The sequence below is a fragment of the Actinomadura rudentiformis genome (assembly GCF_008923185.1).
GTDB classification, from domain to species: Bacteria; Actinomycetota; Actinomycetes; order Streptosporangiales; family Streptosporangiaceae; genus Spirillospora; species Spirillospora rudentiformis.
The window spans coordinates 225,907-324,367 of record NZ_WBMT01000013.1 but is presented as its reverse complement, the minus strand read 5'-3'; the positions used below and the strand labels follow the sequence as shown (position 1 = coordinate 324,367).

The following is a 98,461-nucleotide window of genomic DNA, read 5'->3' as shown; positions in this document are numbered from 1 at the left end:
GCCCCGGTGGCCGTCCCGGTGGCGGCGGCGGTGGAGGCCGCGGCGGGCCTGGCGGCCGTCCCGGTGGTGGCGGCGGCTTCGGCGGCCCGCGCACCGGCACGGGCGGCGGTCCCGGCGGTCGTCCCGGTGGTGGCGGCGGCTTCGGCCCCCGTCCCGGTGGCGGCGGCCGTGGTCGCGGCGGCACGCAGGGTGCCTTCGGGCGTCCCGGCGGCCGGCCGGCTCGTGGCCGCAAGTCCAAGCGGGCGCGTCGTCAAGAGTTCGAGAACATGCAGGCTCCCGCTGCCGGTGGCGTTTCCGCGCCGCGCGGCAACGGCAAGACGATCCGGCTGCCGCAGGGTGCCACGCTGACCGACTTCGCGGAGAAGATCGGCGCCAACCCGGCGTCGCTCGTCGCGATCATGATGCACCTCGGCAAGATGGTCACCGCGACCCAGTCGGTCGACGCGGACGACCTGCAGCTGCTGGGCGTCGAGCTCGACTTCGACGTCCAGGTGGTCAGCCCCGAGGACGAGGACCGCGCACTGCTCGAGTCGTTCGACATCGAGTACGGCGAGGACGAGGGCAGCGAGGAGAACCTCCAGCCCCGGCCGCCGGTCGTGACCGTCATGGGTCACGTCGACCACGGTAAGACCCGCCTGCTGGACGCGATCCGCAACGCCAACGTCGTGGCCGGCGAGGCCGGCGGCATCACCCAGCACATCGGTGCCTACCAGGTGCAGACCCAGGTCGACGGCGAGGACCGCAAGATCACCTTCATCGACACCCCGGGTCACGAGGCGTTCACCGCCATGCGTGCCCGCGGTGCCGACACCACCGACCTGGTGGTGCTGGTGGTCGCGGCCGACGACGGCGTCAAGCCGCAGACGACCGAGGCGATCGACCACGCCACGGCGGCCGGTGTGCCGATCGTGGTCGCGGTCAACAAGATCGACAAGGAGGGGGCCGACCCCAACCGGGTGCGCGCCCAGCTCACCGAGTACGGCCTGGTGGCCGAGGAGTTCGGTGGCCAGACCCAGTTCGTCGATGTCTCCGCCCGCGAGGGCATCAACATCGACGGGCTGCTGGAGGCGGTCGTCCTGACCGCCGACGCCGAGCTCGACCTCAAGGCCAACCCCGACATGCCCGCCCAGGGCTCGGCCATCGAGGCCCACCTGGACAAGGGCCGGGGCGCCGTGGCGACCGTGCTGGTCCAGCGCGGCACGCTGCGGGTCGGCGACTCGATCGTCTGTGGTGTGGCCCACGGCCGCGTCCGGGCGATGCTGGACGAGAACCTCCAGCCCATCGAGGAGGCGCCGCCGTCCCGTCCGGTCGAGGTGCTCGGCCTGACCGCGGTGCCCGGCGCCGGCGACAACTTCCTGGTGGTCGACGACGACCGGGTGGCCCGCCAGATCGCCGACAAGCGGACCGCGCGCAAGCGCAACGCCGAGCTGCTGCGCAGCCGCAAGAGCAGCTCCCTCGAGGAGCTGTTCAAGGACCTGGAGCGTGGCGAGCGGGACGAGCTGCTGCTCATCCTCAAGGGCGACGTGTCCGGTTCGGTCGAGGCGCTGGAGGACTCGCTGCTCAAGATCGATGTGGGCGAGGAGGTCAGCCTGCGCGTCATCCGCCGCGGCGTCGGCGCGATCACGCAGGACGACGTCAACCTGTCGCTGGCGTCCGAGGGCGCGGTCATCATCGGCTTCAACGTGCGTCCCGAGCGGAACGCGCAGGAGCTGGCCGACCGCGAGGGCGTCGACATCCGGTACTACTCGGTCATCTACCAGGCGATCGAGGAGATCGAGGCGGCCCTCAAGGGCATGCTCAAGCCGGAGTTCGAGGAGGCCCAGCTCGGTACCGCCGAGGTCCGCGAGATCTTCAAGGTGCCGCGGATCGGCAACATCGGTGGCACCATGGTCACCTCGGGCCTCATCCAGCGCAACGCCAAGGCCCGCCTCGTCCGCGACGGCGTCGTGGTCGCCGACAACCTCACGGTGTCGTCGCTGCGCCGCTTCAAGGACGACGCCACCGAGGTCCGCGAGGGCTTCGAGTGCGGTATCGGGGTCGGCTACAACGACCTCAAGATCGGCGACGTCATCGAGTGCTTCGAGATGCGGGAGAAGCCCCGCGACTAGTCGCACGAAGCCCCGCGGCTGGTCGCACGAAGCCCCGCGGCTGGTCGCACCTGATCTACGGGTGCGGGCCTGGTTGGCCCGCGCCCGTGGATCTTCAGAGTGGATCTTCGAAAAATCCCATGTCGTGACGCCAGGTACAAGCACTAGCCTGGCGTCATGTCATGTCGGGGGGCTGACGGCGGTTCGCCCAGCGCGGAAGATCCGGGCCTGGGAACACGCGGGCCCGCCGCCTTCGTTCCATCATCGAGAACAACCGAGGTGACCACCTAGGTGTACGTGGGTGCGCTGACACTCGACCTGTTGCTGGGCGACGTGCATTCGCTCAAGCAGAAGCGCGCGGTCGTCCGGCCGATCATCGCCGAGGTGGCCAAGCGCTTCCCGGCGGTGGCGGTCGCCGAGACCGGGAACAACGACCTGCACCGGCGGGCCGAGATCGGAGTGGCGGTCGTCGCCGCGACCGCGGCCAACGCCAAACGGGTGCTCGACCAGTGCGAGCGGCTGGTGGCCGGTCGCCCGGAGATCGAGCTGCTGTCGGCACGGCAGCGGCTGTTCAACGACGAAGACTGATCCTCGTGAGGTGCCACGCCACCTCACGAGGACCTAGAAAAGGAGTGCGATCATGGTGGACGCAGCTCGGGCTCGCAAGCTCGCGGACCGCATCCAGCAGATCGTGGCCGAGATGCTGGAGCGGCGCGTCAAGGACCCGCGGCTCGGCTTCGTGACCGTGACCGACACCCGGATCACCAACGACCTGCGCGACGCCACCGTCTATTACACGGTGTACGGCTCGGACGGCGAGCGGGCGGAGACCGCGGCGGCGCTGGAGAGCGCCAAGGGCATCATCCGGTCGGAGGTGGGCAGGCAGACCGGCGTCCGGCACACGCCCAGCCTCACCTTCGTCCCTGACTCCCTCATGGACAACGCCGCGCACATCGACGATCTCCTGGCCAAGGCGCGCGCCAAGGACGAGGAGGTCGCCAAGGCGGCCCAGGGCGCGGCTCCGGCCGGTGACGCCAACCCCTACCGCACCGACGACGAGCCGGGCGAGTCCGGCGACCTTGACGAAACCGGCGACGACAAGCGCGGCGAAGCGGGACACTCGTCACTGTGAGTGGTGGGGAGTTTCTGGGGCGTGGGCTTGAGTGGGACCGGGCTCTACAGCTGATCGAGGCGGCGGACGAGGTCTGCCTGGCCTGCCATGTGGCCCCGGACGGCGACGCGCTCGGCTCGATGCTGGCCCTCGCCCAGGCCCTGCGCGATCTGGGCAAGCGATGCTTCGCCTCGTTCGGCCAGCCGTTCGCGGTGCCGGCGAGCCTGCGCTTCCTGCCCGGCCAGGATCTGCTGGTCGAGCCCGGCGGCATGCCCGCGGCGCCGACGCTGATGATCACTCTGGACGCCGCCGCCGTCGACCGGCTCGGCCCGCTGGCGGAGAACGCCGCGCGGGCCGACGAGCTGATCGTCGTCGACCACCACGCGTCCAACACCGGCTTCGGCGGCGTCCGCCTGGTCGACCCGGACGCGGCGGCCACCTCCGTTCTCGTGGACGAGCTGATCCGGCGACTCGGCGTGCGGCTGACCAGTGACATCGCGCTCGGTCTCTACGCCGGGCTGGCCAGCGACACCGGCTCGTTCAAGTACCCCTGCACGACCCCGGAGGTGCACGAGCTGGCCGCCCGGCTGCTCGACGCGGGCGTGCGCCCCGACGCGGTCGGCCATGAGTTGTGGGACCGCGCGCCCTTCGGCTACCTGCAGGTGCTCGCGGGCGCGCTGGGCCGGGCCCGGCTCGAACGTGACGCGGCGGGCGGCCTCGGCCTGGTCTGGACGGCGATCACCCGTGCCGACCGGGACGCCCAGGGTGTGCCGTACGACCAGCTCGAAGGCGTGATCGACCAGCTGCGCCGGGCCGACGAGGCCGAGGTCGCGGTGGTCCTCAAGGAGACCGACGAGGGCAGCTGGTACGTCTCCACCCGTTCCAAGGGGGGAGTGGACGTCGGCCGCGCCTGCGTGGAGCTGGGCGGCGGCGGCCACCGCCTCGCCGCGGCCTTCACCACGACGGCCGAGCCCGCCGAAACGATCGACAGGTTGCGCGCCGCCCTGCGCGGACCGCTCAATGACGCGGAGATCAGCGCGTGACGTCAGGACTCGTCATCGTGGACAAGCCGGCCGACTGGACGTCGCACGACGTGGTCGGCAAGCTGCGCCGCCTCGCCCGGACCCGCCGGGTCGGCCACGCCGGGACCCTGGACCCGATGGCGACGGGGGTCCTGGTCGTCGGGGTGGACAAGGCGACCCGCCTCCTCGGCCACCTCGCGCTGACCGAGAAGGGCTACGACGGCACGATCCGGCTCGGCCAGTCCACCAACACCGACGACGCCGAGGGTGAGATCACCGCCACCGCGCCCGCGGCCGGCGTGGGCGACGCCGCGCTGCAGTCGGGCATCAGCGCCCTGACCGGCGTGATCCAGCAGGTCCCGCCGCAGGTCAGTGCCATCAAGGTGAACGGCGAACGTGCGTACAAGATGGCCCGCAAGGGCGAAGAGGTCGAGCTCAAGCCGCGGCCCGTCACGATCCACGACTTCAGCGTCCTGGAGATCCGCCGCCACGACGACCTGATCGACGTGGACGTCTCGATCACATGCTCGTCCGGCACGTACATCCGCGCCCTGGCCCGCGACCTCGGCGCCATGCTCGGCACCGGCGGCCATCTGACGGCCCTGCGCCGTACCCGGGTCGGCCCGTACGACCTCGGCATGGCCCGCACGATCGACCAGCTCAGCGAGGAGCTGCGGATCCTCCCGATGGCGGACGCGGTCGCCGCGGCCTTCCCCCGGCGCGAGGTCTCAGCCGACGACGCCCGCAAGGTCATGCACGGCGGCAAGCTGCCCGCCGCCGGCCTGGGCCCGGGCCCCGTCGGCGTCTTCGCCCCCGACGGCACCCTCTTGGCGCTGGTGGAAGAACAAGGCAATGCCGCCAAACCCCTGGCCGTCTTCGTCCCCTGACCTTCGTCTTCTCACCTTCACTCCCTGTCCGTGACCGGCTGAGCGTGTTGATTCTCACGCTGGGAAGTGGGTGCGTTCCAACCTACGGTTGCGTAACCTACGGGAACGTAGGTTTCATTGCTGAGGAGGAGGTGTCCATGGCCACTCTGTCCCATCAGTCACAGCCGGCGCCACATCAGCCCCAGGCGGTTCCGTCGCCGACCAAACCCCGGTTGCGGGGCTGGCTGCACATCGGCGCCTTCCCCGCCGTGCTCGCCGCCGGTCTCGTCCTGGTCGCGCTGGGGCCGACCCTTGAGGCGCGGTTGTCCTCGGCCGTGTACGTGGCGATGTCCGGGCTGCTGTTCGGGATCTCCGGGACGTACCACCGGCAGAGCTCCAACCGGATGGTCGAGGTGCTGCGGCGGTTCGACCACGCCAACATCTACCTGATCATCGCCGGCACCTATACGCCGTTCGCGGTGGTCGCGCTGGACGGGGCGGCCCGGATCACGGTGCTCACCGTGGTGTGGACCGGCGCGATCGCGGGTGTGGTCTTCCGGACCATGTGGGTCGGGGCGCCGCGCTGGCTGTACGTCTCGCTCTACATCGTGCTCGGCTGGGTCGCGGTCTTCTTCCTGCCGCAGTTCCTGTCGGGTGCCGGAATCGCCGCCTGCGTGCTCGTGGCGCTCGGCGGCATCGCCTACAGCGCGGGCGGTGTCGTCTACGGGCTGCGGCGCCCCAACCCCTCGCCGCGCTGGTTCGGGTTCCACGAGGTGTTCCACGCCTGCACGCTCGCCGCGTACGTCATGCAGTACGTCGCGGTCTCCCTGGTCGTTTATCAGTCGGCCTAGTCGTTTGTCGGACTGGTCGTTTGTCAGTCGGCCTGAGGCTGAAGTCGGCATGGTGGTGGGCGGACGAGGTGGGGGATCCGCTACCGGCGCGTAGACTTCTCAGGGCCGATGCCAGTGGCGACCATTCGGGGGACAGGAGCGCGAGGGCAACCCCCTCGGTCGTGACGTCATGCGGCGCATGGCAGTCTGTGAGGCGACAGAACGTCCAACGCAGGGAGAGCATGGTGCGGCGCTGGCACGGCCTCGACGAGGTTCCCGCCGACTGGGGCAGATCGGTGATCACCATCGGCGTCTTCGACGGCGTGCACCGCGGCCACCAGCGGATCGTGGGCCGCGCCGCCGAACAGGCCCGCGAACGGGGGCTCAAGTCCGTAGTGATCACCTTCGACCCGCATCCCGACGAGGTCGTGCGCCCGGGCACCCATCCGCCGCTGCTGAGCTCCACCAAGCGCCGCATCGAGCTGCTGGAGGGCCTGGGCACCGACGCGGTCGTGGTCGTCCCGTTCACGCTGGAGCTGTCCAAGGTGGGCCCGGACGAGTTCGTGCAGTCGGTGCTGGTCGACCGGCTGCACGCGGCGCACGTCATCGTCGGTGAGGACTTCCGCTTCGGCCACAAGGCCAAGGGCGACGTCGCGCTGCTGAAGGAGCTCGGCGAGAAGTACGACTTCACAGCGGAGGGCGCGCCCCTGGTGGCGAACGGGGACAAGATCTCCTCCACCGGCATCCGGGCGCTGCTCGAAAGCGGCGCGGTCGAGGAGGCCTGCCACGCGCTGGGCCGCCCGCACCGCGTCGAGGGGATCGTGGTGCGCGGCCACCAGCGGGGCCGCCAGCTGGGCTTCCCGACCGCGAACCTGGAGACCCTGCCGCACACCGCGATCCCCGCCGACGGCGTCTACGCCGGCTGGCTGGTCTGCGACTCCGACCGCTACCCCCGTTTCCGGTGGCCGGCGGCGATCTCCATCGGCACCAATCCGACGTTCGAAGGAGCGGGGGAGCGGACCGTCGAGGCCTACGCGCTGGACCGTGACGATCTCGACCTCTACGGCGAGCACATGGCGGTGGACTTCGAGGCCCGCATCCGCGACACACTCAAGTTCGACTCGATCGAGGCCCTGATCGAGGAGATGCACCGCGACGTGGACCGCGCCAGGGAGATCACTTCCCCAGGTCAGGCCTGAATCCGGCCGCCGGTCACGGTCTGTTTCGCGCCGTGACGGGCCGCCTTTTTGACGTGGTACGGTGAAGAGTCGCCGGGATAAGGCCCCGGCTCGGTCGGCTGCACCCTCATGTGGCCGGCCACTTTCCATACGCACCATGCGGACCCACGAGCCTGCGGGCCGGATCTGCGGGTGACGAGCTTTCAGAAGGAGCCACGTGTCGCTCGACACCGCCACCAAGAACAAGATCATTGCTGAGTACGCGACCGCTGAGGGTGACACCGGATCCCCGGAAGTCCAGGTTGCGCTGCTGACCCGCCGGATCAACGATCTGACGGAGCACCTCAAGGAGCACAAGCACGACCACCACAGCCGCCGCGGGCTGCTGCTGCTGGTCGGCCGCCGTCGCCGGCTCCTCAAGTACCTGCAGAACAAGGACATCAACCGCTACCGGCAGCTGATCGAGCGTCTGGGTCTGCGCCGCTAGTACGGTGAAGGGGAGTGGCCGGTGGAGAAACGGCTCCGTGCGCGGAGCCGGTTCGCCACTGCCCGAGGTGCCGCCGGGATTCGCCCGGGGCGCTCGGGGCCACTCCCCTTTCTTCATAGCCAAGCACAATTGAATGACCATCACCCCGCGGACAGCGCCCTGGTGCGGCCGGTCCTCGGTAGTGGCTCTCGGAGCATGCTCCTCGCCCGATCGGCGGGGACCCCGGATCCGTGAGCTTCGATCGAAGACCGGCATTGCGTAACAAACCACGGGAAGCAGCCGCGGGGACCGTCCGAAACCTAGGAGGTTTCCCGTGACAGAAGCTGTGCGCATCGATGGGGCGCAGAGCACCGAGGCCGTGATCGACAACGGTTCCTTCGGCACTCGTACCATCCGATTCGAGACGGGCCGGCTGGCCCGTCAGGCGGCCGGCTCGGCCGTCGCCTACCTTGACGACGAGACGATGGTGCTCTCCGCCACCACCGCCTCCAAGAAGCCCAAGGACAACCTGGACTTCTTCCCTCTGACGGTCGACGTCGAGGAGCGCATGTACGCGGCCGGGCGCATCCCCGGCTCGTTCTTCCGCCGTGAGGGCCGTCCCTCCGAGGACGCCATCCTCACCTGCCGCCTGATCGACCGCCCGCTGCGCCCCTCGTTCACCAAGGGCCTGCGCAACGAGATCCAGGTCGTCGAGACGATCATGGCGTTGCATCCCGACCACCTGTACGACGTCGTGGCGATCAACGCCGCCTCGATGTCCACCCAGCTGGCCGGCCTGCCGTTCTCCGGCCCGATCGGCGGCGTCCGCGTCGCGCTGATCGAGGGCCAGTGGGTCGGTTTCCCGACCCACCCCGAGCTGGAGAACGCCACGTTCGACATGGTGGTCGCCGGGCGCGTCCTGGAGGACGGCGACGTCGCGATCATGATGGTCGAGGCGGAGTCGACCCCGGGCACGCTGCGGCTCGTCGGTGAGGGCGCCACCGCGCCGACCGAGGAGACCATCGCCGCGGGCCTGGAGGCGGCCAAGCCGTTCATCAAGGTCCTGTGCAAGGCGCAGAGCGACCTGGCGGCCGTGGCCGCCAAGCCGACCGCCGAGTACCCGATCTTCCTGGACTACCAGGACGACGTGCTCGACGCCGTCACCGCCGCCGTCGGCACCGAGCTGGCCGAGGCGCTGACGATCGCGGCCAAGCAGGAGCGCGAGTCCCGGCTGGACGGGCTCAAGGCCGGTGCCGCCGAGAAACTCGGCGCCGACTTCGAGGGCCGCGAGAAGGAGATCTCCGCCGCCTTCAGGGCGCTGACCAAGAAGCTGGTCCGCGAGCGGGTCGTCCGCGACGGGCTGCGCATCGACGGCCGCGGCGTCAAGGACATCCGCCAGCTCAACGCCGAGGCGCACGTGATCCCGCGGGTGCACGGCTCGGCGCTGTTCGAGCGCGGCGAGACCCAGATCATGGGCGTGACCACGCTCAACATGCTCCGCATGGAGCAGATGATCGACACGCTCAACCCCGAGCGCACCAAGCGCTACATGCACAACTACAACTTCCCGCCGTACTCCACCGGTGAGACCGGCCGCGTGGGCTCGCCCAAGCGCCGCGAGATCGGCCACGGCGCGCTCGCCGAGCGGGCGCTGCTGCCGGTGCTGCCGACGCGCGAGGAGTTCCCCTACGCGATCCGCCAGGTGTCGGAGGCCCTCGGGTCCAACGGCTCCACCTCGATGGGCTCGGTCTGCGCGTCCACCATGTCGCTGCTCGACGCGGGCGTGCCGCTCAAGCAGATGGTGGCCGGCATCGCCATGGGCCTCATCCACGAGGGCGGCGAGTACGTGACGCTGACCGACATCCTCGGTGCCGAGGACGCGTTCGGCGACATGGACTTCAAGGTCGCCGGCACGCGGGACGTCATCACCGCCCTGCAGCTGGACACCAAGCTCGACGGCATCCCGGCGTCGGTGCTGGCCGCCGCGCTCAAGCAGGCCAAGGGCGCCCGGCTGGCGATCCTGGACGTCATGCAGGAGGCCATCGAGGCGCCCGCCGAGATGAGCCCGAACGCGCCGCGGATCATCACCATCAAGGTCCCGGTCGACAAGATCGGCGAGGTCATCGGCCCCAAGGGCAAGATGATCAACTCGATCCAGGACGACACCGGCGCCGACATCACGATCGAGGACGACGGCACCATCTACGTCGGCGCCACCGACGGGCCCTCGGCCGAGGCCGCGCGGCAGGCGATCAACGCGATCGCCAACCCGCACATGCCCGAGGTCGGCGAGCGCTACCTCGGCACGGTCGTCAAGACCACCACGTTCGGCGCGTTCGTGTCCCTGCTGCCCGGCAAGGACGGTCTGCTGCACGTCTCGCAGATCCGCAAGCTGCACGGCGGCGCCCGGATCGAGAACGTCGAGGACGTCATCAACGTCGGCGAGAAGATCCAGGTCGAGGTCACCGAGATCGACCAGCGCGGCAAGCTGTCGCTGGTCCCGGTCGAGGTCGTCGAGCGCGAGCAGGCCGACAAGGCCGACGGCGGCGAGGACTCCGGCGCGGTCGAGGCGGCCGCGGACGGCGGTGACCGTGGCGAGCGCGGCGGTGACCGCGGCGAGCGCCGATCCGAGGGCGGCGGAGACCGCGCCCCGCGCCGTCGCCGCACGCGGCGCGGCAGCGAGGGCGGCGGCGACCGCAACTCCTGACCGATCGGTCTGACAGATCACGCTGACCGACCGGCCTGCCCGCCCCAGGGCAGGCCGGTCGGCACTTTCTTCTATCGAGGGATCGTGAACCCCGTGACGATTCTGGCGAGTGCGCAGGAGCCCGGCACCACCCACGTCGTGCACCCCGGCGCGGACGGCGCCGGTGCCGTCCGCCGCTCGGTTCTGCCGGGCGGCCTGCGCGTCATCACCGAGACGATGCCGACCGTGCGGTCCGCCGCGTTCGGCATCTGGGCCGGTGTCGGCTCCCGCGACGAGGCCCCCGCCGACGCCGGCGCCAGCCACTACCTGGAGCACGTGCTGTTCAAGGGCACGCGACGGCGGTCCGCGCTGGAGATCTCCGCGGCCATCGACGCAGTGGGCGGCGACCTCAACGCGTTCACGGCCAAGGAGTACACCTGCTACTACGCGCGGGTGCTGGACGCCGACCTTCCTCTGGCCGTCGACGTCGTCTCCGACATGGTGGCCGCGTCGGTCAACCGGCCCGAGGACGTCGAGTCCGAACGCGGTGTGATCCTCGAAGAGATCCACATGCGGGACGACGACCCCGGCGACCTCATCCACGACGAGTTCTCCACGGCGCTCTACGGGGACGCGCCGCTGGGCCGCCCCATCCTCGGCACCGTCGAGTCGATCAACGTTCTGAGCCGGGACCGCATCCACGCGTACTACCGCGAGCACTACGTCCCGGAGAACCTGGTCGTCGCGGTCGCGGGCAACATCGACCACGACGAGGTAGTACGGCTGGTCGCGCGGGCCTTCGAAGGGCATCTCGACGGCGCCGCCCACCCCCGAGCGCCCCGTCTGGACGGCACGCCTCAGCCCGCCTCGCCGACCGTGCGGGTCGTCGACAAGGACACCGAGCAGGCCCACGTGGTGCTCGGCGGTGTGGGCGTCTCCCGCACCGACGACCGCCGCTTCGCGCTCGGCGTGCTCAACGCCGCGCTCGGCGGCGGCATGTCGTCGCGCCTCTTCCAGGAGGTACGCGAGAAGCGCGGCCTCGCCTACTCCGTCTACAGCTACACCTCGCAGTACGCCGACACCGGTGTCTTCGGCGTCTACGCTGGCTGCCAGACCGCCAAGGTCGACGAGGTCCTGGCGATCTGCCGTGACGAGGTCGCCAAGGCCGCCGAGAAGGGCATCACCGACGAGGAGCTCGAGCGCGGCAAGGGCCAGCTGCGCGGCGCGATGGTGCTCGGCCTGGAGGACACCGGCTCGCGGATGAGCCGCATCGGCAAGAGCGAGCTGGTGTACGAGTCGCTGCTCGCGGTCGACGAGGTCCTCAGCCGCATCGAGGCCGTCACCCCGGACGACGTCCGCGAGGTGGCCGCCGACGTCCTGGCCGGCCCGCAGGCGCTCACCGTGATCGGCCCCTTCGGCGACCGCGACTTCAGCCTGTAGCGAGCAATCGTTACGCGCGGTCAGTGACCGGGTAGGCATCCCGTGGCGAGGGAGGTGCGCATGAAGATCCTCATCCGGGTGCTCATCAACGCGGTCGCGCTGTGGGTGGCCACGGCACTCGTCGACGGGATCAGCGTCAGCGGCGACACCGCGGCCAAGCGGTGGCTGACCCTGCTGGCGGTCGCGGTGATCTTCGGCCTGGTCAACGCGTTCATCAAGCCTGTGATCAAGACCTTGGGCTGCGCGTTCTACGTGCTGACGCTGGGCCTGATCGCACTGGTGGTGAACGCGGCGCTGCTCCTGCTGACCAGCTGGATGGCCGAGGAGCTGAACCTCCCGTTCAAGGTCGAGTGGTTCTGGCCCGCGTTCTGGGGCGCGATCATCGTCGGCGTCGTGAGCTGGCTCCTCAGCGTCCTCATCCCGGAAGGCGACTCCGACGACTGACCCTTGATAACCGGACCGTGGTCCGCTAATCTCGAAGCATCAACCGGACCATAGTCCGATTATTCGAGAGGGTCGCACCATGGGTCTGCTGCACATCTCCGCCTCCCCGCGCGGAACCGATTCCGAATCGCTGGCGATCGCCGGCACCTTCCTGGACGCCTACCGGGAGGCACATCCCGGCGACACCGTCGACCACTACGACCTGTGGGACGGGACGCTGCCGGAGTTCGGGCCCGCCGCCGCGGGAGCCAAGATGACCGTCTTCGGTGGAGCGGCCCCGCAAGGTGCTCAGGAACGCGCCTGGGAGGCGGCGAGGGCCGTCTTCGACCGTTTCGACTCCTACGACCGCTATCTGTTCAGCGTGCCGATGTGGAACGCCGGGGTGCCGTACATCCTCAAGCAGTTCGTCGACGTGATCAGCCAGCCCGGCTGGGTGTTCGGCTTCGACCCGGAGCAGGGCTACAGCGGGCTGCTCCAGGGCAAAAAGGCCGCCGTCATCTACACCAGCGCCGTCTACGGAGACGGCCGCGGCCCCGCCTTCGGCGCCGACTTCCAGCGCCCGTTCTTCGACGACTGGCTGCGCTGGGCCGGGATCGCGGACATCACGACCGTCGAGTTCCGGCCCAACCTCGCCACCGCGGACGCCGACACCGACCGCCGCGAGGCGCACGCGCGCGCCCGCGAGGAGGGCAAACGCCTCTGACGCGATAGGCTCGACCGGCAGTCAAGCCGGGAGGCGAACGTGATCAAGGTTGGGGTGCTGGGCGCGCGGGGCCGGATGGGGGCCGAGGTGTGCCGGGCCGTCGAGGGCGCCGACGACATGGAGCTGGTCGCCGCCGTCGACCAGGGTGACGAGCGGGACTCCCTCGCCGCCGCCGAGGTCGTGGTCGACTTCACCCACCCCGGCGTGGTCATGGACAACCTCCGCTGGTGCGTCGAGAACGGCCTGCACGCGGTCGTCGGCACCAGCGGCTTCGACCCCGGCCGCCTGGACAAGGTCCGCGGCTGGCAGACGGCCAAGCCGGGGGCCAACGTCCTCATCGCCCCCAACTTCGGCATCGGCGCGGTGCTCATGATGCACTTCGCGCAGAAGGCCGCCCCGTTCTTCGAGTCCGTCGAGATCGTCGAGCTGCACCACCCGAACAAGGCCGACGCCCCGTCCGGCACCGCCTACCGCACCGCCGAGCTGGTGTCCGCCGCCCGCGCCGAGGCGGGCACACCCCCGTCGCCCGACGCCACCACCACCGAGCTCCACGGCGCCCGCGGCACCGACGTCGAGGGCGTGCACGTGCACTCGATCCGCCTGTCCGGCCTCATCGCCCACCAGGAGGTCCTCCTGGGCGGCCACGGCGAGGTCTTCACGATCCGCCACGACTCGATGAACCGCGAGTCGTTCATGCCCGGCGTCCTCCTGGGCGTCCGCCACGCCCGCGACCTCCCCGACCCGCTCACGGTCGGCATCGAGTCCCTCCTCGGCCTGTGATCTTCGACGCCGATCCCTGGGACTACCTCGCCGCCGACGAGGCGGTGGACCTCGAACACCCCCTCGTCCAGGCCACCGCCTCCACCCTCCGCGTGGGCGACGACCTCGCCTACGCCCAGGCGGCCTTCGAGTACGTCCGCGACGAGATCGAGCATTCCATGGACGTCCAGGATCCCCGCGTCACCTGGCGAGCCTCCGACGTCCTCGACCAGGGCGTCGGCCTCTGCTTCGCCCAGGCGCACGCCCTCGTCGCCCTCCTCCGCGCCGGCGGCATCCAGGCCGGCTTCTGCTACCAGCCCTTCGACGTCCTGCACGGCCTGGTCGCCACCCTCATCGACGACCGCTGGGTCCGCCTCGACCCCCGCGGCAAGGACGTCGAGTTCTCCGCCGCCGAAGACCGCCTGGCCTTCCCCGGCACCCCTGTCCACCCCACCGTCTACGCGGCTCCCCACCCCGCCGTCCTGACCGCCCTCAAGTCCCACACCAATGCCCTGGCCCTGTGCGAAGAGGGCCTCCCCACCCCCAACGCCCTCTGACTCCGTCCTACAGCGACAGACACGACGGGCCGGGGGAAGCTTTGCTTCTGGTTGTTGTTGGGTTGGGGCGTTTGGCGGCACGTTGATTGCGTGGTGGCGTTGCGGCCGGGGGCTGCCGAATGCCGGGGTATTTGAGATTTCCCGATGTGCGCGACGATGTCGTGGTCTTCGTGGCGGACGATGACCTGTGGCTTGTGCCGACGGAGGGTGGGCGGGCCTGGCGGTTGACGGCGGGCGTGGCCGAGGTGGGGTTTCCGCGGATCTCTCCTGACGGGACGCTGGTGGCGTTCGTGGGGGAGGGGGAGGGGCCCAAGGAGGTCTACCTGCTGGCCTTGGACGGGGGGAACGCGCGGCGGCTCACGTATCAGGGGGCCAACTGCACCGTGAGTGCGTGGGAGGCCGGAGGCGCGATCGTCTATGCCAGCGATGTGGGGCAGCCGTTCGCGGGGCAGCGGTGGCTGCACAGGGTGGGGACCGATGGCGGGCTCCCCGAGCGGTTGCCGTTCGGGCCGGCGGGTTCGATCTCGTTCGGGCCGGACGGCGGTGTGGTGCTCGGGCGCAACACGGCTGATCCGGCGCGGTGGAAACGTTACCGGGGCGGGACGGCGGGGAGTCTGTGGATCGCGGACGGGGGGCCGTTCCGGCGGTTGGTCGATCTGGACGGCAACCTCGCGGCGCCGTGCTGGGTGGGAACGCGGATCTACTTCCTGTCGGATCACGAGGGCATCGGGAACGTGTACTCGTGCACGGAGGACGGGGAGGATCTCAGACGCCATACCGATCACGAGGACTTCTACGCGCGCAATCTCGCCAGTGACGGGCAGCGGCTCGTCTACCACGCGGGGGCGGAGCTCTATCTGCTGGATCCCGGTGCGGAGTCGCGGCGGATCGATGTGCATGTGGGGACGTCGCGTTCGCAGCGGGATCGGAAGTTCGTCGATGCGGCGCATTATCTGGACGGCGCCGCGCTGAGCCCGGACGGATCCGGGCTCGCGGTGACCACGCGGGGCAAGGCGTTCACGTGCGCCGGCTGGACGGGCGCGGTGCGCCAGCACGGGTCGCGCAGCGGCGTCCGGTATCGCCTGCTGACCTGGCTGAACGACCAGGAGCGGCTGATCGCGGCGGCGAGCGACCGGGGTGACCGTGAGCTCCTCGTGCTGCTGGACGGGGAGGAGTCGTCCGTACGGTTCGAGGACGCCGATACCGGACGGATGACGGCGCTGGTGGTGTCGCCGGTCAACGACCAGGTGGCGATCACCAATCACCGCAACGAACTCCTTCTGGTGAACGTGGGCGACCCGCGCACTCCGGCGATCCGGCTCGACGCCAGCCCGTTCGGCGCCATCGAGCATCCGGCGTGGTCCCCCGACGGGCGCTGGCTGGCGTACACCTTCCCCGACAGCGCCCAGACCACGGCGATCAAGATCTGCCGGCCGGACACGCGGGAGACGCGGATCGTCATCGAACCGGTCCTGAAGGATCGAGCGCCGTCGTTCGACCCCGGTGGCCGGTACCTGTATTTCATCGGCGCCCGGGTCTTCAACCCCATCGACGACTCGCTGCAGTTCGGCCTGGGTTTCCCGCTGGGGACGCTGCCCTACGCGATCGCGTTGCGCGCCGACGTCCCCCCGCCGGGCAAGAAGGACGGGGCGGAGCCGGTCGAGCGCATCGACATCGACTTCGACGGCATCGAGCGGCGGGTGGTGCCGTTGGCGGTGCACGAGGCACGGTACGCACGGGTGGCGGGCATCGAGGGCAAGGTGCTCCTCTCGTACGAACCCATCGAGGGCATCCGCGGCGACACGCTGGTCAACAGCGCGCTGCTGCTGTACGACCTGGCCGAGGGCAGGACGTGGCAGCTGGCGTCGAGGATCAGTGATTTCCAGGTGAGCCGCGACGGCGGCACCCTGCTGTACCGGGACGGGCAGCGGCTGCGCGTGCTGCCCGCGGGCGAGGACGTGCCGGACGGGGAAGCGCCGGGGCCCTCATCCGGCTGGATCGACCTGTCCAGGGTGAAGGTGTCGGTCTGGCCAGAGGGCGAGTGGAGCCAGATGTTCCGGGAGGCCTGGCGGTTGCAACTGGAGCACTTCTGGGCCGAGGACATGGCCGGGCTGGACTGGTACGGCGTCTACGACCGCTACAAGCCGCTTGTGGACCGCGTGAGCACCCGTAGCGAGTTCTCCGACCTGCTTTGGGAAGTGCAAGGCGAACTGGGCACGTCCCATGCATACGAAAGCGGCGGCGCCTACCGCCCCCAACCCGCCTACCCGCTGGCCTACCTCGGTGTGGACTGGGCAGTCGATTCCCGTACCGGCCGCTATGTGATCGCGGGCATCGTCCACGGCGACCCCTGGGATCCGGAGGCGACCTCGCCGCTCAACAGGCCCGGCGTGGACGTGCGGGTCGGCGACGCCCTGCTGGCGGTGAACGGGCAGTCGGTGGGGCTGGGTTCCGGCAACCCGCAGGAACATCTGGTCAACCAGATCGGCCAGGAGGTGCGGCTCACGTTCCGGCGGGGCGAGCAGCCGCCCCAGACGATCGAGGTGCCGACGCTCGACGACGAGCGTCCCGGCCGCTACCGCGACTGGGTGCGGGCCAACCGGTGCCTGGTGCACGAACGGACCGCCGGCCGCGTCGGATACGTCCATGTGCCCGACATGAGGGCGGCCGGCTTCGCCGAGTTCCACCGCGGCTTCCTCGCAGAGTACGACCACGACGCGCTGATCATCGATGTGCGCTTCAACGGCGGCGGGTACGTGAGCAGCCTGCTGCTGCAGCGGCTCGCCCGGCCCCGCCTGGGCTTCGACTACCCGCGCTGGGGCGTGCCGGAGCCCTATCTGAAGGAGTCGCCGGCCGGGCCGCTCGTCGGCCTCATCAACGAGCGCACCGGTTCCGACGGTGACGTCTTCGCGCACGCGTTCAAGGTGCTGGGGCTCGGCCCGCTCATCGGCAAGCGCACCTGGGGCGGCGTGGTCGGCATCCAGCCCCGGCACCGGCTCGCCGACCGGACGATCACCACGCAGCCGGAGTTCTCGTTCGCCTTCGACGACGTCGGCTGGGAGCTGGAGAACTACGGCACCGCACCCCACATCGACGTGGACATCACGCCCGAGGACCACGCCGAGGGCCGCGATACCCAGCTTGAACGAGCCATTGCCGTCGCCCTCGAAGAGCTGGAGATGCGGCCGCCGCACCGGCCCGATCCCGCCGTCCGCCCCCGCTTCGAGGCGCCGAAGCTCCCACCGCGCTGGTGATTCCGGCACGTCAACGGACATTCTCCATCCGCTGGGCTCCTCGTTACGTACCTCCGGGTACGGCCGTATTGGTGCAGGTCATGCACCTCTGCGAAAAGGGGGAAGTACCTAATGGGCATCTTCGACGACGCCAAGAACAAGGCTTCGAGCGCCAGGGACAAGGCCAAGGAGAAGGCCGACAAGGTCTCCGACCGTACACGCGAGCCCAGCGAAGAGACCATGGACAAGACTCGCGAGCGGCGCGACGACCTGCAGGACCAGGCTTCGCGCGAGCGCAAGAACCCGCAGGGCCGAGGCCGCGACGCCGGGGAGGGCTACCAGCAGCGCTGAGTAGTGCCGGGTCTCAGATCAGCCGACCCGGTCCCAAGGCCAAGAGGGGGCGCACAGGTCTCCCTGTGCGCTCCCTCCGCCGTGGACGGCATCCGGATTCGTTGGGGGATTGAAGGCGGTGGGCACCGGTCTGGAACGCAGCACCCTCATATGGTCGCTCGCAGTAGGCGGGGTACTCCTCGCCCTGCTGGCGGGTTGCGGGCTTGCGTTCGGCGGCTGGGTGAAGTCGGCCCTCGCCCCGGATGACTTCGAGGGGCGCGGCGAAGGCGTGGCAATGGTCCGGATCCAACCGGGCCAGTCCGCTCGTGACGTTGCCGTGTCCCTGGAGGCGGCGGGTGTCGTCGCGAGCGACGACGCGTTCGTCAAGGCGATCGAGGGCTCCGCCAAGGCCTCCGCGCTGCGTCCCGGTCTCTACCGCATGCGCAAGCAGATGAAGGCCTCCGCCGCGGTGAGCCTGCTCTTCGATCCGGTGGCTCGCGTCCAGCGGAAGGTCACCGTGCCCGAGGGGCTGCGGCTGGACGAGACGCTCGCGGTCCTCGCCAAGGGATCGGGCATCCCGTACGCCGAGTTCCAGAAGGCCGCCGCGTCCCCGCACGGGCTCGGACTCCCCTCGTACGCGGGCGGCAAGCTGGAGGGCTTCCTGTTTCCGGCCACCTATCCCGTCGAGCCCGGAACGACCGCCAGGACGGTGCTGAGCGCGATGGTCAAACGATTCCGCCAGGCCGCCGCCGACGTCGGCCTGGAACGCCGGGCGGGCGCGGTCGGGCTGACGCCGCTCCAGGCCGTCACCGTGGGCAGCATCGCCCAGGCCGAGGGCGGCGTTCCCGCGGACTATCCCAGGATCGCGCGCGTGATCTACAACCGCCTCCGCACGGGCGAGCACCTCCAGCTCGACTCGACGGTGTTGTACGTGCAAAAGCGGCATGACCTGCGCGTCTCGGTGGAGGACACCCGTGTGAGATCGCCGTACAACACCTACGCCAATGGCGGCCTGCCGCCGGGCCCCATCTCCAACCCCGGTGAAGAGGCTCTCAAGGGTGTGCTCAATCCCGCTCAGGGTGACTGGCGCTTCTTCGTGACGACCGATCCGAAGAACCGCGTCACCAAGTTCACCGCGTCGGAGGCCGAGTTCTTCCGCTTCCGTGCCCAGCTCAACCGCGCCCTGCGCCTCAGCGACTAGCCCCGCCGGCCCGGCCACGCCGACGACGGGCGGCCGATCCTCTTGCGTTGGCTAATCTCTTTAGCTAACGTACTGGCTAACGAGCTTAGCCAGTTGGAAACTAGCATTAGTTTCCTGAACGAGGGAGTCCCCCATGAAGATCCGTCGCATCGCCCTCACCGCCGCCGCCCTTCCCGTCGTCGCGGCCGGCGCGCTCTTCGCCTGGGGCGAGCTGAAGCCGCACGAGGTCAGCGCCACCGTCGAGATCGCCGCGCCTGCCGACAAGGTCTGGCAGGTGCTCACCGACTTCCAGAGCTACCCCGAGTGGAACCCGTTCCTGGTCAGCGTCAAGGGCACCGCCCAAAAGGGGGCGAAGCTCGACAACAAGCTCCGCGACAGCAACGGCGGCGTGATGACGTTCCAGCCTGAGGTCCTCAAGGCCGACGCCGGCCGGGAACTGCGCTGGATCGGCCGGATGTGGGTCCCCGGCATCGTGGACGGCGAGCACTACTTCCTCATCGAGCCCGCCGGCGACGGCAAGGTCCGGCTGACCCAGGGGGAGCGGTTCACCGGTGCGCTCGTTCCGGTCGCCACGGGCCAGTTGCAGATGAAGGACGAGTTCGCGGCCATGAACGCCGCGCTCAAGGCCCGCGCTGAGCGCGCCTGACTCACTCGCCAGAAGGCGGGGGACCTGTCGTCGAGGTGGCAGGAGTGGCGAAGCCGTGCTTGTTGAAGAGCTTGCGGGCCGTGGGCGAGGTCAGCCAGGTGACGAAGGGCAGCGCGCGTTCCTCGTTGTCGGTCTCCTTCACGGCCATCGCGGGATAGGACGCGGTGACGTTCTCGTCCGCGGGGATGGGGACGCTGCTCGCGGCGGCCCCGGCGGAACGCAGATCGGTGATGTAGACCAGCCCGGCGTCCGCCTCGCCGCCCCGCACCCGGTCGAGCACGGACCGCGAGTTGATCTCCTCGGACGTCCAGCGCACGGTGAGCCCCGCCCGCGTGAAGATCTCCCGGGCGTACCGGCCCACCGGGACCGTCCCGGCGCCCACCGCGACGCGCAGGCCACGGCGGCTCAGGTCGCGCAGGCCGCGGATGCGGTGGGGATTGCCCGGCGCGACCGCGATGGTCAGCGAGCCAAATGCCACGATCCGGCGGCGACCCGTCAGATAGCGGCTCACCGCCTTCATGCTCGGTTCGTCGGCCGTCATCAGCACGTCGCCGGGGTCACGGTCCGCCACCCGTTCGGCCATCTCCTGCGAGCCGCCGAACACGAACCGCACCTTCACGTCGCGGTGCTCCTGCTGGTACGCGGCACCGAGCTCACCTGCGATGTCGGTCAGCGACGACGCCGCCAGCACGGTCAGCGTCGCAGGCCCGTCGGACCCGCCACAGCCGGCGGCACCGGAGACGAGAGTCGCGATCAGGGCGGCGAAGACGGTGACATGCCGCCCGCGGGGGGAGTCGGGCATATACCTTCATCCTAGAGTTGGTCGTGCTTCCCTCCGGTGATTCGCCACTGGCGTGTCAGACCTCCGCAATAGGCTCTCCGGTAGCTGAGAACAAACTTCCCCGGAGAGGCCCGAATGTCCCTCGACCTGATGGAACTGCTGTCCGACGACTGGCGGGAGCGGCTCGATCCGCTGCTCGACCCGATCGCGACGGCGGCGCTGAGCGCGTTCGTCGCGCAGGAGTACGCGACGCAGACGGTCTACCCGCCCCAGGAGGACCTGTTCGCCGCGTTCCGCCACTGCTCGTACGACAAGGCGCGGGTCCTCATCCTCGGCCAGGACCCCTATCACGGTCCGGGCCAGGCCCACGGCATGAGCTTCAGCGTGCGCGACGGTGTGCGGTTGCCGCCGTCGCTGCGCAACATCTACAAGGAGCTGGCGTCCGACCTGGAGGTCCCGGTCGCCAAGACCGGTGACCTGACTCCCTGGGCCGACCAGGGTGTGCTGCTGCTCAACGCCGTGCTGACCGTCCGCGGCGGCGAGGCGGGCGCGCACGCGGGCAAGGGCTGGGAGGAGTTCACCGACGCCGCCATCCGGGCGCTCAACGACAAGCCCGAACGCGTCGTCTTCGTGTTGTGGGGTGCCTACGCCCGCAAGAAGGCACGGCTCATCACGGGCGTGCACCACACCGTGATCGAGTCGGCCCACCCGAGCCCGCTGAGCGCCAAGAAGTTCTTCGGCACCCGGCCGTTCAGCGCGGTCAACAAGGCGCTCGTCGACGCCGGCTCACCCGAGATCGTCTGGGATCTCAACGGGCGGGGCTGAGTCAGAGCGCGAAGCCTACGGCGTCAGAGCGCGAGGCCAACGGCGAGCAACACGCCGTAGGCCATCTGCAGGCGGCCGGTCTCGCCCAGCACCGGGATCAGGGCGGGACCGTTCGCGCCGTGCAGCACCTTCTGGGTGGGCGGGATCGACAGCGGTGCCGCGAGCAGCGCCAGCAACACCCAGGGGTGCGGCGCGGCCAGCGCCAGCACGAACATGAACGGCAGCGCCGTGCACGCCGCGTACAGCACACGGGTCCACCGGTCGCCGAGCACGACCGCCAGGGTGCGCTTGCCGGAGACCTCGTCGGTGGGGATGTCGCGCAGGTTGTTGGCGACCAGCAACGCGCACGCGAGCAGCCCGACCGGCACGGCCACCGCCCACGCCTCCCACGGGATGCCCTCGACCTGCACGTACACCGTGCCGACCACGGCGACCAGACCGAAGAAGACGAACACCGAGATCTCACCGAGCGCCCGGTAGCCGTACGGGTTCTTGCCGCCGGTATAGAACCACGCCGCGAGGATGGCGAACGCGCCCACCAGGAGCAGCCACCACGTGGTCACGGCCGCCAGCACCAGCCCGGCGACCGCCGCCGCCGCGAAGCACCCCAGCGCCGCCGCCAGCACCTGCCTTGGCTTGGCGACCTTGGAGCCGACGAGCCGGAGCGGGCCGACCCGTTCCTCGTCGGTGCCGCGCACGCCGTCGCTGTAGTCGTTGGAGTAGTTGACGCCGATCTGCAGGATCAGCGCGACCAGCGCGGCCAGCACGGCACGCCACCACACCGCGTGCTCCTCACCGATCGCGACGCCGGTGCCGACGACGACGGGCACGAGGGAGGCGGGCAGGGTACGGGGCCGGGAGCCGGCGACCCATTGCGAGAGCGTGGCCACAGTCACCGTTCGTTTTCGTGGGACGACAGGGATTCCAGCTCCGATTGTCGCCGATGTTGATCACTGCTCGGGCGCAACCGCAACGAAAGGCCCAAACCCAGCGCCAGGATCAACGCCGTGGTCAGCGCCCCGCGCCGGGCCGCTGTGGCGAGGCTCTCATCCGCGGCGACCGCGAGCGCCGGGGTGCCGTCCAGATCGCGGGCGTACGTGCCGGCGCTCTCGCGCAACTGCTCGGCGATCGCGGCCCGCCGTTCCGCCGGCACGCCCGACTCCTCCAGCCGGCCCGCCATCGCGTGGCCGAGGCTGGTGGCGAACACGGTGCCGATCACCGCGATGCCCAGCGCGGCGCCGACCTGCCGGGCCGTGGACTGCGTGCCCGACGCCTGGCCCGCCTGGGCAGGCGGCACGTCGGCGAGCGACACGTTGGTGAGCTGCGCCGAGGTCAGCCCGAGGCCCAGCCCGTACAGCAACATCCACGGCGCCAACCCCAGTCCGCCGGTGGACGCGGTGATCGTCAGGGCGAGCGCGACGACCGCCGCGACCTCCAGCACCATGCCGATCTGCACGACCCGGTGCGGCCCGCGCTTGTTGGCCAGCCGCCCCGCGTACCCGCCGGACAGGAACGCGCCGATCGCCAGCGGCAGGATCGCCAGGCTGATCTGCAGCGGCGAGGTGCCGTGCACGCCGAGCAGGAAGAGCGGCAGCACGAAGACCAGCCCGAGCTCGCCCACGTTGATCAGCGCGGCGGCCAGGTTGCCGCGCCGGAAGTTGGGTATCCGGAACAGGCTCAGATCCAGCATCACCGAGCGGCCCGCCGCCGCGCGCGCCCGCTCGACGACGACCAAGGCGGCCAGCAGCGTCACGCCCAGCGCCAGGACGACCGGCACCGGCGACAATCCCGATGGCCAGCCGAACGGGCCCATCTCGAACTGCCGGGTCGCCGTCCACCAGCCGTACGCCGGCCCTTCGATGAGGCCGCAGACCACAGCGCCGAGCCCCAGCACCGACAAGGCGCCGCCGGGCCAGTCGATCCCCCTCGGCCCGTTCCCCGGCTGCCGTGTCTCCGGCATGAGCGCCAGCGCTCCGACGATCAGCAGGACCCCCAGCGGCAGGTTGATGCCGAACGCCCAGCGCCAGCCGCCGCCGGTGGCCAGCGCACCGCCGGCCAGCGGACCCAGCGCGGCCATGCCGCTGATCAGCGAGCCCCACAGGCCAAAGGCCACGGCCCGCTCCTTGCCGGTGAACACCGCGTTCACCGTGGCCAACGTCGCAGGCATGATCATCGAAGCGCCGACGCCCTGCAGGGCCCGCGAACCGATCAGCTGCGGCCCGCTCTGCGCCACCGCCGCGAGCACGCTGGCCAGCATGAACACCGCGACCCCGGCCACGAACATCCGGCGCCGCCCGAACAGGTCACCCGCCCGCCCGAACGGGATCAGCAGAGCCGCGAAGACCAGCGCGTAGACCGAGTTGATCCACTCGGCGTCGGACGTGGTCAGTCCCAGCCCGTCCACCATCTGCGGCAGCACCACGCCGACGATGGTCGCGTCGACGACGATCAGCGAGACGCCCAGGCTGATGACGACCATCATCAACCATCGCCGCCGGCCAGACGGCGTTCCCGCCGCAGGGGCGAGCGGCGGCGTCATAGAGGTCGTCAATAGAAGTCCCGATGCTGATCATTCGATCCTGAAGCACTCGGCTTCAAACATAATCCCGCCCTCCCGATGCCCCTCACCAACCCCTGCCTTTTGGCTTCACGCTGAGGTTCCTGGTCGCGCATTTGCGGTACGGCTGGTGTCGTCGGCGGGGTTCACTCTGGGGCGATGTCGGTGTGCAGGCGGATCTGGCGGACGGGCTCGCCCATGTCGAGGGTGCGGGCGGTGCCGTCGGGGGCCCAGCCGGAGGAGCCGAGGAACGTCCGCAGCACCTTGTCGTCCTCGAAGACCCAGCTGATCAGCGTGCTGACGCCGTCCTCGCGGAGCAGGTCGACCGTGGCGGCCAGCAGGCGGCTGCCGTGACCCGCCCGCCCGTGGAGGGGGTCGACCAGCAGCGTGAGGAGCTCGGCGGTGTGGGCCGGATCATGGTCGGGATCCTCGGCCGGGCCGTGCGCGGCGAAGCCGACCACCAGGTCGGACGCCACCGCGACGAGCAAGCGGTGGCGGGGGCTCGGCGGGGCGCTCGCGGCCTCCGCCCAGCGTTCCCGCCACACCTTCATGGCGTCCGCGCTGGTGACCTCGGCGAGCGCGGCAGCCGGGAGGATGTCCCGGTAGGCCTGGCGCCACGCGCGCACCTGGATGTCGGCGACGGCGGCGGCGTCCGCCCGCCTGGCGGGCCGTACGCCCACATCGGCCATGAAGGTCCACGTCCTCTCGTTCCGAACGAGCCCAGCCTAGGGGCTGTGTTCAGGACTTGAGATTCGTGAGCGGGCTCGGTAGGCGCGGGTCTTGGTGCGGTTGCCGCAGACTCGCATCGAGCACCAGTTGCGGGAGCGGTTCTTGGAGGTGTCGAGGAAGGCCCAGCGGCAGGTGCGTTCAAGGCAGACCTTGAGGCGGGTCCAGGTGCCGTCGGCCGAGGACTCCATGATGGCCGCGGCCAGGCGGGCGAGTGCGGCCGGGGCGCCGGTGCCGAGCGGGACCAGTGCGGGGTGTGATCCGGTGAGGGTGACGCGGAGCGGGAGGTTGGCCAGCGCCGCCTCCAGCTCGGGCGGGAGGGCCTCGGTGGACGGCGCGTGGTGGGCGTGCATGGCCTCGCGGAGGCCCGCGCGGAGGTCGATCGCCATCGCCAGGGCGCGTTCGTCCGCGGCCGGTGAGCCGGGGGGCAGGAGGCCGTGACCCGTCAGCCACTCGGTCAGCTTGGCGGGCGTGGCCAGCTGGTCGGCGTCACACTCGACGTCGAGGCTGTTGACGAAGTCCCGCAACAGCAGGGCGGCGCCCGAACGAGTCTCGGTCATCACCTCTCCTGCCTCCTGTCGTGAGTCTACCAACACGACACCGGTATTCGGAGATGACCGGTTGCGCTGATGGGAACACCGTCATAACGTCATGGGTGGTGTCTGACGGCCACGAGTTCTGCCTGGTGACGGAGAGATGACCATGGTGATGCGCGTTTGGAAGGGCTGGACCCGGCGATCCGACGCCGACGAGTACGAGGGTTACATGCGGCGCACCGGGCTCGTGGGTTACCAGGAGACCGAGGGCAACCGCGGCGTGCACTTCACCCGGCGGGACGTCGGGGACAACACCGAGTTCTGCTTCGTCACGTTCTGGGAGTCGTGGGACGCCGTGCGCGCCTTTGCCGGAGACGACCCCGAGCGCGCCGTCTTCTACCCCGACGATGACCGCTACCTGGTCGACCGCGACTGGGTCGTCACCCACTACGACGTGGTGGAGACCGCCTGAGCGAGCCTGCGGACTCCTTCGGCGAGCTCGGCCTCGGACGTCGCGGAGCCGAAGCTGATCCGCAGGTGCGGGCCCGGCGGCTCGGCGGGGAAGAACGGGCGGCCCGCGCTGACCAGCACCCCTGCCCGCAGTGCCGATTCGGCGAGCGCGACGTCGTCGATGCCGTCCGGCAGCCGGGCCCACATGTGCGGCCCGCCGGCCGGGCGGTCGACGCGCAGCTGCGGGAGCTCCCGGGCGAGGGCGGTCAGGACCGCGTCCCGCCGGGATCTCAGGGCGGTGCGCACCGTGCGCAGGTGACGCGACCAGCCGGGCGAGCTCACCAGGTCCAACAGGGCCTCCTGCAAGGGGCGGGCAGGGAAGAAACCCTCGACCATCTGGATGGCCCGGATGCGTTCCGCCACCGGGCCACGGGCGATCACGGCGGCGATCCGCAGGCTGGCGGAGGTCGCCTTGGTCACGGGCGCGACGTGGACGACCCTGCCCTCGGTGTCGTGGTTGATCATCGGCGCCGGGGCGGGCTCGATCGCCAGGAGGCGCGCGAAGTCGTCCTCGATCACGAAGGCGCCCGCCGCGCGGGCGACCGCCAGGACCTGCGCGCGGCGCTCGACCGTGAGGCGCGCGCCGGTCGGGTTGTTGAACGTGGGCTGGCAGTAGAAGACCCGCGCCCCCGTCATGGCGAACGCCTCGGCGAGCAAGTTGGGCCGCACGCCGTCGGAGTCGATGGGGACCGGCACCGGCTGCAGGCCGTTCGCGCGGGCGATCGCGAGGACGCCCAGATAGGTCGGGGACTCGACCAGCAGCGGGGCGCCCGGGGGGAGCAGCGCCCGCAACGTGGAGGTGAGCGCCTGCTGCCCTCCTGCGGTGATGAGCACGTCCGCAGCGGTGAGGTCGCCCCCGACCGAACGGGCGAACCACGAGCGCAGTCCGGCGATCCCGTTCAGCGGCGGTGCCTCCCACGCGTCCGGCCGTCGCACCGCCCGCGCCCCGGCGGCGGCCAGGGCCCGAAGCGGCTGTAGCGACGGATGCAGGTAGCCGCCGCTCAGCGGGATCGTCCCCTCGGGCGGCGGCATGAGGAGCCAGGACACTCCGCTCGCATCGACCGAACGATCGCCGAGGGCCACCGACTGCCAGCTCAGGTCGGCCGGCCCGGGGGTGGGCGCGGGCCGGTCGGCGGCGAACGTACCGCTTCCGGGGCGGGTCACCACCAGGCCCTCGGCGGCCAGCAGGCCCAGGGCCCGCGAGACGGTGACCGGGCTGACCTTGTGCCGTTCGACGAGCGTCCGGCTGGACGGCAGGCGTTCACCGGCGCGCATCCGGCCCACGTCGGTACGCAGCCGATCGGCGAGGGTGACCACACTGCTATCCTGGTTCATGAAAGTAAACGATAGCGCTACTGCTCCCTCATCGATAGCGGTCGGCGGTCTGGGGCTGGCCGCCCTCGGTGTCCTGGCCTTCTCCTTCACGCTCCCCAGCACGGTCTTCGCGCTCGACGGGCTCGATCCGTCCGTCATCGGTCTCGGTCGCGCGGCGGTCGCCGCCGCCCTTGCCGCTATCGCTCTCCTCGCCGTCCGGGCGCGCCTTCCACGCGGCCGTCAGTGGGCGGGGCTGGCGGCGGTCGCGGGCGGGGTCGTCTTCGGCTTCCCGGTGCTGACCACGCTGGCGCTGGACCGCGGCGCCTCGTCCGCGCACTCCGCCGTGATCGTCGGCCTGCTGCCCGCCATGACCGCCGTCATGGCGGTGCTGCGGGCGGGGGAACGGCCGTCCCGGGCGTTCTGGCTGGCGAGCGGTGCCGGGGCCGCGTGGATCACGGGCTTCGCGTTCGTCCGCGGGGCGGGCCACTTCACGACGGCGGACCTGCTGCTGTTCGCCGCGCTCGTCGCCTGTGCCGTGGGATACGCGGAAGGCGGCCGGCTGGCCCGCGAGATGCCCGGCTGGCGGGTCATCTCGTGGGCCCTGGTCCTCGTCGCACCCATCACGGTCCCGTTGACGTTCTGGTTGCTGGCCACGACCGGGCCGCAGTGGACGGGGCGCGCCGTCGCCGGTTTCGCGTACGTGTCGCTGGGCTCGATGTACCTCGGTTTCTTCGCCTGGTACGCGGGCATGGCCAAGGTCGGCATCGCTCAGGCGAGCCAGGTGCAGCTGACGCAGCCGATCCTGACGCTCCTGTGGTCCGGGCTCTTCCTGGACGAGCTCATCGACACCACCACCGGCCTGGCGGCGCTGGGCGTGCTGGTCTGCGTCGCCCTCACCCAGCGCACCCGGGTCCGCAGGGCACCCGACAGCCTTGCGGGATGTGACACCATCCCGCACGATGAGAGAGTAAGCGTCACAAGGCTGTGACGCCCGTCAGACCTCAGGAGCCGTGCATGGCCGACAACCTGACCATTCCGGAGGGTGGATTCTGGCCCGCCCCCGAGGTCCCACAGCCGAACATCTATCCGATGGAGTGGCGGGTCGAGACCGAGAAGCTCGCCGCCATCTACGAGAAGTCCAAGCGCATGGTCTGGAATCCCGCCGACCTGCCGTGGGACGGCCTGCGCGCCGAGGACTTCACGCCGGAACAGCGGCTGGGGATCATGTACTGGTTCGCGGTGCTGGCCAACTTCGACGCCTCCGGACCCGCCGTGTTCGCCCGGGCGACCATCCACGCGTTCGAGCAGCACGAGGAGGACCCGGTCCGCAAGTGCTTCTTCTCGATCACCCGGGACGAGATGAACCACGAGGAGTGCTGCCAGCGGGCGATCGCCGCGCTGTGGCCGGGCGGCCCGCTCAACTGGACGCCCGAGACCGACCTGGAGAAGGCCGCGCACAACAACATCGGCTGGCTCTACCACAACGGCGGCCGCTACTGGCAGGGCTACACCAGCGCCGTCGGGAAGTACTCGCTCGCCGTGCTGTTCACCAGCTTCATGATGGGCGAGATGGCCGCATCCACGCTGTTCCGCGGCATGGCGTCGGGCACCACGCACCCGGTGTTCGGCGAGATGTTCCAGCGCATCGGCCGCGACGAGTCCCGCCACCTGCAGATCTGCATGACGATCCTGGAGAACGAGTGGCCCGGCCTCACCGATGACGTCAAGGGCCAGATCACCAAGCAGCTGCGCGCCGGATTCGTCTTCCTGTCGATGATCCTCTGGGAGCCGCCGGAGGGATTCTGGGATCTGCCCCCGTACTTCCTCGACAACCACCGCGTGCTGATGAGCCACGCGCGCGAGGCCGGTCTCGGCGTGCTCTCGTTCGAGGAGCAGGCGGAGAACTGGAAACTCGCCATCGCCCGCGTGCGGGCCATCGTGGAGCGCTGGGGCATCGAGTTCCCGGCGATCCCCGAGCTCGACATCGAGGGAGTGAAGGTCGAGGTCATCGACCCTGAGGACATCATCCCGGTCTTCTGACCCCGGTGGTCCCTGCTTCTGTGGTTCGTGATTGTGGTGGTCCCTGGTCTCGATGAGCTCGAGACCAGGGACTCCCGGGTCGTCGGGCGCGCCGGTCGTCAGGCGCGCCGGTCGTCAGGCGCGGCCGCGGCTGACCGAGACGTTCCGGGCGCGGAAGAACGTGTCGCCGGAGGGGCCCGGCTGCGTGGGCCAGTCGGGGCTGGTCCAGGGCTTGTCCTCGGTGAACGACGACCACGACCCCATCTGCAGATTGATGATCAAGTTCATCGGCACGCCCACCCAGTTGCGGCCGACGTGGTGGGCGGGGCTGCCGTAGAAGACGTCGTCGAGGTAGTAGTTCAGGGCCACGTCGGTGGCGCTGGTCTTCACGATGTTCACCCGGTAGGAGTGCCAGGCGCCGGGATCCCTGGGGGCCCCGGGGTCCCCGGAGCCCTCGCCCGGAACGGTGAGATCGACCGGCGTCCGCTCCACCGTCTCCTTGGTCTGCGGATTGCGGTCGTGGTCGCTGAAGGTGTTGAAGAGATTGATGCTGTCGCCGACGTACTCCAGGATGTCGCTCTCGGGCGGCCAGACGGAGTCCGCGCCGGCGATCCAGAAGGCCGGCCAGATCCCGCGTCCCGTCTGGGTCCGGAACTCGCCGCGGATCTCGTACTCGGGGAAGCGATCGTCGATGACGATCAGTTCCTTGGCGTGCACGGCCCCCGAGCGGTACCAGATCGGCGCCTTCGGGTCGCTGGCGGCCTGCCCGTCCGCCCGGGCGAGGCGCGTCGCCTTCAGGGTCAGGACGCCGCCGGAGAGCGAGACCTGGCTGTGGTCCGTCGCGCTGCCGTACATCTTGGCTGCGCCGTTGTGGGTGTTGCCCCAGGGATACAGGTAGTTCCAGGCTCTGTGGAACGAGGCGTAGTCGGCGAACGAGCTCGTCGGGACGAGCGTCTCCCAGACGGGCTCGCGGCGGGAGGCGGCGCCGGCGGGCCGCACCGGGCCGAGCACGGGAGGCAGCGCGGGGGCCAGGGCTGTCGCACCGAGCAGGCCGAACGCCTGGCGGCGAGTGATGTTGATCATGGTCCGCAGTGAACCCCGGCCCCTCCCGCCCGGCCCCCGCATTAGTGATCTTGGCCGGATGCGGTCACCGCGGGGTGGCGGGCCGGCTGCTCCTTGCCCGGGCGGCATCGGAGCGTTCGTCGCCCACCCGCGTGAACTGGGACCGGTACTGGAGCGTCTGTCCGTGTGATGAGCATGATCAGCGCTGGACTCAAGAAGCTCGCCTGGCCGGTCGCGTACGTGCTGGGGCTGGTGGCACTGGTGTTCGCCGGGGCCTGGGTGTGGTGGCAGCCGGAGCCGGACGCGCGCGGCACCGAGGTGAACGCGCTGTGGGCGCGGCACCAGTGGGTGGGGGAGGAGCACACCGAGGACGAGTACCGGGCACTCGCCGCGCTCCTCCGCGACAACCGGATCACCGACGTCTACTTCCACGCCGGGCCGTTCGAGCCCGACGGGAGCGTGCCGCCCGCCAAGTACCGCAACGCGGGGAAGCTGATCGCGGCCATGCGGAAGCACGCGCCGGCCGTACGCCCGCACGCCTACCTGGGGCAGATCCGGAAAGTGGACGGGTACGGGCTGGTGGATCTGGACGATCCAGCCGTACGGGAACGCGTCCTGAAGACCGACACCGTCTTCCTCGACCTCGGCTTCGCCGGCATCCACTACGACTTCGAGCCGATCTATCCCGACGATCAGGCGTTCGTGACCCTGCTCGACCAGACCCGCGCGCTCACCCGGGCCCGCGGGCGGCTGCTCTCGGTCGCGATCGAGCAGCTCACCACCGTCGACGCGCTCCAGCCCGTGTACGAGGCGTTCCTCCCGCGCGGCTGGGGCCGGACCCACTATCCACCGCGGCCCACCCGCGACTTCCTCACGAAGATCGCGGACCGGGTGGACCAGGTCGCGATCATGACCTACGACGTGGGGCTGCCGACCCGTTCGCTGGTCGGGCTGCACTTCGCCTGGCACACCGAGCAGACGCTGCGGCTCATCGGCGACCGCACCACCGTCTTCATCGGCGTCCCCACATACCGGCCGTCGATGGAGTGGGCAGAGGATCTGCCCGGGGCGTTGCGCGGGGTCCGGCGTGGGCTGGACGCGCTGGACAGGCCGCCCGCGCGCCCCTACGGCGTGGGCGTGTACGCCGACTGGACGACCAGCCCGGCGGAGTGGGCTCGTTACCGGGCAACATGGCTGCCGCGCGGGCCAGCAAATGTTGGCGGTTAGGCAAGCCTGCTTGTCACGTTCCTTTTCCCGGGTTCCGGCAGGTCAGAAGAGTTGTTGCACAGGCCATGACCGGGGGTAAGGCTCGGTGGGGTATCAGCACCTCCTGGCGGACGAAAGGGAAGTGGGGATCGAGGCCGATGAGCATTGAGCAGACCGCGTGGCACGATGCCGACCGGCTCCTGGAGCTGTCGGCCGAGTTCGCCGGCTGGCGGCTCGGCCGAGGAGGTTCCGGACACTGGTGGGCCGTGAGAGGCAACGAACTCGTCCGGACCCCCAACGTCGAGGAGCTGCGCGCTCGTCTGCACGAGATCACCTCCGTGAGGCAAAGCGTCTGATCGACCCGCACGGCGGCCCGGAGCCCCGCCGCGCGACCCGGCCCCGAGGGAGGCCTGCGCACGTTATCCAACCGAGTCCGGAAACTGGCTGGACTGACCCCGTAACGCGGCATTTGCGTGCCACGATGTGGATGTAGAAGCCGTCGCCACGCGTACCCCCGAGCGTGTGGCGGCGGCTTCTTCCCTCTTTCCGGAACCTTCACCCCCGCTCCGGCGACAATCCCTGGCTTGAGGCCGCTCCCGTTCCGCCACCCGTTCCCGCCGCCGGCCCGCGTCCGGAACGCCCCTGTACGACCCCCGCTCAGGGCGCCGGCGGCCCGGCCTCCAGGGCGAAGACACACTGGAAGGGGCCCTGCGGGTCCACGCCGACCGGCTGGAACAGTACCCTTCGGTGCATGGCACCCAGCACAACGAGCGACGCTGCGTCTCAGGCCGATCGGACACCGCCGTTCGGGCGGATGTTGACCGCCATGGTCACCCCGTTCACCTCCGAAGGCGCCGTCGACTACGACGGAGCCGCGCGCCTGGCGACCTATCTGGTCGACGAGCAGCGCCACGACGGCCTCGTCATCAGCGGGACGACGGGAGAGTCGCCGACGACGAGCGACGCGGAGAAAGAGCAGCTCCTCCGTACGGTGGTGGACGCGGTCGGTGATCGCGCCTGCGTCGTCGCCGGTGCCGGCACCAACGACACCGAGCACACGCTGCGGCTCGCCAGGGCGGCCGAGGCCGCCGGGGCCGACGCCCTCCTGGTCGTCACCCCCTACTACAACAAGCCCCCGCAGGAGGGGCTGCTGCGGCACTTCACCGCGGTGGCCGACGCGACCGGCCTGCCCAACATGCTGTACGACATCCCGGGCCGCACCGGGGTGCCGATCCACACCGAGACCCTGATCAGGCTCGCCGAGCACCCGCGGATCGTGGCGGTCAAGGACGCCAAGGGCGACCTTTTCGCCGGCTCCCAGGTGCTCGCGGCGACCGACCTTTTCTTCTACTCGGGCGACGACGCGCTCAACCTGGCCTGGCTGTCGATGGGCGCCGCCGGGTTCGTCAGCGTGGTCGGCCATGTCGTGGGCGCCGATCTCCATGAGATGATCGACGCGTACCGCGCCGGTGACACGGGACGGGCGCTGGCGATCCACCGCCGGTTGCTGCCCGTCGTCACCGCCATCATGACCCGTACGCAGGGCGCCATCGCCGTGAAGGCAGCGCTGAACCTGCAGGGCCTCCCGGGCGGCACCTTGCGGCCGCCGTTGTGCGAGGCCTCGCCTGAGTTCGCGGCGCGACTGCGTGAAGACCTACTGCACGGGGGAGTCAAAATTCCGGAGGTTAATAGGTGAGCCATCCTCACCCTGAGTTGTCCACCCCGCCCACCCTGCCGGAGAACGGCCTGCGCATCGTCGCGCTGGGCGGGCTCGGGGAGATCGGCCGCAACATGACGGTCTTCGAGTACGGCGGACGCCTGCTCATCGTCGACTGCGGCGTGCTGTTCCCCGAGACCGAGCAACCGGGTATCGACCTGATACTGCCCGATTTCGAGTACATCCGTGACCGCCTCGACGACATCGAGGCGGTCATCCTGACCCACGGCCACGAGGACCACATCGGGGCCGTCCCGTACCTGCTGCGGGAACGACGCGACATCCCGCTGGTCGGCTCGCGGCTGACGCTGGCGCTGCTGGAGGCCAAGCTCACCGAACACCGGATCAAACCGGTCACCATCGAGGTGGCCGAGGGCGGCCGGCAGGCCTTCGGGCCGTTCGACTGCGAGTTCCTGGCCGTCAACCACTCCATCCCGGACGCGCTCGCGGTGGCGATCCGCACGCCGGCGGGGCTGGTGCTGGCGACCGGCGACTTCAAGATGGACCAGCTGCCGCTCGACGGCCGGCTCACCGACCTGCCCGGGTTCGCCCGGCTCGGGGCCGAGGGCATCGACCTGCTGATGTCCGACTCGACCAACGCCGAGGTGCCCGGCTTCGTCACCAGCGAGCGCAACATCGGCCCGGTGATCGACGACGTCTTCCACGCCGCCGAGGAACGGATCATCGTCGCCTGCTTCGCCTCGCACATCCACCGCGTGCAGCAGGTGCTGGACGCCGCGGTCGCCAACGACCGCAAGGTGTGCTTCGTCGGCCGGTCGATGGTGCGCAACATGGGGGTCGCCCGCGAGCTGGGCTACCTCAACGTGCCCGACGAGATCATGGTCGACCCCAAGGAGCTGGACGACATCCCGGCCGACCGGCTCGTCCTGGTCTGCACCGGCTCGCAGGGCGAGCCGATGTCGGCGCTGTCGCGGATGGCCAACCGCGACCACTCGATCCGCATCACCGAGCGCGACACCGTCATGCTCGCGTCGTCGCTGATCCCGGGCAACGAGAACGCGGTCAACCGCGTGATCAACGGACTCACCCGGTGGGGCGCCCGCATCGTGCACAAGGGCAACGCGCTCGTGCACGTCTCCGGGCACGCCTCGGCGGGCGAGCTGCTGTACGTGCTGAACGTGACCAAGCCGGGCAACTTCATGCCCATCCACGGCGAATGGCGCCACCTGCGGGCACACGCCAAGCTGGCCGCGCTCACCGGCGTTCCCGACGACAACATCGTCATCGCCGAGGACGGCGTCGTCGTCGACCTCGTGGCCGGCCAGGCCAAGATCGTCGGTGCGGTGCCGGCCGGTTACGTGTACGTGGACGGGCTGTCGGTCGGCGAGGTCACCGAGACCTCGCTCAAGGACCGCCGGATCCTCGGCGAGGAGGGCTTCATCTCCATCGTCATCGGCATCGACTCCACGTCCGGCAAGCTCGTCGCCGGCCCGGAGATCCACGCCCGCGGCGCCGGCATCGTCAACCAGGACTTCGACGAGGTCATCGCCCGGATCGAGGGTGCGCTCCAGGACGCCGCCGCCGACGGCGTCAACGACACGCACCAGCTCAACCAGCTGATCCGGCGCACCATGGGCAAGTGGGTGAGCGACAACTACCGCCGCCGCCCGATGATCATCCCGGTGGTCGTCGAAGTCTGACCGCCGAACCCCCGGCCTTGTCCGCACCTGTGATGGGGCCGGGGAGGGGATGGCAACACGCCGCACCAGGTCTGCGGAACCCGTGGGGCGTTTGGTTAGTCTCATCAGCATGGCCACACGTGCGTCCGGAGGTGCGAAGAAATCCTCGCGTACCCGGGCGAGTGCGGCCCGCGGCAAGTCTTCCGGTTCAGCCCCCCGCAAACGTCCGAGCGGTGGGGCCAAGGGCGGCGGCGCGTCCCGCGGGCGTCCTCCCCAGAAGAACAACGACCCGTTCCTCCAGCTGATCCGCGGCCTGTTCCAGCTGGTCGTCAAGCTCTACAGCCTGGCGGCGGTCGCCGTCGGCTCGGTCTTCCGGGCGTACGGGCAGGGCGCGCGCGACCTCGACGAGGAACACCGCCGTGACGGGCTCGGCCTGGCGTTGCTCGGCTCCTCGATCGTGCTGGCCTCGGTCACCTGGTGGCGGCCGGACGGCGTGGTGACGATCGCGCTGGAAAAGGTCGTCCGCGGCGGGATCGGCATCTTCGCCATGGCGCTGCCCGTTCTGCTCGCCGTGCTGGCATGGCGCACGTTGCGCCACCCCGAGCACAACGAGGAGACCGGCCGCATCATCATCGGCATGACGGCGCTCGGCGTCGGCGTGCTGGGTGTCCTGCACATCGGTGCGGGCCTGCCGTCGCCCGCCAAGGACATGCCCGGCGTGCGCCATGCGGGCGGCGTGGTCGGCTGGATCGCGTCGGCGCCGCTGGAGGCGGCCCTGAGCGGCTGGGTGGCGGTGCCGCTGCTGCTTCTGCTGTCGGCATTCGGGTTGCTCGTCGTCACCGCGACCCCCATCAACCGGGTGCCTGAGCGCGTGGCCGAGCTGTGGTCCGTCGCCACGCTCCAGGGACGGCCCGTACGGCAGGACGACGACAAGCGCGAGACCCAGGCCAAGCCGAAGCGGCGGCGCAAGAACAAGGCGGACGGTGACGACCCCGGCCTGGAGGTCGGTGAGCACTCCAAGCCGTACGACACTCCCGTCCTCGACGACAAGCCGAAGAAGCAGCGCGACCTCGCCGACGACCTCTTCGAGCCCGAGCCGTTCGAGCCAGAGGTGCCGCTGCCCGCCGCGCCCATGGACGAGCCCATGGACGAGCCGGTGGACTCTGTGCCGCCGGACGTGCCCGATCCGACCCCGTCGCCGATCCGGTCCGAGCAGCTGCCGCTGTCGTCGTCCGGCGAGATCTACGAGCTGCCCGACCCGTCGAAGCTGCGGCCCGGCAGCATCGCCAAGCCGCGGACCAAGGCCAACGACACCGTGGTCAACGCGCTCACCGGCGTACTGGAGCAGTTCGACATCGACGCGCAGGTCACCGGGTTCACCCGCGGGCCGACGATCACGCGGTACGAGATCGAGCTGGGCCCGGCGGTCAAGGTCGAGAAGGTCACCGCGCTGACCAGGAACATCGCGTACGCGGTGAAAAGCGCCGAAGTGCGAATCATCTCCCCGATCCCGGGCAAGTCGGCGATCGGCGTGGAGATCCCCAACGTCGACAAGGACATCGTCAGCCTCGGCGACGTGCTGCGTTCGCCCGCCGCCACCAACGAGCACCACCCGATGATCGTCGGCCTGGGCAAGGACGTCGAGGGCCGCACGGTGGTGGCCAACCTGGCCAAGATGCCGCACATCCTCATCGCGGGCGCGACCGGCGCGGGCAAGTCGACCTGCATCAACGGCCTCATCACGTCGATCCTGATGCGGGCGACGCCGGACGAGGTACGCATGATCCTGGTCGACCCCAAGCGGGTCGAGCTGACCATGTACCAGGGCATCCCGCATCTGATCACGCCCATCATCACCAACCCCAAGAAGGCCGCCGAGGCCCTCGAGTGGGTCGTCGGCGAGATGGACCGGCGCTACGACGACCTGGCCGCCTCCGGGTTCCGGCACATCGACGACTTCAACAAGGCGGTGACCGCGGGCAAGCTCGTCCCGCCGCCCGGCAGCGAGCGCGTCTACACGACCTACCCGTACATGCTGGTCATCGTCGACGAGCTCGCGGACCTGATGATGGTCGCGCCGCGCGACGTCGAGGACTCGGTCGTGCGCATCACCCAGCTCGCCCGCGCGGCCGGCATCCACCTGGTGCTGGCCACGCAGCGGCCGTCGGTCGACGTCGTGACCGGGCTCATCAAGGCGAACGTGCCGTCCCGGCTGGCGTTCGCCACCTCCTCGCTGGCCGACAGCCGCGTCATCCTCGACCAGCCCGGCGCCGAGAAGCTCGTCGGCCAGGGTGACGCGCTGTTCCTGCCGATGGGTGCCAGCAAGCCCATGCGCATCCAGAACGCCTACGTCGCCGAAAAAGAGATCCACAGCATCGTCGAGCACTGCAAGGGCCAGATGGAGGCGGTCTACCGCGAGGACGTCGCCGCGCAGGCCGGGCCGAAGAAGGAAATCGACGAGGACATCGGCGACGACATGGACCTGCTGGTGCAGGCGATCGAGCTGGTCGTCAGCACGCAGTTCGGCTCCACGTCGATGTTGCAGCGCAAGCTCCGCGTCGGTTTCGCCAAGGCCGGGCGGCTGATGGACCTCATGGAGAGCCGCGGCATCGTGGGACCGAGCGAGGGTTCCAAGGCGCGCGACGTGCTCACCAAGCCCGACGACCTCCCTGGCGTCCTCGCCGAACTACGCGGTGGTGCGTAGACGCGGTGTGCAGACGCGCTGTGTGAACCGCGCTGTGTGAACCGCGCTATGTGAACCGCGCTATGTGAACGCGCTGCGTGATGGCGGCGTGTGCGGAAGACTGACGATCTCACGGCGGACGAGAGCGATCTTGGGAACCGGCGTCCGCGAATGATGCGAAATCTTGCCCTGTTTCGAACGTGTTGGCTGTCGCCCAATGGGCATGGCCGTTCCTAGGATGGTGATTGCTGGAGTGTGGGTTCGGCCATGGGGCGGTCTAAGGGAGGCTCGGCGTGAGCATCGGTGAGACCTTGACTCAAGAGCGTCAGCAGGCTGGTCTCACGGTGACACAGGTGAGTCTGCAGACGCGGATCCGGGAGACCGTGATCCGCGCCATCGAGCGCGACGACTTCACGGCGTGCGGTGGCAACTTCTACGCACGCGGTCACATCCGCAGCATCTCCCGCGTCATCGGCATCGATCCGGAACCGCTCGTTCGCGAGTACGACGAGATGCACGGCGGCGCACCGCAGCCGGTCTCCGCGGTGACCGCGTTCGAGCCGGAGACGCCGGTCGTCTTCCGTGAACGCCGCGCGCCCAATTGGAGCGCCGCCATGGCGCTGGCGCTGGTGCTCGTCGTCATCTACGGCATCGTCCAGGTCGTCGGCAACGAGACCGGCGCCGAGAAGCGCCAGGCACGACAGGTGGCCGGCGGTCCCGGAGTGCCCGCCGCGACGCCCACGCCGTCCGCCACGCCGACCCGCAAGGACCCGGTCGCGATGGCGCCGCGCAAGAAGGTGGAGCTACAGGTCAAGGCGCGGCGGACCACCTGGATCAACGTGCGCGGAGACAAGGGCAAGACGCTGTTCAGCGGCATGCTCCGCGCCGGTGAGGTCCGCGACTGGTCGGCCAAGAAGAAGATCAGCATCCTGATCGGCAACGGCGACGGCGTCCGGCTGACCGTCAACGGCAAGGACCTCGGCGCCCCCGACCAGGACGGCGGCGGCGTCGTCCGGTTGAGCTTCACACCCGACGACCCCGACGGCGCCTGATCAACTTCCCGGCTTACTGTGAAAAGCTGGGGACTGCCCGCTTTCCTGGCCGCCACCGTTCCGGCGGCGACGGGCATTCGACCTTCCAATTGGGCGGGCACTGGTCGGTGTAGGCGCCCGCGCCCATTACCGTTAGGGGCATGTCCACACGCCGCACGGTCTCACTCGTCACGCTCGGATGCGCCCGCAACGAGGTCGACTCCGAGGAGCTCGCCGCCCGGATGGAGGACGCGGGCTGGGACCTGACCGAGTCGGCCGACGGCGCCGACGTGGTGGTCGTCAACACCTGCGGCTTCATCGACGCGGCGAAGAAGGACTCGATCGACACGCTGCTGGCCGCGCACGACTCCGGCGCGAAGGTGATCGCGGCGGGCTGCATGGCCGAGCGGTACGGGGCGGAGCTGGCCGAGGCGCTGCCCGAGGCCGACGCGGTGATCAGCTTCGACGACTACGCCACGATCGGGGAACGGCTGGACGACGTCGTCGAGGGCCGCCTCCGCACGGCGCACACTCCCCGGGACCGGCGCACCCTGCTGCCGATCAGCCCGGTGGAGCGCACCGCCGCGGCCCCCCAGATCTCCATTCCCGGCCATGGTGATCTTCCCGAGGGCGTCGCGCCGGCGACCGGTCCGCGGATCCTCCGCCGCCGTCTGGGTGGCGGCCCGGTGGCCCCGCTGAAGCTGGCGTCCGGCTGTGACCGGCGCTGCACGTTCTGCGCCATTCCCGCGTTCCGCGGCGCCTACGTCAGCCGCCCGCCCGCGGAGGTGCTGGAGGAGGCGCGCTGGCTGGCGGGCCACGATGTCCGCGAGCTGGTCCTGGTCAGCGAGAACTCGACCTCCTACGGCAAGGATCTCGGTGACCTGCGGGCCCTGGAGAAGCTGCTGCCCCAGCTGGCGGCGGTCAACGGCATCGAGCGCGTCCGCGTCAGCTACCTGCAGCCCGCCGAGACCCGGCCCGGCCTGATCGAGGTCATCGCCTCCACGCCCGGCGTCGCCCCCTACTTCGACCTGTCGTTCCAGCACGCCAGCGGCCCGGTGCTGCGCTCCATGCGGCGTTTCGGCGACCGCGAGCGCTTCCTGGAGCTGCTCGGCGCGGTCCGCGCCCACGCGCCCGAGGCGGGCGTGCGGTCCAACTTCATCGTGGGCTTCCCCGGCGAGTCGGAGAACGACCTGGACGAGCTGATCGAGTTCCTGAGCGCGGCGCGCCTCGACGCGATCGGTGTCTTCGGCTACTCCGACGAGGACGGCACCGAGGCGGCCACCCTCGACGGCAAGCTCGACCAGGACGAGGTCTCCCGCCGGGTGGAGGAGGTCTCCGCCCTCGCGGAGGAGCTCACCGCCCAGCGCGCCGAAGACCGCGTCGGCTCGCAGATCCGTGTCCTCCTGGAGGACAAGACCGAGGACGGCGCGTTCGAGGGACGCGCCGAGCACCAGGCGCCGGAGGTCGACGGCACCGTCCTCGTCCGCGGTGAGGGGCTGGCCCTCGGCGACATCGTCACCGCCATCGTCGTGGACAGCGACGGTGTGGATCTCGTGGCGGACGTGCCATGATCGCCGGTCCGTCGGATCGGGACGACCCGATCTCGACACCGCCGCAGGCGAGCGTCTACAACATCGCCAACTACCTCACGCTGCTGCGCATCCTGCTGGTGCCGGTCTTCGTCTGGCTGCTCTTCCAGGAGGGCACCGCGTGGCGCCTCGCCGCGTTCGCCGTCTTCGCGGTCGCCTCCATCACAGACAAGATCGACGGCGACCTGGCCCGCGCCCGCGGCCTGGTCACCGACTTCGGCAAGATCGCCGACCCGATCGCCGACAAGGCCCTGACCGGCGCCGCGCTGGTCAGCCTGTCGGTGCTGGGCGAGCTCTGGTGGTGGGTGACCATCGCGATCCTCGTCCGCGAGATCGGCATCACGCTGATGCGCTTCCTGATGATCCGGACCAGTGTGATCCCCGCCAGCAAGGGCGGCAAGCTCAAGACGATGCTGCAGGTGATCGCGATCGGCCTCTGCATCCTGCCGGGCCCGCTCGACCCCCTGCGATGGGCCTTCATGGCCGCCGCGCTGGTCGTCACCGTCGTGACCGGCCTCGACTACCTCGTCCAGGCCTGGCGTCTGCGGCACACCTCGCCCTCGGACTCCTGAGGAGGCCCTGTGACGCAGGAGTTCACGTACGCCGAGGTGGGGGCGACCAAGACCCTGGACCTGCCGGACGGCTACAGCCATCTGCGCGTGCGCACGCTGGTCGGCGAGGGGCCGGTCGCGATGCGGAACGCGGCGGACGCGCTCATGGAGTTCTGGATGCACCGGGCCATCCCGGTGCGGATCGAGGCCTCGGCTCGGCGGGTCGCGCCCGGGGTCAGCGTGGTCGTGGGGCTGGGCGTCGGGCCGCTGCGGCTCAGGGCGCCGTGCCGCGTGGTCTGGGTCGAGGACGGGGAAAAGCGAGTGGGCTGGGCCTACGGCACGCTGCCCGGTCACCCCGAGGAGGGGGAGGAGGCGTTCGTGGTGCACATGGACGACACGGGGGACGTCTGGCTGACCGTCACCGCGTTCAGCCGTCCGGGCGGACGGCTGGCGCGTGCGGGCGGGCCGCTGGTGCCGTTCATGCAGCGCGCGTACGCACGCAGGTGCGGTGCCGTGCTGCGCAGGCTCGCCCGCCCACGTTAACCGTCCACGCCCGAGCGAAGGCCGGGCGCGGATCGGGGCCGGGGCGGATCATCGACCCGGGCGGTACCGCTCGCCCTGTGGTCGATCATCATGTGGTCGATCATGGAATCCTTCGAGGGGTGACCGGCAGGCAGGGCGAGCGTGGCGGTCGCCACCAGCAGGCCGAGCAGCGCACTCGGGACGACCGGATTCGGGCCGTTCCAGATCATGTGGCCGCCCGAGACGCTCAGGTGGGCCAGGCCGAACGCGATCGCTCCGAGCGCGTAGGCCACCAGCGGAAGGCCTTGGCGCCGCCTCCACTCCCGTTGATCACGGAACGTGCGGAGGCCGGAGGTTCCCGCCCACACCAGCAGCAGCCCGGCGATCAGGGCGCCCGCGATGGCAAGCGGCCCGTACAGCGTGGACGGCCCGATCCCTGGAGCGCTCTCCGTCACGGCACGGCCGGGATGCTGCGGCCTGGTATCCGTCATCACCATCTGCGCGGGCGGGGCCGTCAGCAGGAGGAGTCCCTTGAACGCCACCGTCAGGTAGAGGGCCGCCGAACCCGTGACGAGAACGCTCGTCGTGGCGCGGATCGCCGAGTGGAGACTGAATTGGCGCAGGGAAACGGGTCCCCGCCATCTCGGCCCGCTGTGCTTCGCGTCGTACGGCAATGACATATGCCGTCCTTCCAGAGCCCACGATTTCCGCCTGCAAGCAAAGGTGATGCTTCGCTTAGTAGATCGGCTTTTCCAGGAGGCGCGCCGCCAAACATTAATTCGCGAGAAATGGTTTGCGAAATGGCGTACAGACCGTACAGATGCCGGTCCATGTTCATGCCGCGACGTGCGAACATGAGCAGACGCCGGACTGGTGCGTTCAAGCGGCGAGCGCGGGTCGCAAGCCGCGGCACCCGCCGGGAGATGAGCGCGGGCCTTGAGACTTCTCCGGTCGTTAAGGGCCACGTGCGACTGGAATCTGCGCTTTACCGTGCGAGCGCGCTGAGGACGGATTCAAGGTCCCGCATTAGTTTTTCTTGACGAAACGCGGTGCTCCTTGTGACCGTGGGGGAGCGGCGGCGGTAGATTCGACGGTGGAGTCATGATCGCCATCGGGAGGGGTCGCCATGCGGGTCGAGTTGCTCACCATCGGGGACGAGTTGTTGCTGGGCGACACGATCAACGGCAACGCGGCCTGGATGGGGCGGCGGCTCGCCGAAAGCGGGATCGAGGTCACCCGCAGCGTCGTCGTGGGCGACGAGCTGGACCTGATCATCGCGGCGGTCGATGAGGCGCTCGGGCGGGCGGACGCCGTCATCACCACCGGCGGCCTGGGGCCCACCTACGACGATCTGACCAGGGACGCGCTGGCCAAGGCGGCGGGCGTGGCCCTCATTCGCGATCCGACGCTGGAGAGGCGGCTGCGCGCCCGGGTCGCGGCGGCCGACCGGCCGCTGGCGCCCATGGCCCTGCGCATGGCGGAGGTGCCGGAGGGCGCCGGTCTGCTCGGCAACTCGGCCGGGAGCGCGCCGGGCCTCCGGGTCGCACTGCCCGGGGGCGTGGCGTACGCGCTGCCGGGCGTCCCGTTCGAGATGCGCACGATCATGAACGAGGTGGTGATCCCGGAGCTGGTCGAGCGGGCCGGAGCACCCCAGGTCGCGCGCCGTACGCTGCGCACCGCCGGTGTGTGGGAATCGGTGATCGCCACCAGGCTGGCCGAGGTCGAGGCGCTCGACGGCATCAAGCTGGCCTACCTGCCGTCGACGGGTGAGGTGAAGATCCGCATCACGGCGTCCGGGCCGGACGCGGTGCAGCGGTTGAGCGGCGCGGAGGAGCTGACCCGGGACCTGCTGGGCACACTGGTGTACGGAACCGAGGACGAGACACTGGCCGGCGTGGTGCACCGGCTCCTGATCGAGCGCGGGCGGACCGTCGCGGCCGCCGAGTCGCTCACGGGCGGCCTGATCGGTGCGGAGCTCACCGCCGTGCCCGGGGCGTCGAAGACCTATGCCGGCGGCATGATCACCTACTCCACCGAGATGAAGCACACGCTTCTCGGCGTCCCCGACGACCTGCTGCGCGAGCATGGCGCCGTGCACCCGGATGTGGCGGCGGCGATGGCGGCGGGCGTCCGGGACCGCCTCGAGGCGTCCTACGGCGTCGCGGTCACCGGAGTGGCGGGCCCCGAACCGCAGGACGGCCACCCGGTGGGAACGCTCTACATTTCCGTGGCCGGACCTGGAAACGAACCGACTGTGATCAGTCCTCGACTCACCGTGCCGGGCGCCAGTGCCGAGGTCCGGAATGTGATCCGCAGGCTCACCGTCGTTCACGCGCTTGAGCTGCTAAGACGTGACATTTTGGGGCTTGACGCGGAGCACGGGGCCGGTGAATCTGAAGAAGATCGGGAAGAGAAGGGCTGATTACAGCGTTACGTTCGAAGCGAACACGAAATCCACGGTCTGCCACGGCCGCCTTCAAGCCGGGTACGGTGGAACTGTCAGATGGTCCGAACTGAGGGAGGGAGCGAGACGATGGTCCTGCTTCGCCAGCTGCTCGGTGACGTACTCCGGCAGCTGCGGCTGCGCCAGGGACGCACCCTCCGCGAGGTGTCCGCGGCGGCGCGCGTTTCCCTCGGGTACCTCTCCGAGGTCGAACGGGGTCAGAAAGAGGCCTCGTCCGAGTTGCTCGCGTCGATCTGCAAGGCACTGGGGGTTCCCCTCTCGCACGTGTTGAGAGAGGTAGCGGACCAACTGGCGCTCGCCGAGCTGCAGCACGAGCCCGTCATGGCGGGTGCGCCGCCCGAGCACGAGCGCATTCCGGAGACGCCGGAAGAGATCACCGGCGAGTTCCGTGCCGACATGGTGGCTGCCTGACCGTGGCCGCCTGAGCATGGCCGCCTGAGCCGAGCTCCCACCTGAGCCCAGCTCCCACCGGGTCTCAGGTGTGGGCGGGCTCACGAGTGATCACGGCATAGGGGGGAATCCTCCGTCGTTGTAACGGACATACCGAAACGACGCGGAAGGAGCCCTCATCATGGCGATGGTCAAGAGCACCCTTGGTGATGCCGCCCAGAAGACCACAGGGGAGGCACTGCAGGGCGCCCTCGTCGATCTGCTCGATCTCTCGCTGGTGGGCAAGCAGGCCCACTGGAACATCACCGGCCGCCACTTCAAGCAGGTGCACGAGCACTTGGACGAGGTCGTGGATCTGGCCCGCCAGTACGCCGACACCGTCGCGGAACGCGCCGTGGCCATCGGCGTCAACCCGGACGGCCGCGTCCGCACCCTTGCCGACCGCACCGCGATCCCGCAGCTGGACGCCGGCTACATCACCGACGACAAGGTCGTCGCCGCGATCACCGACGTGCTCGCGCAGATCATCCAGCGGTTCCGTGAGCGCATCGAGGCCACCGAGGAGGCCGACCCGGTGACGCAGGACCTGTTCATCGGTCTCACCGCCGAGCTTGAGAAGCAGCACTGGATGTTCTCCGTCCAGCACTGACCTTGACGCGGAGGGCCCTGATCTCCGGATCGGGGCTTTTCCCGTTTTCCGCGTTAATTCGTGTTCGCGCGGAACCGCGGAACGCCCGGCCGCGTCGAGAGGTCATGGCCACCTTTGCGAAGCTCGTGGCGTTCTCGTCCCTCGCCGCCGCCACCGCCTGCGGGACCGGCCTCGCCGCCGGCGAGAAACCCTGCACCATGATCGGCTCGCTCGAGGGCGTGAGCCTTGACATCAAGGCCCCCTACGCGGCCAAGGTCACCGACGCCTCGATGAAGGTCTGCTGGAACGGGACCTGCCGGACGTCCAAGGTGCGGCTCATGGCGTCGAGCAAGAGCGTCCCCCAAGGCTGCACCGGCAGTGACCCCGATGACAGCTGCGGCGCCAGTGCCTCACCCACCGGTGACAAGCACGGCTTCGCCGACGTCCGCGGACTGCCGAAGGCTCCCGTCCAGGTCACCGTGGATCTCCGCGACGCATCCGGCAAGCGCCTGCTCAGTGAACGGCTGGACGTGACCCCGCGCGCCACGTACCCCAACGGCCCGGACTGCGGCGAAGGCAGACCGCAGGCGGGCCTCGTCGTCACCGACGGCCGCGTCACCGAACGTCGCTGAGCCGGGCGCGGGCCTCCATGAGCGCGAAGCCCAGCAGGTTGAGGCCGCGCCACTTGTGCGGGTCCGATACCCGTTCGTCAGTCGCGGCAAGGCCGATGCCCCAGATGCGGTCGCGCGGGCTGGCCTCGACCAGGACGCGGGCTCCCGTGCCGAGCAGGTAGGTCTTCAGGTCGTCATGCTGGCCGAACTTGGCGACGTTCCCTTCCGCCACGATCTCGAAGCGATGCGCGGCCCAGGTCTCCTCGTCGAAGCCCTGCACCTTCCCGCCCAATGCCTTCGCCTCTGCCGGGCTGTTCGCTTCGAGGATCCGCGAAAGCATGGCGTCGTCCCCGAAGAGCCGCGCCTTCCCGGCCATCATCCAGTGCTCGGCGGAACGGTAGTCGACGCCCTCCACGGTGAACGGATGCAAGGGCCACCACTGGCTCAGACAACCTGAGCCAACGGCGCCCTCCTTGCCAGGTTGGTGCCCCCAGAAGTACAGGTACTTCGGCCGTTCTCCCTGATCGTGCAGCCGGCGGACGTCGGCGACGCTGCGAACGTCGCGGGCGGTGAATGACATGCGCAGACTCTCGCCGAACGCGCCGCAACCGCGCAACCGCATTCCCGTGACGCCCGGGAACCGGCTCCGCGGCGGGGTATGGCGTGGTGGTCAGGCGATGACGTGGTCGGGGTGGTCGAGCCAGACTCGCTGGGTTGTCGCGTCGACGGTGAGGCCGAAGCGTTCGCGCGGGGGAGAGCCCCAGGTCACCCACCGCAGGTAGGCGTTCTCGACCTCGTCCCACAGCCGCCGCGCCCCGTACTGCCGCACGGCACGATCGGGGCGGCCGGGTTCGAAGTCAGCGCACGCCCATGACGGATCGTCGCCCCGGCTCTCGATCGCCCAGATGCGGTAACTGCCGTCCGGCGCCGCCTCCAGGTGGGACCGCACGTCCGGGACGAGCGCGGCGATCGCCACCTCGGCGCCCGGTGCCTGCGCCATCACCGAACGCGGGTCGAGGCGGGCGGAGGACACGTCGGCCTTCTTACGCTGCTCGACGGCCCGTTCAGGGCCGCCGAAGGGGCGCCGCTGCGAGCGCAGCATCATGAATCCGGCCGGCCCGGTCAGATGGCCGAGAGCCGTACCGTCACCGGTCACTGTGAGCTGGACGAGGTGGCCGATGCCCCAGCCCGGCGACCAGGGCAGCACGATGCGCCCGCCCGGCCTGCACTGCTCGACCCACGCGTGCGGAACGCGCTCGACTCCGCAGGTGACGTGGACCCGGTCGTACGGGGCGCCGTCGGCGAAGCCCACGACGCCGTCGCCGACGATCAGCTGGGGCGCCAGGCCCGCTGCCGCGAGGTTCTCGGCGGCCCGTGCGGAGAGCGTCTCGTCGATCTCGATCGACGTCACGCTGCCGGGCCCCAGCCGCCACGTCAGCAGCCCCACCGTCCAGCCCGTCCCGGTACCGATCTCCAGAACGCGGTGATGGTCGAGCGCGCCGAGCTCCTGCAGGAAGACGACCACGATCCCCGGTGCCGAGCAGGAGCTGGTCCAGGCCCCGGTGCCGCTCAGCGGGTCCCTCGCGCCGTCGTCGAGCTGGATCGCGATCGCGGTGTCGGAGTAGACGGCGTTCCACCACGTCTGGGGATCGGCTTCCCGGTCGATCGCGAACCCCTCGTACCGCGGCCGGTCCGGCACCGCCCACGCCTTGTCCGGCACGAACAGATGCCGCGGTACCGCCCGCAGGCCCTCACGCCAGAGCGGCTCGGTGAGCCGTCCGGTCGTCACGAGCAACTCGGCCAAGCCTTCGACTCGTTCTTCCGTGGTCATTCATCCACCCTGCAAGCCAGGGCGCCACGGTTCAACTCCGCCGAACGGCCCGGATCAGTAGTAGAGCCGGTACTTGGCCAGCCCGGTCCCTGGCTTGTCGAGCTTCATCGGCTGCGGCTGGCTGTGCATGACCTTCCGCAACGGCCCGAGCCTCTTGGGCTTGGCGCCACAGGTCACGAGGCGGACCACCGGCAACCGCTTGTTCCTGAAGGAGACGATTTCCACGAAGACGGTCGTCCGCCGGGTCGTCTTGAGGTTCTTCGGCGATCCTTCCTGTCGGGACGCGGGAGGGATCACTATCGCCGTCCATGGGGCCCGGCTCGCCAGGGCCCTAGGGCCCTAACTGCCGGACCGCCGGGCCCTTGAGCCCGGCGTGCTACTTCACCACTCGGAACCACAGATTCGTCGCATGCGGGACCTCGGACTGGTGCACCCGTTCGAGCTTCACGTTCGTTCCGCCAGGGTGCTCGAAGAGCCGCACGCCATCGCCGAGCAGCACCGGCACGATGATCGTGAGCACCTCGTCCAGCGCTCCCATCTCCACGCACTGCCGGGCGATGTCGGCGCCCATCACGTTCACGTACTTCTCGCCTGCGGCCGCCCTGGCCGCCGCGACACCGGCCGCCACACTGCCGACGAACGTGACATCCGGCACCGGGTCGCCCGGCGGCCGGTGGGTGACCACGAACTGCGGCCCCGCCCAGCCCCCGCCGAACGCCTCGCCCTCCTTCTCCGTCCCCCGGTGCGGGTCGTCACCGCCGAACGTGCGGTTGCCGACGAGGAGGGCACCGATGTCACCGAGGAGTTCGTCGACGAGCGGATTGGCTCCGAGGTGATCGGTCAGCCACAACATGTCACCGCCGGGACCGGCGATGAAGCCGTCCAGCGACATCGAGACCGAATACAGCAACCTGCTCACGGCGGCACCTCCGAAAATCCGATTTGCCCTGCCCTGCAAGACTAGGAGCATGATCGATCAGGGCTCTTCCGTCAGGTTGATCCGCAACATGGATCTTGCTCAAACCGTGGACTACGCCTACGCCGCGGTGGCCGAGGCGCCGGTGCGGGCGATCTGGACCGCAGGCGCCTGCCCGCTCGACGCGAACGGCGAGACCGTCGCCATCGGGGACTTCGCAGGCCAGGCCCGGCAGGTGATGATCAACCTCGCGGCGGCCCTGGAGAGCGCGGGCGCATCCCTCAACGACATCGTGAAGACCACGGTGTATGTGGCGTCGTCGCGCCAGCAGGACCTCGTCGAGGCCTGGAACGTCGTCCGCGAGCACATGGGCGACCATGACGCCCCCAGCACCCTGCTCGGAGTGGCCGCCCTCGGCTACCACGACCAGCTGGTGGAGGTCGAGGCCACGGCAGTGATCATTGAGGAGCACGAGTCCGGCTGATCAGTTCGTTGACCACGGTGTCGGCGAACTCCAGGGCCAGCGGGCTCAGGGCGTCCCATTGGCGCGCTGCCCAGCCCGCGCCGAGTGGCGGGAGTTCGGGGATCGGGATCAGGCGAACGATCCCGCCAGGCCCCAGGCCCCAGCCCGGAAGGGCGGGCAGGAGGGCGTGGCCCAGCCCCAGTTCGGCCAGGAGCAGCGCGGTGTCCCAGTCGGCCACGCTCGTGGTCGAGGTGAGCCGCACACCGTGGCGCTCGAGATGCATCTCCAGGTGAACGCGGGACGTGGAGTGCTCGGGCAGTTCGATGTGGCGGATGTCGGCGAGCTCGGCGGGGGTGATCGTCTGCCGATGGCTCAGCGGATCGGCGACGTGGACCGCGAGCACCCAGGGCAGGTCGCATGACGAACGTTGCTCCACCCCGTCCATCGGCGGGCCGATGGTCACCCACGCCAGGTCGACCTCGTGCGACCGGACCGCCTCAAGGCAGCGGCGGCTGGAGTTGGCGGTCACGAACTCCAGGTTGACCTCGGGATGGCCGGCCCGGAACGAGGTCACCCCCGCGGCCATGAAGTGCCGGACCGTGGTGGCGCCGGTGGCGATCCGGATCGTGCCCGCGACGCCCCGGCGAAGGTCGTCCAGCTGCCGCAACGCGTCGTCCAGCCCGGCGATGCCTTCCGCAGCCGCACGCCGCAGGATCCGGCCCGCCCGCGTCGGCGCGACACCGCGCGGGCGGCGTTCGAGAAGGGTCAGCCCGGTCTCCCGTTCGAGCCGCTTGACGTGCTGGCTGACCGCCGACTGGCTGCACGACATGCTCCTCGCCACGGCGCTGAGATTGCGGGCCTCGCACACCGCGATGAACACACGCAGGTCGTCCAACGTCATACTCCCCAAGCTAAGCCTTAGGGATCACCAAGTAAATCCGAGAATTGACTTGGGTATCCGAGCGACACAGGATCGAGCGCAAAGGGCATCGGATCCGGTGACCCGACTGGCGGCGACCCGTCCGGGGATGACGACCCGGGACGTACAGACCACCCCGGACGGGCGCCGACCGTCGTGCCGAGAGGACCAGTCGTGATCAACAACCGGGACGAGCTGGCAGAACTGGGCCGGCACCTCGGCGCCACGCACCCGGGGGGCTGGACGACCGCATGGGCATCGAACTCCTGGAAGCCGGCCCGCAGCGGGCTCCGCCTGGCCTGACGGGCTCAGGCATCGCGCCGGGTCAGTGCGGAGGCGGCGGTGACCAGCGCCAACACCGCGTACCCCAGCATCACGGCGAGCGCGAGGGCCGGTGGCAGCACGGGATCGTCGGCCGTGCCCGCGAGTTGCGGCGCGAGCCCGGCGGGCAGCAGGGACGCGATGTCCTCGCCCCAGGACGGGAACACCATGAGCGCGACCGTCGGCAGGACGAACAGCACCGCGCCCACCGCGACGAAGGCCCCCGCCGTCGAACGCAGCACCGCGCCGAACCCGAGCCCGATGAGACCGATGACCGTGATCGACAGGCCATTGCCGAACGCGGCGGCCAGTCCTTCGGGCACCGAGTCCCATGCCGCGATCGGCGCCGGGCGGTCGCCGGTGATGAGCCCGCCGAGGACGAACGCGGCGACCGCGACCGTCTGGCCGGTGACGAAGGCGACGGAGGCGACCACGGCCGCCTTGGCCGCGAGCAGCCTGCGCCGCCCCGGAACGGCCGCCAGGCTGGTGCGGATCATGCCCGTGGCGTACTCCGAGGTGATCACGAGTGCCCCGAGCGCCGCCAGGCAGAACTGGGTGAACGGTACGGCCAGCACGGCGGGATCGGCGCCGGGGAACGTGGCGCGTTCGGTGGCCGTCGAACCGTCCCAGTCGGCCGTCATCAACACCGCCACCAGGCTGCCGGCGGCCAACGCCACGAGCGGCGAACCGAGGATGTAGCGCGTCGAACGGACCGTGCACAGCTTCCGCCACTCGGCCGAGATCGCGGTGTTCATCGGTTGGCTCCTTCGGCTCGGTAGTCGACGGTCTCTCCGGTCAGTTGCAGGAACGCCTCTTCGAGCGAGGCGCTGCGCGGCGTGAGTTCGTGGACGGGGACGCCGTGGGCGAAGGCCAGGTCGCCGATCTCTGCCACGTCCAGACCTGCGACGACCAGCTCGTCGGCCATCTGCGCGACCGCCGCCCCGGCGGTGGTGAGGGCCGCGGCGAGGGCGGTCGGACGGGGCGAGCGTACGAGGACGTCACGCTTGAACTGCGCAGACAGGTCCGCCATCGACGTCTCGGCGATGAGCCGCCCCCGTCCGACGACCAGGACATGGTCCGCGGTCAGGGCCATTTCGCTCATGAGGTGGCTGGAGACCAGGACCGTCCGGCCCTCGGCCGCGAGTGCCCGCATGAGCTCGCGGATCCACCGGATTCCTTCGGGGTCGAGCCCGTTGACCGGTTCGTCGAAGAGCAGCACGGCCGGGTCGCCGAGGATCGCCGCCGCGACCCCGAGCCGTTGCCGCATGCCCAGCGAGTACCCGCCCACGCGGCGTCGTGCGGCAGAGCCGAGCCCGACCCGGTCGAGCACCTCAAGGACCCTCGCACGGCCGATGCCGTTGCTGCGGGCCAGCCAGTCCAGGTGGTCGAACGCGGTGCGCCCGCCGTGCACCGCACTCGCGTCCAGCAGCGCACCCACCTCGTGGAGGGGGCGCTCGATGGCCTGGTAGCGGCGCCCGTTCACCAGTGCCTCGCCGGACGTCGGCAGGTCCAGGCCCATGATGGCGCGCATCGTCGTCGACTTGCCCGCTCCGTTCGGCCCGAGGAAGCCCGTCACCCGCCCGGGCCGCACGGTGAACGACAACCCGTCGACGGCCGTCACACGCCCGTATCGTTTGGTCAGCTCACGTACTTCGATCATGCCGACCACGATCGCCGCCGCCGTACGCCCGGCACATCACCCCACGATGGACATTCGCGGTGTCCTCTCCGGGATGACGGCTCAACGGGCGGAGGCGAGGCCCGACTCGTACGCGATGATCACCAGCTGGGCGCGGTCGCGGGCGCCGAGCTTGGCGAGCAGGCGGCCCACGTAGGTCTTGACCGTCGCCAGGCTGAGGTGCAGGTGCCCGGCGATCTCGGTGTTGGACAGGCCGCGGGCGATCAGCGTCAGGACCTCGCGTTCGCGCTCGGTCACCCCATCGAGCGTGCGGGGGAGCGGCCGGGCGGGTTCCGGGCGCGCGGCGAACTCCTCGATGAGCCGCCGGGTGACGGTGGGCGCCAGCAGCGCCTCACCGGACGCGACGACCCGGATGGCGTCCAGCAGGTCGCCGGGTGGGGTGTCCTTGAGCAGGAAACCGCTGGCCCCTGCCCGCAGCGCCGAGAAGACGTACGCGTCCAGGTCGAACATCGTCAGCATGAGGACCCGCACGCCCGCGGTCTCGGGCGCCGCGCGGATCCGCCGGGTGGCCTCGATGCCGTCCATCCCCGGCATCCGGACGTCCATCAGCACCACATCGGGCACCAGCGTGCGGGACAGTTCGACGGTCTCGGCCCCGTCCGCCGCCTCGCCGACGACCGACAGGCCGGGCGAGGTCTCGATGAGCGCGCGGAAGCTACCGCGCAGGAGTGCCTGGTCGTCCGCGACCAGCACGCGGATCGCCGCGCCGCTCATTCGCTCTCCCGGTCCTGATGGGGGAGGGTGGCCGTCACGGTGAAGCCGCCATCGGGGCGCGGGCCGGCGGTGAAGACCCCGCCGTACATGGCGACCCGCTCGCGCATGCCGACGAGCCCGTGGCCGCCGCCGTTCGGGTGGACGGCCGGGACGACCGCGCCGTCATTGGTCACCTCGATCCTCGCCTCCGTCGCGGTCCTGGTGATCGTTACCTGGCAGCGCGCGGGGGCCGCGTGCTTGACCACGTTGGTCACGGCCTCCTGCACGATCCGGTACGCCGTGAGCTGGACGGCCTCGGGAAGATCGTAGGCGTCGCCGATCGTGAGCTCGACCCGGACCCCCGCGGCCGCCACGCGTTCGGCCAGCTCGGGCAGGGCGGCGGCGCCCGGGGACGGCGCCAGGGCGCTCTCGTCCGGCTCCCGCAGGACGCCCAGCAGACGGCGCATCTCGGTGAGGGCGCCCTTGCTGGTCGCCTCGATGACGCGCAGGGCCTCGCGCGCCTCCTCCGGACGGTCGTCGGCGATGTGGTTGGCGATCGAGGCCTTCACCGCGATCAATCCCATTCCGTGGGTGACGACGTCGTGCAGTTCGCGTGCGATCCGGAGCCGCTCGTCCACGAGGATCTGGTGGGCGCGGTCGCGTTCGGCCTGGAGCGCCGCGAGCCTGCGGTCGCGCACCGTACGGCCGGCGAACCAGGTGCCGCCGAGCAGCAGCCAGGCCGCCGCGGTGCCCCAGGCGGCGGCGACCCAGCCATGGAGCGGGTCGACGGCGACCGCCACCGGTGCGCCCGCCAGGCAGATCGCCAGGGCGCGCAGCGACCGCCGCGGCGCCTCCGTGACGGCGACGGTGTAGAGCGCGAGGGCCACCGCGACGTAGGCGCCCCACAACGCGCCGGTGACGTACGCGATGATCCAGACGGCCAGCGCGGCGACCAGTGCCTGGAACGGCCACCGCCGGCGCACCGCGACCGTGGCCGCGAGCACGGTGGCGGTGAGGCAAGCCGCGACGAAGGCGAACGCGAAGCCCGGCCGGTCCTTGAGGAGGTTGCCCGCGATCTGGATCTGCACGAACGCCAACAGGATCGCGACCAGGACGTCCAGGCCGACCAGGAGGCGACTGCGGGCCATCTTCACCTGCGCACGGTATCCGGGAACGCGGCGCCGCACATCCGACCACTGTGGATCATCCTCAGGGATGATCGCGGCCTGGCCTCGTCCGGTCTGGTCAGTCTTCGGCCGTGCCGAGATGGCGGACGACGCTCACCTTGAAGTAGGTCGGCCCGCCTCCCAGCTTGGCGCGGTGGGAGACGATCCAGACGTCCTCGCCCACCTGGTAGACGTCGCGCCGCATCCGCAGACCGGCCAGCTGCGGCCGGTGGACGAACGCCAGGTCCTCCGCGGCCTCGCGAGCCCGGCCGAGATCGTTCCCGGCGGGCATCACCAGCGAGACATGCCACTCGCCGTTGGAGCCCTTCCGCTCCTCGACCAGCAACGCCCACGCCTCCTCGCTCATCACTCCTCCGGAGTCTGCGGGGCCGGCTGGCAGCGGGGGCACCAGTACGTCACCCGGTTGCCCAGGTCGGACGCCTGGTCCGCCCGCTGGATCCGGGTGCGGCACCGGCGGCAGGGGCGGCCGGCGCGTCCGTAGACCCAGTGTTCGTGGCCGCGACGCCGGTCGCCCGTGGTGATGTGGCCGTACCGCTCCTTGTTGGCCACCAGGAGCCGGTGGGCCAGTTCGGCCATCGCGGACAGGTCGGGGACGTCGCGGATCGGGGTCCATGGGTGAACGCCGCGCAGGAAGAGGATCTCGGCCTTGTAGACGTTGCCGATGCCGGCCAGCCTCGTCTGGTCGAGGAGCGCCTCGCCGATGGCCCGGTCGGGCTGCTCGCACAGGCGGCGCACGGCCTCGGAGGGGTTCCAGTCGGGGCCGAGCAGATCGGGGCCGAGATGCCCCACGGCTCGCTCCTCGTCGGAGGTGCGGAGCAGTTCGAGGATGCCGAGGGAGTAGCCGAGCGCCTGCCATTCGGCGTTGGCGAGGATCACCCGGATGCGATGGTCGGAAGGCGGGGCGCCGGGCCGGCGGATCCGCCAGGAGCCCTCCATGAGCAGGTGGCTGTGCACGGTGAGGCCGCCGCCGACCCGGATCAGCAGGTGCTTGCCGCGGGCGAGGACCTCCAGGACGGGCCGTCCGCGCAGATCGGTGGTGGCCAGCTTGGGGATGCGGAAGTCACTGCGCGTCAGCGGCCGCCCGGTCAGCGCCTCGTCCAGGCGCCGGGCGGTCAGCCAGACGACATCGCCTTCCGGCACGTCAGCTGTCCCGTCCTGTCAGATGAAGGAAGGGCTTTCCCAGGCCGAGGGGTCCTCGGTGAGCTTCTTCACGGGTGCGGGGAGTTCGCCCGTCGCGATGTGGGCGAGCGAGACCTGTTCGAGGATGGCGCGTTCGCTGGCGCGCAACGCGATCCACACCTCCTGGAGGGAGCGCGCGGGTCCCTCGTACCCGACGTGCTCGGGGCGTTCGCCACGGACGCCCAGCAGCGGGCCGTCGATGGCGCGGATGATGTCGGCCATGGAGATCTGTTCGGCCGGCCTGGCCAGCCAGTAGCCCCCTTCGGGGCCACGCTGGCTCCGGACGAGCCCGGACCGGCGGAGCTGGCCGAGGATGTTCTCCAGGAACTTGGGCGGGATCTGCTGTGCCTCGGCGAGCTGGACGGCGGTCACCGGATGACTTCCGGCCACCGCCAGTTCCGCAGCGGCACGCAGGGCGTAGTCGACCCGGGCGGACAATCGCATAAATGTATTATCCCTTGCCGATCGGACTGGTTGGGCTTACCGGGGCCTGGTCCACGCTCTGTCCCGGTTCTCGGTATGCACACCGAACCGTTTTCGGGCGAATTTCGCAAGCACCCGGGACCTTGGGACGGATGCGTCTCCCCTAGAGGTCTGACGGCAAATCATCCCTGTGGTGGATGGCGATACGGCTGTTTCTTCAGGACCATGGAGTCATAGGGGGCCACGTGGTTGCGGTGAGCACACCGCGGAACGGGGAAATGACGATGACACCGACGGCACGATGGGCAGCCGCACGGCGGCGCAAGCGCCAGATCATCAACCAGACCGTCCGGGATCGCGCCCTGCAGGACCCAAGGCGCCGGGCCGGCCACCGGCCTGCCAAGGCCGAAGACCGGCCAGTGGCCGCCTGACCGAACAGCAATAACCCGCCAACCCGTACGACTGACGCCTCCGCGCTCCCCCGCGGAGGCGTTTTGCGTAAATCAGGATTCGGCGGGTGAGGAGAAGACCTCGTCGCGGGCCTTTTCCAGGGCGGCGTGGAGGGCGCCTCGGAGCACGGCGTTCCCTTCCACGCCGGTCACGGCGATCGTCGGGGTGGTCGGGCTGATGCGGCTGACGGAGCGGGCTATGCGGGTGGCCAGGGGCTCGCCGCCGGCGCGGCCCAGCTGGCCCGCCAGGACGACCAGGCCGGGGTCGAGGACGATGTTGACCGACGTGACGCCGTAGGAGATGCGGTGGGCGAGCTCGTCCAGGAAGGATCCGCCGCGTTCCTCGTCGAGGGCGGCCGCCCGGACGCACTCGACGGCGGTGGGCTCGGTGTAGCCGTGCGCGTGGGCCAGGCCGCGGACGGCGTCGGCGCCGACCAGCGAGCCGTAACCGCCGGCCAAGGCCGGGATGCCCCAAGTGGTCGACTCGGTGAAGCCCTCGTCGGCCGGGTCGCGGCGGACGTCGCCGGACGGGAGGGGCGCGCCGGGCACGGGCAGGTAGCCGATCTCGCCCGCGCCGCCTGACCGGCCGCGATGGAGTCGGCCGCCGAGCATGACCGACAGGCCCATGCCGCGGTCGAGCCACATCAGGGCGAAGTCCTCGTCATCTTTGGCCACGCCGTACGCGCGTTCGGCGATGGCGGCGAGGTTCACGTCGTTCTCTATGATCACCGGGCGGCGGAGATCGGTCTTCAGGCCGGCGAGAACGCCCTCGTGCCACGACGGCAGGTCGAACGAGAACTGCACGTCACCGGTGCGCGGATCGACGACGCCGGGAGTGCCGATGACGAAGGCGTTCAGGCGGGAGAGCGCCACCTTGGCGGATCGGCAGGCCTTCGCGACGGCGTTGTGAACGGTCTTGACGGGATCGTCCGCGCCGTTCGGGTCGACGGTGACCTGGGCCACGATGCTGCCCGTGATGTCCGCGACGCCCGCGGTGACCCCGTCGGGGCCCACCTCCAGGCCCGCCACGTACGCGCTCGACGGCACGACCGCGTAGAGCGCCGCGTTCGGCCCTCTGCCGCCCGCCTGCTCCCCGACGACCTCGACCAGGCCGCGCTCCTCGAGCCGGGAGAGCAGCTGGGAGGCCGTGACCTTGGAAAGCCCGGTGTGCTCGCCGATCTGCGCGCGGGTCAGCGGTCCCTGCCCGACCAGCAGGTCGAGCGCGGCGCGGTCGTTCAGTTCGCGCAGCAGCCGCGGCGTCCCCGGTCGTCTGGGCATGCTGGACCCCTCAAAGTCTCAATCCGCTAACAAGCGGTTTTGTTTAGGAAAGTTTCTTGTTAGTTTACGCGCAAGCGCCTCGGCAGCCCAACCCGGGTGATGAGACGCACATCGAGCGCCGACTGGCGAGCAGGGCGTCCCGCGGCCGGTGCGAGCAAGTGTCGGGCATGGCTGGACCCTAAAGGGTCCGGGCCCGATCCATGGCCCCGACGGTCGGGGATGCACTCACGGCGATGCCATGCTGGAAAGGAAGTCCCAGTGAAGTACACCAAGGTTGCGGCCGTAGCGGCCGCGATCGCCCTGGCCGCCACGGCCTGCGGCGGCGGCGATGACAAGGCCGACGGCGGGGCGGGCAAGGACCCGGCGCAGCTCAAGGTCTGGATGATGGGCGATGGCACGCCCGAGCAGACCAAGTTCCTCGACGGCGTCGAGACCGACTTCAAGGCCAAGCACCCGGGCACGGACGTCGTGATCAAGTACGTGCCGTGGCCGCAGGTCGCCACCACGTTCCAGAAGGCCGCCGCCGGCGGGGAGGGCCCCGACGTCACCGAGCTCGGCAACACCGACGTCCAGTCGCACATCGAGCAGGGCAGCCTGGCCGACGTCACCGACCTGTACGACGCGTGGGCCGACGGCAAGACCCTCAACAAGACCGCCCTGGAGAACGACCGGTCGGGCGGCAAGACCTACGCGGTGCCGTGGTACGGCGGCGTCCGCGGCGTGTGGTTCCGCAAGGACTGGTTCGACGAACTGGGCATCCAGCAGCCCAAGACATGGGCCGACCTGAGCGCCGCCGCCAAGAAGATCCAGGACGCCAAGAAGGTCCCGGGCATCGGTGTGCCGAGCGACCAGACCAACGCGCTGCTCAGCTTCATCTGGGGCAACGGCGGTGACGTGGCCGTCAAGGAGGGCGACAAGTTCGTCGGCAAGCTCGACCAGCCTCAGGTCAAGGAGGCCGTCGACTTCTACGCCGGTCTGGTGACCAAGGACAAGGTCGCCTCCGCCAAGTACGTCGGCAAGAACGAGCTCGAAGGCCCGCAGCGCGACTTCGCCCTCGGCAAGCTCGGCATGTACTTCGACGGCAGCTGGGCGTTCAAGGAGATGAAGAAGATCTCCGACAAGGACGCCGACAAGTGGGCCGTCTTCCCGATCCCGAGCAAGGCCGGCGGCAACGCGCCCGTCATGGCCGGCGGCTCGGACCTGGCCGTCTGGAAGGACAGCAAGGCCAAGGACGCGGCGTTCGACTACATCACCGTGCTCAACAACGCCAAGAACGCGCAGGCCTGGGCGGACTACAGCGGCTTCTCGTCGATGCGCTCGGACGTGAAGTTCACCGACCCGAAGCTGGCGATCTTCACCGAGATCGCGGGCACCACCAAGTTCCCGCCGATCAGCGCAGGCTGGGGCGAGTTCGAGCAGGCCAAGAAGATCCTGCCGAACGCGATCAAGGCCATCATGCAGGGTAAGTCGTCCGACAGTGAGCTGAAGAAGGCCAACGAGCAGGCCAACACCCTGCTCAACCCGTAACACACCTGCTCACCCGTAACACACCTGCTCAACCCGTAGGACGCCTGAACTCTCGGGGGTCTTCGAGACCTCACACCCGGAGACCCCCGAGATCCCAGCCGCGCGCATCCTTCGTCCTCGCTGTCGCGGGACCCCGCCCAACCCCGGCTGATCGGAACTGAGTCCATGCTCGACACCGCCCCCGTGGTTCGGAAGAACCCGGGTCGGAAGACCTCCGGCACGGCAGGCCGCCCGCGCCGCCGTCCACGCCTCGGGCCGTACCTGCTGATCGCCCCGACGCTGGTCGTCATCGCCCTCCTGATGTTCTGGCCGATGATCCAGATCGGGATCATGTCGTTCCAGAAGGTCGGCAACCGCCAGCTCCGCGGCGAGCCCGCCGAGCAGGTGGGCACCGAGAACTACGACAAGATCTTCAGCGATCCGTTCTTCTGGCAGACCCTGAAGCACACCGTGCTGTTCGCGGTGGTCGCGGTCTCGCTGACGCTGGTCGTCGGCACCCTGATCGGGTTGCTGCTGCACCAGCTCGGCAAGCGCATGTCGAGCTTCGTGGCGGGCGGCGTGATGGTCGCGTGGGCGACCCCGCCGGTGACCGCGGCGATCATCTTCTCCTGGTTGTTCGGCACGACCGGCGGACTGGTCAACTGGACTCTCGACCTGCTGCCGGACTGGCTCGTCGGGGGCGGCTGGAACGACTACAACTGGTTCGGCACGCCGCTGTCGACGTACACCGTGCTGACGATCTGCGTGGTGTGGCAGGCCTGCCCGTTCATCGCGGTGTCGGTGCTCGCGGGCCTCAAGAGCGTGCCGGGGGAACTGTACGAGGCGGCGCGGGTGGACGGCTCGGGGCCGTGGCGCTCGTTCTGGAGCATCACGTTCCCGATCCTCAAGCCCATCTTCATGGTCCTGCTGGTCATGTCGATCATCTGGGACTTCAAGGTCTTCACCCAGCTGTTCGTGATGGCCGGGATGGCCAACCGTGACTCCTTCAACCTCTCGCTGTACGCCTACTCCGAGGCGTTCGGGTCGCTCAATCCCAAGCTCGGCATGGGCTCGGCGATCGCGATGGTGCTCACGGTGATCCTGCTCATCGTCACGGCCCTGTACGTGCGGGTCATGGTCCGACAGGGAGAGACGAAATGAGCCGTCCAAGCCGCCTGGGCATTGCGAGTCGCCCGGGGCGCGCGCGCCGTACCCGCGTCCTCCGCAAGGGCGCCCTCAACACCGCGGGGATCGTAGTGTTCCTGCTGGCGGTGTTCCCCGTCTTCTGGATGGCGTCCACCGCGTTCAAGCCCAACACCGAGATCTTCAGCAGCACGCCCAAGCCGCTGCCGTCGCGCCCGACGCTCGACCACTTCGACCTGGTGCTGAACGGCGGCATCGCGGAGACGTCGTTCTGGGTGTACTTCCGCAACAGCGCGGTGCTCGCCCTCGTCACGGTGGTGATCTCGGGCCTGCTGGCGCTGCTGGCGGCCACCGCCGTGGCGCGCTTCCGGTTCCGGTTCCGCACCACGTTCCTGATCATGCTGTTGGTCGTGCAGATGGTCCCGTGTGAGGCACTGGTCATCTCGCTCTTCCTGAACCTCAAGCAGTTCGGTCTGCTCAACAGCCTGCCCGGGCTCGTGATCGTCTACGTCGGCTTCGCCGTGCCGTTCGCGATCTGGATGTTGCGCGGCTTCGTCGCCGCCGTGCCCAGGGAACTGGAGGAGGCCGCCGCCATCGACGGCGCGAGCCCGATCCGCACGTTCTTCACGGTCCTGCTGCCGCTGGTGGCGCCGGGCCTGGTGGCCACCAGCATCTTCTCCTTCATCACCGCCTGGAACGAGTTCATCTTCGCGTTCACGTTCCTGGACGACCAAGACAAGTACACCTTGCCGATCATGCTGCAGTTCTTCTTCGGCCGCAGCGGCAACGCCTGGGGGCCCATCATGGCAGCGTCCACGCTGCTCACCATTCCCGTGATCATCTTCTTCCTTCTCGTCCAGCGCCGCATGGTGTCGGGCCTGACCGCCGGGGCGGTGAAGGGATGAGCGACGGCTCGATCGAACGGCTGGCCCGCGGGACCCTCCTCCCGTCGTTCCCGGGAGCGAGCGCGCCGCGCTGGCTGCAGGACGAGCTGGAACGGGGCCTCGGCGGCGTCACCCTCTTCGCCCTGATCGGCAACGTGCCCAGCCCCGAGGCGCTCGCCGCGCTCACCGCCGAGATGCGCAAGGCCGCCGACCCGATCATCACGATCGACGAGGAGGGGGGCGACGTCACCCGGCTCGGCGGGCATCTGACCGGCTCCCCGTACCCGGGGAACGCGGCGCTCGGCGCGGTGGACGACCCCGAGCTCACCCGGCGGGTCTACCGCTCGCTGGGCGCCGAGCTCGCCGAGGTCGGCGTGAACCTCAACTTCGCGCCCTCCGTGGACGTCAACACCGCCGCCGACAACCCGGTGATCGGCACCCGCTCGTTCGGCTCCGACCCCGAACTGGTGGCCCGGCACGCCGTCGCCTCGGTGATCGGCACCCAGGAGGCGGGGGTCGCGGCCTGCGCCAAGCATTTCCCGGGTCATGGCGCGACCGTCGAGGACTCCCACCTCGGTGTGCCGATCGTGGACGCCGACCTGGCCCTTCTCGACCGCCGCGATCTCCTGCCGTTCCGCGGCGCGATCCAGGCCGGCACCCAGGCGGTCATGACCGGCCACCTCGATCTGCCGTCGATCACCAAGGGCGTGCCGTCCACGCTCTCGCGAGCGGCGATCACCGGGCTGCTTCGTGAGCACCTCGGCTACCAGGGCGTCATCGTCACCGACGCGCTCGACATGCAGGGCGCCAGCGGCGCCATCGGCATCCCCGAGGCCTCCGTGCGGGCTCTGCTGGCCGGCGCCGACCTGCTCTGCCTGGGCCCGAACGAGCATCAGGAAAGCCTGCGAGCCGTACTCGCCGCCATCGAGAAGGCCGTGCGCGCCGGACGCCTGCCCCTGGAGCGCCTCCACGACGCCGCCGAACGTACTCGCCGCATGAAGGAGTGGCTGGCCGACCCGACCCCCGCGATCGTGGACCGCGCCGCAGGCATCGAGGCCGCGCGCCGGGCCCTCCGTGTCACTGGCGCTGCCACTGCCACTGGCAATGCCACTGCCAGTGGCGCTGTCAGCGGCTCGATCAGCGGCTCGGTCAGCGGTGCTGAAACTGGCTCGGTCACCGGCGAGTTCTCCGGCCTCTCGAACGGGCCGCTCGTGGTCGAGGTGGCGTCCACCGGCAACATCGCGGTCGGCCCGACGCCGTGGGGTCTGAGCCCCTGGGCGCCCGACACCGTCCGCGCCGAGGGCACCCCGAGCGAAGCCGCCTCCCTGCTGGAACGTGCCACCGGCCGCGGTCTCGTGGTCGTCCTGCGTGACGCGCACCGCCACGCGGGCCAGCGGGCCCTCACCACCGCCCTCCTCCAGTCCCGCCCCGACGCGATCGTGGTCGAGATGGGCCTGCCCGTCTGGATCCCCGAAGGAGCCGTCCACGTCGCCACCTACGGTGCCGCCGCCGCCAATGCCCAAGCCGCCGCCGAACTCCTAGGCCTCACCCACGCTCCCTGACCTGGCAAGTCGCTTCGTGCGGCGGCCGGCGGACGGGCTCGTTGGCGCCGGATCGTCGTGGCGGCGGGTGGTATTAAATGTGCCAATCGCCTTGACGGTGGTTACAAATGGGGCAGAAGGTACAGCTGACACGTTGTGGGGCGGATGGCGCAAGGAGTTCGACGTGGCGGCTGGAGTGGGTCTCGGAGCACGGCCGCCCGCGTGCGGTCCCGAGGGTCGTCTGGCCGAGCCGGTGAGCTGACGTGGGAACGCGTCGTGAGCGGCTGCGGTCCCGGTCGTTCCTCGAACGCAGGTTCATCCTGGCGTTCGGCGTCGCGGCGGTCTTCGCGGGATTCGTGCTGAAGGGCCTCACCAGCCTGGTCGGGGCGGCTGAGGGCCAGCCACCGCCACAGGCGAGCGTGCTCCTTCCCAGTGATCGGACCGGCGCCCCGTCTCCCACGCCGTCTCCCGCGTCGACGCCGCCACCGCCCTCGACGCCGCCACCGCCCTCGGCGCCGGCGGTCCCGGGTCCGCCGCGCCAGACCAGCCCGGCCCCCACGAAGTCGCCCGTCCCACAGGCTCGGGTGAACGTGGAGTTCCCGGAGCGGGACCAGGCCCTTCATGAGGATCGCGATTTCGTGGTCGGCGGTACCGTCCATGATCTCGGCGACGATGATCTGCGCATCTTCATCTTCGCGGAGAAGCGCAACAGGTTCTATCTGGCCGACTATCGGGCGGAGCGGATCGAGGACGGGCAGTGGGAGATCCAGTCCACCGGCATCGGCACCGAATGGGGCGGACGGGGCGATCCCTACCTCCTGCAGGTCGTCCAGGCCGATGAACGGTGCAAGAAGACCCTGACCGGCCTGGAACTGGGGAACGACCACTATCCGACGTTCGACGCCCTCCCGGAGGGCTGCCGGGTCGTCGCTCAGGTGCGCGTGGTCGAAGGCGCCTGACCCGGACCGCCGGAGACGCGCGGACGACGCCCAACCTGCGATCATCGTGGGGAACGGGAAGGTACGGCCGCCCGTTCGACTCATCGTGGCTCAAGAGATCGGAGAAGCGTGTCATGGCGCTGCGTGACCGGTTCCGGCGCCTGGTGCAGAAGCCCGGGACCATCGATCTGGCGCCTTATCGCGCCCTGGTCGCCGAGGCCGCCACGCGAGAGGCCCGACTCCGCGATCTCTCCGACGCGGAACTGACCGCTGCCGCCCTGGCCCTCCGCGCCGCCCACGTCCGGGACCAGGACAAGCCAGGTCGCACCGCAGAGGCGGGAGACGAGTTCGATCTCGCGGAGTTGTGTGCGGTCGGCCGGGAGGCGGCACGGCGGGCGTTGGGGGAACGGCCGTTCGACGTGCAGCTCCTCGGCACGCTCGGCCTGCTGTCCGGTCACATCGTCGAGATGGCCACGGGCGAGGGCAAGACCCTTGCCGGTGCGTTGGCCGCCGCCGGGCATGCGCTGCGCGGTCGGCGCGTGCACGTGATGTCGGTGAACGACTATCTGGCGCGCCGGGACGCCGAATGGATGGGCCCGCTCTATGAACTCCTGGGCGTCTCCGTCGGCTCGGTCGGGCAGTCCTCGACGCCCGAGGAGCGCCGGGAGGCCTATGCCGCCGACGTCACGTACGCGCCGGTGAGCGAGGTCGGCTTCGATCTGCTGCGGGACCGGCTGGCCACGACCACGGACGAGCTGGTCCTGCCCGAGCCCGAGGTCGTGCTGATCGACGAGGCCGATTCGGTGCTGGTCGACGAGGCGATGGTGCCGCTCGTCCTCGCGGGCGCGTCCGAGCATGACCCGGCTGATCCCGTGTACGCCGATCTGGTGAGGCGGTTGCGGCCGGGCCAGGATTACACGACCGACGAGGAGGGCCGCAACGTTCAGCTGACCTCGGCCGGGGCCCGTACGGTGGAACGGGAGCTGGGCGGGCTCGACCTCTACTCGCCCGGCAATACCGACACGCTCGTCGCGGTCAACGTCGCGCTGCACGCCCAGGTCCTGCTCCAACGCGACGTCGACTACATCGTCCGCGACGGCGCCGTGAAGCTGATCAACTCCTCGCGCGGCCGGGTGGCCCTGCTCCAGCGCTGGCCGGACGGGCTGCAGGCCGCCGTGGAGGCCAAGGAGGCACTGGAGACGTCCGCGAGCGGCGAGATCCTCGACTCGATCACCGTTCAGGAGCTCATCGGCCGCTATCCGACCCGCTGCGGGATGACGGGAACGGCGCTCGCGGTCGCGGGGCAGCTGCGCGAGTTCTACGGCCTGGAGATCGCGGTGATCCCGCCGAACCGCCCCTGCGTCCGGGTCGACGAACCCGACCGGCTGTACGCCACGGTCACCGACAAGGAGGTGGCGATCACCGAGGAGATCGCGGACGCGCACGCGACCGGCCGACCCGTTCTCGTCGGGACGCTGGACGTCGCGGAGTCCGAACGCCTCGCGCGCCGTCTCGAACGCGCGGGGCTGTCCTGCGTCGTCCTCAACGCCAAGAACGACGCCGAAGAGGCCGCCATCATCGCCGAGGCGGGCGCGGCGGGCGCGATCACGGTCTCGACCCAGATGGCCGGCCGCGGCACCGACATCCGCCTGGGCGGAACGTCCGAGACCGACGCCGAGCGCGTCGTCGAGCTGGGCGGGCTCCTGGTGATCGGCACGGGCCGGTACCACAGCAGCCGCCTGGACGATCAGCTGCGCGGCCGCGCGGGCCGCCAGGGCGACCCCGGCGGCTCGGTGTTCTTCAGCAGCCTTGAGGACGACCTGGTCACGCAGTACGCGCCCGACGAGGAGTCCAACGCCACCCCCGCGTCCGACGGCCGGCTCGAGGACAAGAACGCCCATTGGATCGTCGGCCACGCACAGCGCGTCGCGGAAGGCGTCGAGGTGGAGATCCACCGCAACACCTGGCGCTACAACCAGCTGATCGGCCTTCAGCGCCGCGAGGTCCTGGCCGAACGCGGTCAGCTGCTGCGCGGTGACCACGCCGACCGCCTCGTGGCCGAACGCCGCGCCGCCCACCACGCCGAGCTCGTCGAGATCGCGGGCGAGGAGGCGGTCGCCGAAGCCGCCCGCCAGGTCGCCCTCTTCCATCTCGACCGCTGCTGGACCGAGCACCTCGCCTACCTGGCCGACCTGCGCGAAGGCATTCATCTGCGCTCGCTCGGCCGTGGCCTTGACCCGCTGGTCGAGTTCAACCGGGAGGCCGTCCCTGCGGGCAAGAAGCTCCTGGGCCGCGCCGTCGAACGAGCCGTCGACACGTTCGAGACCCTCACCGCCACGCCGGACGGCATCGACCTGACCGCCGCGGGCCTGCAACGACCCTCCGCGACCTGGACCTATCTGGTCCACGACAACCCGTTCGGCTCCCTGGACGAACGCGCCCTCCGCGGCCTGATCGCCATGTTCCGCCGCAAGTCCCGCCGCCCCTGACCGCGCGGTGTTCCCGGGCGGTGGTGTTGCCGGGCGGTGGTGTTGCCGGGCGGTGGTGATGCCGCGCGGTGGTGTTGCCGGAGAGCTGAGCCGGGAAAGCTAGGCGGCAGGGTGGGAAAGCAGGGCGCTTGCCGCTTCGCGGGCGAGGGCGGCGGCGTTCTGCCGGCCTGCGACGCTGAACGTGACGACGGCGCCCTCATGGAGGATCAGGAGCTGGTCGGCCAAGGATTCGTTCAGGCCGGCCTCACGTGCGAGATCGGCGTAGAGGGTGCGAAGCCATTCCTTCTGGTCGGTTGCGGCGCGATGGCCCGGGTGCGTGTGGTCGGGTAGTTCGGCGAGGGCGTTCACCATCGCGCAGCCCCGGGCGCTCTCGGTGCGCAGCCAGTCGCCGAGCGCGTCGAACGTGGCGAGGATGCGCTCGCGCGCGCCGCCGGCGTTCTCGATGCTGCTGGTCAGAAAGGCGCGCCAGCGTTCGTCACGGGCGCGCAGGTACGCGAGGACGAGTGCCTCCTTGGACCCGAAGCGGTCGTACACCGTCTTCTTGGTGACGCCCGCCTCGGCGGCGATCAGCTCCATGCCGACGGCGCCGATGCCCCGCTCGTAGAAGAGTTCGCTGGCCACGTCGAGCACCCGCTGACCAGCGGGTGTCAACGGCCGGCTGACGGTCGACATGAGGCCACCTCCCTGGACAACGAGTATACATACCGGTATAGCTACAGTAGGTATACCGGTATGTATACCTAAGGGGGACGGCATGTCAGACCACCGCGTCGATCATTTGCTCGCCGCTGGGTTCGTGGTCGCGTGGAGCTCGGGCTTCATCGGTGCCGAGCTCGGCACACGCTCCGCCGCCGCGACCACCCTGCTCGCGTGGCGCTTCATCATCGCGTTCGCCGTGCTGGCCGTCTGGATGCTCTGGCGCCGCCGCCGCGTTCCGCCGCGCGAGTTCGCCTTGCACGTGGTCATCGGGGGTCTCGGCCAGGTCGGCTATCTGTACGGGGTGTTCGCCGCCGTCGAGCAGGGGGTCGCCTCGGGAACGACCGCCTTGATCTGCGCACTCCAGCCCATCGTGGCGGTGGCGCTGGCCGTGCCCCTCCTGGGCGAATCAGTCAGCAGGCGCCAGATCGCCGGCTTCCTGATCGGCCTCGCCGGCGTGGCCATGGTGGTCAGCGCCGACCTGGGCGTGTCCCGCGCCCCGCTCCTTGCGTACCTGCTTCCGGCCGCGGCGATGCTCTCCCTGGTCGCGGCGACCCTCATCGAGCGCCGCACCCGACCCCGCGCGACCCTCATCGATGCACTCACCATCCAGGCGGGCATCAGCGCACTGCTCTTCAGCGCGCTGGCCGCCGCGACCGGCACGCTCACGCCGCCCACCGACACCACGTTCTGGATCGCGATCGCCATCCTGGTCGTGGCGGCGATGTTCGGGGGTTACGGCCTCTACTGGATCAACTTGGCCCGTACCGGCGTGGCGCGCGTCTCCGGCCTGCTCTATCTGACGCCTCCGGCAACGATGGCCTGGTCATGGCTGATGTTCGGCACGACCATGACTGCGTTGTCGCTGGCCGGAGTAGGGGTCTGCGCCCTGGCCGTCCTCTTGATCCGCGCCGACCGTCCAGCCGCGCCCTCCTCTGAACCGTCGGTCACCGCCCAGTGCTCACCTGAGCCACGCGCAGCTGTGGAGCGGCACACGTCATAGGGCCGGGCGATGGCCGAATCCGGCCGCACCTTTGTAACACACTCGTGCTACTTTGTTTGTAGTACGAGTGTGTTACTTCAAGGGAGTGAATCATGAACACCTCGCGACCCGTACGGCTGCTCGCTTCGCTGGGAGCGGCAGCGCTACTGCCGGTCGGCCTTGGCCTCGTCGCACTGGCGTCTCTGCAGGCCGATGAAGGCGGCTACTTCAGCACGTCCGAGCGCCGGTTCGCCACGGCCGGTTCGGCGTTGAAGACCGACGAGATCGACGTCGGCTCCTCCTCGGCGCACGCCGCCGACCCGTCGCCCGACATCGGCGAGATCGCCCGCGTCCGTATCGTGGTCGCCTCCGCCGATCCGAACGTGCCGTTGTTCGTCGGGATCGGGCCCAAGGACGAGGTCGAGAGATATCTGAAGGGCAGCGCGTACGACGACTTCGTCTCTGCACAGCTGAAACCGTTCCGGGCCGACTTCAGACACGTGAGTGGCGCTGCACGGCCCGCCCCTCCCACCAGCCGCACGTTCTGGGTGGCGTCATCCACCGGGACCGGCACCCGCACCCTGAAGTGGGACAAGACTCACGGGGCCTGGTCTGTCGTCGTCATGCGCATGGACGGCAAGCCCAACGTGGACGCCAAGGTCTCGATGGGCCTGCGCTTCGGTTTCCTCGTCCCGCTGGGCCCCGCGTCCCTGATCGGTGGGGGATTGCTGGCCACGTTCGCCATCCTGTCCAGGCGCAAGCCGCACCAGAACGCGCCACGTTCGGAAGAACGCGACCACCAGGATCCCGAAAGCGGCATGCGGACAGACGCCGTGAGCCTCGCCCGCTGACACTCCGTCCCATCCACGTGCGACAAGCCCCTCTGTATTGCGGTCAGGCGCGGAGGATCGGGGTCAGGCACGGAGGATCGGGGTCAGGCACGGAGGCGGAGGCCTCTTGGCGTGGGATGGAAGCCGGCGGCTTCCAGGGCGGCGGCCAAGGGCGAGTCGTTGATGGACTCACCGTCGGCTCGTTCGACGGTGAGTTTGCCGAGGGCGCCTTCGCGGACGGCAAGGGCGAGGGCGTCCACGGCGGGTTGGAGGACTTCGGGGTCGTCGTCCCAGGTGAGAAGGGTCTTGCCGCCGCGTTCGACATAGAGGGCCAAGCGGCCTTCGGTCAGGACGACCAGAGCGCCGGCCTTGCGGCCGGGTTTGTGGCCGCTGGCCACCTCGTCCTCGCGTCCGGGCCACGGAAGAGCGGCGCCGTAGGGATTGGCCGGGTCGGCGGCGGCCAGCACCAGGGCCCGAGTGTCGGGCGCCGGTTTGGAGCCGGGGAGGGGAAGCTCCCACGGGTCCGGGTCCGGGGGCGGAGGTGCGGGGCGGAGCGAACGGAGGCGGTCGACGGCGCCGGGGAGCGCGAACTGCGCGGCTCCCAGTCCTTCGACGAAATAGCCTCGGCGGCAACGGCCGCTGTCTTCGAACGCGCGGAGCACGGGGTAGACGGCCGCGAAGCCTCCCGGTGCGCGTTCGGCGGCCACGGCACCGCGGATCACGATGCCGTAGCGATCGAGGAGGGCCTCGGCGAGGGCGTGTGAGCGGCGGGTGCCCGCTGGTTCGCGTTCGGGCAGGAGCCACCAGCGTCCGGCCACCGTCGGCGGGCCCGTCCGGGACGGCAGTACGGGCCGGCCGCGGCGGGTGGCGCGGGCACGGTGGGCCGGGCGTCCGGAGCCGAGGGCGGCGCGGAGGGGCGCGAGTGTGTCGTTGGTGAGATGGCCTGCCCAGACGAGATCCCAGAGGGCGGTGACCAGATCCGGGTCGTTGATCGATTCGGTGGCGTTGAGCCGGTCGGAGAGCGTGCGGAAGAAGAGCGCACCGCCGTCCGAGAGGGCGTCGAGCACGGCCTGGTGCGCGGGCGTGATGCTGATCTCGGCGGGCTCCGGCATGAGGAGCGGCGCGGTGTCGGCGAGGTAGAGCGAGACCCACCCGTCGCCGCCTGGCAGACCGCCCTGGCCTGCCCACATCACCTCTCCTGCGGAGGTCAGCTCGTCCAGCTGGGCGGGGGAGTAACCCGGGACGCGGGACGGGAGTATGAGGGATTCGAGCGCCGAGGCGGGGACCGCGGCGCCCTGGAGTTGTTCGATCGCCTGGACCAGGGCGTCGATGCCGCGTAGGCGGGAGCCGCCGGTGATGCCGTGCCAGGCGGGCAGGAACCGGCCGAGTGCTTCGGGTGGCGAGGGTTCGACCTCGGCGCGCAGGCGGGCGAGGGAGCGGCGCCGCAGCATGCGCAGGACGTTGTTGTCGCACCACTCGCTGGTGAGCGGGCCGGATACCACCTCTACCGGCAGGAACTCGCCCTGGACGACGCGGCCGTTCGCGCGGAGGCGGCGCAGTGTCTCCAGGACGACGGCGGTGCCCAGACCGAAGCGGTCCGCTGCGGAGGACGCGCGGAACGGCCCGTGCGTACGGGCATAGCGAGAGATGAGGTCGCCCAGCGGATCGTCCACCGGCTCAAGGAACGTCTCGGGGATGCCGACGGGCAGTGGCGCGCCGAGGGCGTCGCGGAGCCGTCCGGCGTCCTCGATCGCCGCCCAACGCTCCTCGCCGGCGATGCGAACCCGTATGGCGCGCCGTTCCTCTTCCAGCTCGGCCAGCCATCGGGCCGGCCTCGGGTCGGCGATGTTCGCGACGTCCGAGGGCTCCACGTCGGGGTGGTCGGACCCGGACGCGGCGCGCTCAAGATCAGAGGCAACGCGATCCGCTTCGGTGGCGGCGCGGTCTTGCTTCTGGGCAGCCTGATCGCCGTGCGAGGGACTGGAGTCCGCGGTGGCGTGGTCGGAGGCTTGGGCGGGGCTGGGCGGGGCGGTGCGGAGGATCACCTCGGCGGTGGTCAGGGGACCCAGCTCGCGGAGGAGGTCGGCCATGCCCTCCAGGTCGCGGGCCTGGCGGTCGGGGGCGAGGCGCTGGAGCTCGCGTTCGGTGTCGGCGACCACCTCGGGGTCGAGCAGCTCGCGCAGGTCGGCCTGGCCCAGCAACTCGGCGAGAAGGGCCGAGTCGAGCGCGAGGGCTTGGGCGCGGCGTTCGGCCAGCGGCGAGTCGCCCTCGTACATGAACGCGCCCACGTAGTGGAAGAGGAGTGAACGGGCGTACGGGGAGGGCTCGGGCGTCTCGACCTCGACCAGGCGTGCCTTGCGGCCGGAGATGTCGCGCATGAGCTGGACCAGGCCCGGCACGTCGAACACGTCCTGCAGACACTCGCGCATCGTTTCCAGGACGATCGGGAACGAGGGGTATTTGCTGGCGACGGCCAGTAGCTGCGCGGCACGCTGTCGCTGCTGCCAGAGGGGCATGCGCTTGTCGGGGCGGCGGCGCGGCAGGAGGAGCGAACGGGCCGCACACTCGCGGAACCGGGCGGCGAAGAGGGCCGAGCCGCTCAGCTCGTCGACGACGATGCGCTCGATGTCGTCGGCGTCGAAGACGGCGAGGTCGAGGCTCGGCGGCTCGTCCATGTCGGGGATCCGGATCACGATGCCGTCGTCGGCGTGCATGGACTGCGCGTCGACGCCGTACCGCTCCCGGAGACGGCCGGCGATCGCCAGGGCCCAGGGCGCGTGAACGCGGGCGCCGAGGGGCGAATGCACGACCAGGCGCCAGTCGCCCAGCTCGTCCCTGAACCGTTCGACCACGAGGGTGCGGTCGTCGGGCACGTGACCGGTGGCCTCACGCTGCTCGCTCAGGTAGGAGACCAGGTTGGCGGCCGCCCACTCGTCGAGACCGGAGGCGGTGACGCGGTGGAGGGCGGTCTCGGCCGGGAGCTTGACCAGCTCGCGGGTGAACGCGCCGAGCGCCTTGCCGAGCTCGACGGGGCGGCCGAGGGCGTCGCCGTGCCAGAACGGGAGCTTGCCCGGCTGGCCGGGTGCGGGCGAGACGAGCACGCGATCGGGCGTGATGTCCTCGATGCGCCAGGAGCTCGCGCCAAGAACGAAGACGTCGCCGACGCGCGACTCGTACACCATCTCCTCGTCGAGCTCGCCGACGCGGGAGCCGCCGGGGGCTCCGGGGGTCGCCCCCCGGGAGGAAGCAGCCTCGCCGACGAGGAAGACGCCGAAGAGGCCGCGGTCGGGAATCGTCCCGCCGCTGGTCACGGCGAGGCGCTGGGCGCCCGGCCGGTCGCGCAGGACGCCGGTGACGCGATCCCAGACCAGGCGGGGCCGCAGCTCGCCGAACTCGTCGCTCGGATAGCGGCCCGCGAGCATGTCGAGGGTCGCTTCGAGCGCGGAACGGGGAAGGGCCGCGTACGGGGCGGCGCGCTTGACCATGGTGTCGAGGTCGTCGACCGTCCACTCGTCCATCGCGACCATCGCCACGATCTGCTGGGCGAGCACGTCGAGCGGGTTGCGCGGGTAGCGGAGCTCCTCGATCTCGCCGCCGCGCATGCGTTCGGCGACGACCGCGGTCTGCACCAGGTCGCCGCGGTACTTGGGGAAGATGACGCCCTTGGAGACCGCGCCGACCTGGTGCCCCGCCCGGCCGACGCGCTGCAGGCCGCTGGCGACCGAGGGCGGCGACTCGACCTGGACGACCAGATCGACCGCGCCCATGTCGATGCCCAGCTCCAGGCTGGAGGTGGCGACCACGGCGGGCAGACGGCCCTGCTTGAGCGCGTCCTCGATGCCCGCCCGTTCCTCCTTGGAGACCGAACCGTGGTGCGCGCGAGCGATCTCAGCCGGAACGCCACGGGCCGCACCTGCCTGAGCCATCATCTCCGCCGGGGTGCGCCGAGGCCGCCCCTCGGTCGTGTCCGTGGGGTAGCCAGAGGCGAAGGTCTGGAGGGCGCGGTCGATGTCCTCCTGGCTTATGGGCCTGGGACCGTCGCCTTCGGCCGCGTTGCCTTCGGCCGTGGAGCCTTCCTCGTGTCCGGCCGTGGTGCTGGCGACGGCGCGTTCGTAGGCGAGCTCGTTGAGGCGGCCGCAGAGGCGTTCGGCCAGGCGCCGCGAATTGGCGAACACCAGGGTGGAACGGTGCGCCTGGATCAGGTCCAGGAGCTTGTCTTCCACGTGGGGCCAAATCGACCTCTGGCGGGGGTCGGCCTCGCCGCTCTGGTCGACGAAGTGCGAGATCTCACCCATGTCCTCGACGGGTACGACGATGTCGAGGTCGAAGACCTTGTCGGAGGGCGGTTGGACGACCTTCGCGGGTCTGGGCCCGCCGAGGAAGGCCGCGACCTCGCCGACGGGCCGGACGGTCGCTGAAAGGCCGATGCGCTGGGCGGGCCGTTCGAGCAGGGCGTCGAGGCGTTCGAGCGAGATCGCCAAGTGGGCGCCGCGCTTGGTGCCCGCGACCGCGTGCACCTCGTCCACGATCACCGTCTCCACGCCGCGGAGCGACTCGCGGGCCTGCGAGGTGAGGATCAGGAACAGCGACTCCGGCGTGGTGATCAGGATGTCCGGCGGCTTGGTGGCCAGGCGGCGGCGCTCGTCGGCGGGGGTGTCGCCGGAGCGGATGCCGACCCGTACGTCGGGCTCCGGCAGGCCGAGACGGCGTGAGGCCTGCCGGATCCCGGTGAGCGGGGCCCGGAGGTTGCGCTCGACGTCGACGGCCAGCGCCTTGAGCGGCGACACGTACAGCACCCGGCAGCGCTGCTTGGGGTCGGGCGCGGGCGAGGCGGCGAGGCGGTCCAGCGACCACAGGAAGGCGGCCAGGGTCTTGCCGGAGCCGGTCGGCGCCACCACCAGGGTGTTGTCGCCCCCTGAGATCGACTCCCAGGCTCCGGCCTGCGCCGTCGTGGGCGCGGCGAAGGCCCCGGTGAACCACTCACGCGTGGCCGGGGAGAAGCGTTCGAGCACGTCACCGCTCATCCCTCCATCCTGCCCCGTGCCACCGACAAAACCGCAGCGTGGTCGGCGTCACATCGCCTCGGACCCGATCGGCGGTTGTAAGCAAGTACTTGTTCGGTGGATCCTGGAAGTGATTGCAGTCGCAAGGAGCGAGGTCCTCCGCAGGGCCTCGTGTGAGGGCGAGGAGCCTTCATGACGTATGCCCCCGTGACGTATGCCCTGCTGGCCTTCGGGTTGGGCGCCCTACTGCTCGCAGTGAACGCCCACCGCCCGCGCCGGCGTCACATGACGACGCTGGTGCCGAGCTTCTTCGCCGGGTGGCTGACCATCGAGTTGGCACCGCATCTGCTGGTCGCTGAGGTTGCGGGCCTGGGGATCCTGGTGGCGTACGGAGGGCTTGAGGGATGGCCGGGCTGGACGGGGCTGATCGCAGGTCTCGCCGCAGCGGCGGGCACCGCGGCGACCATCATCGCGGCGCGGAGGACGGTCGTGACCTTGCGAGACTCCGGGGTGCCGCTCGACCTGGACCCGGACGACGCGCCGCGCTATCCGCGTTCGCACGTGATCCTGCCGCCGCTCTGTTTCATACCGAGGCGAGGAGTAAAGGTCGAACGCAACCTCGTCTACCGGAAGGACGGACGGCTGCGGCTCAAACTGGATGTCTACCGGCCTGCTGGGAACGGGCAACTGCGGCCCGGGCTGATGCAGATCCACGGCGGAGGCTGGGTCATAGGGGACAAGCGCGAACAAGGGCTTCCCCTGCTCAACCACATGGCCGTCCAGGGATGGGTGGGCTTCAACGTCAACTACCGCCTCAGCCCACGAGCCACATGGCCAGACCATCTCGTCGACCTCAAGCACTTCATCGCCTGGTATCGCGAGAACGCCGAGTCCTATGGGGCCGATCCGGACTTTCTGTGCGTGACGGGTGGCTCAGCGGGCGGGCACCTGACGGCGATGGTGGCGCTTAGCGCGAACGTGCCGGAGTTCCAGCCCGGCTTTGAGAACGTGGACACCAGCGTGCGTGGGGCAGTCCCGTTCTATGGGGTGTACGACTTCGTTGAGCCGGGACCATGGCCCGTCCCCATGGGGGCGACGCCGCTGGTTGAACGCATGCTGGTGAAGCGTTCCTTTACGGATGAGCCTGATGCCTTCGCCAAGGCGTCCCCCGTGAACTATCTGCGCCCTGACGCACCGCCGTTCTTCGTCATCCACGGAAGCCACGACTCGCTGATCCCAGTGGCGGAGGCGAGGCGTTTCGTGGAGAAGCTCCGCGACGTCTCGGAATCGCCCGTCATCTATGCCGAGATGAAGGGCGGACAGCACGCCTTCGATGTCTTCCCCTCGTACCGTACGGCCCGGGTGGTCGAGGGCGTGGAGCGCTATCTGACCGGTCTGCACCGGCAATATCTCGAAGGCGCCGGCCGCCCATCCGTCCCGGACGAGGTATCGGAGTCCGTCGGATAGCGTGGTCTGGTGCGGCTCACAGTTTTCTGGAATCGGATGAACCAGCAGTTCGGCGAGGCTTACGCGGCGAGCGTGGCCAAGGACTATGTCATAGCCGCTCTGGGAGGCCGCACCATCGAACAGGCCCTGGCGGACGGGGAGCCTGCCAAGAAGGTCTGGGCCGCCGTGGTCGCGACCTTCGACGTCCCAGCGCGCCTCCAGTGACGGACGCCTGGTGATCTCCGGTCGGGCCTGGTGACCTCCGGTCAGTAGGTGGCGACGGCGGTGACGACGCCGATCATCAGGTTGGCGACGGCGAGGAGGATGGCCGCGGGCTCGAGTTTGTCGTCCGCGTCGTCGGCGAGCTGCTTGATGCTGATGCCCACCACGCGGTCGAAGATCTGGGTGGCGACGGTCATGGCGACGATGCCGACACCGCCGAAGACCAGCGTCCGGCTGAGGCCCTCCAGCAGATCACCATGGGAGGCGTAGATCGACACCGAGACGATGAGGCCCACACCGATGGTCGAGGCGGCGGCGAGCAGCGTGGCGTTCGGGTTGCGGTGCTCGCGGATGACGGTGATCAGGCGGCCGGGCGTCGCCAGGTCGGTCATGTAGAAGCCGACGATGAACAGCACAAGCCCGACCGCCGCGTACGCCAGGAGTGCCCCGCTGCCCTCCAGCAGAATCTGGGCGAGGCTGTCGTCGTTAGCGGCCGTGATCATGGGTCTCCTTAGAGGGAAGCGTTCGCCGGGCGTCCGTTGCAGAGGGATGTCCGTTACGGCGGGATGTCGTTGCAGGCGATGTCGTACAGGGGGATGTCGTTACAGGGGGATGCGGTGGGGGACGAACGACGAGGTGTCGTCGGTGATGAGGCCTGAGGTCTCGCGGATGCCGAGCCCGGCGGACTCGTCGTGGACCACCCACGCGCCGAGTACCGGGTGTTCTCCGTCGAAATCGGGCAGCGGGCAGAACTCCTGGAAGACGAAGCCCTCCGCGCCGTACTTGCCTTCGGTGCGGGTCTCCGCCCCGTCCGGTGTCACGATCCGCATGCTCGCCCCCTCGCGTCCCAGGAGCGGCTTCTGCACGTACGAGGTGAGCGTCGAAGGCGTGTTGAGGTACGTGGGCAGGAGATTCGGGTGGCCGGGGAAGAGCTCCCACAGGAGCACCAGGAGCGCCTTGTTGGAGAGCACCATCTTCCATATGGGCTCGATCCAGGCGGTGGGCGCGTCCGGGATATGGCGGCCGAAGGGCTCCGCAACGATCCACTCCCACGGGTAGAGCTTGCAGAGCGCGTGGATCTCCTTCTCGTCGAGGTCCACGAACCGTTGACGCGCAGGGTTCCAGCCGACGTCCTCCATGGCGATCGCCACGCCCGGCAGGCCCGCCTCTTCGGCGGTCTCCTGCATGTAGGCGATCGTCATGACTTCTTCGCCGGTCTCGTCGCCCTTGGTCCAAGCAAAGTGCGCCGGGCCGTCCGGAATGCCGGGGAGGATGTCCTTCCAGCGCGCTACCAGGCGCTCGTGGATCGAGTTCCACTGGTCATCGTCCGGGTAGACGTCCTGCAGCCAGTACCACTGAACGATGGAACTCTCGACCAGAGCCGTCGGGGTGTCGGCGTTGTATTCCAGCAGCTTGGCCGGGCCGGTGCCGTCGTATCGCAGGTCGAACCGCCCGTACAGATGCGGATCGCCGCGCCGCCATGACTCTTCGATCAGAGGCGCCACCCAGTCCGGGATGCCGAGAACGTTGTAGCGGCCAGTGGTGACCACATGTTCCACGGCCTGGAGGCACATCTTGTGGAGCTCCTCGACGACCTCCTCCAGTGCCAGTACCTCGTCCATCTCAAAGACGTAGTGCACCGACTCGTCCCAGTACGGGCGCGGAAGGTGTTCTGGATGTGCGGTCCGGTGGAAAGCCAGTCCCTGGGACTCCACCTTCTGGCCCCAGTCGGCACGCGGGGTCGAACGTTCGCGTCGCATCGTCGTTCAGCCGCCAGAGCTGCCGCTGGAAGAGCTGCCGAAGCCACTGCGGATCGTCTTGCCTTCCGCGGAGGTGATGTTCGTACTGCTGGGCATGACCGTGCTGCCGGCGCTGACGCGCCCGCTGGCATTGCGGACACCGCCGTAGTACCAGAAGTAGCTGGCGTGAGAACTCCGGCCGGCATCCGGGTCGTCGCAGTTGTACTCGCCGACCACTCTGTAGCCGTCTGGGCCCTCAGTAGGAAAAGGCGCCGGAGTCCCAAGGGAGGTGCCGTCGTCCTGCGTAACGCAGTATGCGGTGATGGCGTCGTCGTCATCGGACGAGCACGACACCACCGAAAGGGACAGCGCGCTCACCATTCCGATTTTCACCGCGCGGGAACTGAGCCGACGCCGGGACTCCTGTGGAGGCAAGGGGAAACACGCCTTTCGAAAGAGACTGCAGGCACCCCGGAGGTTCCGGACAGCTGGAACGGATCCTGCATCTGCAAGCGATCCGGCATCACAGTGCCCAAAGCCTAGGGGCGATGCGTAGTGAGACGGAAGTTTGGTGCATTCCGGTTCCGTCACAACCCGCATGCAGTTCTACGGCGCAAGGAGAGCCGGCGCGCACGTGAAGGTCAGTCGGGTACCGGGAGATGGGCGTAGAGGTCCATGGGGTCGACTGTGGAGGGGAGGTCGCTCACCTGGCCGTCACCGACCTCCACTACACGCCATTCGCCGTCGGCCCGCCGGGCGAGGTCAGTCGTGATGAAGCGGCAGCCGAGGGATCGTACGGCCGGGGCCACGACATCGACGTCCGGCTCGGGCTCCACTTCTGGGCTGTCCGGGTGGGGACCGATCAGCGCGGGTTCGCCGTCGACCCACCACACGCGGGCTTCGCCGCCGTCGTAATCCTCGTACTCCCGGATGACGAGACCACCGGCCAGGAACTGGTCCTGAAGCGCCACCATCTTCGTCACGACCGTACGGAGCTGCGGGAGGTTGTGAACGTCCGGGACGAAACAAGCCTCGTCCCACTCGTGTTTGCGCGACTTCACGTAGTCCTTCACCACAGCCGGCCCTGCCGGAAGGGCCCGTACGAGCTCACTGAGGTCACCCGGGTCTTCGAGTGGGGCGAGAGGGCGCCACACGCTGGACGGGGTGATGCCGGCGAACGTGTCGTGCCAACCCGGCAACTCGTGCGCGCGTTGGTAGTCCTCCGGGTGCGTCAGAAGAATGGTGCCGCGCTGTTTGAGGGCCGACGCCAGCGCCGCGTACTCCTCGCTGGTCATCATCCAGCCGCGGTACCAGACCGGGCCCAGGTCGCCGGGGACGGCGCGGATGGCGGCATCCACGTGACCCTGCTGCAACGAATCGTGATCGATCAAGGCGATTTCGCCATAGTGGTCCCGCACGGCGGCGGCCTCGCGGGAGAAGTGAGGATCAACGCGCCGGGGGTGGAGCGGATCGACGCAGAAGAGAACGGTCAGCGTCATGGTGCAACCCTCCGTGGACGGCGCCAGCGTACGGCTTCCAGGCCCCCGAGCGCACGGAGATTCCCGTCCAAATCGGATCGCGACCACATGATCGAACGAGTGTTCGGTAAGCTGTCCTGCGCACGCGACGTTATCCACAGCTCCGTCTGAATCTCGAAAGTGTCGGTGGCTCCCCGTAACGTCGCCTACGACATCGAGCAGCGGTCCGTGCGGGCCGCGTGCCGGGCGAGAGCCGGCAGGCCGGCGACGACAGACAGGACAGAGGGACAACCATGGCAGCGAACGACCGGGAGAAGGCTCTCGAGACCGCACTGGCCCAGATCGAGCGGCAGTTCGGCAAGGGCTCGGTCATGCGGATGGGCGAGGAGGCGCGGGCGCCGGTCGAGGTGATCCCCACCGGCTCCATCTCCCTTGACATCGCGCTCGGCATCGGCGGCCTCCCGCGTGGCCGCGTCGTCGAGGTGTACGGGCCGGAAGGCTCCGGCAAGACGTCCATCGCGCTGCACGCCGTCGCCAGCGTCCAGCGTGCCGGCGGCATCGCGGCGTTCGTCGACGCCGAGCATGCGCTCGACCCCGAGTACGCCAGGGCCCTCGGCGTCGACATCGACGCGCTCCTGGTCTCCCAGCCCGACACCGGCGAGCAGGCGCTTGAGATCACCGACATGCTGATCCGCTCCGGCGCGATCGACATCGTCGTCATCGACTCGGTCGCCGCGCTCGTTCCCCGGGCGGAGATCGAGGGCGAGATGGGCGACAGCCACGTCGGCCTCCAGGCCCGCCTGATGTCCCAGGCGCTGCGCAAGCTGACCGGCGCGATCAACCAGACCAAGACCACCGCGGTCTTCATCAACCAGCTCCGCGAGAAGGTCGGCGTCATGTTCGGCTCGCCCGAGACCACCACCGGTGGCCGGGCGCTGAAGTTCTACGCCTCCGTACGCCTCGACGTCCGCCGCATCGAGACCCTCAAGGACGGCACCGAGGCGGTCGGCAACCGCGTCCGCGTCAAGGTCGTCAAGAACAAGATGGCTCCGCCCTTCCGCGTCGCCGACTTCGACCTCCTCTACGGCCAGGGCATCAGCAAGGAGGGCGGCCTGATCGACCTGGGCGTCGAGCACGGCTTCGTCCGCAAGTCCGGTGCCTGGTACACCTACGAGGGCGACCAGCTCGGCCAGGGCAAGGAGAACGCCCGCAACTTCCTCAAGGCCAACCCGGACATGGCCGACGAGATCGAGAAGAAGATCAAGGAGAAGCTGGGCGTCGGCCCCAAGGTCGACAAGGAGTCCCCGGAGACCACCGAGGCCGCCAAGCCCGCCGCCGAGACCAAGTCGGCAGCCGCCGCGACCAAGCCGGCCGCCGCGGCGACCGCGACCACCGGCCGCAAGAGCGCCAAGACTCCGAAGCCCGGCGACGCCTGAGCCCGGACCGGGACGTCACGTGACATGGCGAGTTCTGACGGAGAATCCGCCATTCAGGGTGACTCTTGACGAAGGTTGAGGAATGATCTCGTATGTAGGGCGGCGGCGCCTTTTCCGGCACCGACAGACCGGTGTTCGGTCCTTCCCCGATGGCGCCGCCGCTCCTGTGGAGCCGGGATCGTCCGTACGGTTCCCGCGAGGGCCGGCATGAGCGGCCGGCGCAGACGGCGGTGGGGGCCCGACGCCCCCACCGAGGGCAGCGCCGCCGCGGACGCCCCGCCGGCCGACCCTGAGGCGGTCGCCCGTGAGGTCTGCCTCCGCATGCTCGCCATGGCACCCCGGACCCGTGCCCAGCTCGCCGACGCCCTGCACCGCAAGAACATCCCGGACGACGTCACCGACAACGTCCTCGGCCGCTTCACCGACGTCGGCCTGATCGACGACGAGGCGTTCGCCCAGGCCTGGGTGCAGTCCCGCCACGCCGGACGCGGCCTGGCCAAGCGCGCCCTGGCCGCCGAGCTGCGCCAACGCGGCGTCGACAACGAGACCGTCCAGGACGCCGTGGAGACGCTGGATCCCGAGCAGGAGGAACGCACGGCCCGCGCGCTCATAGCCCGCAAGGTCGCCGCGACCCGAGGCCTGGACCCCGCCAAACGCACCCGTCGCCTGGTCGGCATGCTCGCCCGCAAAGGCTATCCACCCGGCCTCGCCTACCGAGTCGTCAAAGAAGCCCTCGCCGAAGAAGGCGCCGACCTGGAAGACCTCCCCGAGCCGACCCCCTGGGACTGACCCGGGGCGGCCGGGCCAGCCGGGGCTGGACTCTGGCGTATGCGGGCGAGTCTCTCAGCCATGTCGGGGCAGGTCGGGCGTCGGTTGACTCAAGGGCATGGCGAACAACACGAACACTCAGAACGCGAACATTCAGAACGCGAACACTCACGGCAACCTGACACTGGTGCTGGGAGGCACGGGAAAGACAGGGCGGCGGGTGGCCGAGCGGCTTGCGGCGCGGGGTGTGCCGGTGCGGATCGGGTCGCGGTCGGCCAGCCCGGCGTTCTCCTGGCAGGACCGGGGCGGCTGGGCGGCGGTCCTGGACGGGGTCACCTCGGTGTACGTCAGCTACGCGCCCGACCTGGCGGTGCCGGGGGCGGCGGACGACATCAAGGCCTTCACCGAGGCAGCGGCTGCAGCCGGGGTGCGGCGGCTGGTGTTGCTGTCGGGGCGAGGTGAGGAGGAGGCTCAGATCTGCGAGGGGCTGGTCCGCGAGTCCGGGCTGGAATGGACGATCGTGCGGGCGGCGTGGTTCTCCCAGAACTTCAGCGAGAGCTTCTTGATCGAGCCCCTGCTGGCCGGCGAGGTCGTGCTGCCGGTCGGTGATGTGCGGGAGCCGTTCGTGGACGCGGACGACATCGCCGACGTGGCGGTCGCGGCGCTCACCGAGGACGGTCACGTGGGTCAGTCGTACGAGGTGACCGGGCCACGGCTGCTCACGTTCGCCCAGGCGGTGCGGGAGATCGCCGAGGCGGCCGGGCGCGAGATCCCCTTCGTCCAGATCAGCACGGAGGAGTACGCCGTCGGCGCCAAGGAGCAGGGAGTTCCCGAGGATCTGGTGGAGTTCCTGACCTACCTCTTCACGACCGTGCTGGACGGGCGCAACGCCTACCAGACCGATGGGGTCAGGCGGGCGCTCGGCCGCGAGCCCCGCGACTTCTCCGACTTCGTTCGCGAGGCGGCCAAGACCGGTGTCTGGGAGGTTGCCTGAACGAACGGCGGGCCCGCTTCCCCGGAGGAAGCGGGCCTGCTTTCTCCGGCGAATGGTTCGACACGCCGGGATGAATGACGGAGATCCTGACAAGAACCTGACTCGGCCTTACTCGGGCGTGGAGGGTGACGGGCCAGGTGAACGGCTCGCCCGGCCAGGTCGGAGGACGGTAAGCAACTCGTCACGGGCACGTTCGGTTAGTCCGGAATGCCCACGGTTTGCTTGCTCATTACCTCTGTGCCGCTTACCGTTACGGCAGTGAGGAGTTACTCCGCGCCCAGCGGATTGCCATACGACTGAGCACGTTCAGGCAGTTGAGAGGTATAAAGGATCACGACGTCCGACTTTCTCGGGCCCCGATGACCGGGCGCCCGGGCGGTGTCGTGTACCCATATCGGCTGTGACGCGGGTGAATCCTCGCACAACAGGGCTCCGATCCCCGATGGGGCCCGCGGGCGAGGAAGGGGCAGCCCCATGGAGAGCGTCCTGCTGGGTGCCGCACTGCTGGTGACCCTGGTCGCTCTCGTCATCCTGGTCCTGCGCCGCCCCTCGGGGAAGGCGATAGAGGACGAGCTGTCCCAGGTGCGGCAGGAGGCGGATGATATCCGCGCCGCCGCCAAGACCGACGCCGAGGAGATCCTCGGCAAGGCCGAGACGCAGGCCCACCAGCTCGTCCAGACGCAGCGGGCCGAGCTGGACGAAGAGGCTCGCGCGCTCCGTGAGGACATCCGTTCGCTGCGTGAGGACCTCGAACGCCGCGAGACCCGGTTGGCCGAACGGGAGCAGCGTCTGGACGGCGAGGTGCGCCGGCTGGAGGAGTGGTCGGCCAAGCTCGCCGAGGGCAAGCGCGCGCTGGAGGCCCGCAAGGAGGAGCTCGGCAAGGCCGAGGAGGAACGCCGCCACGCGCTGGAACAAGTGGCCGGGCTGACGGCCGAGCAGGCCAAGACCGAGCTCGTCGGCGCCATCGAGAACCAGGCCAAGCGCGAGGCCATCCCGATCACGCGGGAGATCGAGAACGCCGCGCGGGCCGAAGGCGAGAAGCGGGCGCGCAAGATCGTGACGCTGGCGATCCAGCGGGTGGCCAGCGAGCAGACGGCCGAGTCGGTCGTCTCCGTGCTTCACCTGCCCGGCGACGAGATGAAGGGCCGGATCATCGGCCGCGAGGGCCGCAACATCCGTGCGTTCGAGACGACGACCGGCGTCAACCTGATCATCGACGACACGCCCGAGGCGGTGCTGCTCAGCTGTTTCGACCCGGTGCGGCGCGAGGTCGGGCGCCTGACGCTGGAGAAGCTCGTCCTGGACGGCCGCATCCATCCGCAGCGGATCGAGGAGATCTACGAGCGGAGCAAGAGCGACGTCGAGCAGCTGTGCGTACGGGCCGGCGAGGACGCGCTGGTCGAGCTGGGGATCGCCGACATGCACCCCGAGCTCATCGCCCTCCTCGGGCAGCTGCGTTACCGCACGTCGTACGGGCAGAACGTGCTCAAGCACCTCATCGAGTCCGCGCACATCGCCGGGATCATGGCCAGCGAGCTGCGCCTGCCGGTCGAGCAGGCCAAGCGCTGCACCCTGCTGCACGACATCGGCAAGGCCCTCACGCACGAGGTCGAGGGCAGCCACGCGCTCATCGGCGCGGAGATCGCCCGGCGGTACGGCGAGCACGAGGACGTGGTGCACGCCATCGAGGCCCACCACAACGAGGTCGAGGTCCGTACCGTCGAGGCCGTTCTCACCCAGGCCGCCGACGCGATCAGCGGCAGCCGTCCCGGGGCCCGCCGCGAGTCGCTGGAGGCGTACGTCAAGCGCCTGGAACGGCTCGAAGAGATCGCCCGCGACAAGCACGAGGGCGTGGAGAAGGTCTTCGCCATGCAGGCCGGCCGCGAGATCCGCGTCATGGTCAAGCCCGACTCCGTCGACGACATCCAGGCCCAGGTGATCGCCCGCGACATCGCCAAGCAGGTCGAGGACGAGCTCACCTATCCAGGCCAGATCCGCGTCACCGTCGTCCGCGAGTCCCGCGCCATCGAGTTCGCCCGCTGACCGATGGAGGCCGCCCGCCGGCGCAATGGAGTTCGGCTGACCCACTGTCGCCGGGCGGCTGCGAAGAGTCGGAGACGGTCACATGCTGGGACCAGAGTGATCGTTCGCGTTGTGGCGGGGCGGAAGAGTCGGTAGTTTCTGGCGAATGCTGAAGGGTCGGAAGCGGATGACGGCTGCGGTCGTCGCGTCCACGGGGGTCGTCGCGGCTGGTGCCGGGGCGGTGGCGTACGCGCAGCACGAGCCGGAGACCCGGACCGTCGAGACCGTCTCAAGTGTCGAGATCAGCACCGCGGACGCGACCGCGACGGAGCGCTACTGGACCCCGCAGCGGCTGGCCAAGGCCACGCCGGTGGCGGCCAAGGGAGGCGCGAGCGGGCAGGCGACCACGCTGGCCGCCAGGTCGAAGGCGTTCGGGGGCGTCCCGTCGATCGGCGCGCTGTTCTTCAACAACGGTCGCGGCGACCACTACTGCACCGCGAGCGTGGTCAAGAGCCACTCCAAGCGACTGCTGATGACGGCCGCGCACTGCATTCACGGCGGCAAGGGCGGACGGTACGCGACCAAGATCGCGTTCGTGCCGAAGTACGACCGCGGCAAGCGGCCGTACGGGACGTGGACGGCCAAGAGGCTCGTCGTCACGCAGCGCTGGATCCGGCACGGCGACCCCGACCTCGACTTCGGCATCATCGCCCTCAACCCGCGCGCCGGGAAGAAGATCGAGAACGTCGTGGGCGGCAACAGCCTCGCGATCAACAGGGGTGCCGGGCGCAAGGTGAACGTGGCCGGCTACCCGCGCATCGTCTGGGACCGCCGCGACCGGCCGATCTACTGCATCACCACGACGCGCAAGCACTCCCGCTTCCAGTTGCGGATGGACTGCTCCGGCTTCCACGGCGGCACGAGCGGCAGCCCCTGGCTGCTGAACTACAACACCCGCACCCGGACCGGCGCCATCAACGGAGTCATCGGCGGCCACCAGGGCGGCGGCAACGTCCACTACATCTCGTACTCGCCGTACTTCGACAAGGACGTCTACAATCTCCGCTCCTGGGCCGACAAGCGCGCCTGACCCTCGGCCCCTTCAAGGACGCGCCATCAACCCAGTGGTCACCTGAGGCCCACAGACGCCCGCCAGAACCCCACCTCAACGCCCCCGCGCGGCCGCAGAGGACGTTCACGCGGCTGCGGGACGCGGGACATACGCGAAAGCGCCGACGGATCGGTCCGTCGGCGCTCACGTTGTGGCTGGTGCCCCAGGCTGTTTGGCCGGAGGTGCTCGTCGCTCTGTCAGTTGTTGAGGTCGATGGGGTTTACGCCCTTCGGATGGAAGCCGAGAGTCTGGCCGTAGAAGGCGAGCTCCGACTCCAGGCAGGTGATGGTGGTCTCGGCGCGGCGGAAGCCATGGGATTCGCCCTCGAACGTCAGGTAGGCGTAAGGGGCCTTCTTGGCGGCCAAGGCGGCGGCGAAGCGTTCGGACTGGTCCGGCGGTACGACAGGGTCGTCCAGGCCCTGGAGGAGCAGCACGGGGCACGCTGTGCGGTCGGCGTGCCCGAGCGGTGAGCGCTCCTCGTACGCCCGCTCGTATCCGGGCAGGGGGCCGATGAGCCCAAAGAGATACTGCGACTCGAAATCGTGCGTGGACGAGACGAAGCTCTGCAGGTCGCTGATGCCGTAGTACGACGTCGCGGCCTTGAAGAGGTCGGTCTGGGTCACGGCGGCCAGGGTCGTCCAGCCGCCTGCGCTGCCCCCTCGGATGGCCAGGCGCGCAGGGTCCGCTATGCCGCCGTCGATGAGCGCCTGTGCGGCGGCAATGGCGTCCTCCACGTCCACGACGCCCCATTGACGCCGCAGACGTTCGCGGTAGGCGCGCCCATAGCCAGTCGAGCCACCGTAGTTGACATCGATGACGCCTATGCCGCGACTCGTGAAGAAGGCGCGTTCCAAGCTGAGCACTTTGGACGAACGAGAGGTCGGCCCGCCGTGCACGAAGACCACATACGGCGGAAGCTCGTTTTCGGGTGCCGCGGCGTCGGGGCTGGACGGCGGGTAGATGTGCGCGTGCACGGGCCGTCCGAACGGTCCCTCCAGTTGCTCGCTGCGCGGCTTCGGCAGATAGGCGGCATCCGGCACTTCGGCCAGCTCACGCCGCAGACCCTCCACCCGGCCCGTGGTGATGTCGATGCGGACGACCGAGGAGGGCACGGTGGCGCTGCCGGCGATGCCGACGATCGTGGTGCCCTGCGCCGAGAGCGCCGGCTGCCAGTCGTCGTACGGCAGCTCCAGGTCGATGAGCTCCAGCGTCTCCGGGTCGTAGATGCCCAGGCGCTGGTCGCCTTCGCCGTGCAGGACCGCCAGGCGCCCGTCCTCCAGCAGCGCGTACGGCATGCCGCCAAGCTGCCAGAGAGGCCCGGCGAACTCCTCCTCGGCCGGGTAGAGCGCCTGGGGCGACTCGCCGTACAGCCCCACCTGGTAGATGTTCCACCAGCCCGGCCAGTCGGAGATCACGTAAAGACTGCTGTCGTCCCGCCAGAGCGGCGCGACCACCGATTCCGTGAGACCGCCCTTGACCGTACGGGGCGCGACGGCCTTGCCCTCCTCGACGGCGGCGACGCGCACCTCGGTGCCGTCCCAGGGCATGCGCGGGTGGCTCCACTGCACCCAGGCGAGGTGACCGCCCGAGGGCGACGGCGCGGGGCTCGCGTAGAAGTGCGCGCCGCTGACCAGCTCCCGGATGGCACCCGCGTTGTCGGCGCCGCTCCCGTCGAGCGGCACGGCGACGATCGCGCGCCGGATCCCGTCCGGGGTATGGCCCTCGCAGACGCACCAGACCTCGGTCGCGTCCGGAGACAGGACGTAGTCGGCGTAGCGGAGCCCGCCCGGCAGCGCCGGCTCCGGCGTCAGCGGACGCGGCTTGGGATCACCCGGGTCGAGCCGGTGCAGCCGCTGATCCTCGTAATTGGAGAAGACGATCGCGTGACCGTTGCCGGTGCGGACCGGCAGGTATGACCGCCCGCCGTATTCGTGAACACGTGTCCGCGCGTCCCAGGGGGTCTGGAGCAGCTCGGTGCGGTGACCGCCCCGGAGATGGATGACCGTCGTTCGCCCGCCCTCCTCAGGTCGCGTCTCCTGCCACCACACATCGCTGTTGTGAACGGTGGGAAAACTCAGGCGCAGCCGGGCACGAGCGACATCGGCGGCGGAGATGGGGGAGGGCCAGGAGCCGTAGGGAAGGGTCACACGAGCGGTCATATGCGAATCGTCCCGCATACGGGGATCGGTTGGGCGATGAACGGGGACTTGAATTCGGAAAGATACACGCCGCTCATCAGGCGCCGACCGCCTCCGGGACGACGGCCCTCAGCAGGGACTTGATCTCGCGTACGGCGGCCCGTCCCGCCCGGTTCGCCCCGATCGTGCTCGCGGACGGCCCGTACCCCAGAAGGTGGATACGGGGATCATCCGCCACCCGCGTCCCGTCCATCCGGATGCCCCCGCCGGGCCCCCGCAACCGCAGCGGCGCCAGATGATCGAGAGCCGCCCGGAACCCGGTAGCCCACAGGATGACATCCACCCCCAGCCTGCTTCCGTCCGCCCACTCGACCCCCTCAGAAACGACCCGCTCGAACATGGGCCTGCGGTCCAAGACACCCCTCTCCCTCGCCGCCCGAACCTCCTCGGTCAAGAGCAACCCGGTCGCGCTCACCACACTCCCGGGCGGCAACCCCTGCCGCACCCGCTCCTCAACCCTCGCCACCGCCGCATGCCCGTCGAACGCCCCCTCCACCCAAACAGGCTCCCGCCGCGTCACCCATGTGGTCTCGGCCGCCAGCGGAGCGATCTCCATCAAGGCCTGCGTGCCCGAAGCGCCCCCGCCCACGACCAACACCCGCAACCCGGCGAACTCCTCAGGCCCCCGGTAGTCGACCGTATGCATGTGCCGCCCCCGGAAGCTCCCCATGCCCCGCTTGAACGGCCAGAACGGCCGATCCCACGTCCCCGTAGCGTTGATCAACGCCCGCGCCGCAAAAACGCCCTCAGAGCTCTCCACCAACAGCCGCCCACCGGCATCCCGCACCGCGGTCACATCAACAGGCCGCCGCACATCAAGCTCGAACTCCCGCTCATACCGCGCGAAGTACTCCGACACGACCTCCGACGCCGGCCGCTCCGGATCCCGATCCTCCAACGGCATCCCCGGCAGATCATGGATGTTGTGCGCCGCCCCCAAAGTCAACGAGGGCCACCGAAACTGCCAAGCCCCACCAGCCCGCGGAGCATGATCCAACATCACAAAATCCAGCCCCGCCCGCCGCAGAAAGTACCCGGCCGACAACCCAGCCTGTCCAGCCCCGACCACCACTACATCCACGTCAACCGTCACACCCACGCAAACCCCGCTTACCACCCCCAGATTCCCGGAGAGATGCGGACGACTTGCGCTGGTCCGCGATCCGTTGATCTGCGCATGAGACGTCTGGGAGACGCGGCGGAGGCGGCGCGACGACGGCGCAGAGACGCCTACCTGATGTGCTCCTTTCCCAAGAAATCGACTCGGAAAGGAGCTCGGAACATGAGTCGAACAATTGCTGGGCGAGGAGGGGTACGGAAACGGGCGGTCAGTCTCATCGGCGCTGGGGTCATTCTCTCGTCCCTCGTTGCCGCTCCGCCCGTCCAGGCCGAGTCGTCGCGCGCTCTCAGCGCGTCCCCCGTCGTCGCCTCTCAGACACAGGTAGCGCCAAAGCAGACGGTTCAGCGCCGGGCTTACTGGCGGAACGTCATGCGACAGGGCACCGGACCCAAGAAAAGGTGGTCCACGCGCGACTTCAAGGCCGGATCCAAGCAGGTCCGCGCCCTCGTAAGATGCTGGAGCGGCAACAAGGGCTTCACCCAAATCCTGCTGACCCACCTCAAGCGCACACGAGGCAAAAAGTGGGTGTATGGCAACTCCACCCCAATTCCGTGCAAGGGCCATTGGTTTCACGTGGTGTATTACGCCAAGGCCAATCCCAAAGAGAAGTACTACCTCAAGTTCTTCCTGAGCCGGTCGCGCAGCGCTGAGGTATTGGTACAGCGCTGGGCCTGATCCGCGCAGGCCACGAAACCGCACACAACAAGAGAAGGGGCGCCGCCGGTGATCCGGTGGCGCCCCTTCATGAAACAGGGTGGGTCAGCTCAGCCCCCCGGCGCCGACGCCGCCGGCCTCGCCGGTGGTCTGGCCGGTGACCGACATTCCGGGTGCGGGCGGTGCGCCGACACCGGTGCCCATCGTCTTCGCGGCGCTCTTGCGGCTGCGGCGGGAGCGGCGCTCCAGCCAGGTCGCCAGGTAGCCCAGCGCCATGTTGATGAGGATGAAGATGGCGGCAGTGATCACCAGGGCGGGAACGGCGTTCCCGAAGTTGGCCTTCATCTGGTAGAAGCCCTTATTCAGCAGCTCCTCGTACGCGATGATCGAGCCGAGCGCCGAGTCCTTCAGCAGGACCACGAGCTGGGAGATGATCGCCGGCATCATCGCGGTGGTGGCCTGCGGGACGAGGATCAGCCGCATGACGCCGTTCTTGCGGAGCCCGATCGCGTACGCGGCCTCCGACTGTCCCTTCGGGATCGACTGGATCCCCGCGCGGAACACCTCGGCGAGCACCGATCCGTTGTAGAGGGTCAGGCCGATGACCACCGCCATGAACGGGGTGATCTCGATGAACTCCCGGTTGAACGCGGTGGCGATGGTCGGCGGCCCGGAGAAGACGAAGAACATCAGGATGAGCAGCGGGATCGCGCGGAAGAACTCGACGACCGCTCCGGACGGAATCCTGACCCACCGGTGGTCGGACAACCGTCCCAGACCGAAGATCACGCCGAACAGCACTGCCAGCACCGAGCCCAGGGCGGCCGCGTAGAGCGTGCCGACCAGGCCGGGAAAGACGTACTCCGTCCAGGTCTCCGCCTCGAGGTAGGGATCCCAGAGCTTGCCGTCGAACTGGTCTTCCTTCTGGAGGCGCGCGAAGATCACGTAGGCGATCGCGAGCAGGATCAGGGTGCCGACGACGGCGATGATGTTGTTGCGCACCCGCGCGCGGGGGCCTGGGGCGTCGAAGAGGACCGACGGCTCGCTCTTCTTCGCCTTGCGCGGCTTGGCCGCCGGCTTGTCCAGGGTCGTGGTCATCGTGACACCGCCAGTCGCTTGGCCAGCCAGCCGAAGAAGAAGCCCATCGGCAGGGTGATGATCATAAAGCCGATCGCGAACGCCAAGAACATCGGGATGGTCGCGCCCTCTTCCTCGAACAGTTGCCGCATGATGTACGCCGACTCGACGTAGCTGGCGACGATCACCACGGTGGTGTTCTTCGTCATCGCGATGAAGATGCTGCCCAGCGGTGCGATGACCGACCGGAAGGCCTGCGGCAGGATGACCAGCCGGAGTGACTGGAAGAACGTCAGGCCGACCGCCCGGGCCGCCTCGGCCTGCCCCAGCGGGACGGTGTTGATCCCGGAGCGGAGGGCCTCGCAGATGAACGCGGCCGTGTAGGCGGCCAGCCCGAAGACCGCCAGCCAGTAGAAGTTGACCGTCGACTGCGTCGAGAGCGAGATGTGGAGCGTGTCGCTCAGGCCCAGTGCGCAGAACGCCAGGATGAGGGTCAGCGGCGTGTTGCGGAAGACGTTCACGTAGAGCGTTCCCGCGCCGCGGAAGATCCGGACGGGGGCCACCCGCATCCCGGCCAGGATGGTGCCCAGGATCAGGGACAGAATGCCGGTCGTCACCGTCAGGCGGATGACCGCCCAGAAGGCCTGGAGGATGTCGCCCATGTTGTCGAAGACCGGCGTGAAGTCAAAAAGTACGTCCATCGTGCTCCACCATCTCGAACCAGGGCCGGTGAACCCCTGAAGAGAGGCTCACCGGCCCGCTGGTCGAACCGTATGGGTCAGCTGTCGCAGCCCTCAGCCGGCGGCTGGTTGGCCTCGAACGGCAGTCCTGCCTTGCCGAACCACTTGTCCCACAGCTGCTTGGCCGTGCCGTCCTTGTACATGTCCGTGATGGCCTTGTTGACCGCCTCGCAGCCCTTCTTGTCGTTCTTCTTCAGGCCGACGCCGTACTTCTCGTCGGTGAACGGCGAGTTGACGACCTTCATGGTCGCGCCGCCGTCACGGGCGACGAAGCCCGCGAGGATGGTGGCGTCGGTCGAGACCGCGTCGAGCGAGTCGCCCTTGAGCTTGGTGATGCAGTCGTCGTAGCCCTGGGCCGGGACGGTCTCGGCGGCGACCTTGGTGTTGGTCTTGTTGGTGCCCTCGGTGATGTTCTTCCAGGAGTTGGAGCCCGCCACCGCGCAGAGCTTCTTGCCCTTCAGGGACGCCAGGTCCTTGATGGACGAGTCGTCCTTGCGGACCATGATGTCCTGGTGCGTGATGATGTACGGGCCCGCGAAGGTCACCTTGGGCTTGCGGGCTTCGGTGATCGAGTAGGTCGCGATGACCATGTCGACCGTGCCGTTCGCGAGGAAGGTCTCGCGGTTGGCCGACTTGGCTTCCTTGAACTCGACCGTCTTGCCCATCTTCTTGCCGATGTACTTGGCCACGTCGACATCGAAGCCCTCGACGCCGCTGCCGGACTTCAGCCCGAGCGCGGGCTGGTCGTACTTCACGCCAACGATCAGCTTGTCCTTGTCGGCGACCGAGTCGTCCTTCTTCTCGGCACAGCCGGACAGCGCCATCGAACCCGCGGCCAGTGCCGCCAGGGCCACCCCGTACTTGCTAACGCGCATCTCTGTGTCTACCTCTTCTTCCCTGACGGAGCCCCAGCGGCTCAGTGCGTGAGGATCTTGGAAAGGAAGTCCTTCGCGCGCTCGGTGCGCGCGTTGGTGAAGAACTCGTCGGGAGTGCTCTCCTCGACGATCTGGCCGTCCGCCATGAACACGACCTTCTGCGCGGCACGGCGGGCGAAGCCCATCTCGTGGGTGACCACGATCATGGTCATTCCATCGTGCGCCAGGCTCGTCATGACGTCGAGCACCTCCTTGACCATTTCGGGGTCAAGGGCGGAGGTGGGCTCGTCGAAGAGCATCACCTTGGGCTTCATGGCCAGCGCGCGGGCGATCGCGGCGCGCTGCTGCTGGCCGCCGGAGAGCTGGGCGGGATACTTCTGGGCCTGGTTGGCGATGCCGACCCGCTCCAGGAGCTCCATCGCGTTCTTCTCGGCCTCCTGCTTGCCCAGCTTGCGCACCTTGATCGGCCCCAGCGTGACGTTCTCGAGGATCGTCTTGTGGGCGAACAGGTTGAACGACTGGAACACCATGCCGACGTCCGCGCGGAGCCGGGCGAGGTCCTTGCCCTCCTCGGGCAGCTTCTTCCCGTCGACCATGATCGTGCCGTCGTCGATGGGCTCCAGGCGGTTGATCGACCGGCAGAGGGTCGACTTGCCGCCGCCCGACGGGCCGATCACGACGACGACCTCACCGCGGTGGATCGTGAGGTTGATGTTCTGGAGAACGTGCAATTCACCGAAGTGCTTGTTGACGTTCTCGAGCACGACGAGGGGGCCGCCGCCCGGGATGTCATCCTGGGCCCCGCTGTCGTCCTTGCTCAGCTCGGGCCCAACTCCGCTGTCCGTCATGGGCCCGGACTTTACGTCATCATTAGCAATGAACAACCCTCGGAGCGGTACCGATCCGATCACGAATCCCCACGTCGGCGGCACGTTGGGCGGCGACGGCGGGTATGGGCGGCGGCCATCCTGGTCACGGGCCTGCCTCATATGGTGACCACGTTGTTATCGCTCAGTGACCAATGATCACGCCGGGTGACAGTCGGTCAACTCATGATCGACATTGGCCCCCGGAGTCATGATCGTTTTGGTCGGTGACTCCTGATCAATTCGCGCGGGGACCCTGGCTTGGCGCGTACGCTTGGTCACTGTCATGAGTGCGCCTATGGAGACCGGCCCCCGCACGTACGAGATCCGTACCTACGGGTGCCAGATGAACGTCCACGACTCGGAGCGGCTGTCGGGCCTCCTCGAGAACGCCGGCTATGTCCGCGCCGAGGACTCAGAGCCCGATGTCGTCGTGTTCAACACCTGTGCCGTACGGGAGAACGCCGACAACCGTCTCTACGGAAACCTCGGCCACCTGCGGCCCGTCAAGGACGGCCACCCGGGCATGCAGATCGCGGTCGGCGGCTGCCTGGCGCAGAAGGACCGCGACACGATCGTCAAACGGGCGCCCTGGGTGGACGTGGTCTTCGGGACGCACAACATCGGCGCGCTGCCGGTGCTCCTGGAGCGTGCGCGCGTCCAGGAGGAGGCGCAGGTCGAGATCGAAGAGTCCCTGGTGACCTTCCCCTCGACGCTGCCGACCCGCCGCGAGTCGCCGTACGCCGCGTGGGTGTCGATCTCCGTCGGCTGCAACAACACCTGCACGTTCTGCATCGTGCCGTCGCTGCGCGGCAAGGAGAAGGACCGCCGGCCGGGCGAGATCCTGGCCGAGATCGAGGCCCTGGTCGCGGACGGCGTCCACGAGATCACCCTGCTCGGCCAGAACGTCAACGCCTACGGCTCGGGCTTCGGATCGCTCGCCACGGCGCCGGAGGAGGTCCGCGAGATGACCGCCGGCGGCCAGTCGGCGTTCGCCGGGCTGCTGCGTGCCTGCGGTGACATCGAGGGCCTCGAACGGGTGCGCTTCACCTCGCCGCACCCCAAGGACTTCACCGACGACGTGATCGCCGCCATGGCCGAGACGCCGAACGTGATGCCGTCGCTGCACATGCCCCTGCAGTCGGGTTCGGACCAGGTGCTCAAGGCCATGCGCCGCTCGTACCGCCAGGAGCGGTACCTCGGGATCATCGAGAAGGTCCGCGCCGCGATCCCGGAGGCGGCGATCACCACCGACATCATCGTGGGCTTCCCCGGGGAGACCGAGGAGGACTTCGAGCAGACCCTCCACGTCGTCCGTGAGGCGCGGTTCTCCTCGGCGTTCACGTTCCAGTACTCCAAGCGTCCCGGCACGCCGGCCGCCACCATGGACGGCCAGATCCCCAAGGAGATCGTGCAGGAGCGGTACGAGCGGCTGGTCGCCCTCCAGGAGGAGATCTCCTGGGCCGAGAACAAGAAGCAGCTCGGCCGCACCCTGGAGGTGCTGGTCTCCGAGGGCGAGGGCCGCAAGGACGGCGCCACGCGGCGGCTGTCCGGACGTGCGCCCGACAACCGGCTGGTGCACTTCCAGGCCCCGGACGAGCCCGTGCGGCCGGGCGACATGGTCACGGTCGAGGTGACGTACGCGGCGCCGCATCACCTGGTGGCCGACAAGCCCGCGCAGTCCATCCGCCGCACCCGCGCCGGTGACGCGTGGGAGGCCCGCCAGGGTCGTCCCAAGGGCGTCACCCTGGGCATGCCGTCCATCGGCCGTCCGGCTTCGATCCCGCAGGCCGCACCCGCCTGCTCCGCCCATCCTTAGGTTGCCGCTCGCACGGCGCGGCGCGTCTCGCGCCGCCACAACGCCGCCGCGCGACCGCCGGGAACCGGGCGATCCGCGGCGGCCGGGCGGCCCGCGAGGCTGTCCTGGTCAGGGCTGTCCTGGTCAGGTCGTGGGCGGAGTACCGGTGCCCTTGGACGGCGGAGTACCGGTGTCGTTCGGCCTCGACCTGTCGATGTACTCCGAGGCCTTCTCCTGGCCCATGTCGATCTTGTCGGCGTACTTGCCGCCGGTCTTCTTGTCGGCCATGTCGCCGGCCTTGCCGACCGCATCCTTGGCCTTGTCGCCGTGGCCGCCGAGCATTTCCCTCACCTTGTCGACGATGGACATGTGCTTCCCCCCGATCCCTCGTCCCATGGCGTCGTCCGGCTCCCGTACGACGCCCGTACCCCCGGACCCTTACCCATATCGTTGCCAGAATTAAGCCTGTGACCTCACCAAACGTCATCGCCGTCGTAGGGCCGACCGCCGCCGGCAAGTCGGATCTCGCCGTGGACCTCGCGCTGCGCCTGGGCGCCGAGGCGGTCAACGCCGACTCGATGCAGTTCTACCGGGGCATGGACATCGGCACCGCGAAGCTCACCCCGGCCGAGATGCGCGGCGTTCCGCACCATCTGATCGACCTCTGGGACGTGACGGTGACCGCCAGCGTCGCCGAGTTCCAGCGGCTCAGCGCCGAGGTGATCGAGGAGATTCACGGACGCGGCCGTATCCCCGTGCTGGTCGGAGGTTCCGGGCTGTACGTGCGCGCCGCGCTCGATCATCTGGAGTTCCCGGGCACGGATCCGGCCGTACGGGCGCGGCTGGAGGAGGAGCTGGCCGCGGTGGGCTCCGGCGTTCTGCACGAACGGCTGCGCGGCAGCGACCCCAAGGCCGCGGAGGCGATCCTGCCGAGCAACGGGAGGCGCATCGTCCGCGCGCTGGAGGTCATCGAGATCACGGGACGACCGTTCACCGCCACCATGCCCGAACACCGCTACCGGTACGACGCCGTGCAGATCGGACTCACCGTGCCGCGCCCCGAGTTGGACGAACGCATCGCGCTGCGCGTGGCGCGGATGTGGGAGGCCGGGCTGGTGGACGAGGTGCGCAAGCTTGAGCGAGAGGGGCTCCGGGAGGGCCTGACGGCCGGGCGGGCCCTCGGATATGCCCAGGTGTTGCGGTTCTTGGCGGGGGAGTGGACGGAGGAGCAGGCCAAGGAGGAGACGGTCCGGGCCACGAAGCGCTTCGCACGGCGCCAGGAGTCGTGGTTCAGACGCGATCCGCGGGTCCACTGGCTGCCGTACGACGCGCCCGACCTCCTTGATCGGGCCTTGGCCCTGACACGACCCGCGACCTGAGCCAATACGATCGAGACATGCGTTTCATCAAGGGCCACGGGACCGAGAACGACTTCGTGATCTTGCCGGATTCCGACGGCGGGCTCGAACTGACCCCGGGGATCGTCGCCCGCCTCTGCGACCGGCGCGCCGGCATCGGGGCGGACGGGGTGTTGCGCGTCGTACGGACGAAGGCCGCCGGTGACCCTGCCGCAGAGGCCCTGGCCGGAGACGCCGAGTGGTTCTTGGACTACTGGAACGCCGACGGCGGCATCGCGGAGATGTGCGGCAACGGCGTGCGCGTGTTCGCCCGGTATCTGGTCGACGCGGGCCTCGCGGCGCCGGGCGAGTGGAATCTGGCCACCCGCGCCGGACTGCGCCGCGTCACGGTGGGCGTCAGCGGCGACGTGAGCGTGGACATGGGGCCGCCCGTCTACCAGGGCGCCGGCGAAGCCGCCGTAGGCGGACGCCCGTACGCGGGGGAACGCGTCTCGATGGGCAACCCGCATTTGGCCTGCCGCATCGACGAGCCGGTCGCCACACTCGACCTGACGCGCGCACCGGACTTCGACTCTGAGGCCTTCCCAGAAGGGGTCAACGTCGAATTCTTCCGGCCGGTGGGGGACAACCACCTGGAGATGCGGGTGTACGAACGTGGTTCGGGCGAGACCCGTTCCTGCGGCACCGGCACGGTGGCCGTCGCAGCGGCTGCGGCTCTCGGCTCCGCCCAGGCAGGTGACAGGCTCCCGCAGGGGGAGTGGACCGTCGACGTCCTGGGCGGCCGCCTCACCGTCACCTTCGACGGGCAGACCAGCCACCTCAAGGGCCCGGCCGTCCTGGTCGCCGAGGGCGAGATCCGCCGAGACTGGCTCACAGCCTCCTGACTCGCGCTCAGCCACGCGGCTCCGGCGCCCGCGTCCCGCTCCATGGCAGGCGCCGGATACGCGACGGACGAGTCAGCTCGGGTCGAAGCGTTCGATGAAGGGCTTCACACCGGTGCCTTGAACTCCGACCGCCCAGATCGAACGGGTGCCCGGGATGGCGACCATGTCCTGCGCTTCCACGAAGCCAATGCTCGTGTCGCGCATGGGCCCGAGCACCCTGGCCCATTCCGTTCCGTCCCAGTGCAGGTAACCGGTCCGGCCGCTTCCGACGCCCTCGCCAAGCGCGGGGAGCCATACGCCGCCGTTCCGGTCGGAGACGAGCGAGCCCCCGTACGGCATGGGGAACATCCCGTAGCGGGGAACGTCCGTCACCTTCGTCCACACATCACCGTCCAGCCGGAAGAGTTGCTGCAGGCTCGACCCTCCGCCGACGTACGCCCAGACCTCCTTGCGCGATACCGGAAGGATGTCCATCGAGCCCCAGGAGGGGACGGTCGAGCCGGGCATGCTGTGCCTGGACCAGGTCCTCCCATCCCAGTGGAAGGTGAACGATCCGCCGCTCGATTGGCGATCCGCCGCTCCTACCCACACGTCCCGAGGCGAACGTACGGCGATGGTCATCAGCTCCGAGCCTTCCGGCAGTGGGGGAGACGTCTTGCGCACCCAGGCACCGCGTTCGAACCGCAGCACGGAGGACTGGCCGGCCGCGCGGCCTTCGGAGAGGACGGCCCACGCGGTGCCGCCCGGCTCGGCGTCGACCGCCGGAGGCAATGAGATGCCCCCGGTGCCGGTCCTGGGAAGCGGCGCCTCCCGCCATCGGAACCCGTTCCAGTACAGCCCGGTCGGAAGCTGATCGCGGAGCGTCAGCCCCATGACCCAGGCGGCGTGGGGGCCTGCCGCGGCCATGTCCATGTACCAGCTCCACTGGATCGGTGGAACGTCCTTGTGGAGCCATTCCCGGCCGTTCCAGTGGAGTGCGGTCGTGACTTCCTTCTCTTGCCACGAGTGCTGCCCGATGGCGAACGCGTGGTGCGGTGTGGGTGCCGCTACGCCGAACAGTTGCGGGGGTGTGTCGACGGGGATCGGCACGTCGTTCCACTGGCCCGTGGGCGGCACCGCGCGAGCCGCGGCAGAGGCGGATGCGGCCCCGCCCAGCGCGGAGCCGGCTCCGGCCGCCAGGGCGAGTGTGATGGCGCGACGTCGAGTGATGGGGTCGGCGAGCGAGGGCACGATGTGTTGTTCGGACACGATGCCTCCTAGGTGCGTGGGGAGGACGACCAAGCCGCAGACAACTATGCCACCGTTTGCTGGCATAGTCTGCGGCTACTGCGGCATTTGTCGCCAACTGAGGAAGCTGATCGGTATTTATAGAGACCAGAGGGGTTGTGCATGTTCGTCCCGGAACGACCGGGACAGATGTCCCTCACTGGCGGGACCCTGCGGGGCTTAACTTCGTTCCTGCACACCTCCTGGTGGAAAGGCCCGCACGGGTCCGGGATGGGAGCCCCGGCACCGGAGCGGAGCCCGAGGGCCGGTGGCGACCTTCTTGGCGGGGGGCGGTCACCGGCCCTCATGCATGGGGGGTGCGTCCTCTTCCGCCGTGGTCCCGCTTCCGCTGTTACCCCTGCGGGATCACGGCGGTAAAGGATCCTCCGCGACCCGAATGCATCTCCACACTGCTGTGGTGCCCCTGGCGTGGGCTACGGCGGGATGGGGAGGCGGGCGCTGACCACGGTGCCGCCGTTGGGGGCGGGGGCCACTGAGCAGGAGCCGCCCAGTTCAGCGGCGCGTTCGCGCATGGAGGACATGCCGATGCCGGAACGGACGTCCGACGGCAGGCCCACCCCGTCGTCTCCGACGGTGACGTGGAGGTCGCCGTTCATGTTGAGATGCACGACGGCGGCGCGGGCCTTGGCGTGCCTGTGCACGTTGGTGAGGGCCTCTTGGACGATGCGGTACGCGGCGACCTCGGCGGCGGCGGGGAGGCTGGACAGGTCGCCTTCGACATGGACGTCGACGCGTGGGCCGTCCTCAGTGGAGACAACTCCGCCCAGTGCCCGGATGGCTCCTGCCAGGCCGAGGTCGTCCAGCGCAGGTGGGCGTAGGTCGTAGACGAGGTCGCGGATGTCGCCGATCGTCCGGCCCATGGTGGAACGCAGGTCTTCGAGCAGCGCGTCCACGGCTTCGGGGTCGCGCTTGAGCGTGATGCGTGCGGCGTCCACGGTCATCGCCAGGCTGGCCAGCGTCGGCCCCAGGCCGTCGTGCAGGTCGCGGCGCAGGCGGCGGCGTTCCTCTTCGCGGGTGCGCAGGATGCGTTCACGGGAGCGCTGCACGTCGGCGGCCAGCCGCGCCGCGTTGGCCAGCTCGGCGAGGTTGCAGGCCAGGATCGAGGCGAGGCGGAGATCGGGCGTGCGGCGGCGGGAGAAGATCAGGCGGCCGACGGGCTCGCCGTGCCAGATGAGCGGGATCACCTCGGGGCGCTCTTCCATCTTGCCGCTGTCGGCGGTGACCGCGCGGCCGTCCCGGTCGAGGACCTCGATGATCACGCCGTTCGCGCGCAGCGCCTCCCGGACGGCCTCGGCGGCCACGGCCAGCGCGGCGGCGGGATCGGAGGCGGCCTGGAGGCGCCGGTTGATCCCGTCGGCGAGCCGGTACGGGTCGCGTTCGCCGTGCAGGAGGCGGTCGACCGCGCGCTGGAGCCGCCGTCGCGCGGGCTCGAAGACCGCGCCCGCCGCGATCGCGCCGGCGAGCCCGGCCAGCGAGCCCCGGTCGGCGACGAGCAGGCTGGTGGCCCCGACCAGCGCGAAGTAGACGCCGGTGATCACGATGACGAGCCCGGCGTACACCAGGGTGCGGTTGATGACGACGTCGATGTCGTACAGCCGGTAGCGGGTGATGGCGATCGCGATGCAGATCGGGACCGCCGCGATCGTGGTGTTGCGGATCGGGTCGCCGATCGGGGTGACCTCGCCGACCCAGATGATCGCCTGCCCGAGGACGCCCGGGTAGATGACCCAGCCGATCTGCCGCTTCACGTCGGGCGGCGACTTCACGAACCGGACGACCATCGACACCATGCTCAGCAGGAGCGTGCCAACGATCGCCGTGCTGATGGGCCACGGGACGTCCTGGAGCGGATAGACCGAGACGCCGTGGTGGAAGCTCCGCACGTCGGGGTCGATCGTGAGATGCACGGAGACGATCAGTGGAATCGCGCAGGCGAGCGCCAGCACCGGCCGGAAGTGGCGGGAGACCAGCCGCCCGTCCGGGAAGATCAGGGGCAGTACGAGGGTGAGGATGAACGTGTCGACCGCCCACAGCCAGTGGCTCAGCCAGAGGAAGAGCCCGGCCCCGATCCGGTCGTGCTCGTCGAGCCAGGGCCCG

At 69.6% G+C, this 98,461-nt stretch carries 92 protein-coding genes (1 of these 92 cut by a window edge); 56 read left to right on the top strand and 36 right to left on the bottom strand.

Going from position 1 to position 98,461, the window contains the following annotated elements:
• The 18 genes from infB to F8566_RS27565 all read left to right on the top strand — a co-directional run.
• Nucleotides 1–2,108 (top strand): translation initiation factor IF-2 (gene infB, locus F8566_RS27650; protein ID WP_151564724.1); only part of this gene is annotated, 2,108 nt, incomplete at its 5' end.
• Between the two features lie 270 nt (nucleotides 2,109–2,378).
• Nucleotides 2,379–2,675, top strand: a complete 297-nt coding sequence (locus F8566_RS27645; RefSeq protein WP_151564722.1) for a DUF503 domain-containing protein — start codon at nucleotides 2,379–2,381, stop codon at nucleotides 2,673–2,675.
• Between the two features lie 52 nt (nucleotides 2,676–2,727).
• The gene (rbfA, locus tag F8566_RS27640; RefSeq protein ID WP_151564720.1) at nucleotides 2,728–3,219 is read left to right on the top strand and encodes a 30S ribosome-binding factor RbfA; all 492 of its coding nucleotides are present in this window, start codon (nucleotides 2,728–2,730) and stop codon (nucleotides 3,217–3,219) included.
• Nucleotides 3,216–4,241 (top strand): DHH family phosphoesterase, encoded by a 1,026-nt coding sequence (locus F8566_RS27635; protein WP_151564718.1) that lies wholly within the window; start codon nucleotides 3,216–3,218, stop codon nucleotides 4,239–4,241. The genes rbfA and F8566_RS27635 overlap by 4 nt, the downstream gene beginning before the upstream one ends.
• A complete protein-coding gene (gene truB, locus F8566_RS27630) occupies nucleotides 4,238–5,107 on the top strand; it encodes a tRNA pseudouridine(55) synthase TruB (RefSeq protein WP_151564716.1) in 870 nt (289 codons plus the stop codon). The genes F8566_RS27635 and truB overlap by 4 nt, the downstream gene beginning before the upstream one ends.
• A gap of 137 nt (nucleotides 5,108–5,244) precedes the next feature.
• Entirely contained in the window at nucleotides 5,245–5,937 is a 693-nt protein-coding gene (trhA, locus tag F8566_RS27625; protein ID WP_151564714.1) for a PAQR family membrane homeostasis protein TrhA, read from the top strand.
• A 224-nt stretch (nucleotides 5,938–6,161) separates the two neighbouring features.
• Entirely contained in the window at nucleotides 6,162–7,115 is a 954-nt protein-coding gene (locus F8566_RS27620; RefSeq protein WP_225993586.1) for a bifunctional riboflavin kinase/FAD synthetase, read from the top strand.
• A gap of 196 nt (nucleotides 7,116–7,311) precedes the next feature.
• Nucleotides 7,312–7,581: a 30S ribosomal protein S15 gene (gene rpsO, locus F8566_RS27615; RefSeq protein ID WP_151564710.1), complete on the top strand. Its 270-nt coding sequence runs from the start codon at nucleotides 7,312–7,314 to the stop codon at nucleotides 7,579–7,581.
• 331 nt (nucleotides 7,582–7,912) lie between these two features.
• Nucleotides 7,913–10,267 carry a polyribonucleotide nucleotidyltransferase gene (locus F8566_RS27610; protein ID WP_151564772.1) on the top strand — a complete coding sequence of 785 codons (2,355 nt, stop codon included), beginning with the start codon at nucleotides 7,913–7,915 and terminating at the stop codon, nucleotides 10,265–10,267.
• Between the two features lie 93 nt (nucleotides 10,268–10,360).
• Entirely contained in the window at nucleotides 10,361–11,686 is a 1,326-nt protein-coding gene (locus tag F8566_RS27605; RefSeq protein WP_151564708.1) for a M16 family metallopeptidase, read from the top strand.
• Between the two features lie 60 nt (nucleotides 11,687–11,746).
• Nucleotides 11,747–12,130 carry a phage holin family protein gene (locus F8566_RS27600; RefSeq protein WP_151564706.1) on the top strand — a complete coding sequence of 128 codons (384 nt, stop codon included), beginning with the start codon at nucleotides 11,747–11,749 and terminating at the stop codon, nucleotides 12,128–12,130.
• A gap of 79 nt (nucleotides 12,131–12,209) precedes the next feature.
• Nucleotides 12,210–12,833, top strand: a complete 624-nt coding sequence (locus F8566_RS27595; protein ID WP_151564704.1) for an FMN-dependent NADH-azoreductase — start codon at nucleotides 12,210–12,212, stop codon at nucleotides 12,831–12,833.
• Nucleotides 12,834–12,872: 39 nt separating this feature from the next.
• Complete coding sequence (gene dapB / locus F8566_RS27590; protein ID WP_151564702.1) at nucleotides 12,873–13,613, top strand: 4-hydroxy-tetrahydrodipicolinate reductase; 741 nt, start codon at nucleotides 12,873–12,875, stop codon at nucleotides 13,611–13,613.
• On the top strand, nucleotides 13,610–14,149 hold the full coding sequence (locus F8566_RS27585) for a transglutaminase-like domain-containing protein (RefSeq protein WP_151564700.1): 540 nt from the start codon (nucleotides 13,610–13,612) through the stop codon (nucleotides 14,147–14,149). The genes dapB and F8566_RS27585 overlap by 4 nt, the downstream gene beginning before the upstream one ends.
• Nucleotides 14,150–14,295: 146 nt before the next feature.
• The gene (locus F8566_RS27580; protein ID WP_225993579.1) at nucleotides 14,296–17,403 is read left to right on the top strand and encodes a S41 family peptidase; all 3,108 of its coding nucleotides are present in this window, start codon (nucleotides 14,296–14,298) and stop codon (nucleotides 17,401–17,403) included.
• Between the two features lie 111 nt (nucleotides 17,404–17,514).
• On the top strand, nucleotides 17,515–17,733 hold the full coding sequence (locus F8566_RS27575; protein WP_151564698.1) for a hypothetical protein: 219 nt from the start codon (nucleotides 17,515–17,517) through the stop codon (nucleotides 17,731–17,733).
• Between the two features lie 118 nt (nucleotides 17,734–17,851).
• On the top strand, nucleotides 17,852–18,913 hold the full coding sequence (gene mltG / locus F8566_RS27570; protein WP_225993578.1) for an endolytic transglycosylase MltG: 1,062 nt from the start codon (nucleotides 17,852–17,854) through the stop codon (nucleotides 18,911–18,913).
• 133 nt (nucleotides 18,914–19,046) lie between these two features.
• A complete protein-coding gene (locus tag F8566_RS27565; RefSeq protein WP_151564696.1) occupies nucleotides 19,047–19,559 on the top strand; it encodes an SRPBCC domain-containing protein in 513 nt (170 codons plus the stop codon).
• 1 nt (nucleotide 19,560) lies between these two features.
• Here the strand turns inward: F8566_RS27565 and modA are convergent, their stop codons facing one another.
• Complete coding sequence (gene modA, locus F8566_RS27560; protein ID WP_151564695.1) at nucleotides 19,561–20,361, bottom strand: molybdate ABC transporter substrate-binding protein; 801 nt, start codon at nucleotides 20,359–20,361, stop codon at nucleotides 19,561–19,563.
• Between the two features lie 114 nt (nucleotides 20,362–20,475).
• Here modA and F8566_RS27555 point away from each other — a divergent pair, with 114 nt between their 5' ends.
• A complete protein-coding gene (locus F8566_RS27555) occupies nucleotides 20,476–21,165 on the top strand; it encodes a uracil-DNA glycosylase (protein WP_151564693.1) in 690 nt (229 codons plus the stop codon).
• Between the two features lie 23 nt (nucleotides 21,166–21,188).
• Here F8566_RS27555 and F8566_RS27550 read toward each other — a convergent pair whose 3' ends face one another.
• The 4 genes from F8566_RS27550 to F8566_RS27535 all read right to left on the bottom strand — a co-directional run bounded on the left by F8566_RS27550 (nucleotide 21,189) and on the right by F8566_RS27535 (nucleotide 25,008).
• The gene (locus F8566_RS27550) at nucleotides 21,189–22,055 is read right to left on the bottom strand and encodes a 1,4-dihydroxy-2-naphthoate polyprenyltransferase (RefSeq protein WP_151564771.1); all 867 of its coding nucleotides are present in this window, start codon (nucleotides 22,053–22,055) and stop codon (nucleotides 21,189–21,191) included.
• Nucleotides 22,056–22,057: 2 nt separating this feature from the next.
• Nucleotides 22,058–23,647 carry an MFS transporter gene (locus F8566_RS27545; RefSeq protein WP_225993577.1) on the bottom strand — a complete coding sequence of 530 codons (1,590 nt, stop codon included), beginning with the start codon at nucleotides 23,645–23,647 and terminating at the stop codon, nucleotides 22,058–22,060.
• Between the two features lie 221 nt (nucleotides 23,648–23,868).
• Nucleotides 23,869–24,411 (bottom strand): GNAT family N-acetyltransferase, encoded by a 543-nt coding sequence (locus F8566_RS27540; protein ID WP_151564692.1) that lies wholly within the window; start codon nucleotides 24,409–24,411, stop codon nucleotides 23,869–23,871.
• Nucleotides 24,412–24,447: 36 nt separating this feature from the next.
• On the bottom strand, nucleotides 24,448–25,008 hold the full coding sequence (locus F8566_RS27535) for a CGNR zinc finger domain-containing protein (RefSeq protein ID WP_151564690.1): 561 nt from the start codon (nucleotides 25,006–25,008) through the stop codon (nucleotides 24,448–24,450).
• Between the two features lie 142 nt (nucleotides 25,009–25,150).
• Here F8566_RS27535 and F8566_RS27530 point away from each other — a divergent pair, with 142 nt between their 5' ends.
• A complete protein-coding gene (locus F8566_RS27530) occupies nucleotides 25,151–25,456 on the top strand; it encodes a hypothetical protein (protein ID WP_192809883.1) in 306 nt (101 codons plus the stop codon).
• Here F8566_RS27530 and F8566_RS27525 read toward each other — a convergent pair.
• Nucleotides 25,432–26,829, bottom strand: a complete 1,398-nt coding sequence (locus tag F8566_RS27525) for an aminotransferase-like domain-containing protein (protein WP_151564688.1) — start codon at nucleotides 26,827–26,829, stop codon at nucleotides 25,432–25,434. The genes F8566_RS27530 and F8566_RS27525 overlap by 25 nt on opposite strands.
• Between F8566_RS27525 and F8566_RS27520 the strand changes: the two genes are divergently transcribed.
• Both F8566_RS27520 and F8566_RS27515 read left to right on the top strand, forming a co-directional pair.
• Nucleotides 26,828–27,796, top strand: a complete 969-nt coding sequence (locus F8566_RS27520) for a DMT family transporter (RefSeq protein ID WP_151564686.1) — start codon at nucleotides 26,828–26,830, stop codon at nucleotides 27,794–27,796. The two genes, F8566_RS27525 and F8566_RS27520, sit on opposite strands and share 2 nt — an antisense overlap.
• A gap of 26 nt (nucleotides 27,797–27,822) precedes the next feature.
• Nucleotides 27,823–28,848 (top strand): hypothetical protein, encoded by a 1,026-nt coding sequence (locus F8566_RS27515; RefSeq protein ID WP_151564684.1) that lies wholly within the window; start codon nucleotides 27,823–27,825, stop codon nucleotides 28,846–28,848.
• Between the two features lie 114 nt (nucleotides 28,849–28,962).
• Here F8566_RS27515 and F8566_RS27510 read toward each other — a convergent pair whose 3' ends face one another.
• Nucleotides 28,963–29,910 (bottom strand): glycoside hydrolase family 16 protein, encoded by a 948-nt coding sequence (locus F8566_RS27510; RefSeq protein ID WP_151564682.1) that lies wholly within the window; start codon nucleotides 29,908–29,910, stop codon nucleotides 28,963–28,965.
• A 174-nt stretch (nucleotides 29,911–30,084) separates the two neighbouring features.
• Here F8566_RS27510 and F8566_RS27505 point away from each other — a divergent pair, with 174 nt between their 5' ends.
• The 9 genes from F8566_RS27505 to F8566_RS27465 all read left to right on the top strand — a co-directional run bounded on the left by F8566_RS27505 (nucleotide 30,085) and on the right by F8566_RS27465 (nucleotide 40,849).
• A complete protein-coding gene (locus F8566_RS27505; RefSeq protein ID WP_225993576.1) occupies nucleotides 30,085–31,116 on the top strand; it encodes a glycoside hydrolase family 18 protein in 1,032 nt (343 codons plus the stop codon).
• A gap of 137 nt (nucleotides 31,117–31,253) precedes the next feature.
• The gene (locus F8566_RS27500; RefSeq protein ID WP_151564681.1) at nucleotides 31,254–31,451 is read left to right on the top strand and encodes a hypothetical protein; all 198 of its coding nucleotides are present in this window, start codon (nucleotides 31,254–31,256) and stop codon (nucleotides 31,449–31,451) included.
• A 395-nt stretch (nucleotides 31,452–31,846) separates the two neighbouring features.
• Entirely contained in the window at nucleotides 31,847–32,791 is a 945-nt protein-coding gene (dapA, locus tag F8566_RS27495) for a 4-hydroxy-tetrahydrodipicolinate synthase (protein ID WP_151564680.1), read from the top strand.
• Nucleotides 32,788–34,473: a ribonuclease J gene (locus F8566_RS27490; RefSeq protein ID WP_151564678.1), complete on the top strand. Its 1,686-nt coding sequence runs from the start codon at nucleotides 32,788–32,790 to the stop codon at nucleotides 34,471–34,473. The genes dapA and F8566_RS27490 overlap by 4 nt, the downstream gene beginning before the upstream one ends.
• A gap of 109 nt (nucleotides 34,474–34,582) precedes the next feature.
• Nucleotides 34,583–37,156 carry an FtsK/SpoIIIE family DNA translocase gene (locus F8566_RS27485; RefSeq protein ID WP_192809882.1) on the top strand — a complete coding sequence of 858 codons (2,574 nt, stop codon included), beginning with the start codon at nucleotides 34,583–34,585 and terminating at the stop codon, nucleotides 37,154–37,156.
• A 272-nt stretch (nucleotides 37,157–37,428) separates the two neighbouring features.
• Nucleotides 37,429–38,187 (top strand): helix-turn-helix domain-containing protein, encoded by a 759-nt coding sequence (locus F8566_RS27480; protein ID WP_151564676.1) that lies wholly within the window; start codon nucleotides 37,429–37,431, stop codon nucleotides 38,185–38,187.
• Between the two features lie 140 nt (nucleotides 38,188–38,327).
• Nucleotides 38,328–39,737, top strand: a complete 1,410-nt coding sequence (rimO, locus tag F8566_RS27475) for a 30S ribosomal protein S12 methylthiotransferase RimO (protein ID WP_151564674.1) — start codon at nucleotides 38,328–38,330, stop codon at nucleotides 39,735–39,737.
• On the top strand, nucleotides 39,734–40,327 hold the full coding sequence (gene pgsA, locus F8566_RS27470) for a CDP-diacylglycerol--glycerol-3-phosphate 3-phosphatidyltransferase (RefSeq protein WP_151564673.1): 594 nt from the start codon (nucleotides 39,734–39,736) through the stop codon (nucleotides 40,325–40,327). Before rimO ends, pgsA begins: the two co-directional genes overlap by 4 nt.
• 9 nt (nucleotides 40,328–40,336) lie before the next feature.
• Nucleotides 40,337–40,849 (top strand): DUF1990 family protein, encoded by a 513-nt coding sequence (locus F8566_RS27465; protein WP_151564671.1) that lies wholly within the window; start codon nucleotides 40,337–40,339, stop codon nucleotides 40,847–40,849.
• Here F8566_RS27465 and F8566_RS27460 read toward each other — a convergent pair.
• Nucleotides 40,846–41,508 (bottom strand): hypothetical protein, encoded by a 663-nt coding sequence (locus F8566_RS27460; RefSeq protein ID WP_151564669.1) that lies wholly within the window; start codon nucleotides 41,506–41,508, stop codon nucleotides 40,846–40,848. The genes F8566_RS27465 and F8566_RS27460 overlap by 4 nt on opposite strands.
• A gap of 446 nt (nucleotides 41,509–41,954) precedes the next feature.
• Between F8566_RS27460 and F8566_RS27455 the strand changes: the two genes are divergently transcribed.
• The 4 genes from F8566_RS27455 (at nucleotide 41,955) to F8566_RS27440 (ending at nucleotide 44,942) form a co-directional block, all read left to right on the top strand.
• The gene (locus F8566_RS27455; protein ID WP_151564667.1) at nucleotides 41,955–43,250 is read left to right on the top strand and encodes a CinA family nicotinamide mononucleotide deamidase-related protein; all 1,296 of its coding nucleotides are present in this window, start codon (nucleotides 41,955–41,957) and stop codon (nucleotides 43,248–43,250) included.
• A 111-nt stretch (nucleotides 43,251–43,361) separates the two neighbouring features.
• Nucleotides 43,362–43,703: a helix-turn-helix domain-containing protein gene (locus F8566_RS27450; RefSeq protein WP_151564666.1), complete on the top strand. Its 342-nt coding sequence runs from the start codon at nucleotides 43,362–43,364 to the stop codon at nucleotides 43,701–43,703.
• A gap of 160 nt (nucleotides 43,704–43,863) precedes the next feature.
• A complete protein-coding gene (locus F8566_RS27445) occupies nucleotides 43,864–44,331 on the top strand; it encodes a Dps family protein (protein WP_151564664.1) in 468 nt (155 codons plus the stop codon).
• A 104-nt stretch (nucleotides 44,332–44,435) separates the two neighbouring features.
• Nucleotides 44,436–44,942 carry a hypothetical protein gene (locus F8566_RS27440; RefSeq protein ID WP_151564662.1) on the top strand — a complete coding sequence of 169 codons (507 nt, stop codon included), beginning with the start codon at nucleotides 44,436–44,438 and terminating at the stop codon, nucleotides 44,940–44,942.
• Here the strand turns inward: F8566_RS27440 and F8566_RS27435 are convergent.
• From F8566_RS27435 to F8566_RS27420, 4 genes are all read right to left on the bottom strand, one after another.
• Nucleotides 44,926–45,501: an NADAR family protein gene (locus F8566_RS27435; protein ID WP_151564661.1), complete on the bottom strand. Its 576-nt coding sequence runs from the start codon at nucleotides 45,499–45,501 to the stop codon at nucleotides 44,926–44,928. The genes F8566_RS27440 and F8566_RS27435 overlap by 17 nt on opposite strands.
• A gap of 90 nt (nucleotides 45,502–45,591) precedes the next feature.
• A complete protein-coding gene (locus F8566_RS27430; RefSeq protein ID WP_151564659.1) occupies nucleotides 45,592–46,752 on the bottom strand; it encodes a methyltransferase domain-containing protein in 1,161 nt (386 codons plus the stop codon).
• A gap of 54 nt (nucleotides 46,753–46,806) precedes the next feature.
• Entirely contained in the window at nucleotides 46,807–47,049 is a 243-nt protein-coding gene (locus F8566_RS27425) for a hypothetical protein (protein ID WP_151564658.1), read from the bottom strand.
• Nucleotides 47,050–47,128: 79 nt separating this feature from the next.
• A complete protein-coding gene (locus tag F8566_RS27420; RefSeq protein WP_151564656.1) occupies nucleotides 47,129–47,671 on the bottom strand; it encodes a dihydrofolate reductase family protein in 543 nt (180 codons plus the stop codon).
• Nucleotides 47,672–47,759: 88 nt separating this feature from the next.
• On the opposite strand from F8566_RS27420, the gene F8566_RS27415 reads away from it, so the two are divergent.
• Nucleotides 47,760–48,152 carry a RidA family protein gene (locus tag F8566_RS27415; protein WP_225993575.1) on the top strand — a complete coding sequence of 131 codons (393 nt, stop codon included), beginning with the start codon at nucleotides 47,760–47,762 and terminating at the stop codon, nucleotides 48,150–48,152.
• Here F8566_RS27415 and F8566_RS27410 read toward each other — a convergent pair.
• Nucleotides 48,127–49,032 (bottom strand): LysR family transcriptional regulator, encoded by a 906-nt coding sequence (locus F8566_RS27410; protein ID WP_151564652.1) that lies wholly within the window; start codon nucleotides 49,030–49,032, stop codon nucleotides 48,127–48,129. The genes F8566_RS27415 and F8566_RS27410 overlap by 26 nt on opposite strands.
• 192 nt (nucleotides 49,033–49,224) lie before the next feature.
• Between F8566_RS27410 and F8566_RS52380 the strand changes: the two genes are divergently transcribed.
• Entirely contained in the window at nucleotides 49,225–49,353 is a 129-nt protein-coding gene (locus F8566_RS52380) for a hypothetical protein (protein ID WP_264159436.1), read from the top strand.
• Between the two features lie 5 nt (nucleotides 49,354–49,358).
• Here F8566_RS52380 and F8566_RS27405 read toward each other — a convergent pair whose 3' ends face one another.
• The 8 genes from F8566_RS27405 to F8566_RS27370 all read right to left on the bottom strand — a co-directional run bounded on the left by F8566_RS27405 (nucleotide 49,359) and on the right by F8566_RS27370 (nucleotide 56,279).
• Nucleotides 49,359–50,126 (bottom strand): ABC transporter permease, encoded by a 768-nt coding sequence (locus tag F8566_RS27405; protein ID WP_151564651.1) that lies wholly within the window; start codon nucleotides 50,124–50,126, stop codon nucleotides 49,359–49,361.
• A complete protein-coding gene (locus F8566_RS27400; protein ID WP_151564649.1) occupies nucleotides 50,123–51,031 on the bottom strand; it encodes an ABC transporter ATP-binding protein in 909 nt (302 codons plus the stop codon). The genes F8566_RS27405 and F8566_RS27400 overlap by 4 nt, the downstream gene beginning before the upstream one ends.
• Nucleotides 51,032–51,112: 81 nt before the next feature.
• A complete protein-coding gene (locus F8566_RS27395; protein ID WP_151564647.1) occupies nucleotides 51,113–51,784 on the bottom strand; it encodes a response regulator in 672 nt (223 codons plus the stop codon).
• Nucleotides 51,781–52,911: a sensor histidine kinase gene (locus F8566_RS27390; RefSeq protein WP_192809881.1), complete on the bottom strand. Its 1,131-nt coding sequence runs from the start codon at nucleotides 52,909–52,911 to the stop codon at nucleotides 51,781–51,783. The genes F8566_RS27395 and F8566_RS27390 overlap by 4 nt, the downstream gene beginning before the upstream one ends.
• A 97-nt stretch (nucleotides 52,912–53,008) precedes the next feature.
• Nucleotides 53,009–53,296 carry a hypothetical protein gene (locus F8566_RS27385; RefSeq protein WP_151564644.1) on the bottom strand — a complete coding sequence of 96 codons (288 nt, stop codon included), beginning with the start codon at nucleotides 53,294–53,296 and terminating at the stop codon, nucleotides 53,009–53,011.
• Nucleotides 53,296–54,090, bottom strand: a complete 795-nt coding sequence (locus F8566_RS27380) for a DNA-formamidopyrimidine glycosylase family protein (RefSeq protein WP_151564642.1) — start codon at nucleotides 54,088–54,090, stop codon at nucleotides 53,296–53,298. Before F8566_RS27380 ends, F8566_RS27385 begins: the two co-directional genes overlap by 1 nt.
• Nucleotides 54,091–54,108: 18 nt before the next feature.
• Nucleotides 54,109–54,573 carry an RrF2 family transcriptional regulator gene (locus F8566_RS27375; protein ID WP_151564640.1) on the bottom strand — a complete coding sequence of 155 codons (465 nt, stop codon included), beginning with the start codon at nucleotides 54,571–54,573 and terminating at the stop codon, nucleotides 54,109–54,111.
• 482 nt (nucleotides 54,574–55,055) lie between these two features.
• A complete protein-coding gene (locus tag F8566_RS27370) occupies nucleotides 55,056–56,279 on the bottom strand; it encodes an ROK family transcriptional regulator (protein ID WP_151564638.1) in 1,224 nt (407 codons plus the stop codon).
• A gap of 258 nt (nucleotides 56,280–56,537) precedes the next feature.
• Between F8566_RS27370 and F8566_RS27365 the strand changes: the two genes are divergently transcribed.
• The 6 genes from F8566_RS27365 (at nucleotide 56,538) to secA2 (ending at nucleotide 64,780) form a co-directional block, all read left to right on the top strand.
• Nucleotides 56,538–57,806, top strand: a complete 1,269-nt coding sequence (locus F8566_RS27365) for an extracellular solute-binding protein (RefSeq protein WP_151564636.1) — start codon at nucleotides 56,538–56,540, stop codon at nucleotides 57,804–57,806.
• Nucleotides 57,807–57,971: 165 nt separating this feature from the next.
• Nucleotides 57,972–58,946, top strand: coding sequence for a carbohydrate ABC transporter permease (locus F8566_RS27360; protein WP_151564634.1), 975 nt, complete (start codon nucleotides 57,972–57,974; stop codon nucleotides 58,944–58,946).
• Nucleotides 58,943–59,833: a carbohydrate ABC transporter permease gene (locus tag F8566_RS27355; RefSeq protein WP_151564633.1), complete on the top strand. Its 891-nt coding sequence runs from the start codon at nucleotides 58,943–58,945 to the stop codon at nucleotides 59,831–59,833. The genes F8566_RS27360 and F8566_RS27355 overlap by 4 nt, the downstream gene beginning before the upstream one ends.
• Nucleotides 59,830–61,374 carry a glycoside hydrolase family 3 protein gene (locus F8566_RS27350; RefSeq protein WP_151564631.1) on the top strand — a complete coding sequence of 515 codons (1,545 nt, stop codon included), beginning with the start codon at nucleotides 59,830–59,832 and terminating at the stop codon, nucleotides 61,372–61,374. The genes F8566_RS27355 and F8566_RS27350 overlap by 4 nt, the downstream gene beginning before the upstream one ends.
• A 242-nt stretch (nucleotides 61,375–61,616) precedes the next feature.
• Nucleotides 61,617–62,312, top strand: coding sequence for a hypothetical protein (locus F8566_RS50145; protein WP_192809880.1), 696 nt, complete (start codon nucleotides 61,617–61,619; stop codon nucleotides 62,310–62,312).
• A 113-nt stretch (nucleotides 62,313–62,425) separates the two neighbouring features.
• Nucleotides 62,426–64,780, top strand: coding sequence for an accessory Sec system translocase SecA2 (gene secA2 / locus F8566_RS27340; protein WP_151564628.1), 2,355 nt, complete (start codon nucleotides 62,426–62,428; stop codon nucleotides 64,778–64,780).
• A gap of 99 nt (nucleotides 64,781–64,879) precedes the next feature.
• Here secA2 and F8566_RS27335 read toward each other — a convergent pair whose 3' ends face one another.
• Nucleotides 64,880–65,452: a TetR/AcrR family transcriptional regulator gene (locus F8566_RS27335; RefSeq protein WP_151564626.1), complete on the bottom strand. Its 573-nt coding sequence runs from the start codon at nucleotides 65,450–65,452 to the stop codon at nucleotides 64,880–64,882.
• Between the two features lie 82 nt (nucleotides 65,453–65,534).
• On the opposite strand from F8566_RS27335, the gene F8566_RS27330 reads away from it, so the two are divergent.
• Both F8566_RS27330 and F8566_RS27325 read left to right on the top strand, forming a co-directional pair.
• Entirely contained in the window at nucleotides 65,535–66,479 is a 945-nt protein-coding gene (locus F8566_RS27330) for a DMT family transporter (RefSeq protein ID WP_151564625.1), read from the top strand.
• A 92-nt stretch (nucleotides 66,480–66,571) separates the two neighbouring features.
• On the top strand, nucleotides 66,572–67,309 hold the full coding sequence (locus F8566_RS27325; RefSeq protein ID WP_151564623.1) for a hypothetical protein: 738 nt from the start codon (nucleotides 66,572–66,574) through the stop codon (nucleotides 67,307–67,309).
• An 83-nt stretch (nucleotides 67,310–67,392) separates the two neighbouring features.
• Here F8566_RS27325 and F8566_RS51530 read toward each other — a convergent pair whose 3' ends face one another.
• On the bottom strand, nucleotides 67,393–72,312 hold the full coding sequence (locus F8566_RS51530; protein WP_225993574.1) for an Lhr family helicase: 4,920 nt from the start codon (nucleotides 72,310–72,312) through the stop codon (nucleotides 67,393–67,395).
• Nucleotides 72,313–72,483: 171 nt separating this feature from the next.
• Here F8566_RS51530 and F8566_RS27310 point away from each other — a divergent pair, with 171 nt between their 5' ends.
• Both F8566_RS27310 and F8566_RS27305 read left to right on the top strand, forming a co-directional pair.
• Entirely contained in the window at nucleotides 72,484–73,758 is a 1,275-nt protein-coding gene (locus F8566_RS27310) for an alpha/beta hydrolase (RefSeq protein ID WP_151564621.1), read from the top strand.
• Nucleotides 73,759–73,767: 9 nt separating this feature from the next.
• Entirely contained in the window at nucleotides 73,768–73,962 is a 195-nt protein-coding gene (locus F8566_RS27305; protein ID WP_151564619.1) for a DUF3046 domain-containing protein, read from the top strand.
• Between the two features lie 41 nt (nucleotides 73,963–74,003).
• Here F8566_RS27305 and F8566_RS27300 read toward each other — a convergent pair whose 3' ends face one another.
• The 4 genes from F8566_RS27300 to F8566_RS27285 form a co-directional block, all read right to left on the bottom strand.
• Entirely contained in the window at nucleotides 74,004–74,462 is a 459-nt protein-coding gene (locus tag F8566_RS27300; RefSeq protein ID WP_151564618.1) for a DUF350 domain-containing protein, read from the bottom strand.
• 99 nt (nucleotides 74,463–74,561) lie between these two features.
• Nucleotides 74,562–75,719 carry a glutathionylspermidine synthase family protein gene (locus tag F8566_RS27295; protein WP_151564616.1) on the bottom strand — a complete coding sequence of 386 codons (1,158 nt, stop codon included), beginning with the start codon at nucleotides 75,717–75,719 and terminating at the stop codon, nucleotides 74,562–74,564.
• A gap of 6 nt (nucleotides 75,720–75,725) precedes the next feature.
• On the bottom strand, nucleotides 75,726–76,091 hold the full coding sequence (locus F8566_RS27290) for a hypothetical protein (RefSeq protein WP_225993573.1): 366 nt from the start codon (nucleotides 76,089–76,091) through the stop codon (nucleotides 75,726–75,728).
• A 248-nt stretch (nucleotides 76,092–76,339) separates the two neighbouring features.
• Entirely contained in the window at nucleotides 76,340–77,197 is an 858-nt protein-coding gene (locus tag F8566_RS27285; RefSeq protein ID WP_151564614.1) for an ATP-grasp domain-containing protein, read from the bottom strand.
• A gap of 272 nt (nucleotides 77,198–77,469) precedes the next feature.
• On the opposite strand from F8566_RS27285, the gene recA reads away from it, so the two are divergent.
• From recA to F8566_RS27260, 5 genes are all read left to right on the top strand, one after another.
• On the top strand, nucleotides 77,470–78,612 hold the full coding sequence (gene recA / locus F8566_RS27280) for a recombinase RecA (protein WP_151564613.1): 1,143 nt from the start codon (nucleotides 77,470–77,472) through the stop codon (nucleotides 78,610–78,612).
• 75 nt (nucleotides 78,613–78,687) lie between these two features.
• Nucleotides 78,688–79,401, top strand: coding sequence for a recombination regulator RecX (recX, locus tag F8566_RS27275; RefSeq protein WP_151564611.1), 714 nt, complete (start codon nucleotides 78,688–78,690; stop codon nucleotides 79,399–79,401).
• A gap of 97 nt (nucleotides 79,402–79,498) precedes the next feature.
• Nucleotides 79,499–80,374: an NAD(P)H-binding protein gene (locus tag F8566_RS27270; protein ID WP_151564608.1), complete on the top strand. Its 876-nt coding sequence runs from the start codon at nucleotides 79,499–79,501 to the stop codon at nucleotides 80,372–80,374.
• A gap of 474 nt (nucleotides 80,375–80,848) precedes the next feature.
• On the top strand, nucleotides 80,849–82,417 hold the full coding sequence (gene rny / locus F8566_RS27265) for a ribonuclease Y (RefSeq protein ID WP_151564607.1): 1,569 nt from the start codon (nucleotides 80,849–80,851) through the stop codon (nucleotides 82,415–82,417).
• Between the two features lie 145 nt (nucleotides 82,418–82,562).
• Complete coding sequence (locus F8566_RS27260; RefSeq protein ID WP_151564606.1) at nucleotides 82,563–83,486, top strand: trypsin-like serine peptidase; 924 nt, start codon at nucleotides 82,563–82,565, stop codon at nucleotides 83,484–83,486.
• A gap of 218 nt (nucleotides 83,487–83,704) precedes the next feature.
• On the opposite strand, the gene F8566_RS27255 is transcribed toward F8566_RS27260, so the two are convergent.
• The gene (locus tag F8566_RS27255; RefSeq protein WP_151564603.1) at nucleotides 83,705–85,666 is read right to left on the bottom strand and encodes a dipeptidyl-peptidase 5; all 1,962 of its coding nucleotides are present in this window, start codon (nucleotides 85,664–85,666) and stop codon (nucleotides 83,705–83,707) included.
• 76 nt (nucleotides 85,667–85,742) lie between these two features.
• Nucleotides 85,743–86,786, bottom strand: coding sequence for an NAD(P)-binding domain-containing protein (locus tag F8566_RS51525; protein ID WP_404800350.1), 1,044 nt, complete (start codon nucleotides 86,784–86,786; stop codon nucleotides 85,743–85,745).
• A gap of 408 nt (nucleotides 86,787–87,194) precedes the next feature.
• Here F8566_RS51525 and F8566_RS51520 point away from each other — a divergent pair, with 408 nt between their 5' ends.
• On the top strand, nucleotides 87,195–87,500 hold the full coding sequence (locus tag F8566_RS51520) for a hypothetical protein (RefSeq protein ID WP_151564599.1): 306 nt from the start codon (nucleotides 87,195–87,197) through the stop codon (nucleotides 87,498–87,500).
• Between the two features lie 84 nt (nucleotides 87,501–87,584).
• Here F8566_RS51520 and F8566_RS27240 read toward each other — a convergent pair whose 3' ends face one another.
• From F8566_RS27240 to F8566_RS27225, 4 genes are all read right to left on the bottom strand, one after another.
• Nucleotides 87,585–88,577, bottom strand: a complete 993-nt coding sequence (locus F8566_RS27240; RefSeq protein WP_151564598.1) for an amino acid ABC transporter permease — start codon at nucleotides 88,575–88,577, stop codon at nucleotides 87,585–87,587.
• Nucleotides 88,574–89,257 carry an amino acid ABC transporter permease gene (locus F8566_RS27235; RefSeq protein ID WP_151564596.1) on the bottom strand — a complete coding sequence of 228 codons (684 nt, stop codon included), beginning with the start codon at nucleotides 89,255–89,257 and terminating at the stop codon, nucleotides 88,574–88,576. Before F8566_RS27235 ends, F8566_RS27240 begins: the two co-directional genes overlap by 4 nt.
• Nucleotides 89,258–89,334: 77 nt before the next feature.
• Nucleotides 89,335–90,171, bottom strand: coding sequence for a glutamate ABC transporter substrate-binding protein (locus F8566_RS27230; RefSeq protein WP_151564594.1), 837 nt, complete (start codon nucleotides 90,169–90,171; stop codon nucleotides 89,335–89,337).
• A gap of 41 nt (nucleotides 90,172–90,212) precedes the next feature.
• Nucleotides 90,213–90,935 carry an amino acid ABC transporter ATP-binding protein gene (locus F8566_RS27225; RefSeq protein ID WP_225993584.1) on the bottom strand — a complete coding sequence of 241 codons (723 nt, stop codon included), beginning with the start codon at nucleotides 90,933–90,935 and terminating at the stop codon, nucleotides 90,213–90,215.
• 388 nt (nucleotides 90,936–91,323) lie between these two features.
• On the opposite strand from F8566_RS27225, the gene miaB reads away from it, so the two are divergent.
• Entirely contained in the window at nucleotides 91,324–92,856 is a 1,533-nt protein-coding gene (gene miaB, locus F8566_RS27220) for a tRNA (N6-isopentenyl adenosine(37)-C2)-methylthiotransferase MiaB (protein WP_151564590.1), read from the top strand.
• 123 nt (nucleotides 92,857–92,979) lie between these two features.
• Here miaB and F8566_RS27215 read toward each other — a convergent pair whose 3' ends face one another.
• Entirely contained in the window at nucleotides 92,980–93,204 is a 225-nt protein-coding gene (locus tag F8566_RS27215; RefSeq protein ID WP_151564589.1) for an antitoxin, read from the bottom strand.
• Nucleotides 93,205–93,302: 98 nt separating this feature from the next.
• On the opposite strand from F8566_RS27215, the gene miaA reads away from it, so the two are divergent.
• Nucleotides 93,303–94,214 (top strand): tRNA (adenosine(37)-N6)-dimethylallyltransferase MiaA, encoded by a 912-nt coding sequence (gene miaA / locus F8566_RS27210; protein ID WP_192809878.1) that lies wholly within the window; start codon nucleotides 93,303–93,305, stop codon nucleotides 94,212–94,214.
• A gap of 17 nt (nucleotides 94,215–94,231) precedes the next feature.
• Nucleotides 94,232–95,077, top strand: a complete 846-nt coding sequence (gene dapF / locus F8566_RS27205; protein WP_151564587.1) for a diaminopimelate epimerase — start codon at nucleotides 94,232–94,234, stop codon at nucleotides 95,075–95,077.
• Nucleotides 95,078–95,149: 72 nt separating this feature from the next.
• Here the strand turns inward: dapF and F8566_RS27200 are convergent, their stop codons facing one another.
• The gene (locus F8566_RS27200; protein ID WP_151564586.1) at nucleotides 95,150–96,325 is read right to left on the bottom strand and encodes a hypothetical protein; all 1,176 of its coding nucleotides are present in this window, start codon (nucleotides 96,323–96,325) and stop codon (nucleotides 95,150–95,152) included.
• A 452-nt stretch (nucleotides 96,326–96,777) separates the two neighbouring features.
• On the bottom strand, nucleotides 96,778–98,461 hold the 3' portion of the coding sequence (locus tag F8566_RS27195) for a sensor histidine kinase (RefSeq protein ID WP_151564584.1). Its footprint extends 272 nt past the window's final position; only the last 1,684 of its 1,956 coding nucleotides appear in the window; the start codon falls outside the window, past its right edge; the stop codon is at nucleotides 96,778–96,780.

Bases quoted from the DNA above. Each gene is read 5' to 3' on its own strand.
- rbfA (WP_151564720.1), top strand. From the start codon at position 2,728: ATGGTGGACGCAGCTCGGGCTCGCAAGCTCGCGGACCGCATCCAGCAG.
- trhA (WP_151564714.1), top strand. From the start codon at position 5,245: ATGGCCACTCTGTCCCATCAGTCACAGCCGGCGCCACATCAGCCCCAG.
- F8566_RS27600 (WP_151564706.1), top strand. From the start codon at position 11,747: ATGAAGATCCTCATCCGGGTGCTCATCAACGCGGTCGCGCTGTGGGTG.
- F8566_RS27595 (WP_151564704.1), top strand. From the start codon at position 12,210: ATGGGTCTGCTGCACATCTCCGCCTCCCCGCGCGGAACCGATTCCGAA.
- F8566_RS27575 (WP_151564698.1), top strand. From the start codon at position 17,515: ATGGGCATCTTCGACGACGCCAAGAACAAGGCTTCGAGCGCCAGGGAC.
- F8566_RS27565 (WP_151564696.1), top strand. From the start codon at position 19,047: ATGAAGATCCGTCGCATCGCCCTCACCGCCGCCGCCCTTCCCGTCGTC.
- modA (WP_151564695.1), bottom strand. From the start codon at position 20,361: ATGCCCGACTCCCCCCGCGGGCGGCATGTCACCGTCTTCGCCGCCCTG.
- F8566_RS27555 (WP_151564693.1), top strand. From the start codon at position 20,476: ATGTCCCTCGACCTGATGGAACTGCTGTCCGACGACTGGCGGGAGCGG.
- F8566_RS27545 (WP_225993577.1), bottom strand. From the start codon at position 23,647: ATGATGGTCGTCATCAGCCTGGGCGTCTCGCTGATCGTCGTCGACGCG.
- F8566_RS27540 (WP_151564692.1), bottom strand. From the start codon at position 24,411: ATGGCCGATGTGGGCGTACGGCCCGCCAGGCGGGCGGACGCCGCCGCC.
- F8566_RS27535 (WP_151564690.1), bottom strand. From the start codon at position 25,008: ATGACCGAGACTCGTTCGGGCGCCGCCCTGCTGTTGCGGGACTTCGTC.
- F8566_RS27530 (WP_192809883.1), top strand. From the start codon at position 25,151: ATGGTGATGCGCGTTTGGAAGGGCTGGACCCGGCGATCCGACGCCGAC.
- F8566_RS27520 (WP_151564686.1), top strand. From the start codon at position 26,828: ATGAAAGTAAACGATAGCGCTACTGCTCCCTCATCGATAGCGGTCGGC.
- F8566_RS27525 (WP_151564688.1), bottom strand. From the start codon at position 26,829: ATGAACCAGGATAGCAGTGTGGTCACCCTCGCCGATCGGCTGCGTACC.
- F8566_RS27515 (WP_151564684.1), top strand. From the start codon at position 27,823: ATGGCCGACAACCTGACCATTCCGGAGGGTGGATTCTGGCCCGCCCCC.
- F8566_RS27510 (WP_151564682.1), bottom strand. From the start codon at position 29,910: ATGATCAACATCACTCGCCGCCAGGCGTTCGGCCTGCTCGGTGCGACA.
- F8566_RS27505 (WP_225993576.1), top strand. From the start codon at position 30,085: ATGATCAGCGCTGGACTCAAGAAGCTCGCCTGGCCGGTCGCGTACGTG.
- F8566_RS27500 (WP_151564681.1), top strand. From the start codon at position 31,254: ATGAGCATTGAGCAGACCGCGTGGCACGATGCCGACCGGCTCCTGGAG.
- dapA (WP_151564680.1), top strand. From the start codon at position 31,847: ATGGCACCCAGCACAACGAGCGACGCTGCGTCTCAGGCCGATCGGACA.
- F8566_RS27485 (WP_192809882.1), top strand. From the start codon at position 34,583: ATGGCCACACGTGCGTCCGGAGGTGCGAAGAAATCCTCGCGTACCCGG.
- rimO (WP_151564674.1), top strand. From the start codon at position 38,328: ATGTCCACACGCCGCACGGTCTCACTCGTCACGCTCGGATGCGCCCGC.
- pgsA (WP_151564673.1), top strand. From the start codon at position 39,734: ATGATCGCCGGTCCGTCGGATCGGGACGACCCGATCTCGACACCGCCG.
- F8566_RS27460 (WP_151564669.1), bottom strand. From the start codon at position 41,508: ATGTCATTGCCGTACGACGCGAAGCACAGCGGGCCGAGATGGCGGGGA.
- F8566_RS27455 (WP_151564667.1), top strand. From the start codon at position 41,955: ATGCGGGTCGAGTTGCTCACCATCGGGGACGAGTTGTTGCTGGGCGAC.
- F8566_RS27450 (WP_151564666.1), top strand. From the start codon at position 43,362: ATGGTCCTGCTTCGCCAGCTGCTCGGTGACGTACTCCGGCAGCTGCGG.
- F8566_RS27445 (WP_151564664.1), top strand. From the start codon at position 43,864: ATGGCGATGGTCAAGAGCACCCTTGGTGATGCCGCCCAGAAGACCACA.
- F8566_RS27440 (WP_151564662.1), top strand. From the start codon at position 44,436: ATGGCCACCTTTGCGAAGCTCGTGGCGTTCTCGTCCCTCGCCGCCGCC.
- F8566_RS27435 (WP_151564661.1), bottom strand. From the start codon at position 45,501: ATGTCATTCACCGCCCGCGACGTTCGCAGCGTCGCCGACGTCCGCCGG.
- F8566_RS27430 (WP_151564659.1), bottom strand. From the start codon at position 46,752: ATGACCACGGAAGAACGAGTCGAAGGCTTGGCCGAGTTGCTCGTGACG.
- F8566_RS27415 (WP_225993575.1), top strand. From the start codon at position 47,760: ATGGATCTTGCTCAAACCGTGGACTACGCCTACGCCGCGGTGGCCGAG.
- F8566_RS27410 (WP_151564652.1), bottom strand. From the start codon at position 49,032: ATGACGTTGGACGACCTGCGTGTGTTCATCGCGGTGTGCGAGGCCCGC.
- F8566_RS27405 (WP_151564651.1), bottom strand. From the start codon at position 50,126: ATGAACACCGCGATCTCGGCCGAGTGGCGGAAGCTGTGCACGGTCCGT.
- F8566_RS27400 (WP_151564649.1), bottom strand. From the start codon at position 51,031: ATGATCGAAGTACGTGAGCTGACCAAACGATACGGGCGTGTGACGGCC.
- F8566_RS27395 (WP_151564647.1), bottom strand. From the start codon at position 51,784: ATGAGCGGCGCGGCGATCCGCGTGCTGGTCGCGGACGACCAGGCACTC.
- F8566_RS27390 (WP_192809881.1), bottom strand. From the start codon at position 52,911: ATGGCCCGCAGTCGCCTCCTGGTCGGCCTGGACGTCCTGGTCGCGATC.
- F8566_RS27385 (WP_151564644.1), bottom strand. From the start codon at position 53,296: ATGAGCGAGGAGGCGTGGGCGTTGCTGGTCGAGGAGCGGAAGGGCTCC.
- F8566_RS27375 (WP_151564640.1), bottom strand. From the start codon at position 54,573: ATGCGATTGTCCGCCCGGGTCGACTACGCCCTGCGTGCCGCTGCGGAA.
- F8566_RS27370 (WP_151564638.1), bottom strand. From the start codon at position 56,279: ATGCCCAGACGACCGGGGACGCCGCGGCTGCTGCGCGAACTGAACGAC.
- F8566_RS27360 (WP_151564634.1), top strand. From the start codon at position 57,972: ATGCTCGACACCGCCCCCGTGGTTCGGAAGAACCCGGGTCGGAAGACC.
- F8566_RS27355 (WP_151564633.1), top strand. From the start codon at position 58,943: ATGAGCCGTCCAAGCCGCCTGGGCATTGCGAGTCGCCCGGGGCGCGCG.
- F8566_RS27350 (WP_151564631.1), top strand. From the start codon at position 59,830: ATGAGCGACGGCTCGATCGAACGGCTGGCCCGCGGGACCCTCCTCCCG.
- secA2 (WP_151564628.1), top strand. From the start codon at position 62,426: ATGGCGCTGCGTGACCGGTTCCGGCGCCTGGTGCAGAAGCCCGGGACC.
- F8566_RS27335 (WP_151564626.1), bottom strand. From the start codon at position 65,452: ATGTCGACCGTCAGCCGGCCGTTGACACCCGCTGGTCAGCGGGTGCTC.
- F8566_RS27330 (WP_151564625.1), top strand. From the start codon at position 65,535: ATGTCAGACCACCGCGTCGATCATTTGCTCGCCGCTGGGTTCGTGGTC.
- F8566_RS27325 (WP_151564623.1), top strand. From the start codon at position 66,572: ATGAACACCTCGCGACCCGTACGGCTGCTCGCTTCGCTGGGAGCGGCA.
- F8566_RS51530 (WP_225993574.1), bottom strand. From the start codon at position 72,312: ATGAGCGGTGACGTGCTCGAACGCTTCTCCCCGGCCACGCGTGAGTGG.
- F8566_RS27310 (WP_151564621.1), top strand. From the start codon at position 72,484: ATGACGTATGCCCCCGTGACGTATGCCCTGCTGGCCTTCGGGTTGGGC.
- F8566_RS27300 (WP_151564618.1), bottom strand. From the start codon at position 74,462: ATGATCACGGCCGCTAACGACGACAGCCTCGCCCAGATTCTGCTGGAG.
- F8566_RS27295 (WP_151564616.1), bottom strand. From the start codon at position 75,719: ATGCGACGCGAACGTTCGACCCCGCGTGCCGACTGGGGCCAGAAGGTG.
- F8566_RS27285 (WP_151564614.1), bottom strand. From the start codon at position 77,197: ATGACGCTGACCGTTCTCTTCTGCGTCGATCCGCTCCACCCCCGGCGC.
- recA (WP_151564613.1), top strand. From the start codon at position 77,470: ATGGCAGCGAACGACCGGGAGAAGGCTCTCGAGACCGCACTGGCCCAG.
- F8566_RS27270 (WP_151564608.1), top strand. From the start codon at position 79,499: ATGGCGAACAACACGAACACTCAGAACGCGAACATTCAGAACGCGAAC.
- rny (WP_151564607.1), top strand. From the start codon at position 80,849: ATGGAGAGCGTCCTGCTGGGTGCCGCACTGCTGGTGACCCTGGTCGCT.
- F8566_RS27260 (WP_151564606.1), top strand. From the start codon at position 82,563: ATGCTGAAGGGTCGGAAGCGGATGACGGCTGCGGTCGTCGCGTCCACG.
- F8566_RS27255 (WP_151564603.1), bottom strand. From the start codon at position 85,666: ATGACCGCTCGTGTGACCCTTCCCTACGGCTCCTGGCCCTCCCCCATC.
- F8566_RS51520 (WP_151564599.1), top strand. From the start codon at position 87,195: ATGCGACAGGGCACCGGACCCAAGAAAAGGTGGTCCACGCGCGACTTC.
- F8566_RS27240 (WP_151564598.1), bottom strand. From the start codon at position 88,577: ATGACCACGACCCTGGACAAGCCGGCGGCCAAGCCGCGCAAGGCGAAG.
- F8566_RS27235 (WP_151564596.1), bottom strand. From the start codon at position 89,257: ATGGACGTACTTTTTGACTTCACGCCGGTCTTCGACAACATGGGCGAC.
- F8566_RS27230 (WP_151564594.1), bottom strand. From the start codon at position 90,171: ATGCGCGTTAGCAAGTACGGGGTGGCCCTGGCGGCACTGGCCGCGGGT.
- miaB (WP_151564590.1), top strand. From the start codon at position 91,324: ATGAGTGCGCCTATGGAGACCGGCCCCCGCACGTACGAGATCCGTACC.
- F8566_RS27215 (WP_151564589.1), bottom strand. From the start codon at position 93,204: ATGTCCATCGTCGACAAGGTGAGGGAAATGCTCGGCGGCCACGGCGAC.
- dapF (WP_151564587.1), top strand. From the start codon at position 94,232: ATGCGTTTCATCAAGGGCCACGGGACCGAGAACGACTTCGTGATCTTG.